The following is a 113,435-nucleotide window of genomic DNA, read 5'->3' as shown; positions in this document are numbered from 1 at the left end:
CTACGATACCGCCCGGGCCGTGCAGGGGACGCTGCAGCGGTACAAGGAGCTCAAGGACATCATCGCCATCCTCGGCATGGACGAGCTCTCCGAGGACGACAAGCTCACCGTGGCACGGGCGCGCAAGATCCAGCGCTTCCTGTCGCAGCCGTTCTTCGTCGCCGAGGTGTTCACCGGCTCGCCGGGGACGTACTGCTCGCTCAAGGAGACGATCCGCGGCTTCCGCGGCATCGTCGACGGCGAGTACGACGAGATCCCGGAGCAGGCCTTCTACATGGTCGGCACCATCGACGAGGCCGTCGAGAAGGCGAAGAACCTGTAAATCAGCCGCATAGGTGCCCGAATGGCCAATACCATGCATCTGGACATCGTCAGTGCCGAGGAGGCCCTGTTCGGGGAGGAGGTCGAGTTCGTCGTGGCCCGTGCCACCGAGGGCGAGCTCGGCATCATGCCCCGTCATGCGCCCCTCATGGCGAAGCTCCAGCCCGGCGAGGTCCGCGTGCGCATGCCCGGCGGCGAGGAGCAGTTCTTCTACGTCTCGGGCGGCATGCTGGAGATCCAGCCCCACGTCGTAACGATTCTGGCGGATACGGCCGTGCGGGCCCATGACATCGACGAGGCGCAGGCCCAGGAGGCCAAGCGTCGTGCCGAGGAAGCCATCCGTGATCGCAGCTCCGAGGTGGATTATGCTCGGGCGCAGACGGAGCTTGCGGCGGCCGCGGCGCAGCTGCGGGCACTGCAGAGCCTGCGGCGCAAGCGGGGCAGCTGACCCGAGGGTCCATGCCCGCTCCTCGTCCAAGCCCGCCGCCTCCGCCCTGCGGACGCGGCGGTTTTTCGTTGGGTGACCCGAATCGAGGCATGCATCCATGGCCGACGCTTCCTCCCGCCCCCTGCACGTGGTGATCCTGGCCGCCGGCCAGGGCACCCGCATGCGCTCCGACCTGCCGAAGGTACTGCATCCCCTGGCCGGCCGCCCGCTCCTGCGCCACGTGGTCGATACCGCGCTGGGTCTCGGCCCGGCCGCGGTCCATGTCGTGCACGGCCACGGCGGCGATCGCGTCCGCTCCGCCCTCGCCGACGTTCCGGTGACATGGGTGGAGCAGGGCGAGCAGCTCGGCACCGGCCACGCCGTGCAGCAGGCGCTTCCCGCCATCCCCGATGACGCTTCGGTGCTGGTGCTCTACGGCGATGTCCCGCTGGTGCGGGCGGAGACGATGACGAATCTCGTCGCCGCCGCCGCGGACGGCGCCGCCGTCCTGACCACGGAGCTCGCCGATCCCGGCGGGTACGGCCGTGTCATCCGCGACGCCGACGGCTCCGTTGCGCGCATCGTCGAGGACAAGGATGCGACGCCGGACGAGCGCGCCGTGCGGGAGACGAATACCGGCCTGATGGCCGCCCCGGCCGGGCGCCTGCGCGGGTGGCTGGCGCGCTGCGGCAATGACAATGTCCAGGGCGAGTACTACCTCACCGATGTGGTTGCCCTGGCGCGCAGCGACGGCGAAGCGGTGCACGCCGCTGTCGCCGCGGATCCGGAGGAAGTCGCCGGCGTCAACGACCGCGTCCAGCTGCAAACCGCCGAGCGCGCCTACCAGTACCGCCAGGCACAGGAGCTGATGCGTGCGGGGCTGGGCCTGGTCGATGCCGGGCGTTTCGACCTGCGCGGCAGCCTCGCCTTCGGCCGGGACTGCAGCATCGACGTCGGCGTGGTCCTGGAGGGCCGGGTCGTGCTCGGCGATGGTGTCTCCATCGGCCCCTACAGCGTGCTGCGCGATACCGTGGTCGAGGACGGCGCGACCGTCGACAGTCATACGATCGCCGAGCAGGCCCATATCGGCGCCGGCGCCCAGGTAGGGCCCTACGCCCGTCTGCGCCCCGGCACGGAGCTCCGGGCCGGGGCCCGGGTAGGCAATTTCGTGGAGACCAAGAAGGCCGTCATCGGCCCGGGCAGCAAGGTCAACCACCTTAGCTACATCGGCGACGCCGAGCTTGGACGCGACGTCAACGTGGGTGCAGGCACCATCACGTGCAACTACGACGGCAGCGAGAAGCACCGCACGGTGATCGAGGACGGCGCCTTCATCGGCTCGGACAGCCAGCTGGTGGCGCCGGTACGCGTCGGCGCCGGCGCATTCCTGGGGGCCGGCACCACGCTGACCCGGGATACCGAGCCGGAGAGCCTGACCGTCACCCGCGCACCGCAGAGAAGCGTCCCGGGATGGGCGCGCCGCCGGCGGGAGTAGAGCCCACGCATGGTTGACGTCCTCGTTGCGACTCCCAATATGTAAATAGAGGGAGTCCCGGAGGACCCCCAAGGAGCGCCCGTCGAATCCCAGGAGGAGGTGCCATGTATACCCATGCCGTCGTCGCCGCTCACTTCGCCGCCGCAAGTGACCGCCTGCTCGAGGAGCTCCGTGATCTGAGCACCCTGGGAACCCGCGAGATCACCCTGGTCGACGTCCTGCTGTCCCATCATGCCGAGGCCCAGGACGAGACGCACCGCCGGGAAGCGCGGTGGCGCCTGGAGGAAGAGAAGGATACCCTCGAACGGGCGGGCTTCCGTGTGAACGTCGAGCTGCGCACCGGCCAGCCGGCGCACGAGCTGTCCACCATCGCCCGGGCGCGCGGCGCCGACCTGATCCTGGTGGGCTCGCGGGGTGAGAGCCGTTTCCGCGAATTCCTGCGCGGCTCCACGGTGCTGCAGCTGATCCGCAAGACCACCACCCCGACACTGATCGAGCCCATCGGCCAGAACCGCGTGGTCACGGGGCGCGGGTTCCGCTCCCTGCTGCTGGGAACCGATTTCTCCGAATCCTGCTTCGAGGCCGAGCGCCACGCCGCGGAGCTGGCGCCCCACGCGGAGAAGGTCGTCCTGACGCACGTCCTCGAGGATGAAGTGATCGAGGCCCTCGGGCACGATCAGGCGCGGGAGCAGGCGGATACCCGCATGGCCGCGCTCGCCGAGCAGTTCGAGGCGGTGCGCGAGCGCGTGGTCACGCGCATCGACACGGGCAACCCGTCGCGCACGCTCCATGAGCGTGCGGAAGAAGAAGGCAGTACCATGGTCATCGTCGGCAAGCGGGGCCGCAGCCCCATCCGCGAGCTGATGATCGGCAGTACCGCCGAGAACGTCGTCCGGCGGGCCCGGCAGTCCGTTCTCATGGTGCCGCGGGCCGGGCTGATTTAACGTCACGAGGAGCCAGCGCATGTGTGGAATCGTCGGCGCGGTCGCCGAGCGCGACGTCGCGCGTATTCTCCTGGAAGGTCTGAAGCGGCTGGAATACCGCGGCTACGACTCCGCCGGCATGGCCATCGCCGACGACGCGGGCCGGATTCACCGCCGGCGCGCCGTGGGCAAGGTCGCCTCCCTGGAGGCGGCACTGGCCGAGGAACCGCTCGCCGGTCATACCGGGATCGCGCACACGCGCTGGGCGACCCACGGCCGCCCCACCGACGCCAATGCCCACCCGCACATGGCGCGGGGGCAGGTGGCCGTGGTGCACAACGGCATCATCGAGAACTACGAGGCCCTGCGCCGTGACCTGGAAGGGGCCGGCTATACCTTCGAGTCCCAGACCGATACCGAGGTCGTGGCCAACCAGGTGCACCGCCACATGGCCTCCGGCGCCGACCTCCTGGCGGCCGTGCAGGCGACCGTGGCCGAGCTCGACGGCGCCTACGCCCTGGGGGTGATGGCCGCCGACGAGCCCGGGCGGCTGGTTGCCGCCCGCCGGGGCAGTCCGCTGGTCATCGGCCTCGGGATCGGCGAGCACTTCATCGCCTCGGATGTCTTCGCCCTGCTGCCGGTCACGCAGCGCTTCGTCTTTCTGGAGGAAGGCGATGTCGCCGACGTCCGCCGGGAGACCGTCGCGATCCATGACCGGGGCGGGAAGCAGGTCGAGCGACCGGAGCGCCTGTCCGAGGTCTCTCCCGACGCCGTGGAACGCGGCGGCTACCGCCACTTCATGCTCAAGGAGATCCACGAGCAGTCCCACGCCCTGGCGGAGACGCTGGAGGGTCGGCTGTCCCGCGACGCCGTGCTCCCCGAGATCTTCGGCCCCGACGCCCGCCCGATCTTCGACCGCTTGCAGCGCGTCCAGATCGTCGCCTGCGGCACCAGCTACCATGCCGGGCTGATCGCCCGGTACTGGTTCGAGAGCCTCGCCGGCCTGCCCTGCGACGTGGAAGTCGCCAGCGAGTTCCGCTACCGGCGCCACGTGGTGCCGGACGGGACGCTGTTCGTGACCATCTCCCAGTCCGGCGAGACGGCGGACACCCTGGCGGCGCTGCGGGAGGCCAAGAACCTCGGCTTCGCCGCCAGCCTGGCCATCTGCAACGTCCCGGAGAGCTCCCTGGTCCGCGAGTCCGATCTCGTGCTCATGACCCGCGCCGGGCCGGAGATCGGCGTGGCCTCGACCAAGGCCTTCACCACCCAGCTCGCCGGGCTGCTGCTCCTGGTGGCCGCGCTGGGGCGGCGCCACGCACTGACCGCCGAGAGCGAGGCCGGGCTCGTCGCCGCGCTCCACGACCTCCCCGCCGCGGTGGAGCGGGTCCTGGCACTGGAGCCCGATATCGCCGACCTCGCCGAGCGCTTCGTGGACAAGCGCCACAGCCTCTTCCTGGGCCGGGGCGCCCAGTACCCGGTGGCTCTGGAGGGGGCGCTGAAGCTCAAGGAAATCTCCTACATCCACGCCGAAGCCTACCCCGCCGGCGAGCTCAAGCACGGGCCTCTGGCGCTGGTCGACGCCGACATGCCCGTGGTCGCGGTGGCGCCCAACGACGAGCTGCTGGAGAAGCTGAAGTCCAACCTCCAGGAGGTGGAGGCGCGAGGCGGCGAGCTGCTGGTCTTCGCCGACGACCGCGTGCAGTTCACCCCCCGCGACGGCCTGACGGTGCTGGCCGTGCCCTCGGTCCACGAGCTGGTGGCGCCGCTGGTGTTCACGGTGCCGCTGCAGCTGCTCGCCTACCACGTCGCCGTGCTCAAGGGCACGGATGTGGACAAGCCGCGCAATCTGGCGAAGTCGGTTACGGTGGAGTAGCTAAGGCCGGGTCAAAGAACGGGCTTGGATCGGTGGAATTAAGTTTGAGACAGGTGGGAAAAGTTTAGGACAAACGACTCGGGCCTAAGTCGATATGGACGTATCACTGAGGAGCGACTACGGCCGATGCTCACTGTATTAGCGTCGGAATGTCCGCCGCCGTGCCCGGTACAGCTCAGCCGCGAGCCGCCAAATCGTGCTGCCGAACGTGGTTGATCATGCCGCCGGCCAGGAGAATCTCGACCTGGCGCGGGCTCAGGTCGTGCGCCAGCTCTAGGCTGCCGCCATCGAGCGTGGCCGTCAGCGTGCCGCCGGCCTGCAGCGCGTCGTGCAGCCCTTCGAGAACGATCGTGTCGCCCTGTGCCGGCGGCCGCGCGTCCTCGGCGTAGCGCAGCGGCAGGATCCCGAAGCTGACCAGGTTCTGCCAGGCGATGCGGGCGAAGCTGCGTGCGAGCACGGCGCGCAGGCCGAGGTAGCGCGGCGCGAGCGCCGCATGCTCGCGGCTCGAGCCCTGGCCATAATCGCGCCCGCCGACGACCGCGTGCGGCCCGGCCTCCGCGGCCCGCCCGGGATAGCTCGGGTCGACGATCTCGAAGCAGAAGCGCGAGATCTCCGGGATGTTGCTGCGGTACGGCAGCACACGCGCGCCGGCCGGCATGATCTCGTCGGTCGTGATGAAGTCGTGCACGGTCAGCAACACCGGCAGCTCGAGCCGGTCGGGCAGCGGATCGAACTGCGGCAGCGTGGCGATGTTCGGTCCCTTGATCAGCTCGACGTCGCGCGCGTCCTCGCGCGCCGGCGGCGGCAGCACGTTGATCTCCCCGGGCGAGCGCACGCCCGGTTCCGGGATATCGGGGTACGCCATGCCGAGCTCGCGCGGATCGGTGATCTCGCCGGCCAGCGCCGAGGCCGTCGCCGTCTCCGGGCTGCACAGGAAGACGCTGTCCTCGCGCGTGCCGGAGCGCCCGGGGAAGTTGCGTGGCACGGTGCGCAGGCTGTTGCGGCCCGTCGCCGGCGCCTGGCCCATGCCGATGCAGCCGTTGCAGCCCGCCTGGTGCAGGCGCGCGCCCGCATGGATCAGGTCGAGCAGAAGGCCGGTGCGCGTCAGGTCCTCAAGCAGGGTGTGCGAGGTCGGGTTGACGTCGAAGGACACCGCCGGATGGGCGCGCCGGCCGCGCATCATCAGCGCGCTGATGGCGAAGTCGCGGAAGCCGGGGTTCGCCGAAGAGCCGATGTAGGCCTGGTAGAGCGATTGGCCGGCGACCTCACGCACCGGCACGACGTTGCCTGGGCTCGACGGCTTCGCGATCAGCGGCTCGAGCGCCGACAGGTCAATGCGCTCGGTGACGTCGTAGCGGCAGCCGGGCTCGGCGGCGAGCGCGCTCCACTCGTCCTCGCGGCCGTAGGCGGCGAGGAAGGCGCGCGTCGCCTCGTCCGACGGGAACACGGTCGCGGTGGCACCGAGCTCGGCGCCCATGTTGGCGATCACGTGGCGGTCCATCGCCGACAGCCCGGCCAGACCCTCGCCATGGTACTCGATGATGCGCCCGCGGCCGCCGTCGGTACCGTGGCGCCGCAGCATCTCCAGGATTACGTCCTTGGCGCTGACCCACTCCGGCAGCGCGCCCGTCAGCTCCACGCCCATGACCTCGGGCATTTTCGTGTAGAACGGCCGCCCCGCCATGGCCAGGGCGACATCCAGACCGCCGGCGCCGATCGCGAGCATGCCCATCGACCCGGCCGCGCAGGTGTGACTGTCCGAGCCCAGCAAGGTGCGGCCCGGGCGGCCGAAGCGCTGCATGTGCACCGGGTGGCTGACGCCGGTGCCCGGGCCGCTGTACCACAACCCGAAGCTCTGGCAGGCGCTGTAGAGGAACAGGTGGTCATCCGGGTTACGGAAGTCTTCCTGGATCAGGTTGTGGTCGATGTATTGCGCCGAGAGCTCGGTCCGGACGCGGTCGACGCCCATCGCCTCGAGCTCGAGCATCGCCAGCGTGCCGGTCGCGTCCTGGGTGAGCGTCTGGTCGATTGCCAGCGCGATCTCCGCGCCCGCCTCCAGCCGGCCCTCGACCAGATGCGACTCTATGAGCTGGCGGGCGAGTGTCCGTGCCATCGCGTACCACCTCCCGCGCGCTGCGCGCGCGTCAGCCGACTGCAGATCACCATGAACCCGGGCGCCGGGTCCGGGCAAGTCCCGCGCCGGCCTACAGCCAGGCGGTGACGAACAGGGCCAGGCCGTTGAGCAGCAGCACGGCGAAACTCTCGAAACCGATGCGCGTGATCCCGTGGCGCTCGCGCCGGAGCAGCCCCGGCAGCAGCACAGCGGCCATGACGATGCTCAGGGCGATCAGGAAGGTCTCGCGCTCGGTGGCGCCGTGGGTACAGCGAGCCGGGGCGGTACGCCAGTCCGCGATCGCGGCGAACAGTGTGTCGAACGCGTTGCCGCCGACCACCCCGCCGACGGCCAGGGTCAATCGTGGCGAACTGCACGGCCTCCAGATTCGGCCAAGGGCCGCGGTGACGGATCACCTCGGTCTTGTAGAGGCCGTTGATGCTCTCGGCAAGGGTATTGTCATAGGAGTCCCAACGTTGCCCATGAAGCAGCCCCCAGACGGCTCGATGCCGGCCTCGGCCAGCCGGTCGGTGTAGCGAATGGAGACGTATTGCTTAGGTTCAAGGAGTCGTCGCAACCCTGGCTTATTGTGCCAAGGATAGTCGTCCATCGAGCGAGTCGGCCTAGGCGGCCTGACTCAAAACAAACGGTTTCCGGAAAAGGCGGCACGGTTTCCCAGTTCTTGCTGGACTCCGCGTTGGAACGCGCGGCCGAGGTCACCGAACGCGCCACGCGGATCACCACAAGCCGCGAGGCGTTCAAGAACATGATGACGGTCCTGGACCAGCCGTCACGGCCCCTGCCTCGCTTGAGGAAGGCGGCCCAGCGGTACAAGGGAACAGTGGATGGCTCGGATCAGGAAAGAACAACTTAGCAAGCACCACGACCGCGCAGCGTTCGACTGCGGGGTCGAAGCACTCAACACATTCATTCAGAAGACAGCGCGACGGCAGGACGAGCGACATCTGGTTCGCACCACGGTGCTGGTCGATTCTAACCGGCCGGAACGCATTCTGGCCTACTACTCCACCGCGCCCTGCGAGATCGCGCCGCCACCCGGCGTCAGGGCCTGGAAGAAATACCCTCACCCTGTACCCTTCCTGCGGATGGCCCGACTGGCGTCGGACCTGAGCGCACGGGGCCAGGGACTGGGAGAGTTGGCTCTGCTCGCCGCCATTGAGGACGCGGCGACCATCTCCCGGGAATTCACCGCCATCGGCGGACTGGTAGTGGACGCCAAGGACCAGTACGAGAAATACGGCTTTATCAGGATCGAGGAAGACGGACTCCAGCTCTTCCTGCCGATTCAGGACTGCATTACAGCGATCGCCTGAGAGGAGGTGGAGTCGGCTTACCCAGCTGTGGACGGTTTCATCCGGTAGCGGGCTAAACAAGAAGGCGGATGAGGGCATCGGGGTGCTCCATCGATTCGTGTTTGTGGGTCGGTGTTAGGGCTCTTTGATATCGACTATCGTGAGTTCAGTTAGGTACAGCCGAAACCGTAAGTAAAACCTAACTTATTGATATTCTTTTTTATTATTGTTGATGCGTGTCAGCCGACCCGGAAGAATGACTACATCGGCACTGGTGAGCGTCCCTGTCTTTCTCGAAAGCACGAGGCCTCCCTCCGCCGGTAGCCGGCGAGAAGGACCGCCGCTCCGGCAGGTAGAAGGGTGTTCTGGAGGGGTTCGTTAAGTGGCGGTTTCGAAAGGAGTTTGGAATAGGTTTGAGACAGTCTCGATCCCCATTTCCAAATATGGGCGTTTCAGGGGGTCCAGTGACAAGGCCTACAGCCCGGAAATGTCTCAATCTTTATTCCAACAATCCATGGGTGTCGATCGGTGGTGAGGCCTGCTCGAAGGCCTCGGGGCAATCGTGGGAGGGTCGGCATGCGGCTCGGGTGGCCGAGGCCGACTACTCGTTCACGGAGATGCTGCCCATCACCCCTCGTGATCTTCCTTTTCGTCGGCGAATGAAGGCGACTATTCTGAGAAGCAGCTTGCCAGGGAGAGCAAAAGTGAACGTTCCCGATGGGTTCAACACTGTAACGCCATACTTCTTCGTGCGCGGAGCCGAGGACTTCGTCGACTTTCTCATCGCCGCGCTAGGCGGCGATGAGGTTGGTCGGCACCTACGACCTGACGGAAAGATCGCCAACGCGCAGGTTCGCATCGGCTCGTCCACGTTGATGGTAAGCGAAGCAACCGAGGCGAATCCCGCCACCTACGGCACCTACTATCTGTATGTCGAGGACGCCGATGAATCGATGCGCCGGGCACTCGGGCACGGCGCTTCGTTGGAAATGGAAGTGGCCGACATGCCGTATGGTGATCGCCAGGGCGGCGTACGCGATCCGTTCGGCAACGTATGGTGGATATCTCAACGGCTAGAGGACGGCCCGTACTTCTAGCGGCAGCGCCGGACTGCTATGAGCATCAAATCACTGGCTCACGTACGTGTTCCGTGCCACGCACCCGTGACCTCCGGATTTCGTATGCCCCGGCTCGCGTCTCCGCACTGCCCCCTGCGCCTGCGGATACTGCGAATGCACACGTGACCCGCTCCTGAACCCCCGCTCTGCGCTGGAACTCGATCTGGCACCGGTGCACGTCGACGCAGACGGCGCCCTCCGGGAGCTCCACGCTACCCGAATTCGACATGCTCAACGAGGAAGTCCAGGAACGCTCGCACCCGCGAAGGGAGGTAGCCACCTTGCCCGAGAAAGACCGCGTTGAACTCCTCCGTATCGCCGGGATTGTAGTCCTCGAGTACGGTTTGCACGCGTCCGGCCGCCACGTCATCCCGAACCTGGAACTCGGCGAGCCTTGCCAGACCGGCCCCCGCCAAGGCCAGCCGCCGCAACCCCTCACCATCGCTGACCTGCACGCTGCCGTTGGTCGCGAACGTCACCGTTTCCCCGTTCCATCGCAACGGCCATCCCTCCGCTGTCCGTACATAGTTGAAACCGAGTCGATTGTGATGCTCCAGGTCCTCGGGTTGCACCGGCGTGCCGTGCTGCTGCAGATAGGCGGGCGAGCCGACGATGACCATCCGGCTCGCACCGAGCTTGCGCGCCACAAGCCGCGAGCTCTTGAGCGGGCCCGCACGAACTGCGACATCCGTGCGCTGCTCCAGGATGTCAATGACCTCGTCGGTAAGAACGATATCCAGCGAGACCTCCGGATGCCGGGAAGCAAACTCCGGCACCAATGGCAGCAGGAAGTGAACGCCGAACGGCACATTGGCGTTGACTCGCAGGCGTCCGCGCGGAGGGGCATTGGTTGCAGCACCGCGCTCGGCCTCTTCCAGATCCGCTAGAACGCGGACGCTGCGTTCGTAGAAGACGCAGCCCTCCGGCGTGAGCTGTACGCGGCGCGTGGAGCGATTGACGAGCCGCACGCCCAACCGCCCCTCCAGGCGCCTCACCAGCTTGCTCACCGCCGACGGGGTCATGCGCAGCTCGCGTGCCGCCGCCGAGAAGCCGCCGGCCTCCACGACCCTGACGAAGACTTCCATCTCGCCGGAGCGATTGATCTCGGGACGACTCATATGGAAATGGATTCATAAATCCTTGTCATTCGGCCAGTCTAGTCCAAGGAGCGCAGTCCGGCCATGATTCGGGGCGTTCAAACTTGCACTTGGAGGTCGACCAATCATGCCGATTGGGCTATTCGCGTTGACCGCCGGTGCCTTCGGCATCGGTGTCACGGAATTCGTCATCATGGGCTTGCTCCTGGAAGTGAGCGCCGATCTGGGCGTTTCTCTTCAGGCAGCGGGACTTCTTGTATCGGGGTATGCGCTCGGTGTCGTCGTCGGTGCCCCAATCTTGACCATCATCGCGGCGAAACTGCCGAGAAAGACCGTGCTAGTCGGGCTCATGGGCGTCTTTACGGTCGGCAACATTGCCTGCGCCATCGCTCCCACCTACTCGCTGGTCCTGGGCGCCCGTGTTCTCACTGCATTTGCCCACGGGACGTTCTTCGGAGTCGGCTCCGTTGTCGCCGCTGACCTCGTATCACCGAACCGTCGAGCCAGCGCCATCGCGGTCATGTTCACCGGGCTGACGGTCGCGACCGTGCTCGGCGTACCGTTCGGAACCTGGATCGGCCAGTCGTTCGGCTGGCGTGCCACATTCTGGGTTGTAGGCGCCATCGGGGCAGTAGCGATGGCGGCGCTAGCGCTGTGGGTTCGAGCGGATGAGCCGGGGTTCACGCGCTCCGATTGGCGGAAGGATATCTCCGTTCTGAGCCGACGATCCGTCTTGCTTGGCCTGCTAACGACCGTACTGGGCTACTCGGCCGTATTCGCCGTCTTTACGTACATCGCGCCACTGCTGACTCGAATTACCGGTTTCCCCGAGTCCGCGGTGTCGCCCATTCTCCTGGTGTTCGGGGGCGGCCTGGTCGCAGGCAATCTCCTGGGTGGCAGGCTGGCGGATCGCCATCTTGTACCGACCGTGCTCGGCACCTTGGTGACGCTGTCTGTCGTGCTCGGAATCATGACCTTCGCGCTGCGCAGCCCGTTTTGGTCCGTGGTCTCGGTCGGCCTTCTCGGAGCTTCGGCGTTCGCCACTGTCCCACCACTTCAGGCCTGGGTTCTCAGCCGAGCCGAGGGCGCCGGTCAAAGCCTCGCGTCGACCTTCAACATCGCCGCGTTCAACCTGGGCAACGCGGCGGGCGCTTGGGCGGGCGGCGTCATCATCTCCCACGGGCCTGGTCTCGGCGCGGTCACGTGGATCGCCGCACTGATTCCCCTTTGCGCAGTCGCAGTGGCCGCATCCGCCATTCGCCTGGACCGTCCGCGTATGCCCAGCGCCGAGCTGTTCTCGACCGCGGCAACTAATGCACCGAAAGGGGAGGAGTGTCCGTGACCACCACACACATCGGCTACTGTTGCGCCCGATCGACACGGTTCGGTCGCGTACTCATGCTGCTGCTGTTGCTCATGGCTTTGCCAACGGCCTTCGGCAGCGAAACCGACCGGCAATGGGTCGCCACCTGGACCGCCAGTCCGCAACCTACATGGCCGGAGACGTTCGTGCTGCCGGCGGGTGTACCGGAGCAGCTCCACCAGCAGACCCTCAGGCAAGTGCTCCGCGTAAGCCTGGGCGGAGAACGCCTGCGCATCGTCGTCTCCAATGCCTACGGAACCCGTCCGCTGACCATAGGTGCCGCGCACATTGCGGTGGCAGCTTCGGGCTCGGCAATCGTGCCGGAGACGGGCCGCACGATCACGTTCGGCGGCAGGCGCGACGCTGTCGTGCCGCCCGGGGCGCCGCTGATCAGCGATCCGGTGGATCTTGAAGTGGATGCGTTGACCACGCTATCGGTCAGCATCTACCTGCCGAACGAGACACCCGTGAGCACCTTTCACTGGGACGCGCGGCGGACGGCTTACATCGAGGCAGGCAATCGGGTGGACGCGCCTCGGTTGCGGCCGGATCAAACCATCACGACGCGTCTATTCCTTACCGGTGTGCACGTGGCGCGCGAGGACGCGGCCGGTGCCGTCGTGCTGCTGGGGGACTCGATTACCGACGGCAACGGCGCGCCCATGGATGCCAATGAGCGTTGGTCGGACTACCTGGCGCAGCGGCTGGTGCCTTGCGATCTCGCCGTGGTCAATGCAGGCATCTCCGGCGCGAGGCTGCTTTCCGACGGCATGGGGGAGAACGCGCTCGCGCGCTTCGAGCGTGACGTCCTATCGCAGCCGGGGGCAGACGCGGTCATTGTTCTGCTCGGCATCAACGATATCAGCTGGCCGGGCACCGCCTTCGATCCCGAGGGCCAGCCGCCCGAACCGGCGGCCATCATCGCGGGCTACCAGCAGCTCATCGCTCGCGCACGCCTGCACGGTGTCAGGGTCATCGGCGCGACCCTGACACCCTTCGAGAACGCGCTCGAGGGGACTCCGATGGATGACTATTATGATTCGGCCAAGGACAGGCTCCGGGGCCGCATCAACGAATGGATCCGCACCAGCGGCGCGTTCGACGCCGTGATCGATTTTGACAGGCAGCTCCGGGACCCGGATGAGCCTGCCCGGCTCCGGCCCGTCTTTGACTCCGGCGATCATCTGCATCCGGGCCGTGTTGGCAACAAGGCCATGGCGGACTACGTCGAGCCGGACCTATTGTGCGGAGTCAGCGACCGACACCACTGAAGCAGAGGGGACACATCATGCGAATCGAGCTTTCCGGCAAGACCGCCCTGATTACGGGTTCAACCAAGGGGATCGGATACGCAATCGCGAAACATCTCGCCCGGGCGGGAGCCGACGTTATTGTCAACGGCCGGACGTCGTCAGGCGTCGATCACGCTGTCGGCAGCCTGCAGGGCGAAGTGCCTGATGCGAACGTAACGGGAGCAACCGCCGACGTAGGCACGCCGGACGGCTGCGACGCCCTCGTGGCGTCGGTCCCGTCCGTGGATATTCTGGTCAACAATGTCGGCATTTTCGGTCCTCAGGACTTTTTCGAAACACCCGACGCGACCTGGACGGAGTTCTTCGATGTCAACGTAATGTCCGGTGTCAGGCTGTCGCGCGCCTACCTGCCCGGAATGGTCGAGCGCGAATGGGGGCGTGTGCTGTTCATCTCCTCGGAGTCTGCGCTCAATATCCCGCCGGACATGATCCACTACGGGTTCACCAAGACCGCCAATCTCTCGATCTCCCGCGGCCTGGCGAAGCGGGTTGCGGGTACGGGGGTCACGGTCAACGCGATTCTGCCGGGTCCAACGCGATCCGACGGGTTCGAGTCCATGGTGGGCACCGGCGAGGACGCCGACGAGACGGCAGAGGAAAAGGCCCGATCGTTCGTCATGGAGCACCGCCCGAGCTCCATCATCCGGCGGGCGGCGACGGTGGACGAAGTCGCGAGCATGGTCGTCTACGCTGCCTCGCCGCAGGCCTCCGCGACCACGGGCGCGGCGCTCCGGGTGGACGGCGGGGTCGTCGAAACCATCGCCTAGTGTCCTGAAACCCAAGGCATGGGCTGCCCGCGAGGCTGCACCGTCGGTGCCTGCATCAGGCCCTCGACACCGTGAGCGAGCCCAGGCGGCTGCCCAAGGGCTCGGTGCCGGGAACCGGCGCGGCCTCAGTCGCCGTCGTTGTCGGTGGCCGTGTCTCCGAAACTCAGCAGGAGCTTGCGCAGCAACGCGGCGAGCTCTTGCTGCTCGTCGTCACTGAGGCCGGCGAGCAGCTCGGTTTCGTTGTCCACGTGGTCCCCCACGGCGGCGTCGACGAGCTCACGCCCCGGGTCCGTCAGGCCGATGTAGAGGCTGCGGCGATTGCCCGGGTCGGTCTCGCGGGTCACCAATCCTCGCGCCTCGAGGCGATCGATCCGGTTCGCGATGGCGCCGTAGGTCACCATCGATGACTCGACCAGGGCGCCCGCCGTGAGGCGATAGGGAGTCCCCGAGCGGCGCAAGGTCGCCAGAATGTCGAACTCGTGGGCCTGCAGGTTGTGGGCCGCGAACCGTTCACGGAGCCGGCGCTCCAGTATCCGGGCGGCACGGGAGATCCGGCCGACCACCCCCATGGGCTCAGGATCGATATCCGGCCGCTCAGCACGCCACTGATCCAGCACGCGGTCGACGCTGTCTTTCATGAACACCTCAACGTTGGACTGTTTGACTGAGCTTAACAGATGTCCTAGATTGCTCAATATTCAATAGTTCAACATTGAGGTATCGCCATGCCATCAACACAATCCACAGAGTCGGCCTGGTCGAGGTCGCTCAGCAGCTCGACGGTCACCCTGATCCTGACCGGGCTCACCGCCCTTGCTCCCATCGCCTGGGGCACCACGTACCTGGTCACCACCGAGTACTTGCCCCCGGATCGACCCCTGTTGTCGGGGACGCTCCGCGCCCTTCCCGCCGGGCTCGCGGTGCTGGCGGCCACACGCACCTGGCCGGCGGGTCACTGGTGGTGGCGTTCAGCCGTCCTGGGGACCTTGAACATCGGCGCATTCTTCGCGCTCTTGTTCGTGGCCGCCTACCGCCTGCCCGGCGGTATCGCGGCAACGTTGAATGCAGTACAGCCGCTTCTCGTTGCCGGACTTGCCCTGGTGCTGCTCGGCGAGCATCCGACCCGCTGGCGGCTGGCATGGGGCGTGGCCGGCGTTCTCGGCGTGGCGTTGATGGTCCTGCGCGGCACCATCCCGCTCGATCCGCTCGGTGTGGCCGCCGGCTTGGGCGGCGCCGGCGCAATGGCGCTGGGTATCGTGCTGACGCGCCGGTGGGGGCGGCCGGTGGGCCTGCTCCCGTTCACGGGCTGGCAGCTTACCGCGGGCGGCCTCTTCCTCGCCCCCGTCGCGCTGCTTGTCGAAGGCGGTCCGCCGCCGCTGCATGCCTCCGAGCTGCTGGCGTATGCGTGGCTGGCCGTCCCCGGGACGCTGTTCGCTTATGCGCTGTGGTTCCAGGGCGTGGCGCGTCTGCCGGTATCGGCGATGTCCTTCCTGGGCCTGCTCTCGCCGGCGGTGGCCACCGGCCTGGGCTGGCTGGTACTGGGCCAGGCGCTGACGCCCGTGCAGATCGGGGGGTTCGCCCTGGCCCTGGCGGCCGTGGCAGCAGCGCAGATCAATCCCCAGGACGTTCGCGCGCGAGTGCGTGGAACGAATCATCACCGTTAGCCCACTCAGCACAACCCAGAGGAGTCTCGATCATGCGAATTGCAGTCTTTGGTGCCACGGGCAGTGTCGGTAGCCGGATCGTGCAGGAGGCCCTGTCCCGCGGACACGAGATCACCGGTGTCGCACGCAATGCGGCGCACCTCCGTGAGCTCTTTCCGTCCATCCATGCAGAAGCCGGCGACGTGTCCCAGCCGGCGGATGCCGAACGCATCAGCGCAGGGCACGACGTGGTCATCAGCGCAACGCGGCCAGGGACGGGGCAGGAAACGGCGCTGGTCGACGCAGCCCGCTCCCTGCTGGCCGGGGCCCAACGCACGGGCACGCGTCTGGTGCTCGTGGGCGGTGCGGCCAGCCTCAGGGTCCCGGACACCGACGGCCTGCAGGTCATCGATGACCCTCGCTACCTTGCCCCTGCGTACCGCGCCATCGCGGCGGCCTGCATCGGGCAGCTCGAGGCCTGCCGCGAGCACCGCGCCGTAGACTGGACGTACCTCAGCCCGCCCGCGCGTCTGGCACCGGGCGAACGTACCGGGACGTACCGCTTGGGCTCGGACGAGTTGCTTGTCGATGCGGCAGGTCATTCGGCCATCTCCATCGAGGACCTTGCGGCCGCCTTGATGGACGAGGTCGAGCATCCCAGGCATCGACAACGCAGGTTCACCGTCGCCTACTGAGGCGGCACGTGACCACGGCCGCGCCCGTACGGGGGACGGCACGACCCGTGCCGTCCCCCGTTCCCCGAGATGATATGGCAACCGGTGTCACCGCCCTTGCTGCCGCTCCCGGAACGCGGCGACCTTGGCCCGGTTGCCACAGGAAGCCATGCTGCACCAGCGGCGTGACCCGCGTCGCGAGCTGTCCACGTACAAGCGGCTGCACCAGGACGCATCGCATTCCCGGATCAGGCGGGCGCGGTCACTGCCAAGCAGTACCACGGCCTTCCGCGCCAGCGTGGCCATGACCGCTTCCGTGTCTCCCGAGCGGAGAATCCCCCCGGAGGCGCCCAGAGCCATCGTCACCGGTGGCGCCAGGGCCATGCCGTTGACGATGGCGCGATCCGACTCCGCAAGCCTCGTCCCATCCCGCGTAGCAATCGCCAGCCGGTAAATGGCCTCTCGCAGCTCAATGGCTCGCATCAACTGCTGTTCGTCCACGGAGGGGGGTACGTCGAGCAATCCTGCACGGACGATCCACTCGCGGAAGTCATCCGGGGTGCGTAGCAGCTCGGCCGGGTCCGCGTAGCGATATTGCATCGTTCCGGCGAAGTCCAGGGCCGGATCGCCACTGACGAAGAGGAATTCCATTCCGCCAAGCTAAACCACATGGACAGGTTACGGAACCCTCGATTATGCTTGTAACTGGTTAATATGGTTACGAAGGAGGGCATGCCCGTGAACGGACCGGAGGACGCACCCGCCGAAATTGCCAGGGCGTCACAATCGCCCCTTGGTCGGGGCGGTACCGTCGTGCCGGCACTGTTCGTGCTGATGTGGAGCAGCGCGTTTATCGCTGGTGTATTCGGTGTCAGCGCCGCCCCGCCGTTGCTCCTCGTCTTCGCGAGATTCGCCATTGCGGGCGTGCTTCTGACGCTGCTGGCACTGGTTGTCGGGGCACCGTGGCCGCGGGGACGGGAACTCGGGCACGTGATGGTTTGCGGTGTTCTAATGCAGGCGCTGCAGTTCGGCGCCTTCTACACGGCTCTCGACAAAGGCCTCCCCGCGGCGATGGTGGCGATGCTCCAGGGCCTCAATCCAATCGCTGTCGCGCTGCTGAGCGGATCGATGCTCGGCGAACGGTTGGATGGCCGCCATTGGCTCGGCTTCGGTCTGGGGGCGGCGGGCGTGCTGCTCGCCGTATTCGAAAGAATCGGCTTCGCGCCCTCCGGGGTCATCCTGTGCCTGCTCGGCCTGGCCGGACTGAGCCTGGGCACCGTCTATCAAAAGCGGTTCGCGCCGCACATGAACGTCATGAGCGGGACCGCCGTTCACTTCCTGATCAGCGCCCCGGTGGTGGCTGCGGCGATGCTGCTGCTGGAGACGCCCAGGGTGACAGCGTGGGGGCCGTTTGCGACATCGCTGGCTTGGATGGTCCTGGTGAACTCGGTTGGCGCGTTTCTGCTGCTGAACACGATGTTGCGTCGGTCGGCCGCGAGCCGGGTCAGTACGCTGTTCTTCCTCACGCCTTCGGTTACGGCGGTGCTCGCCTGGTTGCTGGTGGGTCAGGCGTTGCAGCCAGCCGCCGTATTCGGACTTGCGCTGAGCGGCGTGGGCGTACATCTCGCCACCAGGCGGTAGCCCCCGGAAAAACCTGGAAGTAACCAAAGGACATTCCCGCCGGGCGGACGCGACCGATTCTGGAAGCGTTCAACCCCGGCGACACCGAGGCGTTCAGCGCGGTGCTTCTCGGCCAGGACGGTCGTCTGCCGTCACGGCAGCGCGCCTTCCTGGACCTTCAGGTTGAGCGCGTCTCTTCACCTTGACCGGCGCCGGTTTCGGAGGTGCGGCCCGCCAGCCGATCCCAGCCAGCCATGGCGCAGTCCGCGATCGCTAGAAGCTCCTCGCGGGAGGCACCGTCTCTGGCCTGTATCGACATGCCGTGCTGGACGGTGGCGAAGTAGCTGGCCACGGACCGGCAGTCGGTCTCCGGGGGGATCTCGCCTTCCGCCACGGCCCTGTCGAGGCGCCGTTCGAGAACCGCCACGTTCTCAGCGCGACGCCTGCGCAACTCCTCGGATACCTCCGGGCTGGTGCCCTGCATCTGCGGGGCGGACAGCACGATCATGCAGCCGCGAGGCTCGGCACCGCGGGTATAGGCACAGGCCGTGGCACGCAACATTCGTGCTATGCCCTCCCGCGCGCTCGCGGCTTCCGGCACCTCGTTCCAGATGCCGTCACCCTGCGTGCGGACGTAGAGCTCCACCGCCTCCTTGAACAGGGCCTCCTTGCTACCGAAGGCGGCATACAGACTGGGGGGCCTGAGGCCCATGGCATTGGTCAGCTCAGACAGCGAGGCGTTGTCGAAGCCTCTTAGCCAGAAGACCTCCATGGCCTGGCGTAGTGCTGCCTCCCTGTCGAATCCGCGCGGTCGTCCCCGGGGCACCGTATGAACCTCTTCTGTATCGCCTTATACATAAACACATTGACATCGGGTTTCGCCTTCTTCAACCTTATTTCTGTAGTGTTCGTTACATATAAGGAGGCAATTCGATGTCATCACTGACTGGAAAAGTTGCATTGGTCACCGGGGGTAGCCGCGGCATGGGTGCGGCCATTGCCAGGTCGCTGGCCGCGGAAGGTGCGCGGGTCGCGTTGACGTACGTGCAGTCCGAGGACAAGGCGCGGTCGGTGGTCGCGCAGATCGAGCAGGCCGGCGGCGAGGCGCTGGCCATTCGTGCCGACAATCAGGACCCAGCGGCCGTGGCATCCGCCGTGGATGCGGCCAGGGAGGCCTTCGGGCCTCTCGACGTCCTGGTCAACAACGCGGGGATCTTCGATGCCGGGCCCTTCGACGAGTTCAGCGTGGCTGACTTTGACCGGACCATGAATATCAACGTTCGCGCGGCATTCGTCGCCACCCAGCGAGCCGCGGTGGACATGCCCGAGGAAGGCCGGGTGATCACCATCGGCAGCAACCTGGCCACGCATGTGCCTTATCCCGGGATCAGCCTCTACTCCCTGAGCAAAGCCGCCTTGATCGGGTTCTCGCGGGCCCTGGCACGGGAGCTCGGCTCGCGTGGCATTCGCGTCAACGTCATCCATCCCGGGTCCACCGACACGGACATGAATCCCGCCAACGGAGAGCTGGCCGATGCACAGCGCGGCACCATGGCCATTCCGAGCTACGGAGACCCGAACGACGTGGCCAGCCTGGTGACCTGGCTCGCCGGGCCCAATGCCCGGTCCGTGACCGGGGCCGAGGTCACCATCGACGGCGGCACCAATGCCTGAACCGATGGCTCCGACCCACGCGTCGGATGCGTCACCGCGCGGGGGCCTGACGGTCCCCGCGCTGGCGTTTGCCACGGGCGCGGTGACCACCACGGAGTTCATCGTCATCGGCCTGATGCCGCAGCTGGCGACGGACCTGGGCATTGCGCTGGATTCGGCCGGATGGCTGATCACCGCCTTCGCCATTGCCGCGGCCCTCGCGGGCCCCGTTGTCACCCTGATCGCGGCCCGGTGGCCGCCGCGGGTCGCGCTGGCGTCAATGCTGGCGATATTCGGTCTGGGCAGCCTGATTGCCGTCGCCATTCCGTCCTTCGGTGTCATGATCGCCGTGCGCGTCATACAGGGCGCGATCCTGACGGCCTATGTCAGCCTCGCAAGCAGCGCGGCGGTCGCCGCGGCCCCCGTGGACCAGGGGGGCCGGGCCGTGGGACACGTGAACCTGGGCACGGTAATCGGCATCGTCGTCGCGGTACCCGCCGGCGTGGCCATGGCGGAGGCGTTCGGATGGCGCGCCGTATACATCGGGCTCGGCGTTGTCACGCTGGCGGCGGCGCCCTGCCTGCTCCGGATCATGGGGCCGTCGCGCCAGCAGGCCGCCGCCTTGCCCCGGGGTCAGGTGAGCATTGTCGGGAGACCCCGATTCCTGGGGCATTTGCTGCTGTCGGCACTTCTGTTCACGGCGATGTTCAGCGCCTACAGCTATATCGCCGGGTTCCTGCAGGCCGTCCTGGGCCTCTCGGGAAGCGGGGTAGCCGCAGCGCTGTTGGGCTTCGGGGTTGCCGGGATCATCGGCAACTGGCTGGCCTCACGAGCTGTGGACCGGGAACCGACGCGCCTGACTGCCGTCGTAACGTTGCTACTGGTGCTGGCCACTGCCGGTGCCTACCTGACACGCGGCAGCCCGGTGCCGGCGGCGCTGCTCCTGGCCGTCTGGGGCGGGGCGCACATGGCTGCGTTCGTGGCTTGCCAGGTCCGGGTCATGTTCGCCGCGCCGGATGCCCAGGCGTTCGCCGCCTCGCTCAACATCTCGGTCTGCAATCTGGGCATCGGCGCGGGAACCCTCCTCGGCGGCTGGGTCGCCACGACCTTCGGGATCACGACGGTTGTTCTGGGGGCGGCGCTGATCGGCCTCGGGGCGTTCGCCCTGGGCGTTCTGCTGTGTCTGGCGCCGTCTGGTGGCGGGACATGGACGGCGCGTAGGCATCCGAATCCGTGTTGACCTGCTCAAGCATTCTTCCGGACTCCCGCCAATCCCTTGTCATGTCCCGCAAGTCGATCCGCGAGAACCACAACGTCCTCGTGCGCCCCATCGATCGAGGCTCGGTGTCGGTGGTCACCGAACTCCTGGTACTCGATGGCCACGTGGTGTGTCGCCTCCACGCCCAGGTAGCCGGAGGGGCACCCGCCCGTCGATTGTTCGTCCACCGACACGACCACATGGGTAAGCGCGACGCGACGCGGATTGACGTACCGGAACGAAGGGAGCGAAGCGCATGCCCCGATTAATCATGTGGAACATGATCACCCTGGACGGCCATTTCCAGGGGGCGGAGCCCTGGTCCATCGACTGGCTTGAGTACACCTGGGGGCCGGAACTGGAGGCCTTCTCCATGGAGCAGCTCAACGCCGCCGGGCGGTTGCTGTTCGGCCGGGTGACGTACGAGGGCATGGCCGCCCACTGGACCCGGGAGACGGGGCAGATCGCGGACATCATGAATCGCCTGCCCAAGACCGTCTTCTCCCGCACGCTCGCACGGGCCGATTGGTCCAACACCGACCTGGTCGGCTCCGACGCGGCGGCTGAGGTCCGTCGGCTCAAGGAATACCCCGGAGACGACATGTTCATCTTTGGCAGCGCGACACTCTGTGACGGGCTCATGGCGCAGGGCTTGATCGACGAGCTCCGGGTCGGCGTCAACCCGGTGCTGCTGGGGAGCGGCACGCCGCTGTTCAGGCCGCGCCCCTCCAGGCTGCGTCTGGAGCTGATCGAGACCCGGCCGCTGAGCTCCGGCTGCGTAATCCTGCGCTACAGGCCCGATCCGGGGAGCTGATGGATGGGCGCCGCTCGGTCCGGGGCGCTGCCTTCGTCGAGTCGGCCTGCAATCCGCCGCTGGGTGGATGCATCGCCGCAGAAGACGATGAGCACGAGGTCGGACCGCTCCGTGGCGTGGAAGAACTGCGTGACGAAATGCAGCTCGCCGAGTTCCGGGTCATGCAGCTGCTTTTCGGCCGGCGTGCGAACCTCCACCTGGTGCTCGGGCCACCATCTGGCGAACTCGGGACTGGCGATGGTCAGCTCGGCGGCCACCCGCCGAAAGCGCTCGTCCCCCGGGTGGCGGCCATAGTCACCGCGGAAGACCGCCATGCAGTGCCTGGCGTGCTGCTCCCAGTCCGCGAGCCGCTCCCGGAATGATTCGTTGCAGAAAACCATGCGCAGCGCGTTGCGCCGGGCGTCCGTCCTGAACAGCTCGGGCATGACCTGCTCGGCCGACTCGTTCCAGGCGACCAGGTCCCAGGGGCCGGCCACGTAGTAGGCGGGGTGTGGGTTCAGGGACTCCAGCACCCGCTGTTGCGCCACCTGCTCCGTACCGCCTGGCGCGGGCCTCTGCTCGGTCTGCGTTGCGGGGGAAATGCCGGAGAGCGAAATCAGGTAGTCGGCTTCCGAGGCCGTGAGCTGGAACGCGTCGATCAGCCGCTCGAGCACATCCCGGGAGACGCCGACATCACGGCCCTGCTCCAGGCGTGTATACCAGTCGGGGCTGATGCCGGCGAGCTCGGCGACCTCTTCCCGGCGCAGCCCGGCCACGCGCCGGCGTTTGCCCACCGCAAACCCCGACGACACCGGGTCCGTGCGGCCGCGGCACGCCCTCAGAAAGGCGCCCATCTCCTGTCGGTCCATCGTCGCTACCACTGGTTCAGGCTGGGACTAGAAGTCCTAGGATAATGACTTTCTTGTTGCCATAACCCGCCGAATTCACAGTGCATATGCGAACTCATTCCTGCAAGCATCCTGGGAGAACCAGTCAATGGCAAGTGGAACGACGACCGCATCTCAAGCGGGTTCGCCGGTTCGGGGGTTGGCCGTAACGGCGTTGATGATGATGACCGCGATCCTGGTAGTGGGGCAACTGTACGCCTATCTGCCCCTTCTGCCGGCCATCGGTGAGGGCCTGTCGACGACGGCGCGGGTGTTGGGCTGGACCACGCCGGCCTTCGCCCTGTCCCAGGCCGTGGGCCTGCTCGTGGTCGGCTGGCTCAACCAGCGGGTGAGCGGCGGCAGGCTGTTCGCCGCGGGTATGAGCGCCCTCGCGGTGACCAGTGCGGTCACCGGGGCAGCGCTCGCCGCCGGCAGCGAGTACGGATTCCTGTTGGGGCGGGCGGCCCAGGGGTTGACCGCGGCGGCCTTCCCGCCATTCGCCATCGCCGCCATCGTCGAGAACAACGGCCCGCGTTTCCGTCCCACCGCCGTGGCGCTGTTCAGTGCCTCGCTGCTGATGGCGGCACCGCTGGGACAGCTCCTGGCGGCGGCCGTGAGCGACGCATGGGCGCCCCGCGGCGTGTTCTGGGCATCGTCCGCTGCGCTGGCCGGCGTTGCCGCATGCTTGTGGGCCTTCCGGCTTACCGATGCGTGGACGCCTCGGGATCTGTTCCGGATCCGCTCGGTGCTCGCCCTGCTCCACTGGCGCGCGCTGGGCCGGATCTACGGCGTCACCCTCGTGCTGCTGATGGGAGTGGTCTTCTATTACGCGGCCATCCAGGCCAGCGAGTCAGGGGTGGACCTGCAGCTGTTCCGGCTGCTGGGCGCGCCGGCGGTGCTGATGACGTTGGTCGCGGGCGTGATGCTCTACCGCTGGTCTTCACCCGCCGTTCAGACTCTGGGCTTTGTCGTTGCGGCCTGTGGAACGCTGGCAACCGGGCTGACGGGAACCGCATGGGGGCTTCAGGTGGGGCACTGGCTGGTGCTGGGTGGTGTCGCCATAGCCGTGCCGGCCGTCCTCAGCTTTCTGGGGGAGCAATCCCCGGCGCATCGCCAGCGCGGCATTGTCTTCTACACCTTCGTCCTGTTCGCCGGCGCGAGCCTGGGTACTCCCCTGGTGGGCGCAACCTCGGGTCAGCCGCTCGGCGGCAAGATGCTTCTGCTCGGCGGCGTCTATCTGCTGGCGGCCGGCGCCGCCGGCTCCTACAGGTATTGGCCCTCGCGTCTGACGGCGGATGGATGAACGCCCATGAACCACGTGCCCATGGTGGCGGAACAATTCGACGGCACCGAATGCTCCTTCGACCTGTTCGCCAGGCTGCTGCGCGAGCGCATCATCTTCGTCGACGGCATGATCGATGACGCCACGTCAGCGTAGTGTGTACGCAACTCCCGTTGCGGAAGATCGTGCGCACACTGGTCCAGAATCACTTCATGATACCCGGGGAGGCCAGGGCCTGGGGGCTCGTGGACGAGGTCCGCGGCGCCCGGAAGGCGGCGTAGCACCGTCGGATGTCACAATCGGGCACGTCCGTTCGTCTTCCTTGGTGAGCGACACCCCAAGGGAGGCAGGAAATGAAAGCACGACTGGATTTTTTCACCGCAGCGCCCGAGACCATGGAAGCCATGGTGGCGCTGGAGAACCACGTCCGGACCTGCGGCCTGGAGTACAGGCTGATTGAGCTGGTCAAGACGCGGGCCTCGCAGATCAACGGCTGCGCCTACTGCGTACACATGCATACGCGGGATGCGCGGGCCGCCGGCGAAGCGGAGGAGCGGCTGTATCTGCTCACGGCCTGGCGGGAATCCCCGCTGTACACCGACCGGGAGCGTGCGGCCCTGGCCTGGACGGAGTCGCTGACCCGGCTCGCCGATACGCACGCGCCGGACGAAGACTACGAGGCCGTGCGCAAGCACTTTGCCGACGCCGAGCTCGTTCAGCTGACGCTGCTCATCGGCGCGATCAATGTCTGGAATCGTCTCGCGGTCGGCTTCCGCAGCGTCCACCCCGTGGACGAGGATGGCCTGTGAATGTGTCGGACAGGATTGCCATGACGAACGACCCCGCGAAGGCGTTCGAGCCCCACCGGCGTCGCCTCTTCGGCCTGGCCTACCGAATGACGGGCTCGGTGGCCGAGGCCGAAGACGCCGTGCAGGACGCCTATCTGAAATGGCACGACACCGACCGGGAGGCGATCCGCGACACCCGCGCCTACCTGTCGACCGTGGTGACGCGGCTATGCCTCGACCGGCTGCGGGAGCGTCGGCGAAGCCGGGAATCCTATGTCGGTCCGTGGCTGCCGGAGCCGCTGCCGGGGGCAGCAGGCAACCAGGGTGAGACCGACGAGGAGCTGGCGGACGACGTCTCCTTCGCCCTCATGCTCGCCCTGGAGCGGCTGTCGCCGCTGGAGCGGGCGGCCTTCCTGCTGCACGACGTCTTCGAGCTCGATTTCCGGGAAGTGGCCTCGACCCTGGATCGCAGCGCTACAGCGTGTCGCCGGCTGGCGAGCCGGGCGCGGGTGCATGTGCAGGCCGGCCGGCCGCGATTCAGCGTGTCATCACAACACCGCGATCAGGTCGTCGACGCCTTCCTCGGTGCGGCACGCAGCGGCGACACCGAGACATTGCGCACGCTGCTCGCCGAAGACGTGGTCTTCCACAGCGACGGCGGCGGCCGGAAGGTGGCCGCACTCAAGCCCATCCCGGGTGCTGAACGCGTCGCGCGGCTCCTGTGGGCGATCGCCCGCCGCGCATCGTGGGCGGGGCCGCTGTGGTCCGAGCAGCTGGAGCTCAACGGGATGCCGGGGAGCCTCTCCGTCGAGCCCGACGGTACGCTGCAGAGCACGGCGCTGGCGATCGTCGACGGCCGCATCGAGGCGATCTACGTTGTCCGGAATCCGCACAAGCTTGCCCACCTGCTTCCGCGACTGCCCGAAGGAATACGCGCTTCCCTCGCGACCGGGGATACGCCCGATTGATACGGCCCGCGGACGTTCGTACCCCAATGCCCCTTTGATGGTGCCCGGTCTCGAGCCGCTTGGCGGCCCGGGCATGCAAGCACGTCCGCAACAGCCGGGCGAGACGGCCGCACGACTTCCGCCCGCTCGGCGCGCGAGCGGGCCGCGGATCGAGGCCTCGAGACGCCCCGGCCGGGAACGCATCGGTGGTCCAGGTCCAGCGCCTCGTCGAGAAGGGCGGGCCCCCGCTCCGGGCGGGATGACAATGGGCGTATCATCAACCCTGTTTCTGCTTTTCTGTAAACGTTTTCATCAATAATTACAGAAATTCTCTGCCTTGACAGCCTGTTTCCTTTCGACTAACCATTAATAAATGGAAACCTTTACATTCTTTTGCCCGGCAGCTGAGCGCCCATGAGCACAGCCTCCAAGCCAACGATCTCCGATGTCGCCGCGCACGCGGGCGTGTCCATCGCGACGGTGAGCCGCGTCGTGAACGGCGGGGAAGAGGCGAGCGTCGGCGTCGCGCTGGAAACGCGCCGCCGGGTACGCGAGGCGATCAATGATCTGGGCTACGTGCCCTCCCAGGCAGGGCGAACGCTGCGCCGTCAGACCTCGAATCTGGTCGCCCTGCTCATCCCGGACATCACGAATGCCTTCTATGCGGCCATCGCCCATTCCGTCGAGCTCGCCCTGCGCGACCTGGGCTACGCCATGACGTTGTGCAATACGGATGAGGACCCCGAGCTCCAGGACAAGTATCTCCAGGAGATGCAGGAGCATCAGGTCCACGCCGTGATCCTTCTGGGGGCGGTCGAGAGTGCCGGCCTGGAGAAGGCGGTGAAGGCGGGGGTGCGGATGGCGTTCCTCAATCGCCGCGCGCCCACGGAGACCAGGATGCCGTTCGTCGGCATCGACAACAGGGCAGCGGGTGCCGCTGTCGCACGGCACTTCCTGGCGCACCGCTACGACCCGATCGCCGTGATCCACGGCCCCCTTGGCTCCAGCGCCAGCCGGGAGCGCTATGAAGGCTTCGAACAGGCGCTGCGAGCCAACGGCGTTGAGCTCGCCGCGGACTGCATCGAGCACGGGGACCTCACCATTGACTCCGGCTATACGGCGGCCGAGCGCATGCTGCGCACGGGCCGGCGCCCGGCCGCGATCTTCTGCGGCAACGACCTGATGGCGTACGGCGCCTACCGGCGCTGCCGGGATCTCCAGATCCGGGTGCCCGACGACATCGCCCTGTTCGGGTTCGATGACAATCCCATGAACGACTGGCTGGCCGACTGGCTCAGCACAGTGCGGGTTCCCTATGACCGGTTCGGCTCGGCGACGGCCGGCGTCATCGGCCGGATGCTGAGCGCGGCCGATGAGGGGCCGCGGGAGACGCCGGAGGAGATCCTGCTTCCTTACCAGCTGGTGATTCGCGGCTCCAGCTGACTGGCCCATCAACAAGACCGAACGCGGGGGAGAAGCATGAAAATCGAGCAACTGGTCGACTGCCGAACCACCCTGGGCGAAGGCCCGCTGTGGGATACGCAGCAGGAGCGCATCTACTGGATCGACAGCTTCGGCAACAAGGTCTACCGGGCAACCGCCAGGGGCACCGAGATCGAGACCTGGGACGTACCCGACAAGATCGGTTCCATCGCGCTGAGAAAGGACGGCAACGGCGCCATCGTCGCCCTGCGGACGGGCCTGCATCTGCTCGACTTTGCCAGCGGACGGGTGGAGCCGCTGATGGATCCCGAGGCGGACATCGAGACCACGCGGCTCAATGACGGCAAAGTCGACCGGCGCGGCCGGTTCGTCGTCGGCTCGATGGACATGCAGGAAGAGGCGCCTAACGGCGCCCTGTACCGGCTCGATCCGGACTTCACCTGCCACCGCCTGACCGACGGCATCATGGTCTCCAACGGCCCGTGCTGGAGCCCGGACGGCACAACCTTCTACTTCACCGACACGTGGAGTGAAGACATCTGGGCGTACGACTACGACCTGGAGTCCGGCACCATCTCGAACCGCAGGACGCTGTGCTCGACCAAGGGCCAGGACGGGGTTCCGGACGGGTCGACGGTGGACGCCGAAGGGTTCATCTGGAACGCCCAGGTCTACGGCGGCTACATCGTCCGCTACGCCCCCGACGGAACCGTGGACCGCCGCATCGAGATGCCCGTGAAAAAGGTCACCAGCGTGATGTTCGGCGGTCCCGAGCTGGACATCCTCTACGTCACTTCCATGGCCAAGCCACCGCTCCCCCATCTCCCCGAGGACGGGCCGCTGGGGGGCAGCCTGTTCGCCATTCGCGATCTCGGCATTCGCGGCATTCCCGAGCCACGCTTCGCGGCGTGATTCGGCCCCGGGAGAAGAAGGGCGAAACGCCCGCCAATAAGTAAGACGTCACAGTCTTGGAGGAGAACCGACATGCGATCGACACCCCGTATCAACGAGGCATCCCGCCCGTGCGGCGCCGGTACACCCGGAAAGCTATTGCGTCGGGGCTGTGCCGCCGTCGCGACACTCGCCCTCGGCTTCGGCTTGGTTGCCGGGCCGGCCGCGGCTCAGGACGACGAGCCGTACAACATCTACCTGAGCATGAGCTACATCGGCAACGATTGGCAGGCCGAGGCCAAGAGCATGATCGAGGCCATGGCCAAGCACCCCGACTACGAAGACCGTGTCGATCTGAATATCCAGGTCTCCGGGCCCAATGCCCAGAAGCAGATTCAGCAGATCAACGGCATGGTGCAGGCGGGTGCGGACGCCATCGTCGTCTATCCGATCTCCCCGAACGCCCTGAACCGGGCCGTGCGCAATGCATGCAACCAGGACGTGGTCGTCATCGCCTATGACGCGGAGATCACCGAGCCGTGCGCCTACAACGTCACCATCGACCAGGAGGAAGCCGGGCGCGTGATCGCGGAGTGGCTGGCCGAGGAGCTGGGCGGCCAGGGCGACATCGCCATGATTACGGGTGTCCCCGGCACCTCGGTCGACACCAAGCGGACCGAGGCCGCCAAGGAAGTCTTCTCGCAGCACGAGGGGATCGACATCGTCGCCGAGGCGCCCGGCATGTGGTCGCAGGCGGAAGCGCGCCAGAAGCTCTCGCAGATCATGGCCAACCGGGACTGGGATGATCTCGACGGGCTGTGGATGCAGGTCGGCTGCTACACCGCGGCCAAGATGCAGATCGAGGACGGCGTTGCCGACGAAGACGTTATCCCGTGCGCCGGCGAGGCCTCCAACGGCCACCGCGTGCAGATGCTGCCCCCCGGAACCATCGAGGGCGTCGACGAGGCCTACCGCCCGATCGGCTATCGCAGCATCTCGTACGGCTCGCCCCCCTACTCGGGCGCGCTGGCGCTGAAGATGGCGGTCGCCGTTCTCGACGGCACGGAGGTTCCCCAGCGCGTCAATCTCCCGTTGCCCCTCGCCCGCACCGGAGAGATGGAGTTCTGCGAGGAAGGCACCTGGGAGGAGATGGCGAACGGCTGCAACGTCTTCGATCCGAACCTGGTCTCGCCCGGCTGGTTCGCCGACATCTACGGGCCCTGGACCCCGGAGGTCGGCTTCCAGGCGGCCCTCCTCGGTGAGCCGGAGGACGGCGGCCACGGCTCCTTCGAGGAGGAGTTCGACGCCGAGGCGGCAACCCAGTAGCCGCCGACCGTCCGATCAAGACACTTCGTCTTGACGACGGGGCAGGGGCGCTGCGCCCCTGCCCCCTGGGGGGACCTATGCACCAACATACCGACCCGGCGATCACCGTTCGCGACGTTACCAAGCGCTTCGGCGCGACCATTGCGCTCGACGGTGCGAGCTTCGCGATCCGGCGCGCCGAGGCACATGCACTGCTCGGCGAGAACGGGGCCGGCAAATCCACTGCCGTGAAGATTCTCAGCGGGTTGCTGCAGCCGGATTCCGGCGAGCTGAGCGTCTTCGGCGAGGAGGTTGCGCTCCAGAGCCCCCGTCACGCCCATCGCCTCGGAATCCAGACCGCGTATCAGGAGATGACCCTGATTCCCGACCTGACGGTCGCCCAGAACCTCCTGCTGCCGTACCAGCCCACGGTCGCCGGACAGATCCGGGGACGCCGGGGCCTGGCCCGAACGCGCCACCTTCTGGACGAGCTGGGCATCGGCGAGATCGACCCGCGCGCCGAGATCCGCGATCTCGATCTGCCGTCGCGGCAGAAGCTGGAGATCGCCAAGGCCCTCGGCCGCAACCCGTCCATCCTGTTGCTGGACGAGCCTACCTCGGCTCTGTCCGGGAGAGACGTGGACTGGCTGGGCTGGCTGATCCAGGACCTGTGCAGCAAGGGCGTGACCATCGTGTTCATATCCCACCGGCTGCCGGAGGTCCGTGCCTACTGCGACAGCCTGAGCATTCTGCGCAACGGCCAGCACGTCGGAACGCACGCCGTCGGCGATTTGAGCGACGACGAGATCGTCGAGCTGGTCGCGGGCCGCTCGATTACCCGGTCACAGGCCCGGAACAGGGGGCAGAGCGTCGCCGCGGATGCCCGTCCGCTGCTATCCGGCCGTCACCTCACCGCGGAGGGTCGTCTGCGCGACATCTCGCTCGATCTCTACCCCGGCGAGATCCTCGGGGTGAGCGGCCTGCAGGGCATGGGGCAGCTGGCGCTGTTCCAGGCGTTCTTCGGCATGACCCACCTGAGTGGCGGCGAGATCCGAGTCGACGGTGAGCGCATGACGCTGTCCTCACCGGCGGATGCCATCCGGTCGCGGATCGGGGTCAGCATGCTGCCGGAAGACCGCAAGACCGAAGGCGTCTTTCTCCACCTGCCGGGCCAGCAGAATGTCTCCCTTCCGGTGATCGAGCGATTCTCGCGATGGGGATGGATCGACAAGACCGCCGAGCGACGAGCGGTCGATCAAATGCTCGCGCAAGTGAACGTCCATCCCCGGGCGCTGTACAAGGCGGTTTCCTCGTTCAGCGGCGGCAATCAGCAAAAGATCGCGCTGGCCAAGTGGCTTCTCGCCCGAAGTCGCGTTCTCCTGATGTTCGATCCGACCCGCGGTGTTGACGTCGGCACGAAAGAAGAGATCTACGAGCTGATGCGCCAGTTCGCCGACAACGGCGGGGCGATTCTCTTCTATTCCACCGAGATACCGGAGCTGGTGACGTTGTGCGACCGAATTCTCGGGATCTACCGGGGCGAGATCATCGAGGAGCTCATGGGCGATGAAATCACCGAGGACCGGATTCTCCGTGCGGTGATCGGCCAGGAATCCCTTGTCGAAGAAAACAGGGTGGTCTCATGACTGTGAACACGGAAAGTGCGCTCACCGACCTCATCGCGGGTGCGAAAGCGTCGGCGTCGCGCGGCCGCCCGACCCTGGTCGCGATCGCCGCCTTCGTGGCCATCTTTACCTTCCTTGCGGTGATATCGGCCGGGCCCATCTCGTTCTATCAGGTCAGCTCCATCGCCAGTAGCGGCGTTCCCCTCGCCATGGCCGCCGTCGGCCAGACGCTGGTCATCCTCACGGGCGGGTTCGACCTGTCCGCCGGCGCGGTGATCTCGCTGGTCAACGTGATTCTTGCGAGCCAGATGCAGGACGGCGGCGCGTCGCAGCTCCTGTGGTGCGTTGTCGGGCTGGCTGTCGGGGCGGCTGCCGGCGCGGTCAACGGCTTTTTCGTCGGCTTCATGCGCCTGCCGGCGATCGTGGTGACCCTGGCGACGATGTTCATCATCCAGGGGATTACCCTGCTCATCATGCCGCAGCCCGGCGGGGGCGTCCCCTACAGCTTCTCCGGGCTTCTCACCGGCGACGCAATCCCCGGGCTGCTCCCCATGCCGGTGGTCATCGTGGTTGCAGCGCTGGCTCTGTGGGCCCTGGTTCGAAACTCCCGCTTCGGGACGTCCATCTATGCCGTCGGCAGTGATCCCGACGCCGCGCGCGCCAACGGGATCAGCAACGCCTGGACGAAATTCCGCGTCTACACCCTGGCCGGGGTCTTCTACGCGCTCGGCGGCATCTTCGTCACCGCGCAAACGGGCTCGGGAGACCCACTGATCGGCGAGCCGCTGTTGCTGCAGATCTTTGCCGCCGTCGTGCTGGGCGGCGCGCGCCTCGGCGGAGGGCGCGGCGGCTGCGTCGGTTCGGTATTCGGCGCCTATACCCTGATGATCGTCGTCAACATACTGCTCATCCTGAATATCTCGGCGTACTACAGCACGATCGTCGAGGGCGTCATTCTGATTCTTGCGGTTCTCGGCGCGTCGCTGAGCCGCCAGTCGGCGTTCGCCGGCTACCTGCGTCTCGGCGTGCGCAAGCTGGGCGCGCTCCGGGACGGCTCGCTGCCCCGGCGTGCCCGTGACGTCGTCGATGCGGGGCGGAATGACTTACCCCCGCCCCGCCCCGACGATGAGCTCAGCAGCAATCCGGTTCGAGCCTGGTTCCTGCGCCACCAGGACACGCTCCGCATCGTTGTTCCGGCGTACTGCGTCCTCCTGCTGGTCCTGATCGCCACCGAGATCGCGATCCCCGACCGCTCTCTCGGCATCGGGTACCTCGAATCCCTGCTCGTGCTGACGAGCTTTCTGGCCGTCCTGGGGCTGGGGCAAGGCGCCGTGATTCTCACCGGTGGCCTGGACCTGTCCGTGCCCTGGATTCTTACCCTGTCGGGCGTCCTGCTGACCGGCATCCTTGCCGGAGCGGACATCGCGCCCGTGTGGGCGATCCTGGCGGGCCTGCTCGCGGGTACCGTGCTGGGGCTCGTCAATGGCATCGGGGTCGTCCTTCTCGGCCTGTCGCCCATCGTGATGACGCTCGCCGTCAATGGCATCGCCCAGGGTCTCGCCCTGCTCTACACCAACGGCACGCCCAAGGGGTGGGCGCCGCCGGGCCTCCAGAGCTTCATGAACGGGGAGGTCCTCGGCCTCGCTCCCGTCGCCTGGGCGGTGCTCGGCTTCGTCGTGGTCGCCACGTTGCTCCTGGGGCGAACGACGTTCGGCCGCCGCATCTACGCCGTCGGCAACGGCGCAACCGTCGCGCGGCTGTCCGGCGTCAACGTCGGCGGGACGCTGCTGGCCGTCTATGCGCTCAGCGGCTTCTGCTCGGCGCTGGCAGGGGTCATGCTGACCGGCTTTAACGGCCAGGCCTTCAACGGCATGGGCGACGCCTATCTGCTCCCGTCCATCGCTGTCGTGGTTGTCGGCGGTTCCTTGATCACGGGCGGCCGCGGGCACTATATCGGCATCTTCGGCGGCGCCCTGGCGTTGACCGCTCTGGGGATCGCGCTGGCCGGGACCATGCTCCCGAATGCCGTGCGGGACATCATCTACGGGCTGGTGGTTCTCGGCGCCATCCTCGCACTACGGGAGAGGACATGAAGGTACTGCCCGCACCAGCACGATTCAGGGCCCGGGACCGGAGCCGCGGAACGCGTCCGACCCCGCCTGCAATGCCGAACGCTTCAACGCGACAGCGGAGGGAATAAGGATGAGCGAAGCATTTCTCAGCGGCGTACCGGAAGGCTTACGGGTGCTCGTGACCGCAGGCGCCGGCGGAATCGGGCGCGCCATCGCCGAGACCTTCGTGGCGCACGGTGCCCGGGTCCATGTCTGCGACGTGTCGCAGGAGGCACTGGATGACTGCCTCGCGGCCGGGACCATGACCGGGAGCCTCGCGGATGTCGGCAGCGAGTCCGACGTGGATCACTTGTTCGAGGAAGTGCAGAGGCATCTCGGCGGTCTCGATGTGCTGGTCAACAATGCCGGCCTGGCGGGGCCTACGGCCGAGGTGGAGGATATCGACGCCGAGGCGTGGTGCCGGACGGTCGATGTCAATCTCAGCGGCCACTTCTTCTGCACGCGCCGCGCCGCCCCCCTGCTCAAGCAAAACGGTGACGGGGCCATTATCAACATCGCCTCGGTTGCCGGACGGCTCGGGTACGCCTCGCGCTTGCCCTATGCGGCGACAAAATGGGGCATCGTGGGCGTGACCGCCAGCCTGGCCAAGGAGCTGGGGCCCTACGGCATCCGGGTGAACGCCATTCTTCCGGGGATCGTCGAGGGCCCGCGAATGCAGCGGGTCATCGCCGCACGCGCCGAGGCCAGCGGCGTGTCCTACGAGGCAATGGAGCAGCAGTATCTCAGCCGCATCTCCCTGCGGCGCATGGTCAGCCCCCAGGACGTCGCCGACATGGCGTTGTTCCTCTGCTCCCGACACGGTCGTAACGTCTCCGGCCAACCCATCAGCGTTTGCGGCAACGTCGAGACGCTGTAGCCGAGGTGATCATGCAACCGAACATCGCAGTCGTTGGCAGTGGCTTGATCGGTCGCGCGTGGGCGATCGTCTTCGCCCGGGCCGGATTTCCGGTGCGCTTGTACGACATCGATTCCGGGGCCCTTGATTACGCCCGGGATCGTATTGCCGAGGCCCTGGGGGATCTTGCCCGGTACGGCCTCATCGAGGACAGCGACGTCATTCTCGGGCGCATCCGTACGGTATCCGACCTTGCCGAAGCCCTGGACGACGTGGCGTACGTGCAGGAGTGCGCGCCGGAGACGGTCGACGCCAAGCGCAGTGTCTTCGCCGAGCTGGACCGCGCAGCGGCCGACGACGTCATTCTCGCGAGCTCATCCTCCGGGATCGTCGCGAGTGACTTCATCGGCCACCTGCAGCACCCGGAGCGCTGCCTCATTGCGCACCCGGTCAACCCGCCCTATCTGATTCCGCTGGTCGAGCTCTGCCCGGCACCGGTCACGGATCCGTCGGTCACGGAGCGCGCGCGCTCGCTACTGCTCGAGGCAGGCCAGGTACCGGTCATGGTCCGCGGCGAGCTGCGGGGCTTTATCCTGAACCGGATTCAGGGTGCCGTGCTCAACGAGTCGCTCCGGTTGTACGAAGACGGCTACGTAACAGTCGCCGACATCGATGACACGCTCCGCCACGGACTCGGGCTGCGGTGGTCGTTCATGGGGCCGTTCGAGACCATCGACCTGAACGCACCCGGAGGCCTGAAGGAATACGCCGATCGCTACGGCCCCCTCTACGAGGCGCTGTCTCACGAGCAGGCGGATCCCCGGCCGTGGTCGCGAGAGACGATCGAGCGGTTGCACGCGGAGCGTCGTTCGGCCCTGCCGGAGAAGGAACTGGAACAACGCCAGTCATGGCGCGACAAGCGCTTGATGGCCTTGATCGCGCACAAGACCGCGGCCGCCAAAGACAGCGGCAGCTAAGGAGTATTATCGCCATGGCATCACAGAGGAAAGTCATCATCACGTGCGCCGTCACGGGCGCCATTCACACGCCGTCTATGTCTCCCCATCTTCCGGCGGACCCCGGGGCGATCGGGGACGCGGCGATTGCCGCGGCGGAGGCAGGCGCGGCGATTCTCCATCTGCATGCGCGAGACCCGGAAACCGGGCGTCCGACGCAGGACCCGGACGTGTTCGGGCGGTTCCTGCCCCGGGTCAAGCGCTCCACGGACGCGGTCATCAACCTGACCACCGGCGGCAGTCCGCACATGAGCGTCGAGGAGCGCATGCGCCCGGCGGTGGAGCTGAAACCGGAAGTCGCGTCCCTGAACATGGGATCCATCAACTTCGGCCTGTTCCCGATGCTCGGGCGCTACGACGAGTTCAAGCACGAGTGGGAGCGCGAGCACCTGGAGAAAAGCCGCAACCTCGTTTTCAAGAATACCTTCGAAGACATCGAGAAGATCCTCACGACGTGCGCCGAGAACGATACCCGCTTCGAATGTGAGTGCTACGACATCGGCCATCTCTACAATCTGCACCACTTTGTCTCGCGCGGCCTGATCCGGCCCCCGCTGTTCGTCCAGAGCGTGTTCGGCATTCTCGGCGGTATCGGTCCGCATCCGGAGGATGTCCTGCACATGCGCCGCACCGCCGATCGCCTGCTGGGCCGGGACTACCAGTGGTCCGTCCTCGGGGCGGGAGGCAGCCAGATGCGCATTGCCGCCCAGGCCGCCGCCATGGGCGGCAACGTCCGGGTCGGTCTCGAGGACTCCCTCTGGATCGCACCGGGCCAGCTCGCCGAAAGCAGCGCCCAGCAGGTACGAAAGGTCCGGGAGATCCTGGAAGGTCTTTCACTGGAGATCGCGACCCCCGCGGAGGCGCGGGAGATGCTTCAGCTCAAGGGTGGTGATCAGGTAGCGTTCTGATTGTTCCCCGCGAGGCACGCCGTCCGGGTGTTGACTCCGTGGCCGACGACAGAGTTTAGAATGTGCCTGCCATTGCCCGATCGCGGGAGGACGCATCATGAGCTCGCATCCACACGCGCACCACCATGGCGGCTCGGGGCGAGCGGCAACCGCCGTGCACACCACGCTGCACTGCCTGCTGGGCTGCGCCATCGGCGAGTTCCTGGGACTGGCGATCGGCATCAGCATCGGCCTCGGCCTCTGGGCCACCATGGGGCTGGCAACCGCCCTGGCTCTTGTCATCGGCGTCAATCTGGCGGTGCTGCCGCTGATGCGCCGCCACGGACGCAGCTACCGCGAGGCTCTCGGCGTCGTCTGGCTCGGCGAGGTGGTCTCGATCCTGGTCATGGAGGTCGCCATGAACGCCACCGACTATGCGGTCGGCGGCGTGCAGGTCGGGTCCATGGCCCATCCGCTGTTCTGGATCGGCTTCGCCGTGGCACTGCCGGCAGGCTTCGTCGCCGCCTACCCGGTCAACTGGTGGCTCATCGGCCGTAACCTCAAGCACTGCCACTGAGGGCCCGGTCAGGCAACGACTGACCACCGGGCGCCCGGCGAAGCCCGTCGCCATCGGCGTGGCGACGATCCGCTTCGACGAGCGCGAGGGCGGCTGGCGCGCTGCGGGATGCACCCGTGGTCCGGCCCGGTGGCACGTTTTACCGGGCGGCTCCCGGAGTCATCCGGTCATCAGGCGGACGATGCAATACACTGAGGGGAGGAGACCCGGGAGCCGGCGCCTGATGAACACGTACACCAACGCGATCGAGCTGATCGGCGACACGCCCCTTGTCGAGGTCACCGCGCTCGACACCGGGCCATGCCGCCTGTTCCTGAAACTGGAGAACACGAACCCGACGGGCTCGATCAAGGACCGCATCGGGCTCTCCATGGTGGAGGCAGCGGAAGCCTCCGGAGCACTCGGTCCGGGCGGCACGCTCGTGGAGGGGACGGCCGGCAACACCGGGCTCGCCCTGGCGCTGGTTGCGCAGCAGAAAGGCTACCGGGTCGTCATCGTCATTCCCGACAAGATGAGCCGGGCGAAGATCTTCAATCTCAAGGCCATGGGTGCCGAGGTCATCATGACCCGCTCGGACGTCGGCAAGGGACACCCCGAGTACTACCAGGACATGGCCGAGCGCATCGCCGGCGAGCGTGACAATGCGGTCTACGTCAACCAGTTCGGCAACCCGGCCAACCCCCTCGCCCACGAGCGCGGTACCGGCCCGGAGATTCTGGAGCAGATGGCCGGCGACGTGCACGCCGTCATCTGCGGCGTCGGCTCAGGCGGTACCATGACCGGCCTGTCCCGTTTTTTCTCCAGGGCTTCCCCCGGCACGGAGATGGTTCTCGCGGATCCGGCAGGCTCCATCCTGGCGGACTACGTGAACACCGGCAAGGTTGGAGAAGTCACGGGCTCGTGGCTGATCGAGGGCATTGGCGAGGACTTCGTTCCGCCTGTCTCGGATCTCTCGGGGGTGACCCGGGCCATCAGCATCACCGATGCGGAGAGTTTCCGCACGGCCCGGGAGCTCCTGCACCGGGAAGGCATCCTGGGTGGCACCTCCACGGGCACCTGCCTCGCGGCGGCGCTGCGATACTGCCGGGCCCAGGCCACGCCCCGGAACGTGGTCACGTTCGTGTGCGATACCGGCAACAAGTACCTCTCGACGCTGTACAACGATCACTGGATGATCGACCAGGGATTCCTGGAGGGCGAGCACTACGGCGATCTCCGGGATCTCATCAAGCACCCGTACGCGGCGCACGACACCGTGGTCATCGGGCCGGACGAGCTTCTCATGAGCGCGTATGCGCGCATGAAGCTCTACGACGTATCGCAGTTGCCGGTGATCGAGAACGACAGCATCGTCGGCATCATCGACGAGTCCGACGTGCTCATGGCCGTCTACGGCAATGAGGACCATTTCCGTACGCCCGTGCGGGAGGTCATGAGCACCGAGCTGCAGAAGGTGGACGTGAACGCGGGCCTGGATGAGCTCGTGCAGGTCTTCAACGAGGATCACGTCGCCATTGTCACGGACGGCGACGCATTCCACGGGCTGGTCACCCGCATTGACCTGCTTCACTACCTGCGGCGGCGAGTGGACTGACAGTACTTCTGAGAAGGTTGGTAACGACGAGGCTGCTCATGAACGATCACGACAAGCAGCACCGGCTGGCCACACGCGTCATTCATGCCGGCCAGGCCCCGGACCCGTCCACCGGTGCCATCATGACGCCGATCTATGCGACGTCCACCTACGTACAGGACAGCCCCGGCCACCACCTGGGGTTCGACTACTCCCGCACCAGCAACCCCACCCGGCTCGCCTACGAGCGCTGCGTGGCGGACCTGGAGGGCGGCCACGCCGGCTTCGCCTTTGCCTCGGGCATGGCGGCCACGGCCGGCGTGCTGGAGCTGCTCGACCACGGCAGCCACGTCATCGCCATGGACGATCTGTACGGCGGCACCTATCGGCTGTTCGAGAACGTCCGGCGCCGCTCCGCAGGGCTGGAGTTCAGCTTCGTCGACCTCAGCCGGCCGGGGGCAGCCGCAGAGGCTCTCCAGGACAACACGCGCATGATCTGGGTGGAGTCACCCAGCAATCCGCTGCTCAAGCTTGTCGATCTGCAGGACATCGCCGCATTCGCCCGGGAGCACGGGTTGCTGAGCGTCATGGACAACACCTTTGCAACGCCCATGCTCCAGCAGCCGCTCGCCTGCGGCTTCGACATCGTTGTCCACTCGGCCACCAAGTACCTCGGGGGCCATTCCGATGTCGTCGGCGGCGTGGCAGTGGTCCGTGACGCCGCCGTCGCCGAGCAGCTCGGGTTCATCCAGAACGCCGCCGGCGGCATCGCGGGGCCGTTCGACAGCTTTCTCGCCATGCGCGGCGTGAAGACCCTGGCCCTGCGCATGCAACAGCACTGCAGCAACGCACGGGCCATCGCGCACTGGCTCGAGCAACGGTCCGACATCCGGCGCGTGCTCTACCCGGGCCTGCCCAGCCATCCGCAACATGCGCTCGCCGGCGAGCAGATGGCCGACTACGGCGGCATGATCACCATGGTCGTCGACGGCGGCGAGGAGCGGGCTCGCCGGGTTCTCGAGCGCTTTCAGGTGTTCGCCCTGGCCGAGAGTCTGGGCGGCGTCGAAAGCCTGATTGAACACCCCGGGATCATGACCCATGCCTCGATCCCCGCGGAAACCCGGCGTGATCTGGGCATCGAGGACGGCCTCATCCGGCTCTCGGTCGGTATCGAGGACCGTGACGACTTGCTCGCTGACCTCGAGCAGGCGCTGCGGCCCTGACCCCGGAAGAGCGGGACACCCAAACAAGGCGGCGGCTTCCTTTGCCAGGGAGACCCCCGGGGTCAAGCGCGCATGCGCTTGAAACGCTCGCCAATCCCCGCCCCGAATGATTCCGCGCTGGTTGCGATCCATTGCACATAACACCGATACGGACCCGCGTACGATTGCAGGCACGAGGCGTTGGACGGCTTCCACATCCGGATTGCCGCAGTTGATTTGGGACGACGTACGTGACGAGATCCGGGGATACATCGGGGCACCGGGGCTGGATGCCGCCCATCCGGATCGTGGGGCTGGTCGCCGGCCTGATCCTTGTCGCGGCGCTTGCGGCCGCATTCAGCGTTGTCGTGGTGCAGATGCAGTCGGCCGCGACCGCATACGCCGCCGGCAACAGCATCTGGTCGCGGGCACAGGTGCTGGTCATCGACGCCCTCGACCAGTACGCGCGGACGGGGGCTCGCTCCCAGTTGCAGCGTGCGCGCGTATGGCTCGACGTTCCCGTTGGTGACCTTGAGGCGCGCGAGGCCATGGAAGCCGCCGAGCTTGACTACGAGCAGGCGCAGCAGGGGCTGCTCCGCGGGCATAACCACCCCGACGATATTCCGCGGATGATCTGGTTCTTCCGGTACCTCTCCGACGCTCCCTATTTCCGGAGGGCCGTCGAGGCCTGGCGGCGTACTGATCCGTACATCCGCGAGCTCCAAGGGCTGGCTGGCCGCATCGAGGAGGAATGGCGCAACGGCGTCCCGCCGGCCGAGCGCCGCTACGAACTGCGGGAACGCCTGGCGGCGGTCAACAACCGGCTCGAGGTGCACAGCGAGGATTTCCGTCGTGCTACCGCGATGGCGGCACGCTGGATGACCGGCATCCTGTCCGTCGGCAGCGTGGTCTTTCTGCTGGCGCTGAGCCTGATCGCGTCGCTGCTGGGCTGGCGGCTGGTGCGTGCGATGAATGCGGCCGAGCGCAGTTTTCAGGCGATGTTCGAGCAGGCGCCGGTGGGCATGGCCCAGGTGGGCGAGCAAGGGCAGATTCTCGACGTCAACCCGGTCCTGCGCCGGATCCTGGGCTACGGAAGAGCGGCCTTGCTCGCCATGCGCTATCCCGACCTCGTTCACCCCGAGGACGAGCACCTCGGGTTGCCTCACCGGCGAGCGATGGTCGGCGGCTCCCTGCAGGGGTATACGGTGGAGAAGCGGCTCCTGCGCGGCGACGGCAGCTCGGTCTGGGGCAGGATCAGCGTCTCCCGCATGCGTGACGACAAGGCCTCGGATGCGCGCTACGTGCTGATCCTCGAGGATGTCTCGGAGTCGCGGCGCCTGTCCGCCGAGCTCAACTACCAGGCAACCCACGATGCGCTGACCGACCTGCTGAACCGTCGCGCATTCGAGCAGGAACTGACCGGGTTCCTGGCGCACGCGCGCTCGGCGCACGCATGCCACGCCCTGTGCTTCCTGGACCTGGATCAGTTCAAGATCGTCAACGACACGTCCGGCCACGTGGCCGGCGACGACCTGCTGTGTCAGGTCGCCAGCGTCCTGCAGCGCACGGTCCGGCAGGGCGACGTGCTCGCGCGCCTGGGCGGCGACGAGTTCGCCGTGATTCTCGCGAACTGCGACGCGGCTGATGCCCGCCACGTCGCCGAGAGCCTGCGCGCGGCCCTGGCGAACGCCGGTTTCCTGTGGGAGGAGTCCAGCTACAGCATCGCCTGCAGCATTGGTGTCGTCCCCATAACGCAGGACAGCGTGGACATCAGGAACCTCCTCCGGGCCGCCGATATTGCCTGCCACCTTTCCAAGGAGCACGGCCGCAACCGCGTCTACCTGCTGCGTGAGGACGACCAGGAGCTCGCCGATCAACACGGGGAGATGCAGTGGCTCGCCCGCATACGGGCCGCGCTGAACGAGCAGCGGATGACGCTGGGAGCGCAGCGTATCGTCCGCCCGGATCATCCGGAGCAACTGCGCTACGAGGTCCTGGTGCGCCTCCAGGACGAGAGCGGTGCCATGATTCCGCCGGGTGCCTTCCTGCCCGCGGCGGAGCGTTTCGGTGCGGCACACCAGATCGACCGCTGGGTCATCGAGACCGTCTGCGCCCAGCTGTCGGCGCATCCGGCCCACATGGCAGCCCTGGACGCCTGCCACATCAACCTCTCGGGCCGCTCGTTCGACCAGGACGATTTCGCCGATTTCGTGGTGGCGACACTGGACCGGTACGCCGTGCCGCCGCGAAAGATCTGCTTCGAGATCACGGAGACCGCGGCGATCCGGAACCTGGCGGACGTGACCCGGTTCATGGAACGTCTGGCGGAGCGGGGTTGCAGCTTTGCGCTGGACGATTTCGGCGCCGGCCTGTCTTCCTTCGGCTATCTCAGGCACCTTCCGGTGGATTGCCTCAAGATCGACGGCGTGTTTGTCCGCGACATGGCCACCGACGACACCGACCTGGCGATGGTCCGGGCCATCACTGACATCGGCCGGACACTGGACAAGACCATCGTCGCCGAGTATGTCGAGACGCAAAGGAGCCTGGAGCTGCTCCGGGAGATCGGGGTGGACTACGTGCAGGGATTCGCCATCCATCGCCCCTGCGCGTTCCAGGAGCTCCTCGCCAGCCACGGCGACATCGCCCGTCACTCGGCACGCAACGGCTCGTAGCGGCCTGCAGCCCGAGCTCGTCGGGTTTCGAGCACCCGTGCGCCCGGGACGCGACCGGTGTCGGTGACGACGCCCCCGGGTGCAGGCGGAACCAGCAGCAGAGGAGAGGTTCATGGCAACCTGGCAGTTTGACGCCGAGACCGCGGTTACGGCGCTGGCACCGGATCGCTGGCAAGCGCGCCTGAGCGCGGCGTGGAACATCGGCGACAACCCCAACGGCGGCTACATGGCCGTCCCGGCCCTGCGTGCCGCGCGCGAGGCGGCCGGCCTGCCGGACCCGGCATCGGTCACCATCCACTACCTCCGGCCGGGCGTCGCCGAGGACGACGCAGGCATCACGGCCGAGCTGGTCCGCCGTGGCCGGCGGGCGGCGAACGTCACCGCCGGCATGGAGCAGCAGGGCAAGGAACGCCTGCGGCTGACCGCCGTCATGGCGGATCTCGGCCGCCCCGGCCCGAGCGAGGTCGAGGCGCCGGCACTCGCTCTTCCGATGCCCGAACTCCCGGCCCCGGACGACTGCCCCGGGCGGACCGAGCTGAACCAGGGAATCGGGCTGGCCATCGCCTCGCGACTCGACATCCGGGTGGCCCGCACCGCGGCAGGCGACGGCGCCGGCAACGGGGCGGAGATCGCGGGCTGGGTGCGCCTGGCCGATGGCCGCCCGGTGGACACCGCCGCGCTGGTGCTGTTCGCCGACGCGTTCCCGCCCTCGATCTTCAGCCTCCTGGGGCCGGTCGGGTGGGTGCCCACGCTGGAGCTCACCGTGCACGTACGCCGGCACCCGGCGCCCGGGTGGATCGCCGGGCGTTTCCGCACCAGCGATATCGCCGACGGGCTGCTGGTGGAGGACGGCGAGCTGTGGGACGAGACCGGCGCCCTGGTGGCACGCTCCCGGCAGCTGGCGCTATTGCTCTAGTGTCCCGTCCCGGAACGCCGCCTCCCGCGCAACCAGGTACGGCGCCCCCCGATCGCCGTGGCGCGTGACCCGCACCCGGTCGCCGACGGCCACCGGCCCGGGAGCCAGGGCCATGAAGCGCAGCCCGGGCGCGGCCTCCGCCGCCACCAGCGCGATGGTGTACGGGGCCGGGCCGACGGCCGAGGGCTGGGCGGCCCGGTGCACGACGGTAACCGCCTCCACGCGGCCGACGCCGGTGATGTCCTCCGTGCTCGCGTCGTCGGCGCCGCACCGCGGGCAGAAGCCCCGCGGGGTGAGCCAGGCGTGAGCGCACGCGCGGCAGCGCTCGATGCGCGGCGGTGCACCCGCCGCGGCGGGATCGATGGACGGAATGGTCACGGCGCGCCCTCCAGAACCAGGCTGACATGGGACGACAGCACGCCGCCGTCGGCATGGACCAGGGCCAGGCCGGGGCCCCGGGGCGCGGGGACCGGCGAGCGCCCCGTGAGCTGACGGACCGTCTCCACCAGGTGCGACATGCCCCCGGCCACCCCCGCGTGGCCGTACGACAGCAGCCCCCCGTGGGGATTCAGCGGCAGCGAGCCGTCCAGGTCGAATCGTCCGGCGGCCGCGTCCGCCGGTGCGCGGCCGCGGTCACTGACGCCCAGCCCTTCGAGCAGCTCGGCCAGGGTGATGGTGAAGCTGTCGTACACGCCCAGCAGCTCCATGTCGTCGAGCCGTCGCCCGGCCTCGCTCAGGGCCCTGCCGGCCGCCTGGGTGGCGCCGGCGTGCACCGGCTCCGGGGCCATGGTCACGTGCTGGTGCGTATGCGCCTGACCGCCGCCGGTGATGCGCGCCGGCCGCGTGCCGGCGGGCATCCGGTCGGCACGCGCGACCACCACGGCCGCCGCACCGTCGGAAATGGGGCAGCAGTCGAGCTGCTTCAGCGGCGTGGCGATGGGCTTGGAGGCGAGGACGTCCGCGACCGTGACGGCCCCGGTGAGGTGCGCGCCCGGGTAGCGCGCCGCGTGCCGGCGCATCAGCACCGAGAACGCGGCCAGATCCGCCTCCGAGCAGCCGGTCTCCGCCAGGTAGCGGCTTGCCAGCAGCGCGTAGTAGGCCGGCACGGCCGCGCCGTTGGGCACCTCGTGGACGGGCTCGCCCACCTGGGCCAGGGTCTGGATGGTCTGGTCGCGGCTCTGCCCGCTCAGGCGGTTCTCGCCGGCGACCACCAGGATCCGCTGCGCGGCTCCGGCCTGGATCAGCCGCCGGGCCAGGTCCACCATGGCCAGCCCCGTGGCGCCGCCCACCTGCACGCCGTGGGCGTAGGCGGGCTGCAGGCCGAAGTACTCCGCGAACAGGGTCGCCGGCATCAGGTGCGGGTGGGTGGTCGAGTAGCCCGTGAGCAGGCCGTCCACATCCCCGCGCTCGAGGCCGGCTTCCGCCAGCGCGGCGCCCGCGGCCCGGCTCATCAGGTCGAGGGTGTCCGCGGGCTCCAGGCGGCCGAACGGGGTCAGCCCGGTTGCGGCGATGCAGGGCGTGTTCATGGTTGCCGGACAGCCGCGGTGAGCGCCGTCGCGCCGTCCGCCCGGCGCACCACGATGTGCATGGGCCCGTCCGCCGCTGCCGCCTCCTCCAGCGTCGCCGTGACGGTCTCGCCGACGGCGACGGGGGCCGTGAAGCGCACGGTCACGCGGCTGCCGTGCGCGCCCTGCGGCGGCCGCAGCGCCGCCAGCAGCTCCCATACCAGCGTCAGGGTCAGGGTACCGTGCACGATGGTATGGCCGAACGGCGACTCCGCCGCGAACGCCTCGTCGACATGGATGGGGTTGAAGTCGTCGGTGAGCTGCGCGTAGGCGAGGACGTCGTCGCGTCCCAGCGCGCGCCGCACCTCGGTGCCGGCGGTGTTGTCACTCGGCGGGGTCATGGTCTACCTCCTAACGGGCCCACAGCAGGGTCAGGCGTGCCTGCGTCAGGCAGCGCTGCCCCGACCACTGCTCGGTGTCCAGCTCCACCCAGCGCCGCCCCTTGCGCAGGGACGCATCGGCGCAGTGAACCGAGAGCCGCAGCTCGTCGTCGTGCAGCCGGTCGTCCAGGAACGTGATATCCAGCTCGGCGTGGACGTTGCCCGGCGGGCGCCGATCGACCACTTCGCCGTAGCCGCGCATGAGCAGGGCGACCAGCAGCCCCGGGGGCAGCCGTTCGCCTTCCGCGGGTGTGCCGATGCGTTCCCAGGTGGCCTTCAGCTGTGCCGTCACCGGCAGCCGCGTGGCGCCGATGAAGGCCCCCGGCTCGAAATCGGCGAACGTCCGGTAGGCGGAGGGTTCGTTCATGTGGCACCGTCCCGCCCGACGATCAGGGCGTCGAGGCCCACCACGCCCTGCCCACGCGGGAGCACGCGGAGCGGATTGATTTCGGCCGAGCTGAGATGTGCGGCGTTGTTGGCGACGAAGCGCGAGAAGGCCCCGATGGCCCGTGCCGAGGCGGCGATGTCCGCGGGCTCGCCGCCGCGGGCGCCGGCCAGCACCGGCCACGCCTGCAGCCGCCGCAGCAGTGCCTCCGCGCGCTCCTCGGTAACGGGGGCGATCTCGATGGCGACATCGTTGAAGATCTCCACGAAGATGCCCCCCAGCCCGCACACGACCACCGGGCCGAACACCGGATCCACGCGGCCGCCGAGGATCAGGTCCGTCCCCGGCGCCGCCATGGGCGCGACCAGGACGCCGTTGATCACGGCATCCCCGGCCTGGTCCCGGCACGCGTCCAGCACGTCCCGGGTCGCCGCACGCACCGCCTCGGCGTCCGGCAGGGCCAGGGCGATGCCGCCCGCGTCGGACTTGTGCAGGATGTCCGGGGACAGGATCTTGACGGCCACCGGATAGCCCAGCGCCTCGGCGGCCGCGACTGCCTCGTCGGGGGTCGTCGCCGTGCGGTGGTCGCTCATGGGCACGCCGGCGTCGCGCATCAGGGCGGCGGTCTGCGCTTCGTCCAGGCGGGCCAGGTCCTGCTGACCTCCCGGTTCCCGCGGGCTCTCCAGCACCGGTACCGGCTCGCGCAGGCGCTCGCCGATGCGCGCCGACGCCGCCAGGGCATCGACGGCGAAGGTCGGATCGTCGAACACTAGCATGCCGGCGGCATCGAAGTCCGCCTTGACCTCCGCGCCGGCGTTGACGGCGATGGCCACGGTGCGGTCGTCGAAGCCCTCGATCCCCTCGGCGATGGCCGTCTTGAGCCTGGGACCGATGCTGGGGTTGGCGGGCCAGCTCATGAAGAAGCTCACCACCGCGTCGTGGCCGCCGCGCTCCAGCATGACGCGCAGGGCATCGCCCACCAGGGACATGTCGTTCACCGCCTGGGCGGTGGTATCCACCGGATTGGTGGCGGCCCCGAACGGGATGCGCTCCGCCAGCCATGCGCGGGCATCCTCGGGCAGCGGGGTCAGCTCGAGGCCGTGGCCGGCCGCGGCATCGGCCATGAGCACGCCGGCGCCGCCGGACATGGTCAGGACCCCGAGCCGCCGGCCGGCAAGCGGCGGCCGGCGGCTCAGGGTATAGATCAGGTCGATGAACGCCTGGGTGTTGTGTACGCGCTCGGCGCCGCCGAAGCGCACGGCGGCATCGAACACGGCGTCGTCCCCGGCCACCGAGGCGGTGTGCGACTGCGCCGCCTGCTGGCCGATGCTGCTGCTGCCCACCTTGATGATCACCACCGGCTTGCCGGCGGCGCGGGCGGCCAGCAGGGCTTCGAGAAAGCGCCGGCCGTCCCTGACGCCTTCGGAGTAGCAGGCGATGACGCCGACCGCAGGGTCACCGGCGAGCTGATGGATGCAGTCGGCCACCGTGACGTCCGACTCGTTGCCGGTGGTGACGAAGTGGGAAAGGCCGATGCCGCGCTTGCTGGCAAGCATGGCCAGGTGGGCGCCGTAGGCGCCGGACTGCGAGACGATGGCCAGGTTGCCGCTGGCGGGCTCCACGTCCTCGAGAAAGGTGGTGAACGTCGGCGCCATGCGCGAGGTATTGCAGAACAGCCCCAGGGAGTTGGGGCCAAGCACGCGGACACCGGTGCGCGCGGCGATCTCCAGCAGCTCCTGCTGCAGGGCCTCGCCCGCCTCGCCGGTCTCGCCGAAGCCGGACGAGAACACCACGGCCACGCGCGCGCCCTTCGCCGCGGCGCGCTCCAGGGCCGCCGGCACCTGCGCCGCCGGGATCGCGAGCACGAACAGGTCGGCCTCCGCGGGCAGGCTGTCGATGTCGGGATAGGCCGTCAGCCCCTGCACGGTGTCGCGCGCCGGGTTGACGGGGTAGATCGCCCCCGGGAAGCCGAGGCGCTGGCAGTAGGCGACGGGCCGCCCGCCGATGCGCGACGGGTCGCCGGAGGCGCCCACCACCGCGATCGCCCTTGGGGAGAACAGTGAGGAGAGATCGGTTCTTGCGTCCATGGTCCGCTCGTCCTTTCAGGGTTGAGGTTACACCGGGTCCCAGCTGAAGACGTCGCCGGAGCGCTCCAGGTCGTGGAAGCTCGCCTTCAGCGCGGGCGCGGCGTGCTCGGCGATGGTCGCCGGCGTCCAGCCCTCCGCGCGGTGGACCGAGCGCACCGGCCGCGGCTGGCTGATCAGGAAGATCTCGTTGTTGCGCACGCAGAAGATCTGGGCGTTGACCTCGGCCGCAGCCTCACTGGCCAGGTACACGGCCAGGGGAGCGACCTTGTTGGGCGTCATCTCCTGGAGCTTGCGCACGCGCGCCTCCTCTTCCGGCGTGTTGGTGGGAATGGAGCTGATCATCCGGCTCCACGCGAACGGCGCGATGCAGTTGGAGCGCACGCCGAAGCGCTCCATGTCCAGCGCGATGGACTTGGACAGCGCCGTGAGGCCGAGCTTGGCCGCCGAGTAGTTCGCCTGTCCGTAGTTGCCGATCAGCCCGGACGTGGAGGTCATGTGCACGAACGACCCGGACTGCTGCTCCTTCATGTGGGGCGCGGCGGCGCGGCTGACGTAGTAGCTGCCGTAGAGGTGCACCTTGATGACGGCGTCCCACTCCGGCTCACTCATCTTGTGGAAGAAGCGGTCCCGCAGGATGCCGGCGTTGTTGACCACCGCGTCGATGCGGCCGAACCGGTCCATGGCGGTCTCCACCAGCCCGCGGGCACCGGCCGGCTCGGCGACGCTGTCGGTGTTGACGACGGCCTCGCCGCCGCCGGCGCGGATTTCTTCGACCACCTGCTGAGCCGGTCCCGCGTCCTCGCCCTCGCCGCTGAGGCTGGCGCCGATGTCGTTGACCACCACGCGGGCCCCGTGCTCGGCCATCATCAGTGCGATATCCCGCCCGATGCCGCCGCCGGCGCCGGTGACGACCACCGCCTTGCCCTCCATCATGCGTTGCTCACTCATGGGATTGTCCCCCTGGATAGCGATTCACGGTTGTTCGTGGGCGCCGGCGAGCAGCTGCCCCAGCGCGGGCAGGTCGCGCAGGCCCCAGGCGAGGGCGATCACCTGCCGGAGCTCCTCCGGGGTCGCGGCTCCGGTGAACGCGGCCAGGCGTTGCGCCTTGTCTTCCAGCTCGGGGCGAGTGAGCGTGTTGCCCGGGTCGCCCCTGGGCTCGTCGACTCGCTCGCTCAGCATCGCGCCGTCGGCCGTCGTGACGGTGACCTTGCCGATCCAGCGCTGCGGGTAGGCTTCGTCCACCTCCGGGTCCAGCACCATGGTGACCTTGCGCCGGAAGGCGTGGGTGGCCGGGGCGTCGTAGTGCTGCTCGAACTCCTGCACGCCGGCACGCCGGTGGATGGCGATCAGGGCGAGGGTCGCCCCCATGGAGAACTTCGCCTGGTGGACACTGCGCGGCTCCACCACCGGGCCCAGCACGTCCAGCGCGCCCTGGTGCACCCGGGCCGTGACCGCGGTGATCTCGTCGGGGCCCAGGCCATGGCGCTCGACGAGCTTCAGCAGCGCGTCCGCCGCCGGGTGCGTGTGCCGGCAGGAAGCGTGGAACTTGAACGAGGTCTCCGCCAGCGCCCAGCGCTCGCCGAGCCGGTCCACCAGCCGCGCCGGGTCGGCGTCGCGGGACATGCCCGCGGCCATGCCCTGCTCGCCGTCCAGGATGCGGCGAGCCCCGGTGAACCCGTCGGCGGCCAGGTACGCGGCGGTCAGCCCGTCCGCCGCGGCCTTCGCCGTGTGCAGCTGCTTGGAGTCGGCGCCGTCGCGCAGGAACTCCCACAGGCCGGCGGCCTGGGTGCCGGCCGACCCCATGGCATGGACCATCCGTTCCGGTGACAGATCCAGCAGCCGGCCCGCGGCCACCGCGGCGGCGAGGGTGCCGGCGGTGCCGGTGGTGTGAAAGACGGTGTAGTGCGAGCGCCCGAGGAACTCGCCGATGCGGATGCCGGTCTCGTAGCCCGCGACCGCCGCGGTGAGGAACGCGCGGCCGCTGGCACCGCGCGCCTGCGCCACGGCCAGGGCGACGGGGAAGACGACGGCGCCGGGGTGGAACACCGAGCCGTTGTGAACGTCGTCCTGCTCCGCCACGTGCGAGGCGGCAGCGTTGACCAGGGCGGCGAACAGCGGCGACGTGCCGCGGCGGTTGATCAGGATCTCGCTTGCGCCGCTGTCCGGGCCCATGCGCCGGGCGAAGGCGTCGATGGCCTCCACCGCGCGGGCGCCCTTGCCGGCCAGGGCCGACGCGGTCCAGTCCAGGAACAGCTCCTCGGTGCGGTCCAGCACCTCCGCCGGAATCGCATCGAAGCGCAGCTGCGCGGCGAACGCGGCAAGCCTGCCGCCCGGGTCCTCGGTGCTGGTGGAGATGTCGGTTGCGCTCATACGGCTCCGGCCTCCCTGAGGGCGGCGATGGTCGCCGTGTCGTAACCGATTTCCCCGAGGACGGCATCCGTGTGCTCGCCCAGGGCGGGCACGGCGCCCATGGCGGGGCTGAAGGCCCCGGGTGCGCCCGGGGGAAGCATCGCCGGGACGGAGCCGGCCGGGCTGTCGATCTGCGCCCAGCGGTCGCGGGCGGCGAGCTGTGGATGGGCCCAGACATCGGCGACGGTGTTCACCCGCGCGTTGGCGATCTGCGCCGTGTCCAGGCGCTCCACCACCTGCTCGGCGGTCAGCGTCGAGAAGACCTGCTCGATGACGCCCTTGAGCTCGTGGCGGGACCGCACGCGCGCGGAGTTGCCGGCAAAGCGCTCGTCATCGGCCAGCTCGGGGCGGGCGAGCACCCGCTCGCAGAAGGCCTGCCATTCGCGCTCGTTCTGCACGCCCAGCATGACGCTGCGGCCGTCGCCGGTGGCGAACGGCCCGTAGGGGTAGATGGTGGCGTGGGCCGCGCCGGTCCGGGGCGGCGGAGGCGCTCCGTCGAACGCGTAGTACAGCGCGAAGCCCATCCACTCGGTCATGGCATCGAGCAGCGACACCTCGATGTGGCAACCCTCGCCGCTGCGCTGGCGCTGGATGAGCGCAGCGAGCACGTTGCTGTAGGCATACATGCCGGCGGCGATGTCGGCGATGGAGCAGCCGGCCTTGGCCGGCTCGTCCTCGCTGCCGGTAATGGAGAGAAAGCCGGATTCGCTCTGCACCAGCAGGTCGTAGGCCTTCTTGTCGCGGTAGGGCCCGTCGGCGCCGTAGCCGGAGATGTCGCAGACGATCTTGGCGGCATCACGCCCGCGCAGGGTTTCGTACGACAGGCCGAGCCGGGCGGCCGCGCCCGGTGCCAGGTTCTGGACGACGATGTCGGCGCGCTCGACGAGCTGCTCCAGCACGCGCGCCCCGTCGGCGTGCTTGACGTCCAGGGTGACGCTCTCCTTGGAGCGGTTGGTCCACACGAAGTGAGAGGCAAGTCCCCGCACCCGCTCATCGTAGTGGCGCGCGAAATCCCCGGTGCCGGGGCGCTCGATCTTGATCACCCGGGCGCCGAGATCCGCGAGCTGACGCGTGCAGAACGGCGCCGCGATGGCGTGCTCCAGGGTGACGACGGTAATACCGTCCAGTGGGCGAACCGGCATGAACACGACCTCTCAGAATGAACGTGGCAGTCCCAGCACGTGCTCGGCCACGTAGGACAGGACCAGGTTGGTGGACACGGGCGCCACCTGGTAAAGGCGCGTCTCGCGGAACTTGCGCTCGACGTCGTACTCGTGCGCGAAGCCGAAGCCGCCGTGGTACTGCAGGCAGACATTGGCGGCCTCCCACGACGTATCCGCCGCCAGGAGCTTGGCCATGTTGGCCTCGGCGCCGCAGTGCTCGTTGCGGTCGTAGAGCTCGCAGGCGCGGAAGCGCATGAGGTTCGCCGCCTCGGTGTTGACGTAGCTGCGCGCGATGGGGAACTGGACCCCCTGGTTCTGCGCGATGGGCCGGTCGAATACTGTGCGCTCGCTGGTGTAGTCGACCACCTTGTTCAGGAACCACCAGGCATCGCCGATGCACTCGGCGGCGATCAGCGTGCGCTCGGCGTTCAGGCCGTCGAGGATGTACTTGAATCCCCGGCCCTCCTCGCCGATCAGGTTGTCCTCGGGGATCTCCAGGTCGTCGAAGAACAGCTCGTTGGTCTCGTGGTTGACCATGTTACGGATCGGCTGCGCGCTGAGGCCGTTGCCCATCGCCTCGTGCAGGTCGACCAGGAATACCGACATGCCGTCCGAGCGGCGCTGGACGTCGGCCAGGGGCGTGGTGCGTGCGAGCAGGATCATCATGTCCGAGTGCTGGACCCGCGAGATCCATACCTTCTGGCCGTTGATCACGTAGCGGTCGCCCTTCCTGACGGCGGTGGTCCTCAGCTTCGTGGTGTCGGTGCCGGTGGTGGGCTCGGTGACCGCCATGGACTGCAGCCGCAGCTCGCCGCTGGCGATGCGCGGCAGGTACGCCTGCTTCTGCGCCTCGGAGCCGTGGCGCAGCAGCGTGCCCATGTTGTACATCTGCCCGTGGCAGGCGCCCGCGTTGCCGCCGTTGCGGTTGACTTCCTCCATGATCACCGAGGCCTCCGTCAGCCCCAGACCGGAGCCGCCGTACTCCTGCGGAATCATGGCCGCCAGCCAGCCGGCCTCCGTGAGGCTGTCGATGAACGCCTCGGGGTAGGTGCCCTCGGCATCGATCCCGCGGAAGTAGGCGTCCGGGTAGTGCTTGCAGAGATCCCGGAGCGCATCGCGCAGTTCCTGGTACTGATCCGGTTTCGGGTGCATGGCTGCAATCCGTTGGGCGGCGGCGCGGCGGCCGTCGCCGGTGAATGATCGGGCCCTCAGCCGGCCAGCTCGGCGCTGGCCTGCATGGTCATGACGCCATGGGGGCCGACGCTCCAGAGCTCGGCCCGGCGGCCGTCGTCCGCCAGGCGCCCCTGCGCGCGGAACGGCGCGCCGTGGAACAGCGGCTGCAGCGCCCGCATGGACAGGCCCGTGATGGTCCGCTGCGGGTGCGCCGCCGCCAGCGCTTCCACGAGCAGCGTCAGCGTCAGCGGGCCGTGGACCACGAGCCCGGGGTAGCCCTCCACGTCGGTGGCGTAGGGCTGGTCGTAGTGGATCCGGTGGCTGTTGAATGTGAGCGCGGAGTAGCGGAACAGGAGCACCGGGTCGGGGGTGACGGTGCGCGACCACCCGGGTTCCCCCGGCGGTGCCGGCTTGCCGCCGTTCGCGGACGGCGGCGTCGCCTCGCGATAGACGATGTCCTGCTCCTCCGTGATGGCCGGGCCGTCCTCGCCCGCGACCGTGTGGGTTACCGAGACGATCACCAGCGACCCGCTGCGGCCCTGCTTGGCGGCGATATCGGCGATGCGCGACGTGCGCCGTGCCCGCTCGCCCAGCCGCAGGGGGCGGTGGAACCACAGGCGGCTGCCGGCCCACATGCGGCGCGGCAGATCCACCGGCGGCAGAAAGCCCCCGCGCTCCGCGTGCCCGTCCGGGCCGAGGGCATGGGTCGCCGGTGTCGCCAGGAAATAGGCCCAGTGCCACAGCGGCGGCAGGGCATCACCGGGGGTGTCCGGCGCGGTGTCCCGGTCCAGCGTCGCCGCGAGCGCCCGGGCCGGAGCGGCCGTGATGTGATCGTCCACGGTTTCCGTGGTGCCGATCCAGTGCTGGAGTTCCTCGTCGACCATGCTGCTGCCCGTGCCGTAGTGCGGTGAACCCAGAATGGGTCCGGGGGCCGTAGGGTGGCAATTCGGAATTGGCGAAGTGAGGGTTCGGTCGTGCTGAAGTATGATGAGGTCTGCCTCATCGCAAACCGCGGTCCGCCATGCAACGTCTGTTCTTCGATTTCGTCGATCTCCGGCTGTTCGTGAACATCGCCGAGACCCGCAGCCTCACGCGCGGCGCCGAGCGTTCGTTCACCTCGCTGGCCGCGGCCAGCATGCGCATCAAGAACCTGGAGGACGCCCTCGAGACCAAGCTGCTGCACCGGGCCAGCCACGGCGTCACGCTGACCCCGGCGGGCGAGGCCATGCTGCACCACGCGCTGATCATCCTGCAGCAGGCCGAGCGCCTGCGCGGGGATCTGCTGGAGTACGCCACGGGGGTCAAGGGCTGCATCCGCATGCTGGCGAACACCACGGCGATGACCGAGTTCCTGCCGGCGGCCCTGGGCGAGTTCCTGTCATCGCACCCGCAGGTGGACGTGGCCCTGGAGGAGCGCATGAGCCACGACATCGTGCGGGCCGTGGCCGAGGGCAGTGCCGATATCGGCATTGTTGCCGGCAATGTGCCCACCGGCGGGCTGGAGGTCCGGTCGTACCAGACGGACCGGCTGGTGCTGGCGACGCCCCTGGGGCACCCGCTGGCCGACCGCGAGGTACTGCCGATCCAGGATGCGCTGGACTACGACTTCGTGTCGCTGCATTCGGGCAGCGCCATCTACGCCTTCATGCTCCAGGTGGCCAGCGACCTGGGCGTGCGCCTGCCCGTCCGCGTGCAGGTGTCGAGCTTCGACGCCCTTTGCCGCATGGTTGCCGCCGGAGCGGGTATCGGCGTGCTGCAGGCCAGCTCCGCTCACCGCCTGGCACGCACCACCGACATCCATGTCATCGAGCTCAGCGATGCCTGGGCCGAGCGGCGGCTGAAGATCTGCGCCCAGGACATGGACGCCCTGCCCTCGTTCGCGAGAGAGCTGGTGGATTACCTGGTCGCCACGGTGCCGCAATCGTAGGACCGGCGGGCGCTCCGGGCGCGTGGCGTTCACCCGTTGTCGAAGCGGGCCCGCACGCGCTCGATGAAGAGGTCGCGGGCGGTGCCGGCCCGCCCGGATGCCCAGATGCACCGGGACTCGTGGCGCAGGCCGTCGTCGGCCAGCGGCAGGAAGGCGACGGCGCCGAAATCGGAGTGGGTCAGGGCGCGGGGTACCAGCGCCACGCCCATGCCGTGGGCGATCAGCGCCACGATGGTCAGCCAGTGCGAGACCTCGTGGCGGATGGTGGGCTCGACTTCGGCGACGCGGAACTGTGCGACGATACGGTCGTAGTAGTGCGGTGCCAGCGCCCGATTGAACAGCACCAGCGGCTCGCCGACGAGGTCCCGCAGGTGGACCCTGGCGCGGCGGGCCAGCGGGTGATGCACCGGCACGCAGCAGACGAACGCCTCGTCGGCGATGGTCAGTGACGCCACCGTCTCGGGCAGAGGGATGGCGTGGATGAAGCCCACATCGATGCGATCCGCGGCCAGCCCCTCCACCTGGGACGCCGAGTTCTGCTCCAGCAGCCGGAGCGTGATGCCCGGGTGCTGCCGCTGCACGTCCGACAGCACGTCGGGCAGGCCGCGGAAGATCATCGTCGGCGTAAAGCCGATGCGCAGCAGGCCGGAGGGGCTTTCACTGACGCGGCGGACGATATCGCGGGTGTCCTCCAGCTGCTGCAACAGCTGGCGCGCCTGCTGCTGAAAGGCGCTGCCCGCCGGGGTCAGGCGGACGTACGTGCTGGTGCGCTCCAGCAACCGGGCGCCGAGCGCATCCTCGATCTGCTGGAGGCTGGCGCTGAGCGGCGGCTGCGAGAGGTGCAGGCGCCGCGCCGCCCTGCCGAAATGCAGCTCCTCGGACAGGACCAGGAAATACCGCAGCTGCCGGAATGTCAGTGCCATGGATGGCTCCGTCTGGCCCGGGCTCCGCCCGGCGATACCCATTTCCCTATCGTTGCATAGCGAAGCCGTATTGGGCAGTCACGGCCACCCTTGCCTAGGCTTGAAGGAGTCGCCGCACAACCGGGAGGCCGTTTCATGGAGCCGCACATCCACCGCAACATCCCCGACAGCCACGGCATGAACGCCTATGCGGCGGATCCGGAGTTCGCGCGCCTGCTGCGGGTCTACGCCGCGCCGGAGGTGCTCGCGGAGGTCGAGCCGCAGTTCACGCGCCTGGGCGGGCTGGTCGGGGCCGAGCTGGAGGATCTCGCCCTGGCGGCGGACAAGAACCCGCCGGCCCTGCAGCTGCGCAGCCGCAACGCGGCGGATCTGCAGCGCATCGACAAGCACCCCGCCTACCAGCGGCTGGAGGGATATGCCTTCTGCGAGTTCGGCCTGGCGGCGATGTCGCATCGCGCCGGTGTCTTCGGCAGCGCCGCGCCGCTGCCGCCCATCGTCAAGTACGGGCTGACCTACCTGTTCGTGCAGGCGGAGTTCGGGCTGTGCTGCCCCCTCAGCATGACCGATGCCCTCACCCGCACGCTGCGCAAGTTCGGCTCCGAGGACCTCGTCGCGCGCTATGTGGACGCCCTGACCAGCCAGGACGCGGAGACCCTGTTCCAGGGAGCGATGTTCATGACGGAGCAGGACGCCGGCTCCGACGTCGGCGCCATCGGCACCACCGCGCACCGGGAGGACGGGGTGTGGCGGCTGTACGGCGACAAGTGGTTCTGTTCCAATGCCGATGCCGATCTCGCCATGGTCCTGGCGCGGCCGGCGGGCGGTGACGGCGGCACCGGGGGGCTGACGCTGTTCCTGCTGCCGCGGCGCCTGGCCGACGGCAGCCTGAATCACTACCGCATCGTGCGCCTCAAGGACAAGCTCGGGACGCGCTCCATGGCGAGCGGGGAGATCGTCCTCGAGGGCGCCGAGGCCTACGTCGTGGGCGAGGAGGGCCGCGGCTTCAAGCACATGACCGACATGATCAACATGTCGCGCCTGTCCAACGGCGTGCGCTCCTCGGGACTGATGCGGCGCGCCGTCAACGAGGGGCTGTTCATCGCGCGCCATCGCCGGGCGTTCGGGCGCAGGCTGATCGAGCTGCCGCTGATGCAGCGGCAGCTGGCGAAAATGATGGTGAGCGCCGAGCAGGGCCGCACCATGGCCTTCCATACCGCCATGTGCCTGGAGCGGGCGGACGTCGGGGACGACGAGGCCGCCCGTCTGCTCCGCATCCTGACGCCGCTGATCAAGTTCCGCTCGACCCGGGATGCCCGCAAGGTCGCCGGCGACGGCATGGAAATCCGCGGCGGATGCGGCTATATCGAGGAGTGGTCCGATGCGCGCGTGCTGCGCGACGCACACCTCGGGTCCATCTGGGAGGGCACCAGCAACATCGTGGCGCTGGACGTATTCCGCGCCATACGCCGGGAGGGCACGCTGCCCGTGCTCCACGGCTACCTGGCCGCGCGCCTGGACGAGGCGGACCTGCCGGAGGCCGTGCACGAGGCCATGCGCACCACCCTCGACAAGGGCGTGGCCCGTGCCGAGCAAGTGGCCGCCGACGAGGGCGCGGAGCCGGACGTCCGCGCCGTGGCCACGGGCCTCTACAACGTGACGGCGGCCGTGCTGATGGCCTGGGAGGCGTCACGGGTGGAGGGCGACTGGCGGCGGCTGGCCCTGGCGCAGCTGGTGATGACCCACAAGCTGCTTCCCCGGGACCCCTGGGCGTCGGCCCCGGAGGATCCGGACGCCCTGCGGGCGCTACTGGATGAGACGCCGATGGCCCGGGACCAGGCGCTGCAGCTGGGCGCGGCCGGTGCCGACAGGCAGGGTGAGCCGAAACCGGCCTGAGCCGGTTGCGGAGTGGGGCAAGGGGCCGCCTTTAGTTCCGCTGAAGGGGTGCTTCGGCAAACGCGAATTGTCCCGTATGGCCATGCTGCGCATGGTGGCAATTGCAGAGTGACGAACGATAAAACAATGGAGGAGAAGCATGATGATGCATTCAATCAATCGTCTCGGCCGCCGGCTGGCGGTGGCGACCGCCGGCGCGGGCGTTGCGCTGGCGGGTGCCGCGGGCGCCCAGGATCTGCCCGATACCATGACCTGGACGTCCTACGACGTGGGCTCCGCCGGCTATGCCGAGGCATCCGCCATGGCGGACGCCCTGGGCCGGGAATACGGTACCCGCATCCGCATCCAGCCGTCGGGCTCGTCCATCGGGCGGCTGCAGCCGGTGGTGCAGCAGCGCGCCCAGTACGGTTTCCTGGCCACCGAGACCTGGTTCGCCACGGAAGGGGTTGAGGATTTCGCCGCGCGCCAGTGGGGGCCGCAGGACCTGCGCGTGCTCGCGGGCCGGCCGGCGGCGTTCGGCATGCCCACGGCGGCGGATGCCGGCATCGACGAGATCGCCGACGTCGAGGGCAAGCGCGTCGCCTTCGTGGCCGGCAATCCGTCGGTGAACGTCAAGTGCGAGGCCATCCTGAGCTTCGCCGGCCTGACCAAGGACGACGTCGAGGTGCGGGAGTTCCCGACCTACGGCGGCGCCATGAGCTCGCTGGCCGCCGGTGATGCGGATGCCACCTGCACCACCACCACCCCCAGCCAGCTCTACGAGCTGGCGGAGTCCCCGCGCGGCATCCACTGGGTGGAGCTGCCCAGCGACAACGAGCAGGGCTGGGAGCGTCTGCGCGAGGTGGCGCCGTTCTTCGCACCCTACGAGGAGACCAAGGGGGCGGGCATCTCGGAGGACAATCCGGTGCAGATCATGGCGTACCGGTATCCGATGATCGTCGCCCGCGCCGACACCAGCGCCGACGAGGTCTACAGTCTGGTCAAGGCGCTGGACGAGACCTACGACATGTACAAGGACGCCACCGCTGTCATGTCCCAGTGGGATCTCGACGAGTCGGGGGTGCCGCCGGCCGATGCCCCCTTCCACGAAGGGGCCATCCGCTACCTGCGGGAGCAGGGCATCTGGACGGAGGAGCACGACGAGTGGAATGAGACCCGTCTGGAGCGCCTGCGGGCCCTGCAGGATGCATGGCAGACCACCATGGACGAGGCGGCCGGGAAATCGGAAGACGAGTTCAACGCGCTCTGGGAGGAGCACCGGCAGAGGGCGCTGGACTCCCTCTGATCGTCCGCCCTGACGTATGGTAGGGGAGGCGCGCCGCGGGCGCGCCTCCCTTTCCCGCTACCGCTTTCGGCGAACCGGAGCGAGGCTCCCGTCATGTCTGTCTCTTCCTCCACGGATGCGGCGCCGTCGGGCGATCAGCCGCCGAGCGGCTCGTCCGGGCGCATGCACGGCGTAACGTACTGGGTCGTGCTGGCGGCCGGGGCCATCGGGCTGCTGATGGCCGTGAACCAGACTTTCTACCTGAAGCTGCTCGGCTTCAGCCCGCTGGGCAACTCGTTTCTCTATTATCTCATCGGCCTGTTCCTGGGGGCCGCGTATCTGTGCTTCCCGGCGCACCCCGGCGCCGCATGGCGCACGCCCTGGTACGACTGGCTCCTGGCCGGCACGGCGCTGGCGTGCGCCGTCTATCTCGGCCTGCACGGCCTGCAGATCATCGAGGAAGGCTGGGATTTCACGGCGCCGCTGGAGGCCACCGTGGCCGCCGGCGTGCTGCTTGCACTGATCATCGAGGGGGTGCGCCGCTGCGGCGGCCTGCCGCTGCTGGGCGTGGTGCTCGTGTTCGGCAGCTACCCGCTGTATGCCGATTACATGCCCGGATTCCTCTGGGGCACGCAGTACAGCTTCGGCGAGACCATCCGCGCCCATGTCATGGGCGTGGAGAGCGTCATCGGCATCCCCATGCGCGTGGTGGCCAATCTGGTCATCGGCTTCGTGGTCTTCGGAGCGGCGCTGACCGTCACCGGGGGCGGCGCCTTCTTCATGCGCCTGGCGGCCGCGCTGATGGGCGGCACCCGCGGCGGGCCGGCCAAGGTGGCGGTGGTCTCCAGCGGGCTGATGGGCAGCCTCTCGGGCAGCGTCATCTCCAACATTCTCACCACCGGCCCCATTACCATCCCTGCCATGAAGCGCTCGGGGTATGCGCCCCATTACGCGGCCTCCATCGAGGCCTGCGCGTCCACCGGCGGGACGCTGATGCCGCCCGTCATGGGCGCCGTGGCCTTCATCATGGCGTCGTTCCTCGGGGTGCCGTACGCGGAGGTGATGATCGCGGCGTTCCTGCCGGCGCTGCTGTTCTATGTCGCCCTGCTGTTCCAGGTCGACAGCTATGCCGCCCGCAAGGGGCTGCGCGGTATGAGCCAGGAGGATATCCCGCGCCTGTGGCAGGTGCTCAAGGAGGGCTGGCCCTACCTGCTGAGCCTGGTAATGCTCATCTACATGCTGCTGTTCATGCGGCTCGAGGCCCGGGCGCCCTACTATGCGACCCTGGTGCTGCTGGTGGTATCGCTGTTCCGCTCGCAGTACCGGCTGAACGTCTCCCGCGCCCTGGGCCTGCTGCAGGAGCTGAGCACCAGCGTCGCGAATCTCGTCGCCATCCTGGCGGGCATCGGGCTGGTGGTCGGGGGGCTGTCCTACACCGGGGTGGCCGGGGCGTTCTCCCGGGAGCTGCTGCTCTATGCCGGCGGCAGCATCCCGCTGATGCTGGCGGCCGGCGCCGTGACGAGCTTCATTCTCGGCATGGGCATGACGGTCAGCGCCTGCTACATCTTCCTGTCCATTCTCCTGGCGCCGGCGCTGACGTCCGCCGGGCTGAATCCCCTGGCCAGCCACCTGTTCATCCTGTACTGGGGCATGATGTCGTATATCACCCCGCCGGTGGCGCTGGCGGCGATCACCGCGGCCGGGGTGGCGGGAGCCGACTCGTGGCGTACCGGCATGTACGCCATGAGACTGGGCAGCGTGCTGTTCGTGCTGCCGTTCCTGTTCGTGCTGAACCCGTCGCTGATCCTGCAGGGGCCGTTGCTGGGCATCGCCGTCTCGGCCGTGACCGCCATCGCTGCCATGTGGCTGCTGGCGTCGGCCCTGGAGTCGCACCTGTACCGGGTGGGCATCATCGGCTGGCCGATCCGCGTGGTGCTGCTCGTGGCCACGGCGACCCTGATCTACCCCGAGGGCCGGACCGATCTGCTCGGGGCCGGGCTGGTTGCTGCCGTCTACGCCGCGGCGTGGTTCTTCCCGTCCCTGCGGCGGCCGGTGGCCGCAGTAGGGACGGCGCCCTCGGCGCCGCCCGAGGGCGGCAGCAGGGATTGATGAGGTCGCGTCATTACGGTGAGGTGCTGCCGCCGCTGTCCGCCGGTGTGCCTGTCCGGGTCAGGGCCGTGAGGCCCCGGCCCGGCGAACGGCCCTAGTCGAACTCCACGGCCGCACCGGCGCGGTCTTCCCACTGCGCCAGCTCGCCCTCGATCTCGCCGAGCTTCTCCCGCATCCTGCGGTAGGGGAAGCTGCCCAGCGGCAGGCGCAGGGGCGGCTGCTCGGCCTGCGCCGCCGCCATGATTACCCGCGCGGCCCGCGCCGGGTCCCCGGCCTGGCGCCCGTTGCGCTCCCGCACGGCCTGGCGGCTGGCACCACTGGTGTCGGCATAGTCGTCGATGGCGGTGTCCGCGAGCTGCAGGGAGCGCCCGGCCCAGTCCGTGCGGAACGGGCCGGGCTCCACCAGGGTGACGGCGATGCCCAGCGGCCGCAGCTCCTGGGCCAGGGATTCGGAGACGGCTTCCAGCGCCGCCTTGGTGGCGGCGTAGAAGCCGTAGCCCGGACGCGGCGCCATGGCGGCGATGGACGAGATATTGATGATGCGGCCCCGGCGCTGCCGCCGGAACAGCGGCAGCAGCGCCCGGGTCAGCTCCACCGTGGCGAAGAAGTTGGTCTCGAACAGCGGGCGGTACTCGGCCGGATCCGTCTCCTCGACGGCGCCTACCAGCCCGTAGCCGGCGTTGTTCACCAGGACATCCAGGCCGTCGTAGGCCGATGCGGCCCGCCGGGCTGCCTCCGCGACCTGGTCCGGTCGATTCAGATCCAGGGCCAGCGCGACCGCGCGGTCGCCGTAGCGCTCCACCAGCGGGTCCAGGCTGCGCGGGTCGCGGGCGGTGATGACCGCCCGGCCGCCGTTGTCGAGAACCGCCTCGGCGAGGGCGCGACCCAGCCCCGTGGAGCAGCCCGTTATGAACCATCGTTGTCCCGTGCTCATTGCATTGTCTCCCGTTGCCGTCGGTGTCAGCCGAACAGATAGGTTATGCCCGCCCCCAGGCCGCCGCCTGCGAGCAGCCCCGTGACGGAGAGCCCCCGGTTCCAGTGCAGCGCCAGCCGCACGTTGTCGTACCCGGTCAGGCGGCTCAGGATCAGCGCCGCCGCCGAGTAGGGCGTGCCGGCGACCGTGATGCCCCAGCCCGAGAGCATGCTCACGGCCAGCCCCAGTACCGCCGCCGGCGGCCAGACGGGGCCCAGGACGCCGCCGACCAGGGTTCCCGTGACGATGGGGTTGAGGCCGAGGATTCCGCCCACGAACAGGACCCAGGGTACGAGCAGGGCCGCCAGGGGCGGCGCCCAGCCGGGCAGCCCGAACTCCGGTCCCAGTACACCGAGCGCGAATCCGCTGGCGAGCACGCCCAGGAACGCCGATCCGCCCATGATGGCGAGCTCGTTGCTGATGCCCGCGAGCGAGGGCACCGCCGGTCGCAGTCCCCCGCGCAGGGCGGGCAGCGTGCTGCCGATCACCACCGCCGCGGTGCAGGTCAGCGCCACGGCATGGGCGTAGCCCAGGCCGACGCCGTTGTGCAGCGTCAGCACGGCGATGCAGATGGCGCCGACGGTGCTGCCGAGCCGCAGCAGCGGACCGGCGGGCCCGTGCCGCTCGGGCGGATGCGGCGCGCCGGCCGGACGTTCCCGCTCCCGGAAGAGCATGCCCAGCCCCAGGTAGCCTGCCGCCAGGGGGACCATGACCGCGAACAGCTTCGTCGCCGCCAGGCCCGGGAGAAAGGTCAGCGTGATGGCCACGGCCACCGACAGCGGCGAGCAGAACGATGACGAGCCGAACCCCCGCAGGACGGCGCGGGCCGCGTTGCGCGGCGCGGGGCCGTCGCCCCCGTGCTCCAGCTCGCTCTGCACCATGCCGCCAACCACGCCGACGGAGCCGAAGTTCAGCGGCACGCCGAGGAAGCCGGTGCCGAAGCTGATGCTGGCGTACCGCGGCAGCGGACGACCCGCGAACAGCCGGCGGGAGATGCGCCCGAGGTCGGGAGAGCCGGTGAGCAGCTCCGCGAGCAGCAGGACCGACATCACCAGCGCCGCGAGAGCGGTCATGCTGGTCGCGGCCCGGAACAGCAGATCCGGGGACAACGCCAGGGTGCTCGCCGCCCCGGCGCCGCCGGCCGCAAGCAGGATGCGCGCAATGCGCCGCAGGTGCGCCCAGCTGAGCACAATGGCCGCCGCCAGGGCCGGTGCGCCCAGCCATGCCATGACCGGGGCTGCGCCGAGCAGGCCGGCGCCCAGGGCGACATAGGCCAGCGGCGAGCGGGCGCGCGACGGCAGCGCCGTGCCCGAGACATGCGCCGTGCTCACGGCAGCCCGCGAGCCGTGCGCCGACGGCCCCCTGTCATTGCGGCGCACATGCGTGATGCCCGGCTGTTGCTCCCGTGCACGCTGCCTCCCGCGGGGTTGCCCAGAGGCAACGGTAGGTGCGGGTACCGGGGCGGTCAACTGGCCGCGCGCCCGTGCGCTCGTCGCCGCGGGGCGTGATGCGCGATCCGGGCAGCCGCCCCGGCCCCGCCACTCCTCGTTCGGCGCCGCGCGGGGGAAACCGCGCCGGGACCGCTCGGCGGGCACTTCAAATCTGCTGAAGCCGCCCTTCCGGAACCGCAAATTGTGCGGAGGCCGCGCCGCGCCGCAGGCTGGTTGCTGGCTGCAGCCGGAGAGGACGATGGAGGACAGACAGGACGAGCACCGCATGCTTGCTGATTCCGTCAGGGATTTCGTGCGCGCCGACGCTACCCTGAGCCGGGTTCGGGCGCTGCGCGAGACCCACCAGAGTTTCTCCCGGGAGGCGTGGTCCCGGCTCGCCGACGTCGGCTGGCTGGGCATCCGTGTCCCGGAGGCAGCGGGAGGCCTGGATCTGGGCGTCGCGGAGCTCGCCATCGTGGCCGAGGGCCTCGGCCGCGGCCGGCTGCCGGAGCCGTTCGTCGAGGTGGCCGGTTTCGCGGCGGCGGTGATCCGCTCGGGCGACAACGACGTCCTGGCGCGCGATCTGCTCGCCGACATCGCTTCGGGGCGCCGGCTGTACGCCGTCGCCTGGCAGGAGGACAGCCAGGATGCCTCCCCGGCCCGTCCCCTGTGCACGGTACAGCCGGGAGGCGCGGGGCCGGTGCTGACCGGGCGCAAGATCCTGGTCACCCCGGCGGAGGCCGACGCCTACATCGTCAGTGCCGCGTCGGCCGACGGCATCGCACTGTACCGGGTCGCCGCCGACGCCCCCGGGCTGGACGTCAGCGCGCAGGCGCTGGTGGACGGCAGCCGGGTCGCCGAGCTGCGTCTGCACGGCGTGCCGGTGCCCGATGGTGACCGGCTGGCCTCCCCCGGGCGCGGGCTGGAAGCGCTGGAGCACGGGGTCGCCGAGGCGCAGGTGCTCGCCAGCGCGGAAATGCTGGGGCTGAGCGAGCAGCTGCTGGCGCTGACCAACGACTACCTCGCCACCCGCCGCCAGTTCGACCGTCCCCTGAGCGCCTTCCAGGTGCTGCGCCACCGGGCGGTGAACCTGTACATCCAGGTCGAGCTCATGCGGGCGGCGCTGCGGCAGGCCGTCCGCGTTCTCGACGGCGACGACGACCTGGCGGTGCGGCAGCAGGCTGCCAGCCGGGCGAAGGCACGCGCCGGATCGGCCGCCATGGCTGTCGCCCGAGAGGCGGTCCAGCTCCACGGGGCCATCGGCTACACCGAAGAGGCCGATGTGGGAGTCCATCTTCACCGTATCGTGGCCCTGAGCGCGTGGCTCGGCAACGCCGCCTGGCACCGGCGGCGCTATGCCGCGCTGCTGCCCCGGGAGTCGCTGGAGGCCGTGTCATGACGGACTGGAACGCGATGAGCGACGAGGCGTTCCGCCAGGCGGTGCGCGCCGATCTGGAGGCGAACTACCCCGAGCACCTGCGCTATCCGTCCCGGCGCCTGCGCTGGCAGGAGGTCCGCGAATGGTACCTGGACCGCGCCGCCCGCGGCTGGACGGCCCCGGGCTGGCCGCAGGCGTTCGGCGGTGTCGGGCTGACCCCTGCGAAGCAGCTCATCTACATCGAGGAGCAGGAGCGCCGGGGCGTGGCGCGCGGCCCGGACCAGGGAGTGGTGATGGTCGGCCCCCTGCTGATCCGCTACGGCACCGAGGCGCAGCAGCAGGCTTTCCTGCCGCGCATCCTGAGCTGGGAGCACATCTGGTGCCAGGGATACTCGGAGCCCAATGCCGGCTCGGATCTCGCCAGCCTGCGCACCCGCGCGGTGGCGGACGGTGACGTCTACATCGTCAACGGCCAGAAGACGTGGACCACCCTGGCCCAGGACGCCACGCACATGTTCCTGCTGGCGCGCACGGACCCTGCGGCGGAGCGCAAGCAGGAGGGCATCAGCTTCCTGCTGGTGGACCTGCGGACCGAAGGGGTGCACATCCGTCCCATCCGCAACATCGCCGGGCACGAGGAGTTCTGCGAGGTGTTCCTGGAGGACGTGCGTGTGCCCCGGGAGAACCTGGTGGGCAGCCCTAACGAGGGCTGGTCCATGGCGAAGGCGCTGCTGGGGTTCGAACGCCTGTTCCTCGGCAGCCCGAAGCTGGCGCGCCAGGCGCTGGGACGCCTGCACCGGCTGGCCGCGGCCCGGGAGCTGTACCGCGATCCGGGCTTCATGGATCAGCTGGCGCGCCTGGAGCTGGACGTGGCGGACCTCGGTGAGGCGTACGAGGGTTTCGCCGAGCAGGTGCGCGCCGGGCAGCCGCTGGGTGCCGACGTGTCGTGGCTGAAGATCTGGGCCACGGAGACCTTCGACCGCATCGCCGCCCTGATCGTGGCCTCCGCCGGCAGCGCCGCGGCGATCCCGGGGCCGCAGTCGTTCGGTGACCGCTCCGTGGACGTGCTCAATCTGTACTTCGATGCCATGCCGGCGACGATCTACGGGGGCAGCAACGAGATCCAGCGCAACATCCTGGCCAAGCAGGTCCTGCGCCTGCCCGAGTAGCGGCGGGCCGGTGCGGGCGCGGGATGCGTGCATCCGCGAACCATCAGACCGTCATGGAGTGAGCCGAATGAGCATCAGGGGCAAGGCGTGCATCGCCGGCATCTACGAGCACCCCGTCCGCAAGGCGCCGGACCTGTCGGTGGCGCAGATCCACGCGGAGGCGGCCCGGGGCGCGCTGGAGGACGCGGGGCTGTCGCCCTCGGACGTCGACGGCTACTTCTGCGCCGGCGACGCCCCCGGCCTCGGGGCGCTCAGCATGGTCGAGTACATGGGGCTCGACGTCCGCCACATGGACAGCACCGACACCGGGGGCTCGTCCTACATTATCCACGTGGCCCACGCCGCGCAGGCCATCGCCGCGGGCAAGTGCAACGTGGCGCTGGTTACCCTGGGCGGCCGGCCGCGCTCGGAGGGGGTCAGCGGGGCCAAGGTGCGCAACTGGGGGCCGAACATGCCCGACGTCCCCTACGAGACGCCCTACGGCCCGCTGACCCTGAACCAGTACGCCATGGTCGCCATGCGGCACATGCACGAGTTCGGCACCACCAGCGAGCAGCTGGCCTGGATCAAGGTCGCGGCCTCCCACCACGCCCAGCACAATCCCCACGCCGTGCTGCGGGACGTCCTCTCGGTGGAGGACGTGGTGGCGTCGCCCATGGTCGCCGATCCCCTCCACCGGATGGATTGCTGCGTGGTCAGCGACGGCGGCGGCGCGGTCATCGTCACCCGCCCGGAGATCGCGGCGAGCCTGGGGCAGCCGAAGGTCGCGGTGCGCGGCGCGGGCGAGGCGCACAAGGGCCTGAACGGCGGCCGGGTGGACATGACCACCTCCGGCGCGGCCCGCTCGGGCGCCGCCGCTTTCGAGGAGGCGGGCGTGAAGCCGGCGGACATCAAGTACGCCTCCATCTATGACAGCTTCACGATCACCGTGCTGGTGCAGCTGGAGGATCTGGGCTTCTGCCGCAAGGGCGAAGGCGGGCGCTTCGTCGCCGACGGCGGCCTGATCTCGGGCGTCGGCCGGCTGCCGTTCAACACCGACGGCGGCGGCCTGTGCAACAACCACCCGGCCAACCGCGGCGGCATGACCAAGGTCATCGAGGCGGTGCGCCAGCTGCGCGGCGAGGCCCACCCCGCGGTCCAGGTGCCCGGCTGCGACCTGGCCCTGGCGCAGGGCACCGGGGGTTCCCTGGCGACGCGCCACGGCAGCGCCACGCTGATTCTGGAGAGGGGGTAGACATCATGGCCACACCCGATGAGCCGCGTTCCATGCCGGCCCCGGAGATCAACCCGGGGGACGAGGCCTACTTCGCCGCGGCCAACGAAGGCCGGCTGCTCATCAAGCGTTGTACGGCCTGCGGCGAGACGCACTTCTATCCGCGCGCCGTGTGCCCGTTCTGCCTGGGCGGGGAGACGGTGTGGGAGGAGAGTGCGGGCCGCGGCAGCGTGTACACGTTCAGCGTCACGCGCCGCGCCGGGCCGACGCCGTACGCCATCGCCTTCGTCACCCTGGACGAGGGCGTGTCGATGATGACCAATATCGTCGACTGCGACCTGGACGACATTCACGTCGGCCAGCGCGTGCGGGTCGTGTTCAGGGACACCGACGGGGAGTACCGGGTGCCCTGCTTCGCCCCGGAGTGACCCGCCGCCCCTATTTCATGATGAAGCCGCGCGCGTGCAGGAAGTCCCGCATGTGGGGCCGGGTCTTCTCGGAGAACAGGACCCCGACCTGGCCGCTCCACGTGCTCGCCTTCTGGTTGCTGCCGCGCCGCTGGTAGTAGGTGCGCATGGTGGCGTCGAAGGCGTCGATGGCCGCGGCCTCGCCGTCGTCGTGGTAACGGTCCTCCTTGAGGATGACGTCCAGCGGCAGCCGCGGCTTGACCTCCGGGTCCTGCTCCGGGTGGCCGATGCAGAAGCCGAACACGGGATAGACATCCCGCGGCAGCTCCAGAAGCTCGCTGATGCGCGCCGGGTTGTTGCGGATGCCGCCGATGTAGCAGATGCCGAGCCCGGCCGACTCCGCGGCGACGGCGACGTTCTGCGCGAACAGCGCGGTGTCCACCGTGGCGATGATGAACTGCTCGGTCATGCCCCGCTCGGGGGCAGCGCCGGCGCGCTCGCTGGCATCGAGGACGCGCTTCATGTCCGCGCAGAAGACCAGGAACTCCGAGCAGCTCGCGATGTACGGCTGCCCGCCGGCCAGCTCGGCGATCGCCTCGCGATGGGCCGGCTCGCGGACCCGGATCACCGTCGTCGCCTGGACGTGGCTGGAGGTGGCGGCGCTCTGCCCCGCCTCCAGGAGCGAACGGAACAGCTCCTCGCCGATGGGCTTGTCGGCGAAGCGGCGGATGGAGCGGTGCGACTGCAGGAGGTTGATGACGTCATTCATGGGCGGCAATCGTACCGCATCGTCCACGGATCGAGGTAGCTCGGTACGGCCGCAGGCGCGCTGAGCGGCAGCGCCCACCGCTGCCGTCGGCGATTCAGGTCTCGCGCCCGGCCGCCCTGCCGCGCGGCGTGATCAGCGGCTCCGGGCGCGGCGCCACGTGCAGGAGATCGCGCCCGGCAAGCACCCCTTCCTGGATCTGCGCCGCCAGCCGCTCCTGATCCCGCCGCCGGATCTCGTCGATCACCTCGCCGGCGTCGAAGGCCGTCATGCCGAGCGCCTGAAGACCGGCACCGCCGAAAGCCAAGGCCGACTCCAGGGTCTCGCGCATCTCGTAGTCGACACCGGAGTTGCGCAGCCCGATGGCGTGGCCGCGATCATAGGAGCGGACCAGCAGCTTCCCCGACGGGAAATGCTGCCTGACCAGCTCCACGATGCGGTTGACCCCCGCGCGGTCGTCGATGCAGACCATGATCGCGTCCGCCGTCTCCGCTCCCGAGTGGCGCAGGATGTCGAGCCGCCTGCCGTCGCCGTAGTAGACCTTGAAGCCGAACTTCTCCGCCTCGCGGATACGGTCGGGATCGTTGTCGATGAGCGAGACGTCGATGCCCTGGGCGAGCAGCGCCTGGGAAGCGATCTGCCCGAAGCGCCCGAAACCGATGATCAGGACGCGGCCTCTCAGCCCGCGGGCCGCCTCGACCCCGTCCAGCGACGCGCGCGCGTCGCCGTCCAGCCAGCGATCCGCGGCGAGGAGCGTCAGCGGGGTGAGCGCCATGGAGAGGATGACGACGCTCGCGAACACGGCGTTGTCCGAGGCGTCGATCACCCCGCCGCTGACCGCGGCGGTGTAGAGCACGAAGGCGAACTCGCCGCCCTGGGCGAACAGCGAAACGCGCCGCAGCCCCTGGCGGTTGGTTGCGCCGAACGCCCGCGCGACGGCGTAGATGCCGATGGATTTCACCGCCACGAACAGCGCCAGCAGCGCGACGATGACGTGCCACTGCGCGGCGACCACCGCGAGATCGAGGGACATGCCGACCGCCAGGAAGAACAGCCCCATCAGCAGGCCCTTGAAGGGCTCGATGTCGGTCTCGATCTGATGCCGGTAGCCCGACCCGGACAGCATCACGCCCGCCAGGAATGCCCCCATAGCCATGGACAGGCCGCTGTACTCCATCAGCAGGGCGGAACCGAGCACGACCAGCAGCGCCCCGGCGGTCAGGACCTCCGTGGCCCGGGCCCGGGCCAGCAGCGCGAAGAACGGGTCCAGCAGCCAGCGGCCGGCCGCGATCACCAGGCCGATGGCCCCGAGCGCCGTCGCCACGGCGGCGACATCGACGCCATTGGCCGCCCCCGAGGCAGGGCTCATGAAGGTGACGACCACCAGCAGGGGGACGATCATGAGGTCTTCCAGCAGCAGGATCGACACGGCGCGCTGGCCCTGCCCGCCGGCGAGCTCGCCCCGCTCCTGCAGGACCGACATGATCACCGCCGTGGACGACAGGACGAACCCCGAGCCGGCGATGAACGCCGTGGCCGGCGCCAGCCCGTACAGCACTCCCGCGCCGGTCAGCAGGGCGATGCACACGGCGACCTGGGCCAGCCCCAGGCCGAAGATCTGCCCGCGCAGCGCCCAGAGCTTCTGGGGGCGCATCTCCAGCCCGATGAGGAACAGGAACATGACCACCCCCAGCTCGGAGATATGCAGGATCGTTGACGGCTCGGTGAAGATGCCCAGCACCGATGGGCCGACAAGAAGCCCGCCGGAGAAGTAGCCGAGAACCGAACCCAGGCCGAGCTTGCGGAACAGGGGCACGGCGACCACCGCCGAGGTGAGGAGCACCACCGCCGGCCCGACCATCTGCACGATACCTGTCTCCGCCATGACGGACTTCCTCGCTCGCTGTTCTGTCGTCCCGGGCGCACAGTACACGCCCGGGGGTTCGATGTGACGGTGCGCCCATCGGTGCCCCGTGGACAAGACCGGCATTCTGCACCACCGGCGCGCGCGTGTTCAGCAGCGGTGTAACGATGCCGTTGCGGTGTTCAACACGCATGGCACCCGCCCCGGGCGCGCCGGACTCTCGGGCAAATTGCCGGATCGCCGCGCCAGTATTCGTCCCCGTTGGCAATGCTTGTTGCGCTGCAGGCTGCATAGGCTGAGTTCAGCCGTTCCCCAGGTGACGGCGGCAATCGCAGCGGCGAACGCGGATACCATGGCGACAGCGACCCAGGAATCGACAACCAGCGCGCTCGGCGAGCGGCAGACCCGGCTGGAGGACGACGCGCTCCTGCGCGGGCTCGGCCAGTACGCGGACGATCTGGCGACAACGCCTGGCACCCTGCAGGCGGCCGTGCTGCGCTCGCCGCACGCCCACGCCCGCCTGGTGGCGCTGGACGCCGGCGAGGCCCTGGCCATGCCCGGCGTGCATGCGGTGCTGACCGGCGCCGACGTGCAGCGCTGGGCGGCGCCCCTGCCCGTGGGCGTGCGCCAGCCCATGGAGCACTGGTGCCTCGCCGTCGACCGCGTGCGCTATGTCGGCGAGCCGGTGGCCGTCGTGGTGGCCGACTCGCGGTACCTCGCCGAGGACGCGCTGGACGCCATTCGGGCCGACTACGAGGTCCTCGACGCGGTCGTGGCTACGGAAGCCGCCGTCGCCGGCGATGCGCCGGTGCTGCACGAGGCCGTGGGCAGCAACGTGGTCAACGACCGCAGCTTCAGCTACGGCGAGCCCGACCGGGCGTTCCGCGAGGCCGCCCGCCATGTCTCCCTGAAGATCGACTATCCGCGCAACTCGTGTACGCCCATCGAGTGCTACGTCGTCGTCGCCCGGTACGACCCGGCGGATGGCGGCTATGACGTGGCCGCGAACTTCCAGGGACCGTTCGCCCTGCACTCGGTGATGGCGCGGGCGCTGAAGGTGTCGGGAGCGGGGCTGCGCCTGCGCACGCCGCCGGATTCCGGCGGCAGTTTCGGTATCAAGCAGGGTGTTCTCAGCTACGTCGTGCTGATGGCGCTGGCAGCCCGCAAGGCGGGTGCGCCGGTGAAATGGGTAGAGGACCGCCTCGAGCACCTCCAGGCGGCCTCGTCCGCCACCAACCGGGTGACCACCATCGAGGCGGCGGTGGCCGAGGACGGCCGCATCCAGGGGCTGCGCTACGACCAGCTGGACGACTGCGGCGCCTACCTGCGGGCGCCGGAGCCGGCCACGTTCTACCGCATGCACGGCACGCTCACCGGCGCCTATGCCGTGCGCAACCTGGCCGTGCGCAACCGCGTGGTGCTGACCAACAAGACGCCCAGTGGACTGAATCGCGGCTTCGGCGGACCGCAGGTCTATTTCGCCCTTGAGCGCCTGGTGCAGCACGTCGCCGTGGAGCTGGGGCTGGACCCCCTGACGGTGATCCTGCGCAACCTGATCCCGGCGGATGCCTTCCCGTACCGCGCCCCCGCCGGCTCGCTCCTGGATTCGGGCAACTATCACGCCGCCGTGGAGCTCGCCCGCACGGGCGGTGGCCTGCAGGAGCTGGAGGAGCGCCGCGCCGCCGCACGGGCCGCCGGGCGCTACTACGGCATCGGCTTCGCCGCCGTGGTGGAGCCGTCGATCTCCAACATGGGCTATATCACCACGGCCATGACCCCCGAGGAGCGCCGCCGTGCCGGGCCCAAGAACGGGGCCGTGAGCACGGCGACGCTGACCGTGGACCCGCTGGGCTCCGTGTCGGTGCAGATCGCCTCGGTGCCCCAGGGACAGGGGCACCGCACGGCCGCTGCGCAGGTGGTCGCCGACGTCCTGGGGGTCCCCCGGGAGGCGGTGTCGGTGCATGTGGCCCTGGACACGGGCAAGGATGCCTGGTCCATCGCCTCCGGCAACTATTCCAGCCGCTTCGCCGGCGCTGTGGCCGGTGCGGTCCACAAGGCCGCCACCCGGGCGCGCGACCGGCTGGCGCGCATCGCGGCGGCCCAGATGGGCGCTGACCCCGGCGACCTGGTGTTTGCCGACGGCCGCATCCATGACCGCAACGACCCGGCGCGCTCGCTGTCGTTCCACCGCGCCGCCGGAGCGGTTCACTGGTCCCCCGGGCTGTTGCCCGAGGACGAGCCGGGCGGTCTCCGCGAGACCGCCTTCTGGAGTCCGCCGGAGCTCGCGGCGCCGGACGACGACGACCGCATCAACAGCTCGCTGTGCTACGGGTTCGTCTTCGACTACTGCGGCGTGGACATCGACCCGGTCACCGGCCGGGTCACCCTGGACCGCTACGTGACCACCCATGACGCCGGGCGTCTGCTGAACCCGGACCTGGTGGACGGCCAGATCCGCGGCGGCTTCGCCCAGGCCGTGGGCGCGGCGCTGTACGAGGAGCTCGCCTACGGCGACGACGGCAGCTTCCGCTCCGGCACCCTGGCGGATTACCTCATTCCTACCGCCGCCGAAGTCCCGGAGCCGGTGATCCTCCACCAGGAGACACCGTCGCCGTTCACGCCGCTGGGCGCCAAGGGGGTGGGTGAGGGCAACAACATGAGCACGCCGGTGTGCATCGCCAACGCCGTGGCGGATGCCCTCGGGCAGCGCGATATCCGGCTGCCGCTGACCCCGTCCCGCGTGCGCGAGATGATCGGCATCACGGAGTCGGAGCCGCCGGCCGCCCATGCGGCACCGTCCATCGAGGCCCCGGCCGGCGGCTCGACCCTGCGGGCCACCGGCGTGGTGGAGCTGGAAGCCGACGCGGACACCGTGTACCACGCCATGCTCGACCCGGGGGTGCTCAGCCGCATCATCCCCGGCTGCCACGCGCTGGAGCAGGACGGCGACAACGCCTACCGGGCCGATGTCACCGTGGGCGTGGGCCTGATCAAGGCCCGCTTCGAGGCGCGGGTCTCCCTCACGGACCTCGATCCGCCCCACGCCCTGCGCCTCAACGGCGCCGGCTCCAGCGCCGTCGGCACCGCCGAAGGCGGTGCGGCCGTGCGCCTGTCGCCGCGTGAGGGCGGGGGAACGCAGCTGGCGTACGACTACCAGGCGGCGGTCACCGGCAAGGTGGCCAGTGTCGGCGCGCGCATGCTCCAGGGCGCCTCGCGGGTGGTTGTCGACCAGATCTTCGCGCGCCTGCGCCAGGAAGTGGACGGGCCGGGCGCAAGCGCGGGCGACCGGGCATGGGGGCGACGCTTCAGGGCCTGGCTCCTGCGTCTCCTGGGGCGCGGAGGTGCGCCATGAAGCCGGCCCCCTTCGACTACGTGCGTGCCACCACCCGCGACGAGGTCCTCACGCTGCTCGCCGAAGGCTCCGAGCAGGTCCGTGTGCTCGCCGGCGGGCAGTCGCTCATGGCGGTGCTGAACATGCGTTTCGCGCAGCCCGGGCTGCTGGTGGACATTACCGCCGTGGAAGAGCTCCGGCGGATCGAGCGGCGCGGCGACACGCTGGTGGTGGGCGCCGCGGTTCGCCAGGCGGAGCTGCTCGCCTGGCCCGGCCTGGCCGAGACGGTGCCGCTGGTGGCCCGGGCCCTGCCCTGGGTGGGCCATTACCAGACCCGCAACCGCGGCACCATCGGTGGCTCCCTGGTGCACGCCGATCCCAGCGCCGAGCTGCCGCTTTGCCTCGCCACGCTGGGCGGCTCCGTGGTGCTGGAGTCGCGCCGCCGCCGCCGGACCGTTCCGGCGGACGACTTCTTTCAGGGTGTGCTCACCACCGCCCGGGAGCCGGACGAGGTGCTCACGGAGGTACACCTGCCGGTGGCCCGGCCCGGGTCCCGCTTTGGCTTCCGCGAGGTGGCCATGCGTCACGGCGATTTCGCCCTGGTCGCCCTGGCCGCGGAGGTCCGCGGTGACGAGGCATGGCTGGGTGTCGGCGGCGTCGCCGACCGGCCCGTCGTCCGGCGCATGAAGCCGGGAGCGGCCCTGGCCGACGACCTGGACGCCCTGGCCTGGGAGCTGGGCGGCGAGGATGACGGCCACGCCAGTGCCCGCTACCGCCGTCAGCTCGTGCGCGAGCTGGGCTATACGCTGCTCACGGAGACCGCGCCATGAAACGTCTCGATGCCGGCCGAAGCCACCCCGTCACGTTTCGCCTCAACGGCCGGGAGCGCACCGGTCACGCCGAGCCGCGACTGCTGCTGAGCGACTTCCTGCGCCACGACATGGGGCTCACGGGGACGCACGTGGGCTGCGAGCACGGGGTCTGCGGGGCGTGCACCGTGCTCATCGACGGGCATGCCTGCCGGGCCTGCCTGACGCTGGCGGTGCAGGTCGACGGCCGTGACGTCGAGACCGTGGAGAACCTGGCCGAGGACGGCGTGCTCAACGACCTCCAGCAGGCGTTCCGGCGTCACCACGCGCTGCAGTGCGGCTTCTGCACCGCCGGCATCCTCATGTCCTGCACCGACTTTCTCGCCCGCAACCCGCGGCCGCGCGAGGCCGACGTGCGCGACATGCTGACCGGCCATCTGTGCCGCTGCACCGGCTATACGGGCATCGTCCGGGCGATTGTCGAGGTCGCGGAGCAACGGTCCGGGAGTACAACGGAGGAGAACGAGCATGTTTGATCTCGGCCGCAGCCTGGTGGCCTCGGTGGAGCGGCGCCCGCATGCCGACGCCGTGGTGCAGGGCGACATGACGTTGAGCTACCAGGCCTGGTTCCGCGAGGTCCAGAGCGCCGCCCGGGGGCTGGGCGAGCTGGGGCTGCGCCACGGCGACCGGCTGCTGGCGGTGATGCAGAACCGCTGGCAGCTGGCCACGCTGCACTGGGCCTGCCAGTGCGCCGGCGTTGTCATCACGCCCCTGAACTGGCGCGCCACCGGCGACGACGTGGATTACTGCCTGCAGGACGCCGAAGCGCGGGCGGTGTTCTTCGACGACGCCGCGGCCGCCGCCGTGGGGGCGGCGGACAGTGCGGCAGGCGTCCCGCGCGTCGCGGTGGGCGGCCCCGTCACCGGCGCGTGGGACTACGCCGATCTCTGCGCGACGGCGCCCGCCGGGACGATCCTGCGCGGCCGGCCCGATGATCTGTCCGTCATGCTCTACACCTCCGGCACCACGAGCCGGCCCAAGGGCGTGCCGCGCAGGCACCGGGTCGAGCGGGCGGCGGCGCTGGCCCATGTCGCCCAGAACCGCTACGCCCACGGTGAGCGCACGCTGGGGGTCATGCCGCTGTACCACACCATGGGCGTGCGCTCGCTGCTGGCCATGGCGCTGGTGGACGGCTGCTTCGTCTGCCAGCCCCGGTTCGACGCGGAAGAGACCCTGGATCTCATCGAGCGCCAGCGCATCACCAACCTGTACCTGGTGCCGACGCTGTACCACGCCCTGCTGGAGCACGAGGCGTTCGCCCCGGAGCGCGTGCGCGGGGTGGAGAAGCTCGGCTACGCCGGTGCGCCCATGAGCGCCGGGCTCATGCAGCGCGTCAACGAGGCCTTCCGGCCCGAGCTGTTCGTCAATCACTACGGCAGCTCCGAGATCTACACCTTCACCATCGACCAGGATGCCGCCCGCAAGCCCGGCTCCTCGGGGCGCAGCGGACTGAACCAGCGCATCCGCGTCGTCGCCATCGACGCGGATGATCCCGCCGAAACCCTGCCCCCGGGCCGGGAAGGCGAGATCATCGCCGACCTGGCCGGCGACGAGGCCTTCGACGGCTACTGGAAGCGCCCCGACGGCGACGCCAAGGCGATTCGCCACGGCTGGTACTTCACCGGCGATACCGGCTATTTCGATGAAGAAGGCGATCTCTTCGTTACGGGGCGCGTGGACGACCTGATCATCACCGGCGGCGAGAACGTCAGCCCGGCGGAGATCGAGGACGCGCTGTCGCTGCATCCCGCGGTCGAGGAGGTGATCGTGGTGGGCATGCCGGACGAGCGCTGGGGCGAGGTCGTCACCGCGTTCGTCCGCCGCCGCGGGGAGGTGACCGAGGAAGCGCTGGATCAGCACTGCCGGAGCTCGGGCATCGCCAACTTCAAGCGCCCGCGGCGATACGTGTTTGTGCGCGAGATTCCCAAGTCCCCCGTGGGCAAGATCCTGCGCCGCGAGCTGCGCGCCAGCAACTATGCACCCGAATAGCGGCGCCCACCGCGCCCGATGACCACCGAAGGAGTCCGCAATGACCATCCGACCCCCCGAGAGCCCGCTGGAAACGCCTCTTGACGGCTTCCGCGTGGAAGTCGACGCCGAGCGCGAGCGGGGCGATATCGTCCTGGACCGCCCGCCGCTGAACGTGGTGGAGATGCCCCAGCGCGACCAGCTGCGCGCCGCCTTCGAGGCCCTGGACGCGGACACGCGCGTGCGCATCATCGTCGTGCGGGCCGAGGGCGAGCACTTCTCCAGCGGCGGCAATATCAAGGGCTTTCTGGATGCCTCGCCGGAGCACGTCTCCCACCTGGCATGGAACATCGCCGCGCCGGCGCGCTGCAGCAAGCCCGTGATCGCGGCCAACCGCGGCTATTGCTTCGGTGTCGGCTTCGAGCTCTCGCTTGCCTGCGACTTCCGTATCGCCACCGACACCACCCGGTACGCGCTGCCCGAGCAGCGCCTGGGGCAGATTCCGGGCTCCGGCGGCTCCGCCCGGCTGCAGAAGATGATCGGCATCACGCGGACCAAGGACATGGTCATGCGCGGCAAGCGCATCCCCGGCCCGCAGGCCCTGGACTGGGGCTTCGTCACGGAGTGCGTCGCCGATGCCGAGCTGGAGCGTGCCACCGACGCGCTGGCCGACGAGCTGCGCGCCTTCGCCCCCATGGCGCAGCGGACCGCCAAGCGCCTGATCAACGACAACGAGGATGCAGGGCTCAGCGTGGCCATCGAGATGGAGGGCCACTGCTACAGCCGCCTGCGCACGTCCGACGACTTCCGCGAGGGCGTCGAGGCGTTTCACGGCAAGCGCAAGCCGGATTTCCAGGGCCGCTGAGCGGCCCTTCAACACATCAAAAGCCCGTTCAAGGGCAGTTCGGAGGAGACAGAGATCATGGCCAATCATGAGCAAACCCAGCAGAGCGTGGCGGATACCGCCCCGCGCATCATCGAAGCCGGACCGGGCCTTGCCCAGGGCCTGCGGGACCTTCCGGCGGCGTTGACGCCCAAGGCGATCAGCGCCGGTGTCGTGGCTGCCATCTTCGGCTGCTCCGGCCCGGCGCTGATCGTCATCAACACGGCCGAGGGGGGCGGCCTGAGCAACGGGCAGACGGTGGCCTGGCTGCTTTCCATCTACTTCATCGGCGGGCTGATCAGCCTGTTCATGGCGTTGCGCTACAAGATGCCCATCACCGGCGCCTGGTCGATTCCCGGTGCCGCGATCATGGCCACGGCGCTGGCGACGTTCAGCTTCCCGGAGGCGGTCGGGGCGTTCATCATGGCCGGCGTTCTCGTTCTCCTGCTCGGGATATCGAAGCAGATCGGCCGGGTCATGCGGTGGATCCCCATGCCCATCGTCATGGCGATGATCGCCGGCGCGCTGATCCGCTTCGGTGTCGGCGCCGTGGAATCGGTGGACGCGGCGCCGATCATCGGCGGGCTGGCGGCGCTGGCCTTCTTCCTGACCATGCGCTTCATGAGCAAGGTCCCGCCGGTGCTCGCGGCGCTGGTGGTGGGGCTGGTTGCCGCCCTGGCCACCGGATCCATCCAGCTCGGTGAGGCGGATATCGCCTTTACCGCGCCCGTGTTCACCGCGCCCGTGTTCTCCACGGGAGCCTTCTTCGCCATTTCCATCCCGCTCGCCGCCCTGGTGATCGGCGCCGAGAACGCCCAGGCTGCCGGCGTCCTGATGGCGGAGCGCTACGATGCCCCGGTGAACGCCATGACCACCGTGAGCGGCGTCGGGGGCATCATCGCCGGTGCCCTGGGCGGGCACAATGCCAACATCGCCGGCCCGATGACCGCCATCTGCTCGTCCGACCAGGCCGGCGACGACACCCGCACCCGCTACGGCGCGACCGTCGTCAATGGGGTTCTGTTCGCCGCCTTCGGTCTGCTCGCCGGCGTGGCCGTGCCGGTCGTGCTGGCGCTGCCCAGCGAGCTCATCGGCGTGGTGGCCGGCCTGGCCATGATCAGCGTCCTGCTGACGGCGTTCCAGCAGGGCTTCTCCAAGCGGCTCGACTACCAGATCGGCGCGTTCGTGGCGCTGGTGGTGGCCATGAGCAGCTTCTCCCTGTTCAACATCAGCTCGCCGTTCTGGGCCCTGGTCTTCGGTGTCGTGGTGTCGCTGCTGGTCGAGCAGAGTGCCTTCCGGAAGCGTGGCAGCTCCAGAGAGAGCGTCACGGTGGCGGAGGGAGCCTCGGGCGATTGAGAGGTGCCGCGGCGCCTGCGCCGGACACCACCGTCACGACGCGCGCACGACCCACGGATGGGGTCTGCGCAACGGCGCCGGCCCCATGCGGCAGTGCCCGTAATACCGAGATGGAGGCGCGAGCATGAAGCCCGAGATTCGACCAGTGGCATCCTTGCGCGAGTGGCTTCAACGGCTGGCCGATACGGACCGGCTGGGTGTGGCGCGACGCGGGATGCCGTTGCGCTATTCCGTTGCCGCGCTGGCGAAACGGCTGGACGGCAGGAAAGCGGTTCTGTTCCCGGAGCCCGATGGACATGCCATACCGGTGGTGTCCGGGCTCGTGGCGTCGCGAGCCTGGATCGCGGAAGCGATGGGGACCACGGAAGCCGGCGTGCTGCAGCGTTTCCAGGATGCCGCCGCGAACCCCCTGCCGTGGCGGGAGATCGAGACGGCCCCGGTACAGGAGACGGTGCACCGGGACGTCGATCTCACCCGCCTCCTGCCGGTTCCCACCCACAATGAGCATGACAGCGGTCCGTATATCACCGCTGGGCTGCTGATCACGCGCAACCCCAGGACGGGTGTACAGAATGTCTCGATCAACCGCTGCCAGATCAACGGCGCCAGCCGACTGGGCGTGCTGATCCTGCCGCGCCACGCCCATGCCTTCTACCAGGAAGCCGAGGCTGCCGGGGATGCCCTCGAAGTGGCCGTAGTGATCGGGGTCGACCCGCTGACATTGCTTTCGTCGCAGGCCATCGTGCCCATCGATTACGACGAGCTCGGCATTTCCGGTGCGCTTCGCGGGGAGCCGCTGCAGGCCGTGCGGTGCGTGACCAACGAGATCCGCGTTCCCGCGGAGGCGGAGATCGTCATCGAAGGCAGACTGCTCCCGGACGTGCGCGAGCCCGAGGGGCCGTTCGGGGAATTTCCGCAGTATTACGGGCCCCGCGGCGACCGGCACGTCATCGAGGTGGACGCGGTGACACACCGGGACAAGCCCATTTTCCACACCATTGTCGGCGGCGCGCTGGAGCATCTGTGGCTGGGCGGTATTCCGCGTGAGGCGACGCTGCTCGGGCATCTGACGCGAACCTTCCCGAATGTGGTCGACGTCCACCTGCCCGTTGGTGGGGTTTGCCGGTATCACCTGGTCGTCCAGGTCGACCAATGGAGCCAGGAGGGGCAGGCGAAGAACATCATCATGGGCGCGTTCGCCGGCCATTACGACATCAAGCAGGTCGTGGTGGTGGATCGGGACGTCAACATCCACGACCCGGACGAGGTGCAGTGGGCCATCGCCACGCGTTTCCAGGCGAGCCGGGATCTCGTCGTCGTACCGGAGGCGCAGGGATCGAAGCTGGACCCGTCCGCGCGCAGCGGGGTGAGTTCCAAGGTGGGAATCGACGCCACCGTACCGGCCGGGGCGGATGCTTTCCAGTTCACGCGGATCCGCGTCCCGGGGGAGGACTCGATGGATGTGGAAGCGCATCTCGACGGCGACGCCCTGAATCGGCTGCGGGAAATCCTGGGCCGCGGAACAGGGCGGGGTCATCCCGATGATCAGGGGGGGTGAGCCCGCTCCGCCAACGACCGCGCCCTCCACCGGAACGAGCGCCGTCGAGGCTCCGCCGGTACCGGCCTTCTACAGCCTGCCGCAGAGCACCGACCCAATCATCAACCACATGCCCGGATGCGCTCCGGATCGGTCCGAACCCGATACAGGAAGCGTCCGGTGCAGAGGGGAGTGAGCGACCGCGTGAGCGGTGGCTCTTATTACAAGAGAGGAGGAGAAGACCATGAACCACAAGACACAAGCCGTGCTGACCATCGTTCTTGGCGGTGCGCTGCTGGTCGGCGGCGTCGCACAGGCCGAGCTCAATGATCCTGTGGACCTGCGGGTAGCCTCTTTCAGGGAGGGATCGAGCTGGCACGTCTACAGCGTCACCCTGGGGCAGATGCTGCGCGAGCAGCTGCCGGCAGGGTCCACCATCGATACGCCCCCACTGGGCGGCGGGACCGCCAACCCGTCCCTGATCGATCAAGGCAAGGCCGATATCGGTCTGAGCTTCGCTGTCGTGAACCGGTGGGCCGACGATGGCGTGGAGCTGTTCGAGGAGAGGAAGGAGAACCTCCGCGGGCTCATCGGCGGCCTGGATCAGTACTACCTGGGCATTATCGCCAACGACGAGGATGCGGAACCCACGCTCGGAGGCTACCTGGAGGAAAACCCGGCGACCCGCGTGATGCTGCTGCGCCGAGGCAGCTTCGGGTCCTACTCGGGCGAGCAGCTGCTGGCGGAGCTCGGCGTCGACGGAGACGAACTGGGCGCCCGTGGAGGCAGCTTGACGTTCACCGGCTTCAACACCATCAAGGAGGCGTTCCCGGCCGGGCGCACGGATCTTTTCGTGCAGGTCATGACGCGGGGCCATCCGGCGATCACGGAGATCGCCGAGACGGCCGACGTGACGTTCCTCGAGCCGGGCGAGGGGACGCTGAACGCGATGATGGACCAATACGGCTGGGGAGCGGCGACGCTGCCGGCCGGAACCTTCCGTGGCCAGGAGCGTGAATTGAGTCTTCTCGGGACGACGACCGCGCTGATTGCCTCGACGGGGCTTTCCGAGGAGGCGGCGTACGCCATCGTCAAGACCGTGTGCGAGGATCTTGACGCGTTCCGGCGCGGCCACGGGGCGCTGAGCGAGTTCGACTGCGAGACCCAGGCGTGGCGTGACGAGAACATCGGCCTTCCTCTCCACGCGGGTGCCGAGCGCTACTACCGCGAGCAGGGATGGATTGATTGACACGCCGTCACGGGCTGTCGCAGTCGGAGCAGCGTCGATGACCGACCAGGCACATGACACGGAGGCCCGCCAGGAGGACGAGCGGTTGCTCGTCCGCTGGCGGGATTTTATTCGCCCTGTACCGCTGATCGCCCTCGCCTGGGTTGCGTTCCAGGTCGCCCTGTTCGTCTGGCCCGAAATCGATCTGATGGTCCGGCGCTCCGGGCACATCGCCTTCGCCACCGCGCTGGCCTTGTGCATTGTTGCCCGGGATGCGAGCGACGGGGCGCGTATCAAGGGTTGGTGCTACTGGGGGCTCGCAGGGCTCGCGCTCCTGCCGCCCCTGTACTTGCTATCGCAGCTTGAGCGGATCTATTACCGGATCGTTGAGCTGGATCCGGTGCTGATCGGTGATTTCGCGGTCGCGATTCTGGCGATCGGGCTTCTGCTCGAGGCCGTGAGGCGGCGCGCGGGCATCGGCATGTTCATCCTGGCCGCATTCTTCATCGTGTACCAGTTGCTGGGGCCGTATCTACCCGGTGTGCTGGGTCACAGGATCGCCGGGTTCGATACCTTCGTCGAGATCATGCTGCTGACCGAGCGCGGCATCCTGGGCATTCCCACGGCGGTCTCGGCGAACATCGTTTTCTACTTCATCCTGTTTGCCGCCGTTTTCGACGTCTTCGGCGGAGGCCGGCTGATCATTGAGCTCGCCATGCGGTTGACCGGACGCCAGATCGGCGGTCCCGCCAAGGCATCCGTGGTGGCGTCCGCCATGACCGGGAGCGTCTCCGGCAGCGCCGTGGCCAATGTCATGAGCACGGGCATTTTTACCATCCCTCTCATGCGCCGTGTCGGATACACACCGACATTTGCGGCGGCGACCGAGGCGGTCGCCTCCACCGGAGGACAGATCCTGCCGCCGGTGATGGGGGCCGGGGCCTTCGTGATGGCGCACTTTCTGCAGGTCCCCTATCGCGATGTCGTCTTCGCCGCCCTCCTGCCGGCGCTTGCGTTCTTTGTCAGTCTTCTTCTGGTCGTGCATTACAGGGCACGGCTGGACAACGTGGCGACGCTCAAGCTGGAGGAAGTCGGTGACTGGCGGGCGATGCTGCGGGAGCGCTGGCACCTGCTGATTCCGCTTGTCTGGCTGGCCGTCATTATCGTATCCGGCCTGGGTGTCGCGGAGGCGGCAGTGCAGGCGACTGCGCTGACCATCATCCTGGGGACGGCGCGACGCACTACCCGCCAGCGTCCACTACAGGTAGTGACGGCTCTGGTGCGCACGGGGGAGCGCGCCCTGTCGGTTGCTCTGCCCTGCGCGGCCGCCAGCCTCATTGTCTCGGTCATTTCCATGACCGGGCTGGGCACCAAATTCACGGGCATGGTCGTTACGCTCTCGGAAGGCAACCTGTCCATTGCCATGATTCTTGCCGGCCTGGCCAGCCTGGTCCTGGGAGCCGGTATGCCCACGACCTCCGCCTATATCATGGCCGCTACCCTCGTGGCTCCGGCGCTGGTCACGTTGAGCGTGGAGCCGATGGTCGCGCACCTGTTCGTGTTCTACATGTCGATCATCTCGATGGTGACACCCCCGGTGGCACTGGCTGCCTATGCCGCATCCACCGTCGCCGATACGTCGCCGAGCGCGACGGGGTGGCGCGCTCTGTACCTTGCGATACCCGGGCTGATCATCCCGTTTGCGTTCGTGCTGCATCCGGCCCTCGTGGTCTGGGGAAGCCTGCCGGACGTCGCATGGGCGGTCATCCAGGTAGTCGTCGCCTGCTGGGCGTTCACGGTGATGGTTTCCGGGTGGCTGAACCGGCCGCTCGGGGGGCTGGAGCGCGGCTTATTCGCCGCCGGCGGCGTAGCATCCATTATACCGGTGTTCGTCGTCTCGCTCGCCGGATTCTCGCTGCTCGTCGCGCTCGCCGTTGCGACATTGATTACTGCGGCGAAGTATCAAGGGCATGGTGCCTGACGCTTCTATACGGTGGATATCGTCAGCTTGACCTCGAGTCCCGGCATCGGCCAGCGGGTCGTGCCCCGGAGGGCATATGGGTGCAACAGGGCACGTTCGGCCCGCTGAGGAATGTTGTATTGAGGGCGGTTCGTTCACTGGTATGCGGCGCGCAGCGGCTGTGCGTCGGGGCCCTGCAGCGCGGGCTGCACGGGTGCCCGGCGTTGTTTGCCGATTCAGGGAGTGATAGCGTCACTGAATACCGTGTAGCCGCTATTTCATGCGGTACGGGGGAGGCTCCCATGTCCACGGCCCAGCGTATCTTCCACGGTGCCTTCGGGCGCATCGCCCTGCTACAGATGGATACGGCGCTCGTGCCTCATGCCCATTCCGAGTGCCATGTCCTTCTGAAGGCCGGGGGCGCGGATTCCTCGTTTGCCGTGAAAGGGCACCGGCAGCCGCTGACGGACCGCACGGCGGTGCTGGTCAACGCCTGGGAGCCCCACGGCTACAACCACGAGGTCCCGGAGCAGCCCACGCTCATCCTGGCGCTGTACATCGAGCCGGCCTGGCTCGCGCAAATGAAACGCTCGCTTTCCCTGAGCGCGCGCCCCGACTTCTTCTCGCAGCCCTGCGTGGAGCTGGCCCCGCAGATGCGGTCGATCTCGGATGCCCTGATCACGGAGATGATGAGCCTGGGTACGGTGCCGCGCGAGCGCGTCGAGGAGCTTCTGTTCAGCCTTCTCATCCATGTTTTCGAGCGGTTCTCCGAGTGGCGCCATCTCACGCGGGTTACCACGCCGGCTGTCGCCTGGGCCCAGGATGCCCGCATCCGCCGCGCCCGGGAGTTCATCGTCAACAACATCGACCAGGAGATCCGGCTGGACGCCCTGGCCAGGGAGTGCGGGCTGTCGCGGGCGCAGTTCTTCCACCTGTTCCGCCGCTCCACCGGCGTGACGCCGCACATGCTGATCAGCACGGAGCGCATGCGGCGCGCCTGCGAATGGCTGGCCAGCGGTCGCACGGGGACCCTGGGCCAGCTGTCCGAGAGCCTCGGCTTCTCGGAGCACGGCCATTTCACGCGCTTCTTCCGCAATCACCTGGGCGCTGCGCCCAGCCAGTACCAGCGGGTGGTCGACCGTTATACCAACGCGTGAGAACCGATGCTGTCGCGGACGCGGCCTGCCAGGAACCGGGTGAACGCCACCGCGGACGCTTTACTGCGACAGGCGTAGCCTTCCCCCACGCATATGCATGGCCACCTTGTTCCTGGAGCTTTCTACACCTTTGAGGTTCGCCAGGACAGCCGGCCGGAGACGGACGCAAGCGTGCGCCGGATGCATGCCGGGCCTGGCCAGCACTCCGGGGCAGAGCCAGGCAGCCATGCCGTACCAGGGATGGCACGAGACAAAAGATTTGATGTATCCTGAATGCATCTTTATGCGACCGTTTGGCCGCAGCTGACGCAGCCCCGTTCGCCAGCTGACTCGTCGTGCTGGAAGCGTACGAACAATCCTTTTGCAATCCACCCATGGCAACTGACAAGGAGACAGCCATGCGATTCTTTTCCCTGAGCCTCCTGGCACCCGCACTGCTTCTCATGATGCCCGTGTCGGCGTCAGCGGAGACCTGCGAGTTGTCGATTTCCGGCAACGACCAGATGCAGTACAACAAATCCGAAATGGTGGTCGGTGCCGACTGTGACCAGGTCACCGTCGAGCTTGAACACACGGGCCAGCTTCCCGCCGACCAGATGGGCCACAACTGGGTCCTCACCGAGACCGGTGATTTCCAGGATGTCGCCCAGGCGGGCTTGAACGCCGGCATGGAGAACGACTACGTTCCTCAGGACGACGATCGCGTGATTGCCTACACCGAGGTGATCGGCGGTGGTGAGACCACGAGCGTGACCTTCGACGTCTCCCAACTCGACAGCGGCGGCGACTATACCTTCTTCTGCTCCTTCCCTGGCCATTCTGCGGTCATGCAGGGCAAGCTGGTCGTCGAATAAGCCAGCTGAATGGCTACCGGGCCGTCCGCGGCCCGGTCTTTGTCCCGGCGCCCCACGAATCGTCGATACGCTCCCGTTCGGTCGCCGGAGCCGTTTTTCCCGGCGATTCCCATTGCTCCAATCCACGGCCCGGACTGTCCCGGTTGACCCGGATTCCTCACCTCGTATAATGAATGACCAGTCAGTCATTATACGAGGTGGCCCATGGCTCCGCGTGTTGCGGACGTCGACGCTCGCCGGGAACAGATTGGCCGGGCCGCGATCGAGATATTCGCCCGTGACGGGTTCCAGGGGGCCGCCGTGGGCGACATCGCCAGCCTGGCAGGCCTGAGCAAGGGCTCCATCTATCGCTATTTCGACGACAAGGAAGCCCTTTTCCATGCCGCCTTCGAGGCGGTGCGGATGCGGTTGCTGCGCGACTGCCGGGCGGCCATGGCGGAGCAGGACCGGGCCTGGGATCAACTCGCGGCGGCCGTGACCGCGACCGTGGAGGCGTTCCGCAGCTATATTGCGATCGTCCCGCTGACCCTGGAGTTCTGGGCCGCCGCCAGTGCCGGGGACACCCGCCAGCGTTTCGGGACGGTCATGGCGGACATGTACCGGGAATTCCGGGAGCTGGTCATCGCCCTGCTCAGGCAGGGGCAGGCCGAAGGAGACGTCGATGCGGATGCGGACGTCGAGGCGATCGCCGCCTGGCTGGTGGCCGGTCTTGATGGCCTGATGCTGCAGCATTGGTTCGATCCCGCCGTCGATCCGCTCGCGGGTGCATCCAGCATGCTGTCCACCCTGCGCAAAGGTGCGACGAACGCATCCCAGATCTGAGGAGCCCGCCATGAAGGCATCCGCGAAGCCCGCGAGCGACTGGTCCTACCCCGCCCCTCACGCCGGGTGGCGCGGTTACTGGGATCGTCTCGTGGGTCCCGGGGCCACGACGGCGGAGTCGGGGCTGTCCGTGGCTGTCGGTCTGTGCGCCGTCGTCGGCGTCGCCGCGTACGCAACGATCCACCAGCTGGGCTGGTCCTGGCTGAGCCACGCCGTCGCGGCATTGATCGTTCTCGACGTCGTCGGCGGTGCCGTCGTCAATGCCACCACCAGCGCCAAGCGGTGGTACCACCGCGCCGGCCAGGGCTTCCGCCAGCACTTCGGCTTCCTGGCGCTGCACGGGCTCCACATCGCCGCCGTCGCCGGCCTGTTCAGCAGCGCGCCCCTGCTGTACGCCGTGACGGCTTACGGCTACGTGCTGCTGACGGGGCTCGCCACGCTGCGGGCGCCGCTGCGCATGCAGCGGCCCGTCGCGCAATCGGCCGTGTGCGGCGCAATCCTGCTCGCGGCCTGGGGGCTCCCCGAAGCGCCGGCCTGGGAGTGGTTCCTGCCCGTGCTCGTCATCAAGCTGATCGTCGGTCACGCGACACTGGAGTCACCCTTCGTGACCGAGGTCGCCGTGAACCGCTAGGTCAGGACCGGCATCGACTGCGTCGCCCGCTCACGCGGCTTCCAAGGAAACGGGATGGCACGACGACAATACCTGCAGCCAATCGATACCGACATCTGGCTCGTCGACGGGCCGATTGTCAGCTTCTTCGGCTTTCCGTATCCCACCCGCACGGTGATCATCCGCTTGCCGGATGGCGGACTCTGGGTGTGGTCCCCCATCCCCCTCGATCATGCGCTGGCCGAGCAGGTGACCGGCCTCGGTCCGGTCCGCCACCTGGTCAGCCCGAACAAGCTCCACCACCTGGGCCTGGCGGACTGGCAGCGGGCTTTCCCCGGGGCCAAGCTCTGGGGACCACCGTCCGCGATCCGCAAGCGCCGCGACCTCCGCTTCCACGCTCCGCTGGACGACGAGCCGCCCGCGGAGTGGCAGGACACCATCGACCCGATCTGCTTCCGCGGCTCCCTGCTGCTGGACGAGGTGGTCTTCTTCCACCGGCCTTCGCGTACCGCGCTCCTGGCGGATCTGAGCGAAGCGCTGGAGCACGACTTCCTGCGCCGGCACTGGGCGCCGTGGCAGCGCTTGGTCGCGCGTGTCTGGGGGATCACGGAGTCGTCCGCCAAGGCGCCGCTGGAGGTCCGGCTATCCACCTTTCATCGCCGCCAGGCGCGGGCCGCGATCCAGCGGTTGCTCGACCATCGGCCGGAGAAGGTCATCATGGCCCACGGCGCCTGGCAGCGGCACGACGGGTCAGCCTTTCTCGAGAAGTCATTCGCGTGGCTGGGTGTACGACAATCGCGTTCACGGGACGGGAACATCCGACGCTGAGGGCACAGTCGCGCATGCGGGGTGGTCGCGATCTTTGGGGTCTTCGTGAGGATCGGCGGCCCGGATTGTCCTGTCGTCGCCTTCACAGGAAGCGCGACGCCTCTATTCTACGGAGACCGGAATGCCGCCGATGCGCGCGCGCCACTCCCTGGGGCCGGTTTCGTGGATGGATTCGCCATCGGCGCTGACGGCGACCGTCACCGGCATGTCCTCGACCTCGAACTCGTGAATGGCTTCCATGCCCAGGTCTTCGAATGCGACCACTCGGGCGCTGCGGATCGCCCGCGAGACCAGGTAGGCGGCACCGCCGACGGCGATGAGATACACGGCCCCGTGCCGGCGGATGACGTCCACCGTCTCCGGGGACCGCTCCGCCTTGCCGATCATGCCGGCGAGACCGGTCTGCGTGAGCATCATCTGCGTGAACTTGTCCATGCGCGTGGCCGTGGTTGGCCCGGCCGGGCCCATGACCTCGTCGCCCACCGGGTCCACCGGGCCAACGTAGTAGATGAACTTCCCGCGAAAGTCCACCGGCAGCGACTCGCCGCGTGCCAGCAGTTCCTGGATGCGCTTGTGCGCGGCGTCGCGGCCGGTCAGCAGTGTCCCCGACAGGAGCAGCGTCTCGCCCGGGCGCCACCCGGCCATGTCCTCGGGTGTCACCTGCGCCAGGTCGACACGCCGGGCCTGCCCGGCGCTGCCCCAGGTCACCTCCGGCCAGTCCTCGAGCTTCGGTGCCGGCAGCGTGGCGACCCCGCTGCCGTCCAGCTCGAAACGCACGTGCCGGGTGGCCGCGCAGTTCGGGATGATGGCGACGGGCTTGTTGGCTGCGTGGGTCGGGTAGTCGCGGATCTTGACGTCCAGCACGGTGGTCAGGCCGCCCAGTCCCTGGGCGCCGATCCCCAGCTGGTTGACCCGGTCGAACAGCTCCAGGCGGAGTTCGTCCACCGTGCTCGCCGGGCCGCGCTCCCTGAGCTCGTGGATGTCGACGGACTCCATGCACGCCTCCTTGGCGAGCTGCATGGCCTTGTCCGCGGTGCCGCCGATGCCGATGCCGAGGATGCCGGGCGGGCACCAGCCGGCGCCCATCTTCGGGACCTGCTCCAGGACCCAGTCGACGACGCTGTCGGACGGGTTGAGCATGGCGAAACGAGCCTTCGCCTCGGAGCCGCCGCCCTTGGCGGCCACCTCGATCGCCACGGTGTCGCCGGGGACCAGCCGGGTGTAGACCACCGCCGGGGTGTTGTCGCCGGTGTTTTCCCGCTCCCCGGCCGGGTCCCGCAGGATGGAGGCGCGCAGCTTGTTGTCCGGGTGGTTGTAGGCCCGCGCGACGCCCGCGTTGATCATCTCCTCCAGGCCCATGTCCGCCTCCCAGCGCACGTCCATGCCGGCGCGCACGAACACCGTGACGATGCCCGTGTCCTGGCAGATGGGGCGGTGGCCCTCGGCGCACATGCGCGAGTTCACCAGGATCTGCGCCATGGCATCCCGGGCCGCGGGGTTCTCCTCCCGGAGATACGCCGCATGCACCGCGTCGATGAAATCCCGGGGGTGGTAGTAGGAGATGAACTGCAGGGCGTCGGCGACGCTCTGGATCAAGTCTTCCTGGCGGATGGTCGTGGTCATGGCATTCTTCCCGGGTCCCGGCGACAACCGCGCCGGCGGTCTCAAGACCCGGTGCGCTCGCGCCCGGCCCGGGCCAGCAGGGCGCGGGCGCGGGACAGCACCGGGCGGTCGATCATCTGCCCGTCCACCGAGCATACACCCTCGAATCCGCCGGCGGCGTCCACCACCCGGCGGGCCCAGTGGTAGTCCTCGTCACTGACGGCGAACGCGGCATGGATGGGCTCGATCTGCGCCGGGTGGATGCACGGTGCGCCGACGAAACCCAGTCCGCGGGCTGCGGTCAGCTGCCGGCGCAGAAGCGGCAGATCGCTGTAGTTGCCGATGGAGCCGGGAAAGCCCAGCGCCTCGACGCCCGCCGCGCGGGCAGCCCAGACCACCCGGCGTGCGGGTTCCGTGAGCAGCTCGGCATCCGGGCGGCCGCCCAGGTCCAGCGCCAGGTCTTCCGGACCCAGCGCCAGGGCGGCGAGCCGCGGGCCGGCCGCCGCGATCTCCGGGGCCGCGAGCAGCCCGCGGGCGCTCTCGATCATGGCCACCAGCCGGATTCGCCCCGGCGGCAGGCCGCGCTCGCCTTCCAGCTCCGTGACCAGCTTGTCCGCTTCCACCAGCGCATGCGGCGTCTCCGCCTTGGGGATGAGCACCCCGGCGAGGCCGGCCCCGACACAGGCCTCGAGGTCGCGCACCTGGTCCCGCATGCCGCCGTTGACCCGCACCAGCACCGCCGGGCCCTCGGCAGCCAGCCGCGCCACTGCATCCGCGAGCCCGTCCCGGGCGGCGGGGCGGTCGCCGGGGGCCACGGCGTCCTCGAGATCCAGGATGCAGGCGTCCGCCCCGCGCCCGCCGGCCCTGGCCAGCAGCCGTTGATTGTCCGCCGGGACGAAAAGCAGTGACCGCCAGCCGGGCCATTCCTGCATGATTGTTCCCCTTCTGTCCTGTCGCCTTGCCGGACTCCGCCATGCGTGTCGCCACCAGCGGACCCGGCACCATCGGGGCGGGATGCTCCCGTGCCGGCAACCGCGGTCATCGGAGTGGGCCGGGGCCCGCGGCCGCTCCGCAGCGGCGCGTGTCGTGTCCGTTCCGGATGGTGCGGAGCCGGGCTTCACGGAGCCTGCCGGCACTGGTTATCCGAGCGTGCCTCATTTGCTGCCGGCGTTCCAGGGTTCGCGCACACCCGGGGAACCCGGTACAACGGAGCGGCGGGGTAGAGGGAAGCGGGCCCCGCCAGCGGCGTCGCGCGCGACGGCGGGGCCCGGGAGGGTGCGATGCAGCTACGCGCTCGCCTTCAGGGCCTCGCGGACCGTGCCGGCCACGCCGGGCCCGTCCAGCCCGTAATGACGGTACAGGTGGGTCGGCGGCCCGAGCAGGGAGTACTCGTCGGGCATGCCCACCCGCTTGAGCCGGCAGCCCAGGCCCTCCTCGGCGATGACCTCGGCCACCGCCGAGCCGAAGCCCCCGGTGATGTTGTGCTCCTCGCCGGTGATCACGAGGCCGTTCTGCTCGGCGGCCCGCCGGATGGGCTCGCGGTCGATGGGGCGTATGGAGTACATGTCCACCACGGTGAGCTCGATGCCCTCGCCGGCCAGCTCGTCGGCGGCCTCTAGGGCGGCGCTGACCAGGTTGCCGACGGCGAGCACCGTGGCATGCCGGCCCTCGCGCAGCGTGTTGGAGCCGCCGATGCGCCACTCCGGCGGCTCGCTGTAGACCTGCTTCTCGCGGCCCCGTCCGGCGCGGAAGTAGATCGGCCCCTGGTGGTCGATGGTCTCGCGGAACGCCGAGCGGATGGCATTGCCGTCGCAGGGCGCCATCAGCGTGAGGTTGGGCAGCGTGCGCAGGGCGCCGATGTCCTCGTTGCTGTGGTGCGAGGTGCCGTAGAAGCCCATGGCCACCCCGGAGTGCGTGCCGATCATGCGCACGTTGAGGTCGGTGTAGCAGATGTCGTCGCGGATGTTCTCCAGGCCCATGAGCGCCAGGAAGAACGAGTAGTTGGAGACCACCGGCAGGTAGCCGCAGGCGGCCAGCCCGGCGGCGCCGCTGATCATGTTGCGCTCGGCGATGCCGAAGTTGAAGCTGCGTTGCGGGTACTTCTTGGCGAAGTCGATGACCTGGGTGGGGCGCATCAGGTCGGCGCTGCACACCACTAGGTCGTCGCGGCCTTCCTCGGCGAGCTCGATCAGGGCCTGGCCGGTGGTCAGCTGCCCGGACAGGGCCAGGGAACCCGGCATGTCCCAGGTGGCCTCGTCGAAATCCGCGGTCACCGTGGACTCCGAAAGGTCCACGTTCCTGCGGCTGCTGTGCTGATAGGTCGTGTTGCTCATTGCGTGCTCCCGTCGTGCCGTTGTTGCCGCGCTCAGCCGATGTGGCCGGCCTCGATCTCCGCGTAGGCGCGCTCGACGTCCTTCTTGCCCAGGAAGCCCAGGTGCCACTGCCAGCCGCCTTCCATGAAGGACACGCCCTTGCCCGCCACGGTGTCGGCCAGGACGCAGCACGGCTTGTCGCGCTTGTCGTTGAGCGCCCGGTTCAGGGCATCGAAGGTCTTGTCCAGGTCGTGGCCGTCGTCCAGCTCGATGACATCCCAGCCGAAGGCGCGCCACTTGTCCGCCAGCGGCTCCGTGGGCATGGTGTCCTGGGTATAGCCGTCGGAGCCGGCGTGGTTGATGTCGACGATGCCCACCAGGTTGTCGAGCCCCCAGGCGCTGCCGGCGATGGCGGCCTCCCAGACCTGGCCCTCCGTCTGCTCGCCGTCGCCCATCATGCAGACCACGCGGCCCGGCGAGCCGCTGAGCTTGAGCGCCGAGGCCATGCCCACGGACACGGACAGGTTGTGGCCGATGGAGCCGGACGAGAAGTCGGCGCCCTTGACCTTGCGCATGTCCGGGTGGTCGCCCAGCGGCGAGCCGAGACGGGTATAGCTGTCCAGATCGGTCTTCGGGAAGAAGCCGAGGTCGGCAAGAACCGGATACAGCGCGATGGCCGCGTGCCCCTTGCCCATGGTGAACCGGTCCCGGTCCGCCCAGGTCGGTTCGTTAGGGCGCACGTGCATCAGCCCGTAGTAAAGGACCGACAGCAGCTCGGCGATGGAGAACGCCGAGCCGTAGTGCCCCGAGCCGCAGATGTCCGTGAGGCGGACGACCTCGCGGCGGATCATGCGGGCCTTGTCCCGGAGCTCCTCCTTGGACGCTCCGTGTACATCCCGTTTCGTCATGGTGTTACCTCCCGTTCGTTCCGATTCAGTCGATGTGCATGCCGCCGTTGACGTCCACCACCTCGCCGGTGACGTACTCGGACAGCTCCGATGCCAGGAAGACGCAGATGCGGGCGACGTCCTCGGGGCTTCCGGTGCGGCCGGCGGGGATCGACTCGCGGATCCCCTGGTGCTGCTCGGCGCTGAGCTTGCCGGCGGTGATGTCCGTCTCGATGAAGCCGGGGGCGACGGCGTTGCAGCGAATGCCCTCGCGGGCATGGTTGCGGGCCACCGCCCGCATGAGCCCCAGCACGCCGGCCTTGGCGGCGCTGTAATGCGGGCCGCCGAAGATGCCGCCGCCGCGCTCGGCCGAGACCGAGGACATGTTGATCACGCTGCCGCGGCCGCGTTCCTGCATGTACGGCAGGACGGCCTTGGTGCAGAAGAAGGTGCCCTTGAGATTGACCCCGACCACGGCGTCGAAATCGTCTTCCTCGATCTCGAGCAGTCCCTTGGGCTGGGTGATGCCGGCGTTGTTGACGAGCGTGTCCGGCGGGCCGAGATCCTGGGCGATGCGCTGGAAGCACGCCCGGGTCGCCGTCCAGTCCGTGACGTCGCAGCGGTAGCCGTGGGCGCCGTCGCCCAGGGATTCGCACGTACTGTCGAGGGCGTCCTGGTCGGTGTCCAGGATCGCGACCCGGGCCCCGTGCTGCATCATGAGGCGCGCCGTCGCGGAACCGATCCCGCGTGCCGAGGCGGCTCCGGTGATAACGGCGAGGTGGTTGTCGAGTAACATGATCTGACTCCTGTTCCGTGTGTTGCGTTCGGGCTCATGCGCCGATGATCAGGAACGGCATGTAGCTGACCATGCCCAGGACGATGAGCGCGAAGATGTAGAAGGGCACGAGGGCGCGAACGGTCTCCTCGATCCGCACGCCGGCGATGGACGAGGAGATGTAGAGCGTCGTGCCCACGGGAGGCGTGAACAGGCCGATGGCCAGGTTCAGCACCATCATGATGCCGAGCTGCGTGGAGCTCATGCCGATGACATCCGCGAGGGGGACCAGTACCGGCGCCAGCAGCAGGATTGCCGGGGTCATGTCCAGGAACGTGCCGATCAGCAGCATGAGCACGTTCATGAACAGGATGATCCCGAACTCGGGGAGGCCGAGTCCGTTGACGAACCCGATCACCTGGCTCGGCACCTGATCAATGGTGATCATCCAGCCCAGCACCGACGACGCCATGATGAGAAGCATGACCACGCCGGTGGCACGCCCCGCGTCGATGATCGAGCGCAGCAGCTGCATGAGTCCCAGGTCGCGGTAGCAACCCCGCACGATCAGCGCGTAGAACACCGCCACGACGCTGACCTCGGTGGGCGTGGCGGCGCCGCTGATGATGGCGGACAGGATCAGCACCGGCATGAAGATCGCCGGCAGCGAATGCACGAACTCGCTGGCCAGCGCCCGCCAGGTGATCTCGATCTCCTGGCGGGGGAAGTCCTGCCGCCGCGCGATCACGTACACGGCGATGACGCTGGCCAGCGCGAATACCAGCCCGGGAATGATGCCCGCCAGGAACAGCGCCCCCACCGAGGCGTCCGAGACGCTGGAGTAGATGATCAGCGGTATGGACGGCGGAATGATGACGCCGATGACCGAGCTCGCGGCGTTCACCGCGGAAGCGAACGGGGCCGGATAGCCTTCGCGCTTCTGCCAGGGAATGAGCACGGAACCCAGGGCGGAGGCGTCCGCCACCGCGGACCCGGAGACGCCGGCGAACATCATGGACGTCACCACGCTGACCTGGCCCAGGGCACCGCGGATGTGGCCGACCAGCAGGCTGGCGAAACGGATCAGCCGTTGCCCCAGCTTGCCGGAGATCAGCAGCTCGCCGGCCAGGATGAAGAACGGAATGGCCAGCAGGAGCGGGCTCTGGGACGCGGAGAAAAACCGCTGCACGACGATGATGAGGTCGAACCGCTCACTGAAGAGAACGCCCACGCTGCTTGCCGCCAGGAGCGCGAAGCCGATGGGCAGCGCCAGCAGCATGAGCACCAGGAAAACGGGCAGGGCAACCGCGGTCATGACTCCGCCTCCCCGAAGAGTACCTCGGGCACGCGCAGCAGCGTGACCGCCGCGACCGACAGCAGGCCGAACGGCAGGCTGTAGAACGCGTACGACACCGGCCACCCCAGCACGGCGGTGCGCTGATACTGGAAGGCATTGAGCAGCTGCGGGGACTGCGCGGCGATCACCAGCATCAGCCCCGTGACAACGGCAATGGAAACCAGCTGCAGGGCGCGCCGGTAGCCGGCGGGCAGCTTGCGCACCAGGTAGTCGATGCCGAGGTGCTCGTTGTTGGCCGCGGCGACGACGACGCCGGCGAGGATCAGCCAGGGAAACAGGATCACGGACAGCTCAGTGCCCCAGGTCAGGCCGCCGCCGAAGACATAGCGAAGGGCGACGCCCGCCATGAGAACGGTGCCCATGACCAGGGTGCAGGCCACCATGACGGCGCCGGCGGCATAGACGAAGCCCCGCCGGACCGCCCTGGCCACATGAACGATGCGCGTGGGAGACATGATCGACCTCCGCAGGTTCGTTGATTGCCCGGGGGCTCACCTCCCGGGCAACCGTGGCGCGCCGTTATTGCGCGTTCGCTGCTTCGGCCGCTTCACGAGCTTCGGGCACGATGTCGCCGAGCTCGTCCTCCCACGCGTCGTAGACCGAGCTTGTCGCCTCCCGCAGGGCCGCGACGTCGGCCTCATTGATGGCGACGCCCGCCTCCTCGAGACGCGGGAGAAGCTCCTTGGTCTGCCGGACCAGCTCCATGCGCTGGTAGGTGCCGGCTTCCTCGGCCGCCCGCGTGATCGCCTCCTGGTGCTCGCCGGAGAGCTGGTTCCAGGTCTGCAGGCTGACCACGAAGGGCGTGACCTCGTACTTGTGCCCGGTCAGCGACAGGTACTCCTGGACCTCGTAGAGATCCGACGACCAGATGTTGACGATGGGGTTCTCCTGGCCGTCCATCGCCCCCTGCTGCAGGGCCGTGTAGAGCTCGCCGAAGGCCAGGGGTTCGGGGTTGGCTCCCAGGGTCTCGAAGATGGAGATGGTCATGGAGTCGTCGGGCGTGCGGATCTTCAGCCCTTCGAAATCCGACGGTCCCTCGATGGGGCGGACGTTGTTGGTGGTGTGCCGGATGCCGTTGCCCCAGTAGGTCAGGACCTTGATCCCGCGCTCCTCGGCCTGCTGAGCAACCTCGTCACCGATCTCGCCGTCCACGACCTCCCAGGCGGCCTGGGGCGAGTCGAACAGGAACGGCAGGCCGAAGACGTTGGCCTTGGGTGCAATGGACGCCAGCGGCCCCTGGCTGTTGGCGCTGAGATCCAGGGCGCCGGTCTGCACCTGCTGGAGCATCTCCGTATCGGAGCCGAGCTGCTCGGAGCCCTGGGTCTGGACCTCCAGCTCGCCGCCGGTGTAGTCGGAGACCAGTGCGGCGAACAGGTCGGCGGCGCGGGTCCGGGGATTGTCCGGCGCCGCGCCGTGTCCCAGTACCAGCGTTTCCGCGGAAACCGCGGGGGTCAGGAGGGTCATGCTCGCTGCGAGCATGAGGCCCTTGCTCAGAGTTACTGCTTTCATCGTCTCTCCTCCTCGGTCGAGATTGCTGCAACGTGTGCTCGCTAGGGCGAGTCTTGGTTTCGTGGCGGGGTTTCCAGGAGGCTGGCGCTATCGCGGGACGAAGCGATGCTGGATGCCTGTTCCTCCCAGACGCGGAAGTGCTCGTCCATGGCGGCCATGGCGGCTTCCGGATCCCGGGCCCGGATCGCCTCGACGATGGCCGGGTGGGTGGCGTTGGTGCGCTCGGCGCCGGCGGGCACGCGGCGCACGAGGACGCGGCGGCGGTACAGGACCTCGCGCAGCACGGACGACAGCCCCTCGATGAGAAGAATGACGACGGGGTTGCGCGTCATGTACGCCAGGCGCTGGTGGAATTCGTAGTCCGCCTCCAGCCCTTCCTCGATGGTCCGGGCGTGCACCATCACCTCGTAGAGCCGCGCGAGCTCGGCGACGTCGTCGTCGGTGGCGTGACTGGCGGCGATGCGGGCGATCTCGCGCTCGAGCATCTCCCGGGCCCGCTCCATCTCGTCCACCGAGACATAGCCCAGCTTGACCGCCAGATCGAAGTACAGCTGGACGAATCCGGGATTGGGCATCTGCACGTAGGTGCCGCTGCCCCGGGTGCGCCGGATGACGCCGATGTTCTCCAGGCTGGCGAGACGCTCCCGGACGGTGGAGCGCTGGACACCGAGCTGCTCGGCCAGCGTGCGCTCCGGGGGCAGCCGGACGCGGCCCCTGGCGTCGGTCTCGGCGGCCAGGATCACGCTCTTGAGTTGCTCAAAGACTCCGTCTTCGTCCGGGGAATACACGGCTTCTCTCCTCCTGGTGGCATTATTATTTTGGTCGGACCAATTGTGATTTCATCGGAGCACAGTTTCGGTGGGGTCGTCAAGCGTTTAATAAAATATCTGATTTATAGGATTTTATATTCTTTTTTCGCGTTTCGTGCGGGGGTGTGCCCGGTTGGCGCCAGTATAATATTGGTGCGACCAATTGATTTCCCGGGCGACAGACAGAGGAATGCGGGTGGTGCCGGGCCCGTGGCTCGGGCCCGGCACCTGCTCTGGCGTACAGGGGTCAGGGGAAGTGGTTTCGGTGCAGGGGCTACTTCCGCCAGAACGGCTTCGCCGCCTCCCGCTCGAGCTCGTACCGCGGTATGCCGATATCGCGGGCGATGCGGTCGTCGATGCGTTCGAGGTCGCGGCGCAGCCGCGCACGGCGGCGCATCCGGTGGAACGCGTCGGCAGCCCGGGTGATGATCCGCAGCGGCCGGGGCGGGTGCCGGGAGGTGCCGTCCGGCGATGCCGAAAGTATTCTGTTTTCACGAACGGACTGTTGCGTATTCGTGATCATCGCTTTTGCCTCGTGCGCTTGATTCATGAGCTATTATTGGCAAGGCAAGCGGCCGCCGCCATTGCAGATTGGTGACCCTTATATTCATGGACGGTGAACGATGAATCTGAACTTCAACCAGGTCCGCTCGTTCCTTCTGGTGGCGGAGGAAGGCAATCTCACCCGGGCCGCGGCGCGCCGCCACACGACCCCCTCGGCGGTTACCGCCCACGTGCGGCAGCTGGAGGAGCGGCTCGACGTGGTGCTGTTTCGCCGCACGCGGCAGGGGATGGCCCTGACGGACGCCGGCGAGCGTCTCCTCCCCGCGGCACGCCGGGTCATGACGGCGGTGCGCGAGCTCGGGGACACGGCGGCTGTACTCAACGGCAACCGCACGCGCACGGTGTCGCTGGGCCTGAACGCACCGCCGGAGCACCTGGGCGTGAGTACGCTCATGACCGTGGCCGCGCGCGGCGAGCCGCCCCTGGTGGTGCAGCTGGAGTCGAGCATGAGCGAGCGTATCGTCGCCGACGTAGCGGCCGGCCGGCTCGACGCCGGTTTCGTCTACGGGCCGGTGGACAATACGGCGCTGGCGCGGGAGCTGCTGGGACGGCGGCGGTTACGGGTGGCGGCCCCCGGGGACTTCCCGCTGGACCGGCTGCCGGACGATCCGGCCGAGCGTGCGGCACTGCCCTGGATCTGGCCCGGCGTCGCCGGCTGCCCGTTCCGCCTGCTCATGCCGGAGATCCTGGGGGCGAGCACGGCGGAAGCGAACATCATCAATCGGGTCGACGGCGAGGAGTCCATCCGCGCCATGGTGCGCGCCGGCATGGGCCTGGGTCTGCTGGAAGAGCGCTACGGCCGCGAGGCGGCCGGCAACGGCAGTCTCAAGCTGCTGGAGCCGTCCTGGCCCATCGACCTGGGACTGGTCTATCGCGCCGACCGGGCGGATGACGCCGCCATCGGCGCCCTGCTCGTCGCGGTACGCACCGCCTGGTCGCAAATCGACGATCATGAACCGGGCGACACGGAATCGGGCGCGCCGGTGCGCCGATCGGCCTGAGCGCATCCGGTATGCGACCGGCGGTGCTCACATACCGCTTCCCGGGCAGCCCGGGCGGGCTGCCCGGTTCGCCCGGGTGTCAGGAGCCGTAGCGTTCGCGTACGGCCTCGATGCCCGGCTCGCCGTCGGCGCCGCGGACGCCCTCCAGCCAGTCCTCGACGGTGTCCAGGTTGCCGCGGATCCACTCCTCGGCCACCACCTCGGTCTCGCGCTCGTCCCGGCTGAGCCCCTTGATCCAGACGCTCTGCGCGTCCAGGGGCACCTCCATCTGCTCGAGGAAGCGGCTGGCCTGCAGGTTCTCGTCCGGCCAGCCGCTGCGTACCACGGTGTAGACCGTGGTCTCGATGTCGGCGATGTCGCTGCCGTCCTCGTCCGCGAGAAAGCGGATGTCGTAGACCACGTCCATCCAGTGCGGCTTCCAGCCGTGGAAGACCACCGCCTGGTCGCGCTGCACCGCGCGATCCACCTGGGCCATCATGCCGGCGACGCTGCTGGGGACGACATTCCAGTCGCCGAGCCCCTTGTAGTCCTCCTCCACGGCGGCACGAAAGGCGCGCGTCATTCCGGCGCCCGGCTCGATGGCGTAGATGGTGCGATTGAACCGCTCGCCCTCGGCGACCAGCTCCTCGACGCTGGTGACGCCGGACTCATAGACCTCCGCCGGAACCGCCAGCCCCTGCACGGCGCCGCGGAGATTCACCGCGTGCTGGACGGCGACCTCGTCGTCGAGAAGAGGCTGGACCATGGATTCGTGCGCCGGCATCCAGGCGCCCAGGGAGACGTCGATGTCGCCGTTGCGGATGCCCTGGTAGATCGCCGATGACGACAGTTCCGTGGTAGCCGTGTCATAGCCCATGGTCTCGAGGAGCCGGGATGCGACCTCCGTCTTGACCGTCACCCCCGGCCATGCCTGGATGCCGAAATCCACGGTGTCGGCGGCGGCGGGAGCGGCCACGCTGAACGCGAGTGCCAGGGCCGGGAGCCCCTTCCGGATGACATGATTGTTTTGCATCGATACGGATTTCCCTGTTGCTTCGGAGAAAGGGAGGCCGATGCGCCGGCCTCCCGGGGAGCAGGGGCGCACTGGCTCAGCCGCCCCGCTCCAATACCCGCAGGCGGGACCGGACCAGGTCGCGGTCGATGTAGGTCCCCTGCAGGTGCCGCTGCCCGGTGTTGGGATCGAAGGCCTCGCGCCCGTGCAGCACACGGAGGTTGTCGAAGGCCATCATCTGGCCCGGCCGCAGGGTGAAGCGGAACACGAACCGGGGGTCGCGCAGCCGCTGCCAGAACTGCCGGTACGCCCGGTAGAACGCCCCGACCTGGTCGGCGGGCAGTCGCAGGGTGTCCCGGATCCAGTTGTTGAAACGGATCTGCGCCGGACGGCCGGAGGCGTCCAGCCCGATCACCGGCGCGCGGTAGGCGATGTCCGCCTCCTCGTCCTGGAAGCGGAAATCCACGGGCTGCTCGCTGAGGATCCGGAACGCCTCCGGGTCTTCGCTGCGCAGGGACTCGGCCACGGCGAAGCCGTCCACCAGGGTCGATGCGCCGCCTTCCGCCTCGTTCTCCAGGCAGTAGAGGAACTGGAAGTCCGGCGGCCGCTGCCAGTTGGGCAGATCGATGTGCGGCTCCAGCGCGATGGCCGTGAACGCGGCGTTGTTCGGGTTCGGCTTGGAGACCACGTCGAAGTAGCGGCCGAAGTTGGTCTCCCGGGGCCAGCCGATCCGGGCGACGACGGCTTCGATGCTGCCGGGCTCGGTGGGGCCGTTGTCGATGAGCGCCAAGCCGTAGCGGCTGAGCTGGTCGAGCCAGCGCCGCAGGCCGGCGTCGGAGCCGGTGACCTCGCCGAAGTCCACGGAGGGCGGGTTGGAGGCGATCGCGGCGTCCCACAGCTGCGTGCGCCCGCTGTCGTCGAGGTCTTCGTCCGCGGCGGCGCGCTGGCGCAGCCAGCCGGGGTCGAACTCGCTCTCGTGGGCGGCGTGCTCCGCCATCGCCGGCCAGCGTACGATCAGGGTGCCCCGGGCACTGGCCTCTACCTCCGGTCGCGGAAGGGTCTCCGGAAGGTCGAGGAGACGGAACGTGCGCTCCCGGGTCTGGGGATGACGGCACGCCGGGCAGGGGCAGTGATCGCGCAGCCACAACGGGTGGTAGCCTGCGGTGCGCCCGTCGTCCCAGGTGACCCGGACCGTCTCGCCGTCGAGCTGGGCGCTGCGCAGTCGGTGGTCGCCGGCATAGGCGGAAAGCTCGCCCATGTCCACCAGGGGCTCGGGGCGTTGCGTCTCGGTTGCGGTCGCGGTCATTGGCTCCCTCTCGTTGCGTTGGCGTATGACACCGTCATGCTCGGTGCCGCGGGTGCGGGTCGCAAACGAAGAATCCGGCCCCAAAGACCCAAGAAAACTGATCGCATGGACATGGCGGCGCCGCGGAAACCGCTTGACCCGATCGCCGGGCGCCGGTGAACCTGCCTTCACTGGTTTGCTTATACCGCGCTTATCCCTGGAGTGCCGCACCATGCCCCGACGTCTGCCCTCCGCCCAGGCGCTGCACGCCTTCGATGCGGCCGCCCGGCACATGAGCTTCACCGAGGCCGCGCGCGAGCTGGGTATTACCCAGGCTGCCGTGAGCCAGCGGATCCGGCTGCTGGAGCACCAGACCGGCCAGGCCCTGTTCATCCGGCATGCCCGGGCGCTGGAGCTCACGGAAGCCGGTCGCGCCTTCGTCCCGGCCGTGCGGGATGCCTTCGAGCGCCTGGCCAGCGGCGTGGAGGAGGCCTTCGGCCCGGAGCGGGAAGGCCCGGTGACCCTGCGCTCCACACCCGGCTTCATGCGCTTCTGGCTGGCGCCCCGCCTGGCCCGGTTCCAGCAGGCGCACCCGGAGGTACCGCTGCGCCTGGCCACGGCGGTGTGGCCCGGGGATTTCGGCGGCGACGGGGCGGACATGGAAATCCGGTACGGGCAGGGGGACTGGAGCGGCGTGGACGTCGTCCGTCTCACCCGCGAGCAGATGACCCCCGTGTGTACACCGGCGATCGCCGGCACGCTGGCCGGGCCGGCGGACCTGAGCGAGCACACCCTGGTGCACGCCACCGGCTTCGAGGCCGGCTGGCCGCAGTGGCTGGCGGAGGCCGGCGTTGCGGATCTCGCGGGCCGCACGCACAGCCTGCTGTGCGACACCATGGCCACGAGCCACGCCCTGGCGCGGCATGGCGCGGGGGTGGCCATGGGTCGCAGCAGCTTCATGCCGGAGGCGATCGCCGACGGCACGCTGGTCGCCCCCTTTCCCCTGTGGCTGGAGGTGGACGAGGCGTTCTACCTGACCCGCCCGGGGCGGGCGCCCGTGCGCGACGAAGCGATCCTGCTGTGGGACTGGCTGGTCGCCGAGGCCGAGCCTTCGGCATGAGCGCCGGCCCGGGGCGGCCGCCGGGCGCCGGTCACAGGCAGCGCGGCCGGAGTCCATAGCGGAGGTACAGCGGGTGCCGCGGCTCACCGGCCCGGGTGATGTCCAGCACCAGGGGCACGATCCCGTGGGCACGCAGCATGGCGAGCACGGCGGCGCCGCGTGCCCGCAGGCGACCGTGGTTGCCCCAGCCGCAGATCACCAGGCCCGCGGTGCCGGCGGCGTCCAGGACGTGGCCGTCGTTCCCCGGTCCCACGGGGTCGTCGACACGGTACAGCCCGGCCGGCGACGGCGTGCGCAGCGCGAACACGTTCGTTACCTCCAGCCCGCCGCAGCCCAGCCGGCGCGCACGCCGTACGCACCGTTCCACCGTGGCGTCGTTGGTGTCGGCGTCGGCGGTGCTCGGGTTCAGCAGGAGGAAGTTCGCTTGCGCTCCCGCGGCCCAGCGACGCCACAGCCGATAGCGATAGATGCCGTCGGCGGAGAAGACCGCGCCGGCGCCTTGTGGCTGGCTCGTCATGTCGCGCTCCGTACCGGTGCTGCCCTCCACCGGTTACTCCCTGCAAGTCTAGCCCGGACGGGCCCGGTGCGGCGGATTGGCGGCGCTTGCGGGAGTGGCACAGACTTGTGCCAGGAGGAGACGAGCATGGTCGACGGCGACGATATCCTGGCCGCGCATCGACGCATCCGTGATCGCGTCGAGGCGACGCCGACGATCCGGGATCACGGGCTGAGCGAGCGCCTGGGACGGCCCGTGCACCTGAAGTGCGAGCTGTTCCAGCGTACCGGCGCCTTCAAGCCGCGCGGGGCTCTCAACTGGGTGCGAACCGCCACCCGCGACGAGCTCGCCGCCGGCCTGGCCGCGGTCTCGGCGGGCAATCACGCGGCGGCGCTGGCCTGGGCGGCGGCCACCGCGGGCGCCTCGGTCACGGTGGTCATGCCGCAGGGCGCCAGCACCGCGAAGGTCGAGGCCACCCGGGCGCTCGGTGCCGAGGTGATCCTGTGCGGCGACATCAACGCCGCCTGGAAGCGCATGGAGGCGCTCGTGGCCGAGCGCGGCCTGACCCTGGTCCACCCCTTCGACGACCCGCGGGTGATCGCCGGGCAGGGGACGGTGGGCCTGGAGATCGGCGATCAGATGCCCGGGGCGGGCGCGATTCTCTGCCCGGTGGGCGGCGGCGGCCTGGTGAGCGGCCTGGCCATTGCGGTGAAGCAGCGCAATCCGGCGGTGCGGGTGATCGGCGTCGAGCCCGAAGGCGCGGCCGCCCTGGCTCACGCCTGGCGCCGGGGCGGCCCGGCCCGGCTGGGGTCGGTGACCACCTGCGCCGGCAGCCTGGCGCCGGCGATCACCGGCGACAACGCCTACCGGCTCTCCCGCGCGTGGGTGGACGAGCTGGTGACCGTGCCGGAGGCGACCATCGCCCGCGGCGTGCGTCATCTCCTCGGTTCCGCGAAGCTGCATGCCGAGCCCGGGGCGGCCGTCGGCGCCGGCGCGCTGCTCGACGGCACGGTGGACGGCTTGCTGCCGCCGGAAGGAGAGATCGTGGCCGTGGTCACCGGCGGCAACATGGCGGCCGCGGAGCTGCGCGGCTTCCTGCCCGACGACCCCGGCTAATCCGCTGGCAATGGGGCTACCAGAATCCGCCCGGCGGCCCGCGCCTCGTCCAGCCATTCCCCGGCCGTCGCCAGGACCGCGGCGGGATCGGGACGCGCGCTTGCCGCCTGCTGATCGAGACTGCACAGAACCATGGCCGCAGTGGCGTTCACGAAACCGGCCGGGGTGTCGTAGGCGCGCAGGTTCACGGCGCGCTCGACGCGGCGGAAGGTGTTGGGGTGGCAGCCGCCCGGCGCGTCGTGGTGCATGAGCACGGCGAAGGTCCGCCCGTCGGTGGTCCCGATGCGGTCCAGGGGGCGGACGGACTGCACCAGCCGCCGCCCCATGGCGGCGAGGATCTCCGCGACCACGCGGTCGCCGTGGCTGGCGGCCAGGGTCTCCGGATCGTTCAGGCGCACCAGCGCCACGCAGGCGCTGCCCCCCCGGCCTTCCACGTGGCGCAGCAGGCGTTCCAGCTGTTCCTCCACGTAGCCGCGATTGCCGAGGCCGGCCGCCAGGGAGTCGTCGTCCGCCCCCTGCTGCCGGAGCTCCGCCAGCTCGCGCCCGGCGGCCAGCAGGTCGTTCTGGAGGCGGGCGATACGGCCGGCCGCCTGGATGCGTGCAAGCAGCTCCTGGCTGTCCGGGGACTTGTTGACGAAATCATCCACGCCGCTGGCGAACGCCTGGTCCAGCGACGCCGCTCCTTCCCGGGCGGTCAGCAGGAGGATATAGGTGTAGTGGCTGGTGTCCGCGTCCATGCGGCGCACCTGCCTGGTCAGCGCCAGGCCGTCGACGTCCGGCATCAGCCAGTCGGCCACCAGGACGTCCGCCGGCCGCTGGCGAAGCAGCTCCAGCGCCTCCGCCGCGGAGGCGGCGACGCGGATGTCCGTAAAGCCGGTGCCATGGAGCACGCGGCGGAGCATTTCCAGCGTGAAGCGGGCGTCGTCGACGACCACCACCGGTACCGTGTTTTCACCCCAGGAGGGATACGCTGCCGACATGCAGGGTCACCTTGTGGGTCCTTCCTCAAACCGCCGCCGGCCGCCATCACGGGTAGCCAGCGCGGCCCCTCGAACACGTATCATACTATCGATCCGCCGGTGATGACCGCCATCCTCGTGCACGGGAATACCCCATGAATCTTCGTGATCTCCGCTACCTGGTCGCCGTCGCCGAGCACCGCCACTTCGGCCGCGCCGCAGAGGCCTGCTATGTCAGCCAGCCGACCCTGAGCGCGCAGCTGAAAAAGCTGGAAGGGTTCCTCGGCGTGCAGCTGGTGGAGCGCTCCAGCAAGCAGGTGCTGCTCACCGTGATCGGGCAGGAGGTGGCCGAGCGGGCGCGCAGCATGCTGAGCCTCGCGGACGATATCGTCGAGCTCTCCCGTGCCGCAAGCGATCCCCTGGCGGGCGATCTGCGCCTGGGGGTCATCCCCACGGTGGCGCCCTACCTGCTGCCCCACCTGTTCGCCGCGCTCACCGAGCAGATGCCGCGGCTGCGGCCGGTGCTCAACGAGGAGCGCACCGGCAGCTGCCTCGAGCGGCTGCGCCAGGGCCAGCTGGACGTCGCCATCATCGCGGTCCCGGTGGAAGGCGCGGACGCCTTCCCCCAGCGCGTGCTCTACGACGAGCCGTTCCTGCTCGCCGCGCCGGAGGACCACCCCCTGGCGGCACGGGAGGTGGTCGACCTGGACGATCTTACCGATACCCGGGTGCTGCTGCTCGAGGAGGGGCACTGCCTCCGGGATCAGGCCCTGAGCCTTTGCCAGACCGTGGGCGCCCGCGAGGCCCGGGAGTTCCGCGCCACGAGCCTGGAGACGCTGCGGCAGATGGCGGTCAGCGGCGCGGGGCTGACGCTGCTGCCGGAGATGGCGGCCCACGCCGGCCCCCGGCAGGGAGCGGATGGCGGCCTGGTGCTGCGGCGCTTCCGGGACCCGCAGCCCCGCCGCCGGATCGCCGCCCTGTGGCGCAAGGGCTCGGCGCGGGAGCCGACGGTCCGGGCGCTGGTGGAGCTGATCCGGGGGCTCGACGCCGTGCGGGAGCTGTCGGCGTCGCTGTAGCGCCCCATCAGCCGTATCGACTTGCTACACTGCGCCCCCATGGACGTATCGGACCTGCTCGACCCCCTTAACGACGCCCAGCGGGAAGCGGTGAGCGCGCCGCTGGGGCGCAACCTGGTGCTGGCCGGCGCCGGCAGCGGCAAGACGCGCGTTCTGGTGCACCGGGCCGCCTGGCTCGGGCGCGTGGAGAACGCACCGCCGTACAGCATCCTGGCGGTCACCTTCACCAACAAGGCGGCGGCGGAGATGCGCGGGCGCATCGAGAGCCTGCTGGGCTACTCCGCCGCCGGCATGTGGACCGGGACTTTCCACGGGCTGTCCCATCGGCTCCTGCGTCGTCACTGGCGGGAGACCGGCCTGCCGGAGACCTTCCAGATCCTCGACGCCGACGACCAGCGCCGCCTGGTCAAGCGTGTCATGCGGACGCTGGAGATGGACGAGAGCCGCACGCCGGTGCGCCAGGTCCAGGGGTACATCAATGCCCGCAAGGACGACGGCCAGCGCCCGGGCGATCTCGGCGAGGGAGCGGATCCGTACACCGAGCGCCTGGTGCGCGCCTACAGCGCCTACCAGGACGCCTGCGACCGCACCGGCCAGGTGGATTTCGCCGAGCTGCTGCTGCGCAGCTTCGAGCTGCTGCGCGATCATCCGGGGCTGCTGCAGCACTACCGCGAGCAGCTGCGCCACCTGCTGGTGGACGAGTTCCAGGACACCAACGGCATCCAGTACGCGTGGCTGCGGCTGCTCGCCGGCGACGACGCCGACCTGTTCGTGGTGGGCGACGACGACCAGTCCATCTACGGCTGGCGCGGCGCACGGGTGGAGAACCTGCGCCGTCTCAGCGACGACTATCCGGACATGCGCGTCATGCGCCTGGAGCAGAACTACCGCTCCACGGGCATGATCCTGGACGCGGCCAACACCCTGATCGCCCACAACAGCGGCCGCATGGGCAAGAGCCTGTGGACGGAAGGGGCCGAGGGCGAGCCGGTGGCGATCTACGGCGCGTTCAACGAGCTCGACGAGGCCCGCTACGTGGTCGAGCGCATCGCGGACCTGCTGGACCAGGGCATGGCCCGCAGCGAGATGGCCATTCTCTACCGCTCCAACGCCCAGTCGCGGGTCTTCGAGGAGGCGCTGCTGGCGCGCGGGCTGCCGTACCGGGTCTACGGCGGGCTGCGCTTCTTCGAGCGCGCCGAGATCAAGGACGCCCTGGCCTACCTGCGCCTGGTGGACAACCGCGACGACGACCCTTCCTTCGAACGGGTGGTGAATACTCCGGCGCGGGGCATCGGCGGCAAGACCGTGGACGCCCTGCGCGAGCAGGCCCGGCAGCGGGGCACGAGTCTCTGGCAGGCAGCCCGGGCGGCGGCGGCCGACGGCAGCCTGCCGGGCCGGGCGGCGACCTCGGTGAATCGCTTCCTGGAGCTGGTGGACGATCTGGCGCGTCAGGCGGCCGATCAGCCGCTGGCCGAGCGTATCGATGTCGTGGTGCGGGGCTCCGGGCTGCGCGAGCTCTTCCAGAAGGATGCCAGCGAGCGCGGCGAATCGCGCCTGGAGAACCTGGACGAGCTGGTCAGCGCCGCCCGCCATTTCGAGCAGGAGTGGCAGGGCGACGACGACATGGACGTGCTCACGGCCTTTCTCTCCCACGCCGCGCTGGAGGCGGGCGAGGGGCAGGCGGATGCCTGGGAGGACTGCGTCCAGCTCATGACCCTGCACTCGGCCAAGGGCCTGGAGTATCCCGTGGTCTTCCTGACCGGGCTGGAGGAGGGGCTGTTCCCCCACCGCATGTCCGCCGACGACCCGGACCGGCTGGAGGAGGAACGGCGGCTGTGCTACGTCGGCCTGACCCGGGCCCGCCAGCACGCGGTGATCACCTGGGCGGAGAAGCGCCGTCTGCACGGCTCCGAGACCTACGGCGCGCCCTCGCGGTTTCTCGGCGAGCTGCCCGAGCACTGCGTGCGGCACGTACGCACGCGCAGCCAGGTCAGCCGGCCGCAGATGGCGGTGCGCTCCGCGCTGGCCGAGGAGCAGAGCGCGGGCGCGCCGGCGTTCACCCTGGGCCAGCGGGTCCATCACCCCAAGTTCGGCGACGGTATCGTGCTCCAGTACGAGGGCCAGGGCCCCTCCGCCCGGGTGCAGGTGAACTTCAGCGAGGCCGGCCCCAAGTGGCTGGTGGCCGCCTACGCCAAGCTGTCGTGACCGCGCTGGGCCTGTTCGCCCGAGCGGTCGACAGAGCCGTAGGAGCGACGTCAGTCGCGACCGTTGCAGAGCATCAGGTTCTCTGGACCGTCGCGGCTGAAGCCGCTCCCACATCATATTGACAAAGTTTTCTGCGGCGGCGCTGTGGGAGGGGCTTCAGCCCCGACCGCTGTCGGCCGCTTGAGATGCTCTGCGACGGTCGCGACTGACGTCGCTCCTACAGCATCCTGCGGCAAGCCTTGCCGGAGCCGTGTAGGAGCGGCTTCAGCCGCGATTTTCCAGGGTGTTTGGCTCTCTTGACGTCGCTCCTGCGGCTCCGTCGGCCGCCGGCGCGACGCAGTTGCCGACGGCTAAAGATCGAGCAGGATCTCCCGCTCCCGCGCCGACGGCTCGAAGCCGCGGTGCTCGTAGTGGTCGAAGATGGCGGTGACCACCTCGCCGGGGTGCTCCACCACCCGGAAGAGGTCCATGTCCTCGGCGTTGATGGTGCCCTCGCCCACCAGCTTGTCCCGGAACCAGTCGATGAGCCCCTGCCAGAACGTGCCGTGCACCAGGATGATGGGGATGCGCCGGGTTTTGCCCGTCTGCACCAGCGTCAGGATCTCCGCCAGCTCGTCCAGGGTGCCGAAGCCGCCGGGCAGTACCACGTAGGCGGACGCGTACTTGACGAACATGACCTTGCGCGAGAAGAAATGCCGGAAATTCAGGCTGATGTCCTGGTAGTCGTTGCCGCCCTGCTCGGCGGGCAGCTGGATGTTCAGCCCGATGCTCGGCGCCTTGCCCCGGTAGGCGCCCTTGTTGGCGGCCTCCATGATGCCGGGGCCGCCGCCGCTGACCACGGAGAAGCCGGCCTCGGAGAGCTGGCGGGCGGTTTCCTCGGCCAGCTCGTACCAGGGGTGATCGGCGGGCGTGCGGGCGGAGCCGAACATGCTGACGGAGGGCTTGATCTGCGCCAGGCGCTCGAAGCCCTCCACGAACTCCGCCATGACCTGGAAGATCTTCCAGGACTCGCGGGTCATGAGTGAATCGTTGATGGGCGCGCGGCCCGTGAACTTGTCGTGTGATGACATCGTGAACAGTGGCTCCCGGCCGCCCCGGGCGTGTACAGTCCCGGGATCGCCGTACGGTGTGCAATGGTCAGCCGCTTCCGCGACTGGTATAGAGTGTTCCGCAGCGGGGTGCGGCCTCCATTATGGCGCAGGCGGCGCATCCATGACATCCATGAACCGCTAGTGTCCTGTAACCCAAATTCGTTGGATTTTGAGCGTCTGTGCGGCGCCAGGGCGAGGCGCGACTCGCAGGCAATGGCCGTCGCCCTTGGCAAGAGGCGCAACGAAGCCCTGGCGCCGCACAGACGCTCCCGCAGGGCCTGCCTCTGGGCCGCTGAGGCGGCGTTGCTGGCCCTCGCCGTAGGACGCGCTACGCCTTCGGGCCGGCGGCCTTGCCTCAGCGGCCCAGAGGTCAGGCAAAATCCAACGAATTTGGGTTACAGGACACTAGGGGCCGCGTTGCGGCCCGGAATGATGCCCGGGAGGACCCATGCGTTCGCGTTCCATGCTGCTTTTCGCCGTCGTCGCTGCCGTGCCGGTGGGCGCCGCCCATGCGGATATCACCGGCATCAGCGTCGGCGCCGGGGTCTGGAAACAGAATCCGGACGGCTACATCCAGAGCGACGGCGACCGGGCCGATGTCGACGACGGCCTGCAGCTCGACTCCGAGACCGACGTCTTCGTCTGGGCGGATCTGCGCCACCCGGTACCGCTGCTGCCCCGGCTCAAGCTCCAGTACACGCCCGTGAGCATGAGCGGGGACGGTCGCGTGACGCGGAGCTTCGAGTTCCAGGGCACCAGCTTCAATGTCAACGAAGACGTCTCCTCCGAGCTGCAGCTGGACCAGATGGACGCCATCTTCTACTGGACGCCGTGGAGCACCCTGGTGGACCTGGACCTGGGCGTGAACGTCAAGTACGTGGACGGCTACGCCGAGGTGGAAGGGCAGCAGAGCGGCGACCGCGAGCGGGTGGAGTTCGCGGCGCCGCTGCCGCTGCTCTATGCCCGTGTGGAGGCGCGCCTGCCCGGCACCGGCCTGTTCGCCGGCGGCGAAGGCAGCTATCTGTCCGTCGACGGCCATCGCATCGCCGATGTCACGCTGCGGGGCGGCTACCGCACCGATCTGGGCGCCGGGTCCCTGGCCGTGGAAGGCGGCTGGAAGCACCAGAACCTGCGCCTGGATGACCTGGACGACGTGGACGCGGACCTGACCATCGAGGGCCCGTACGTGGGCGTCTCGGCCCGTTTCTGACCATGCCCGGGGGAGGTTGAGAGCACGACCATGGCCGATCTGATCCTGGTGGACGGTTCCTCGTACCTGTACCGGGCCTTCCACGCCCTGCCCCCGCTGAGCAACTCGGCCGGCGAGCCCACCGGGGCCGTCTACGGCGTGGTGAACATGCTGCGCAAGCTCCTGGCCGAGTACGACCCCCGGCACATCGGCGTGGTCTTCGACGCCCCGGGGCGGACCTTCCGCGACGACCTGTTCGCCGAGTACAAGGCCAACCGCCCGAGCATGCCCGAGGACCTGCGGCCCCAGGTGGAGCCGCTCAAGCACATTGTCGGCGCCCTGGGCCTGCCGCTGGTGGAGATCCCCGGTGTCGAGGCCGACGACGCCATCGGCACGCTCGCCCGGCAGGCCGAGAGGGACGGCTGGGACGTGGTCATCTCCACCGGCGACAAGGACATGGCGCAGCTGGTCAGCGACCGCATCACCCTGCTCAATACCATGAGCGGCACGGTCCTGGACCCGGCCGGAGTGGGCGAGAAGTTCGGCGTGCCCCCCGAGCGGATCATCGACTACCTGGCGCTGGTGGGGGATACCTCGGACAACATCCCGGGCATTCCCAAGGTCGGCCCCAAGACCGCGGCCAAGTGGCTGGACGCCTACGGCGACCTGGACGGCGTCATCGCCCACGCCGACGACATCAAGGGCAAGGTGGGCGAGAGCCTGCGCGAGCACCTGGACGATCTCGCCCTGTCCCGGGAGCTCGCCACCATCCGGTGCGACCTGGAGCTCGACCAGAAGCCGGGGGATCTGGTCCGTGGCGAGCCGGACACGGCCGCACTGCGCGAGCTCTATCGCCGCCACGAGTTCTCCGGCTGGCTGTCCCAGCTCGGTGCGCCGGATGCCGACGACGCCGACGCCGGCGGCAGCGGCGGCGACTACCGCATGATCACCGCGCAGGCGGAGCTGGACGGCTGGCTGGCGCGGCTGCGGGAGGCATCGCTGTTCGCCTTCGACCTGGAAACCGACAGCCTGGACTACATGCAGGCGCGCATCGTCGGGCTGTCCTTTGCCGTGGACCCGGGCGAGGCCGTGTACATCCCCGTCGCCCACGACGGTCCCGGGGCCCCGGATCAGCTCGACAGTGATGCCGTCCTCGAGGCCCTCCGGCCCCTGCTGGAGGACCCGCAGCGGCCCAAGCTCGGGCAGAACCTCAAGTACGACATGAGCGTCCTCGCCCGCTACGGCATCCACCTGCAGGGCGTGCGCCACGACACCATGCTGCAGTCCTACGTGCTGGACAGCACGGCCACCCGCCACGATATGGACTCCCTGGCGCTGAAGTACCTCGGGCGCGGTACCATCAAGTTCGAGGAGGTTGCCGGCAAGGGCGCGAAGCAGATCACGTTCAACCAGGTGGGCGTCGAGGAGGCGACGGAGTATGCCTGCGAGGACGCGGACGTCACCCGCCAGCTGCACGACGTCCTGTGGCCGCGGCTGGAGGCGGTCCCCAGCCTGCGCCGGGTCTACGAGGACATCGAGGTCCCCCTGCTGCCCGTGCTCTCGCGCATGGAGCGCCACGGCGTGCTGGTGGACCGGGATCTGCTGCGGACCCAGAGCCGCGAGCTGGCCGAGAGCATGCAGGAGGTCGAGGCGGCGGCGCACAGGGCGGCCGGCGGGCCGTTCAACCTGGGATCGCCCAAGCAGATCCAGGAGATCCTGTTCGAGCGCCAGGGCCTGCCGGTGGTGCAGAAGACGCCCAAGGGGCAGCCGTCCACCGCGGAGTCCGTGCTCCAGGAGCTGGCCGAGGACTACGAGCTGCCGCGGCTGATCATCGAGCACCGCGGGCTGTCCAAGCTCAAGTCCACCTACACCGACAAGTTGCCGCAGATGTGCGACCCGCGGACCGGGCGCGTGCACACGTCCTATCATCAGGCGGTGACGGCCACCGGGCGGCTGTCCTCCAGCGACCCCAACCTGCAGAACATTCCCGTGCGCACCCCGGAGGGGCGGCGGATCCGCAAGGCGTTCATCGCCACCCCGGGCTACCGGCTCATGGCGGCGGACTACTCGCAGGTGGAGCTGCGCATCATGGCCCACCTGTCGGGCGACAGCGGGCTGCGGCAGGCCTTCGAGCAGGGGCTGGACATCCACCGGGCCACGGCGGCCGAGGTCTTCGGGGCGTCTCCGGACCGGGTCACCGACGAGCAGCGCCGGGCGGCCAAGGCCATCAACTTCGGGCTTATCTACGGCATGTCCGCCTGGGGGCTGGCGCGCCAGATCGGCGTCGAGCGGGGTCAGGCCCAGGAGTACGTCGATCTGTATTTCGACCGCTTCCGGGGGGTGAAGGAATACATGGATCGAACCCGGGCCCAGGCGCACGAGCAGGGCTACGTGGAGACCGTCTACGGTCGGCGCCTGTACCTGCCCGAGATCAACTCCAGCAACGCCCAGCGCCGCCAGTACGCCGAGCGCACCGCCATCAACGCGCCCATGCAGGGCACGGCCGCGGACATCATCAAGCGCGCCATGATCCGCGTCGACCAGTGGCTGCAGACGGCCGAGCCGGACGTGCTCATGGTGATGCAGGTCCACGACGAGCTGGTCTTCGAGGTGCCGGCTTCGGAGACGGACACCGTGGGCGAGCACGTGCGCTCGCTCATGGTGGATGCCGCCGCCCTGGATGTTCCGCTGGAAGTGGACATCGGCGTGGGCAGCAACTGGGACGAGGCGCATTGATACAGCGTTGGCAGTTTCAGTGCATGGCACGACCTCCACTGAAAACTGAAAACGGCAAAAGAAAAGGCCCCGGCTCTCGGGGGGAAAGACCGGGGCCAACGACGACCCTGGGGAGGGTCGTGTCGCCCGCTCAGCATACAGGGGGGTGAGCGGGCAGCGCCGGGCACTGGCGCATTTAGTCAGACCGCGCCGGCACCGGTGAAGTTCCGCGGCGGCGACGGATCCGGAGGGGCCCTAGGACCCGTAGGAGCGACGTTCCGGAGATCCCGACGCACTGGAAAGTCGCGGCTGAAGCCGCTCCTACGTGGCTCCGGCAAGGCCTGCCGCAGGATGCTGTAGGAGCGGCTTCAGCCGCGACCTTCCAGAGGAACCGGATGCCCTGGAACGTCGCGACTGACGTCGCTCCTACGGCCGCTCATACGGCGTCTCATTCTTCCTCGTCGAACGCGAACCACCGGTCGAGGACCTGGTGCGCCTCCTCGACGCCGGCGGGGCGCGTCGACGAGAACAGCTGGGCCGTGGCGTCCGGGAACTCGGCCTCCAGGGTGCGGCGGACGTCGGCGAGCGTACGGGTCGCGGCACCGTGCTTGAGCTTGTCGGCCTTGTTCAGCAGCACGTGCACCGGCAGCCCGGCATGGTCGCACCAGGCCAGCATCTGCCGGTCGAACTCCTTGAGCGGGTGGCGGATGTCCATGATCAGCATCAGGCCCCGGAGCGCCCGCCGGCGGTCCAGGTAGGCCGGCAGGACCTCGTCCCAGTGGGCCTTCACCGATGCCGGCACCCGGGCGTAGCCGTAGCCGGGGAGGTCCACCAGGGCGCGGCGCTCGTCCAGCGGGAAGATGTTCATCAGCTGCGTGCGCCCCGGGGTCTTGCTGATCCGGGCCAGCTGCCTGCGGCCGGTGATGGCGTTGAGCGCGCTGGACTTGCCGGCGTTCGAGCGCCCGGCGAACGCTACTTCCGTGCCGGAGTCCGGAGGCAGCTGCTCCAGGGTGCTGGCGCTTTTCAGGAACCATGCCCGTGCATAGCGATCTGCCATGACGATTCTCGCCGTCGGAGGATTCAGGCGAACATGGTACAGATGTCCGGGCCGCGGTGGTTACAGGACACTAGCGGTCGGCAAATTGACCGCAACCGGGCCGGCTGGTATAAATTCGAGTCGTTTTATCCACGGGCCGGGTGCCGTTCCTCCGGGTTGCTGTCCGCCCGCACGCGACGGGGTGTGCCGCGCGCTCGCGTCCGGGGATCCCCTCTATCCAGGAGCAAGTGTGTTCATGAACAACTGGGTCAAGGTGCTCATTGCCGGTTCGATGCTTGTTGCCGCGCCCCTGCTGCATGCCGACGGCGATGTCTCGCGCGGTGAGGAGCTGTCGGGCTCCTGCGCCGCGTGTCACGGCGCGCAAGGCGAGAGCAGCAACCCCGAATGGCCCAATCTGGCCGGCCAGAGCGAGCGCTACCTGTTCGAGCAGCTCCGGGCGTTCAAGAGCGGCGAGCGCCAGAATGCCGTGATGGCCGGGCAGGTGGCGAACCTCGACGAGCAGGACATGCGGGATCTGGCGGCCTACTACGCCAGCCAGGATCCGGTCATCTCCGGCAGTGTCAGCGAGGATCTCCGCGACCTGGGGGAGACCATCTATCGCGGCGGGCTGCCGGACAAGGGCGTCGCCGCCTGCATGGCCTGCCACGGCCCGTCCGGCGCCGGCATGCCCGGGGCCGGGTTCCCGCGCATCGG

The 113,435-nt window shown here is 68.8% G+C and carries 102 protein-coding genes and 1 pseudogene (2 of these 103 cut by a window edge); 64 read left to right on the top strand and 39 right to left on the bottom strand.

All coding sequences use genetic code 11. The features are described from left to right. From atpD to glmS, 5 genes are all read left to right on the top strand, one after another. On the top strand, positions 1-322 hold the final stretch of the coding sequence (gene atpD / locus QWY84_RS03160) for a F0F1 ATP synthase subunit beta (protein WP_290200997.1). Its footprint begins 1,055 nt before the window's first position; 322 of the gene's 1,377 nt are visible here — the last part of the coding sequence; the start codon falls outside the window, past its left edge; it ends in the stop codon at positions 320-322. A gap of 21 nt (positions 323-343) precedes the next feature. After that, positions 344-769, top strand: a complete 426-nt coding sequence (locus QWY84_RS03155; RefSeq protein ID WP_290200996.1) for a F0F1 ATP synthase subunit epsilon — start codon at positions 344-346, stop codon at positions 767-769. Positions 770-866: 97 nt separating this feature from the next. After that, positions 867-2,243, top strand: a complete 1,377-nt coding sequence (gene glmU / locus QWY84_RS03150; protein ID WP_290200995.1) for a bifunctional UDP-N-acetylglucosamine diphosphorylase/glucosamine-1-phosphate N-acetyltransferase GlmU — start codon at positions 867-869, stop codon at positions 2,241-2,243. Positions 2,244-2,347: 104 nt separating this feature from the next. Next, positions 2,348-3,187 (top strand): universal stress protein, encoded by an 840-nt coding sequence (locus tag QWY84_RS03145; RefSeq protein ID WP_290200994.1) that lies wholly within the window; start codon positions 2,348-2,350, stop codon positions 3,185-3,187. A gap of 19 nt (positions 3,188-3,206) precedes the next feature. Then, positions 3,207-5,039 (top strand): glutamine--fructose-6-phosphate transaminase (isomerizing), encoded by a 1,833-nt coding sequence (glmS, locus tag QWY84_RS03140; RefSeq protein ID WP_290200993.1) that lies wholly within the window; start codon positions 3,207-3,209, stop codon positions 5,037-5,039. 175 nt (positions 5,040-5,214) lie between these two features. Here glmS and QWY84_RS03135 read toward each other — a convergent pair whose 3' ends face one another. The 3 genes and pseudogenes from QWY84_RS03135 to QWY84_RS03125 form a co-directional block, all read right to left on the bottom strand. Continuing rightward, complete coding sequence (locus QWY84_RS03135) at positions 5,215-7,152, bottom strand: aconitate hydratase (RefSeq protein WP_290200992.1); 1,938 nt, start codon at positions 7,150-7,152, stop codon at positions 5,215-5,217. A gap of 91 nt (positions 7,153-7,243) precedes the next feature. Then, on the bottom strand, positions 7,244-7,513 hold the full coding sequence (locus QWY84_RS03130) for a hypothetical protein (RefSeq protein ID WP_290202714.1): 270 nt from the start codon (positions 7,511-7,513) through the stop codon (positions 7,244-7,246). Next, positions 7,509-7,705 (bottom strand): annotated as a pseudogene (locus tag QWY84_RS03125) (IS3 family transposase); the annotation flags it as partial. The gene QWY84_RS03130 and the pseudogene QWY84_RS03125, both read right to left, overlap by 5 nt. Before the next feature lie 36 nt (positions 7,706-7,741). Here QWY84_RS03125 and QWY84_RS03120 point away from each other — a divergent pair. From QWY84_RS03120 to QWY84_RS03110, 3 genes are all read left to right on the top strand, one after another. Continuing rightward, positions 7,742-8,026 carry a type II toxin-antitoxin system TacA family antitoxin gene (locus QWY84_RS03120; RefSeq protein ID WP_290202666.1) on the top strand — a complete coding sequence of 95 codons (285 nt, stop codon included), beginning with the start codon at positions 7,742-7,744 and terminating at the stop codon, positions 8,024-8,026. Continuing rightward, the gene (locus QWY84_RS03115; protein WP_290200991.1) at positions 7,998-8,486 is read left to right on the top strand and encodes a GNAT family N-acetyltransferase; all 489 of its coding nucleotides are present in this window, start codon (positions 7,998-8,000) and stop codon (positions 8,484-8,486) included. The genes QWY84_RS03120 and QWY84_RS03115 overlap by 29 nt, the downstream gene beginning before the upstream one ends. Positions 8,487-9,052: 566 nt before the next feature. Beyond that, entirely contained in the window at positions 9,053-9,562 is a 510-nt protein-coding gene (locus QWY84_RS03110; protein ID WP_290200990.1) for a VOC family protein, read from the top strand. 233 nt (positions 9,563-9,795) lie between these two features. Here QWY84_RS03110 and QWY84_RS03105 read toward each other — a convergent pair whose 3' ends face one another. Beyond that, positions 9,796-10,701, bottom strand: coding sequence for a LysR family transcriptional regulator (locus QWY84_RS03105; RefSeq protein ID WP_290200989.1), 906 nt, complete (start codon positions 10,699-10,701; stop codon positions 9,796-9,798). 106 nt (positions 10,702-10,807) lie between these two features. Between QWY84_RS03105 and QWY84_RS03100 the strand changes: the two genes are divergently transcribed. Genes QWY84_RS03100 through QWY84_RS03090 form a run of 3 tightly spaced genes read left to right on the top strand, consistent with a single transcriptional unit; the run spans position 10,808 to position 14,123 of the window. Beyond that, positions 10,808-12,022: an MFS transporter gene (locus QWY84_RS03100; protein WP_290200988.1), complete on the top strand. Its 1,215-nt coding sequence runs from the start codon at positions 10,808-10,810 to the stop codon at positions 12,020-12,022. Next, positions 12,019-13,314, top strand: a complete 1,296-nt coding sequence (locus QWY84_RS03095; protein ID WP_290200987.1) for an SGNH/GDSL hydrolase family protein — start codon at positions 12,019-12,021, stop codon at positions 13,312-13,314. Before QWY84_RS03100 ends, QWY84_RS03095 begins: the two co-directional genes overlap by 4 nt. A 17-nt stretch (positions 13,315-13,331) precedes the next feature. Continuing rightward, positions 13,332-14,123: an SDR family NAD(P)-dependent oxidoreductase gene (locus QWY84_RS03090; protein ID WP_290200986.1), complete on the top strand. Its 792-nt coding sequence runs from the start codon at positions 13,332-13,334 to the stop codon at positions 14,121-14,123. Between the two features lie 125 nt (positions 14,124-14,248). On the opposite strand, the gene QWY84_RS03085 is transcribed toward QWY84_RS03090, so the two are convergent. Beyond that, positions 14,249-14,761, bottom strand: a complete 513-nt coding sequence (locus QWY84_RS03085; RefSeq protein ID WP_290200985.1) for a MarR family winged helix-turn-helix transcriptional regulator — start codon at positions 14,759-14,761, stop codon at positions 14,249-14,251. An 87-nt stretch (positions 14,762-14,848) separates the two neighbouring features. Here QWY84_RS03085 and QWY84_RS03080 point away from each other — a divergent pair, with 87 nt between their 5' ends. Together QWY84_RS03080 and QWY84_RS03075 are read left to right on the top strand one after the other, a co-directional pair. Continuing rightward, complete coding sequence (locus QWY84_RS03080) at positions 14,849-15,787, top strand: EamA family transporter (RefSeq protein WP_290200984.1); 939 nt, start codon at positions 14,849-14,851, stop codon at positions 15,785-15,787. A gap of 32 nt (positions 15,788-15,819) precedes the next feature. After that, on the top strand, positions 15,820-16,461 hold the full coding sequence (locus QWY84_RS03075; RefSeq protein WP_290200983.1) for an NAD(P)-dependent oxidoreductase: 642 nt from the start codon (positions 15,820-15,822) through the stop codon (positions 16,459-16,461). An 87-nt stretch (positions 16,462-16,548) separates the two neighbouring features. Here QWY84_RS03075 and QWY84_RS03070 read toward each other — a convergent pair whose 3' ends face one another. Further along, positions 16,549-17,091, bottom strand: a complete 543-nt coding sequence (locus tag QWY84_RS03070) for a CGNR zinc finger domain-containing protein (protein WP_290200982.1) — start codon at positions 17,089-17,091, stop codon at positions 16,549-16,551. A gap of 87 nt (positions 17,092-17,178) precedes the next feature. Between QWY84_RS03070 and QWY84_RS03065 the strand changes: the two genes are divergently transcribed. Then, the gene (locus tag QWY84_RS03065; RefSeq protein ID WP_290200981.1) at positions 17,179-18,081 is read left to right on the top strand and encodes a DMT family transporter; all 903 of its coding nucleotides are present in this window, start codon (positions 17,179-17,181) and stop codon (positions 18,079-18,081) included. Between the two features lie 157 nt (positions 18,082-18,238). Here the strand turns inward: QWY84_RS03065 and QWY84_RS03060 are convergent, their stop codons facing one another. Next, entirely contained in the window at positions 18,239-18,886 is a 648-nt protein-coding gene (locus QWY84_RS03060; protein WP_290200980.1) for a TetR/AcrR family transcriptional regulator, read from the bottom strand. Positions 18,887-18,993: 107 nt separating this feature from the next. Between QWY84_RS03060 and QWY84_RS03055 the strand changes: the two genes are divergently transcribed. The 3 genes from QWY84_RS03055 to QWY84_RS03045 all read left to right on the top strand — a co-directional run bounded on the left by QWY84_RS03055 (position 18,994) and on the right by QWY84_RS03045 (position 21,785). Beyond that, positions 18,994-19,734: an SDR family NAD(P)-dependent oxidoreductase gene (locus QWY84_RS03055; protein WP_290200979.1), complete on the top strand. Its 741-nt coding sequence runs from the start codon at positions 18,994-18,996 to the stop codon at positions 19,732-19,734. Further along, entirely contained in the window at positions 19,727-20,953 is a 1,227-nt protein-coding gene (locus QWY84_RS03050; protein ID WP_290200978.1) for an MFS transporter, read from the top strand. Before QWY84_RS03055 ends, QWY84_RS03050 begins: the two co-directional genes overlap by 8 nt. A gap of 274 nt (positions 20,954-21,227) precedes the next feature. Beyond that, positions 21,228-21,785 carry a dihydrofolate reductase family protein gene (locus QWY84_RS03045; protein WP_290200977.1) on the top strand — a complete coding sequence of 186 codons (558 nt, stop codon included), beginning with the start codon at positions 21,228-21,230 and terminating at the stop codon, positions 21,783-21,785. On the opposite strand, the gene QWY84_RS03040 is transcribed toward QWY84_RS03045, so the two are convergent. Continuing rightward, positions 21,761-22,633, bottom strand: coding sequence for a helix-turn-helix transcriptional regulator (locus tag QWY84_RS03040; RefSeq protein ID WP_290200976.1), 873 nt, complete (start codon positions 22,631-22,633; stop codon positions 21,761-21,763). The genes QWY84_RS03045 and QWY84_RS03040 overlap by 25 nt on opposite strands. 127 nt (positions 22,634-22,760) lie before the next feature. Here QWY84_RS03040 and QWY84_RS03035 point away from each other — a divergent pair, with 127 nt between their 5' ends. From QWY84_RS03035 to QWY84_RS02955, 17 genes are all read left to right on the top strand, one after another. Beyond that, positions 22,761-23,954 (top strand): MFS transporter, encoded by a 1,194-nt coding sequence (locus QWY84_RS03035; RefSeq protein ID WP_290200975.1) that lies wholly within the window; start codon positions 22,761-22,763, stop codon positions 23,952-23,954. 6 nt (positions 23,955-23,960) lie between these two features. Further along, positions 23,961-24,089, top strand: a complete 129-nt coding sequence (locus QWY84_RS03030) for a Clp protease/crotonase-like domain-containing protein (protein ID WP_290200974.1) — start codon at positions 23,961-23,963, stop codon at positions 24,087-24,089. 197 nt (positions 24,090-24,286) lie between these two features. Further along, on the top strand, positions 24,287-24,742 hold the full coding sequence (locus QWY84_RS03025; RefSeq protein WP_290200973.1) for a carboxymuconolactone decarboxylase family protein: 456 nt from the start codon (positions 24,287-24,289) through the stop codon (positions 24,740-24,742). A gap of 20 nt (positions 24,743-24,762) precedes the next feature. Then, entirely contained in the window at positions 24,763-25,689 is a 927-nt protein-coding gene (gene sigJ / locus QWY84_RS03020) for an RNA polymerase sigma factor SigJ (protein WP_290200972.1), read from the top strand. Positions 25,690-26,082: 393 nt separating this feature from the next. Further along, a complete protein-coding gene (locus QWY84_RS03015) occupies positions 26,083-27,111 on the top strand; it encodes a LacI family DNA-binding transcriptional regulator (protein ID WP_290200971.1) in 1,029 nt (342 codons plus the stop codon). A 36-nt stretch (positions 27,112-27,147) separates the two neighbouring features. Then, positions 27,148-28,023, top strand: coding sequence for an SMP-30/gluconolactonase/LRE family protein (locus QWY84_RS03010; RefSeq protein ID WP_290200970.1), 876 nt, complete (start codon positions 27,148-27,150; stop codon positions 28,021-28,023). 72 nt (positions 28,024-28,095) lie between these two features. Then, entirely contained in the window at positions 28,096-29,328 is a 1,233-nt protein-coding gene (locus tag QWY84_RS03005) for a sugar ABC transporter substrate-binding protein (RefSeq protein WP_290200969.1), read from the top strand. A gap of 77 nt (positions 29,329-29,405) precedes the next feature. Then, the gene (locus QWY84_RS03000) at positions 29,406-30,953 is read left to right on the top strand and encodes a sugar ABC transporter ATP-binding protein (protein ID WP_290200968.1); all 1,548 of its coding nucleotides are present in this window, start codon (positions 29,406-29,408) and stop codon (positions 30,951-30,953) included. Next, a complete protein-coding gene (locus tag QWY84_RS02995) occupies positions 30,950-33,025 on the top strand; it encodes an ABC transporter permease (protein WP_290200967.1) in 2,076 nt (691 codons plus the stop codon). The genes QWY84_RS03000 and QWY84_RS02995 overlap by 4 nt, the downstream gene beginning before the upstream one ends. A 109-nt stretch (positions 33,026-33,134) precedes the next feature. After that, the gene (locus QWY84_RS02990) at positions 33,135-33,920 is read left to right on the top strand and encodes an SDR family oxidoreductase (protein ID WP_290200966.1); all 786 of its coding nucleotides are present in this window, start codon (positions 33,135-33,137) and stop codon (positions 33,918-33,920) included. Between the two features lie 11 nt (positions 33,921-33,931). Further along, positions 33,932-34,876, top strand: coding sequence for a 3-hydroxyacyl-CoA dehydrogenase (locus QWY84_RS02985; RefSeq protein ID WP_290200965.1), 945 nt, complete (start codon positions 33,932-33,934; stop codon positions 34,874-34,876). A gap of 14 nt (positions 34,877-34,890) precedes the next feature. Continuing rightward, positions 34,891-35,823 carry a 3,5-dioxohexanoate:acetyl-CoA acetone transferase gene (gene kce, locus QWY84_RS02980; protein ID WP_290200964.1) on the top strand — a complete coding sequence of 311 codons (933 nt, stop codon included), beginning with the start codon at positions 34,891-34,893 and terminating at the stop codon, positions 35,821-35,823. 97 nt (positions 35,824-35,920) lie between these two features. Then, positions 35,921-36,379 carry a DUF4396 domain-containing protein gene (locus tag QWY84_RS02975; RefSeq protein WP_290200963.1) on the top strand — a complete coding sequence of 153 codons (459 nt, stop codon included), beginning with the start codon at positions 35,921-35,923 and terminating at the stop codon, positions 36,377-36,379. Positions 36,380-36,602: 223 nt separating this feature from the next. Beyond that, positions 36,603-37,973, top strand: a complete 1,371-nt coding sequence (locus tag QWY84_RS02970; RefSeq protein WP_290200962.1) for a pyridoxal-phosphate dependent enzyme — start codon at positions 36,603-36,605, stop codon at positions 37,971-37,973. A gap of 38 nt (positions 37,974-38,011) precedes the next feature. Beyond that, positions 38,012-39,175, top strand: a complete 1,164-nt coding sequence (locus QWY84_RS02965; RefSeq protein WP_290200961.1) for a trans-sulfuration enzyme family protein — start codon at positions 38,012-38,014, stop codon at positions 39,173-39,175. A gap of 230 nt (positions 39,176-39,405) precedes the next feature. Continuing rightward, positions 39,406-41,829: a putative bifunctional diguanylate cyclase/phosphodiesterase gene (locus QWY84_RS02960; protein ID WP_290200960.1), complete on the top strand. Its 2,424-nt coding sequence runs from the start codon at positions 39,406-39,408 to the stop codon at positions 41,827-41,829. Between the two features lie 112 nt (positions 41,830-41,941). Next, a complete protein-coding gene (locus tag QWY84_RS02955) occupies positions 41,942-42,745 on the top strand; it encodes a thioesterase family protein (RefSeq protein ID WP_290200959.1) in 804 nt (267 codons plus the stop codon). On the opposite strand, the gene QWY84_RS02950 is transcribed toward QWY84_RS02955, so the two are convergent. The 10 genes from QWY84_RS02950 to QWY84_RS02905 are packed head-to-tail and all read right to left on the bottom strand — an operon-like array spanning position 42,734 to position 52,791. Then, complete coding sequence (locus QWY84_RS02950) at positions 42,734-43,123, bottom strand: Zn-ribbon domain-containing OB-fold protein (protein ID WP_290200958.1); 390 nt, start codon at positions 43,121-43,123, stop codon at positions 42,734-42,736. The two genes, QWY84_RS02955 and QWY84_RS02950, sit on opposite strands and share 12 nt — an antisense overlap. Then, the gene (locus QWY84_RS02945) at positions 43,120-44,271 is read right to left on the bottom strand and encodes a thiolase family protein (RefSeq protein ID WP_290200957.1); all 1,152 of its coding nucleotides are present in this window, start codon (positions 44,269-44,271) and stop codon (positions 43,120-43,122) included. Before QWY84_RS02945 ends, QWY84_RS02950 begins: the two co-directional genes overlap by 4 nt. Next, positions 44,268-44,651: a MaoC family dehydratase gene (locus QWY84_RS02940; protein ID WP_290200956.1), complete on the bottom strand. Its 384-nt coding sequence runs from the start codon at positions 44,649-44,651 to the stop codon at positions 44,268-44,270. Before QWY84_RS02940 ends, QWY84_RS02945 begins: the two co-directional genes overlap by 4 nt. A gap of 10 nt (positions 44,652-44,661) precedes the next feature. Continuing rightward, a complete protein-coding gene (locus QWY84_RS02935) occupies positions 44,662-45,057 on the bottom strand; it encodes a hypothetical protein (RefSeq protein ID WP_290200955.1) in 396 nt (131 codons plus the stop codon). Further along, positions 45,054-47,162, bottom strand: a complete 2,109-nt coding sequence (locus tag QWY84_RS02930) for an acetate--CoA ligase family protein (RefSeq protein ID WP_290200954.1) — start codon at positions 47,160-47,162, stop codon at positions 45,054-45,056. Before QWY84_RS02930 ends, QWY84_RS02935 begins: the two co-directional genes overlap by 4 nt. A 27-nt stretch (positions 47,163-47,189) precedes the next feature. After that, positions 47,190-48,110, bottom strand: a complete 921-nt coding sequence (locus tag QWY84_RS02925) for an SDR family NAD(P)-dependent oxidoreductase (protein WP_290200953.1) — start codon at positions 48,108-48,110, stop codon at positions 47,190-47,192. Positions 48,111-48,134: 24 nt separating this feature from the next. Continuing rightward, on the bottom strand, positions 48,135-49,532 hold the full coding sequence (locus QWY84_RS02920; RefSeq protein ID WP_290200952.1) for an MmgE/PrpD family protein: 1,398 nt from the start codon (positions 49,530-49,532) through the stop codon (positions 48,135-48,137). After that, positions 49,529-50,713 carry a CaiB/BaiF CoA transferase family protein gene (locus QWY84_RS02915; protein ID WP_290200951.1) on the bottom strand — a complete coding sequence of 395 codons (1,185 nt, stop codon included), beginning with the start codon at positions 50,711-50,713 and terminating at the stop codon, positions 49,529-49,531. The genes QWY84_RS02920 and QWY84_RS02915 overlap by 4 nt, the downstream gene beginning before the upstream one ends. A gap of 12 nt (positions 50,714-50,725) precedes the next feature. Then, positions 50,726-51,886, bottom strand: coding sequence for an acyl-CoA dehydrogenase family protein (locus QWY84_RS02910; RefSeq protein WP_290200950.1), 1,161 nt, complete (start codon positions 51,884-51,886; stop codon positions 50,726-50,728). Between the two features lie 56 nt (positions 51,887-51,942). Then, positions 51,943-52,791, bottom strand: a complete 849-nt coding sequence (locus QWY84_RS02905; RefSeq protein ID WP_290200949.1) for an HTD2 family dehydratase — start codon at positions 52,789-52,791, stop codon at positions 51,943-51,945. A 137-nt stretch (positions 52,792-52,928) separates the two neighbouring features. Between QWY84_RS02905 and QWY84_RS02900 the strand changes: the two genes are divergently transcribed. Beyond that, complete coding sequence (locus tag QWY84_RS02900) at positions 52,929-53,834, top strand: LysR family transcriptional regulator (RefSeq protein WP_290200948.1); 906 nt, start codon at positions 52,929-52,931, stop codon at positions 53,832-53,834. Positions 53,835-53,863: 29 nt separating this feature from the next. Here QWY84_RS02900 and QWY84_RS02895 read toward each other — a convergent pair whose 3' ends face one another. After that, entirely contained in the window at positions 53,864-54,757 is an 894-nt protein-coding gene (locus QWY84_RS02895) for a LysR family transcriptional regulator (RefSeq protein WP_290200947.1), read from the bottom strand. 135 nt (positions 54,758-54,892) lie between these two features. On the opposite strand from QWY84_RS02895, the gene QWY84_RS02890 reads away from it, so the two are divergent. From QWY84_RS02890 to QWY84_RS02880, 3 genes are all read left to right on the top strand, one after another. After that, positions 54,893-56,650 carry an acyl-CoA dehydrogenase family protein gene (locus tag QWY84_RS02890; RefSeq protein WP_290200946.1) on the top strand — a complete coding sequence of 586 codons (1,758 nt, stop codon included), beginning with the start codon at positions 54,893-54,895 and terminating at the stop codon, positions 56,648-56,650. A 139-nt stretch (positions 56,651-56,789) separates the two neighbouring features. Beyond that, complete coding sequence (locus QWY84_RS02885; RefSeq protein WP_290200945.1) at positions 56,790-57,935, top strand: TAXI family TRAP transporter solute-binding subunit; 1,146 nt, start codon at positions 56,790-56,792, stop codon at positions 57,933-57,935. A 93-nt stretch (positions 57,936-58,028) separates the two neighbouring features. After that, positions 58,029-60,023: a TRAP transporter permease gene (locus QWY84_RS02880; protein WP_290200944.1), complete on the top strand. Its 1,995-nt coding sequence runs from the start codon at positions 58,029-58,031 to the stop codon at positions 60,021-60,023. A 94-nt stretch (positions 60,024-60,117) separates the two neighbouring features. Here the strand turns inward: QWY84_RS02880 and QWY84_RS02875 are convergent, their stop codons facing one another. Together QWY84_RS02875 and QWY84_RS02870 are read right to left on the bottom strand one after the other, a co-directional pair. After that, entirely contained in the window at positions 60,118-60,957 is an 840-nt protein-coding gene (locus tag QWY84_RS02875) for an oxidoreductase (RefSeq protein ID WP_290200943.1), read from the bottom strand. Positions 60,958-60,983: 26 nt separating this feature from the next. Beyond that, positions 60,984-62,327, bottom strand: a complete 1,344-nt coding sequence (locus tag QWY84_RS02870; RefSeq protein ID WP_290200942.1) for a hypothetical protein — start codon at positions 62,325-62,327, stop codon at positions 60,984-60,986. Positions 62,328-62,685: 358 nt separating this feature from the next. Here QWY84_RS02870 and QWY84_RS02865 point away from each other — a divergent pair, with 358 nt between their 5' ends. The 4 genes from QWY84_RS02865 to QWY84_RS02850 all read left to right on the top strand — a co-directional run bounded on the left by QWY84_RS02865 (position 62,686) and on the right by QWY84_RS02850 (position 66,614). After that, entirely contained in the window at positions 62,686-63,825 is a 1,140-nt protein-coding gene (locus QWY84_RS02865) for an acyl-CoA dehydrogenase family protein (RefSeq protein WP_290200941.1), read from the top strand. Next, on the top strand, positions 63,822-64,973 hold the full coding sequence (locus QWY84_RS02860) for an acyl-CoA dehydrogenase family protein (RefSeq protein WP_290200940.1): 1,152 nt from the start codon (positions 63,822-63,824) through the stop codon (positions 64,971-64,973). Before QWY84_RS02865 ends, QWY84_RS02860 begins: the two co-directional genes overlap by 4 nt. A 67-nt stretch (positions 64,974-65,040) precedes the next feature. Further along, positions 65,041-66,207 carry a thiolase family protein gene (locus QWY84_RS02855; protein ID WP_290200939.1) on the top strand — a complete coding sequence of 389 codons (1,167 nt, stop codon included), beginning with the start codon at positions 65,041-65,043 and terminating at the stop codon, positions 66,205-66,207. A gap of 5 nt (positions 66,208-66,212) precedes the next feature. Then, positions 66,213-66,614: a Zn-ribbon domain-containing OB-fold protein gene (locus tag QWY84_RS02850; protein ID WP_290200938.1), complete on the top strand. Its 402-nt coding sequence runs from the start codon at positions 66,213-66,215 to the stop codon at positions 66,612-66,614. A 10-nt stretch (positions 66,615-66,624) separates the two neighbouring features. On the opposite strand, the gene nfsA is transcribed toward QWY84_RS02850, so the two are convergent. Both nfsA and QWY84_RS02840 read right to left on the bottom strand, forming a co-directional pair. Beyond that, a complete protein-coding gene (nfsA, locus tag QWY84_RS02845; protein ID WP_290200937.1) occupies positions 66,625-67,362 on the bottom strand; it encodes an oxygen-insensitive NADPH nitroreductase in 738 nt (245 codons plus the stop codon). 94 nt (positions 67,363-67,456) lie between these two features. After that, positions 67,457-69,244 carry a monovalent cation:proton antiporter-2 (CPA2) family protein gene (locus tag QWY84_RS02840; protein ID WP_290200936.1) on the bottom strand — a complete coding sequence of 596 codons (1,788 nt, stop codon included), beginning with the start codon at positions 69,242-69,244 and terminating at the stop codon, positions 67,457-67,459. Positions 69,245-69,575: 331 nt separating this feature from the next. Between QWY84_RS02840 and QWY84_RS02835 the strand changes: the two genes are divergently transcribed. The 14 genes from QWY84_RS02835 to QWY84_RS02770 all read left to right on the top strand — a co-directional run bounded on the left by QWY84_RS02835 (position 69,576) and on the right by QWY84_RS02770 (position 86,626). Then, positions 69,576-72,575, top strand: a complete 3,000-nt coding sequence (locus QWY84_RS02835; protein ID WP_290200935.1) for a molybdopterin cofactor-binding domain-containing protein — start codon at positions 69,576-69,578, stop codon at positions 72,573-72,575. Then, a complete protein-coding gene (locus QWY84_RS02830) occupies positions 72,572-73,384 on the top strand; it encodes an FAD binding domain-containing protein (protein ID WP_290200934.1) in 813 nt (270 codons plus the stop codon). Before QWY84_RS02835 ends, QWY84_RS02830 begins: the two co-directional genes overlap by 4 nt. Beyond that, entirely contained in the window at positions 73,381-73,899 is a 519-nt protein-coding gene (locus QWY84_RS02825; protein ID WP_290200933.1) for a (2Fe-2S)-binding protein, read from the top strand. Before QWY84_RS02830 ends, QWY84_RS02825 begins: the two co-directional genes overlap by 4 nt. After that, complete coding sequence (locus QWY84_RS02820; protein ID WP_290200932.1) at positions 73,892-75,412, top strand: AMP-binding protein; 1,521 nt, start codon at positions 73,892-73,894, stop codon at positions 75,410-75,412. The genes QWY84_RS02825 and QWY84_RS02820 overlap by 8 nt, the downstream gene beginning before the upstream one ends. Positions 75,413-75,452: 40 nt before the next feature. Next, positions 75,453-76,256, top strand: a complete 804-nt coding sequence (locus QWY84_RS02815; protein WP_290200931.1) for an enoyl-CoA hydratase/isomerase family protein — start codon at positions 75,453-75,455, stop codon at positions 76,254-76,256. 57 nt (positions 76,257-76,313) lie between these two features. Then, on the top strand, positions 76,314-77,630 hold the full coding sequence (locus QWY84_RS02810; RefSeq protein WP_290200930.1) for a benzoate/H(+) symporter BenE family transporter: 1,317 nt from the start codon (positions 76,314-76,316) through the stop codon (positions 77,628-77,630). Between the two features lie 124 nt (positions 77,631-77,754). Beyond that, positions 77,755-79,188 (top strand): UbiD family decarboxylase, encoded by a 1,434-nt coding sequence (locus QWY84_RS02805; protein ID WP_290200929.1) that lies wholly within the window; start codon positions 77,755-77,757, stop codon positions 79,186-79,188. A gap of 223 nt (positions 79,189-79,411) precedes the next feature. After that, a complete protein-coding gene (locus tag QWY84_RS02800) occupies positions 79,412-80,416 on the top strand; it encodes a TAXI family TRAP transporter solute-binding subunit (RefSeq protein WP_290200928.1) in 1,005 nt (334 codons plus the stop codon). 37 nt (positions 80,417-80,453) lie between these two features. Then, complete coding sequence (locus QWY84_RS02795; protein WP_290200927.1) at positions 80,454-82,376, top strand: TRAP transporter permease; 1,923 nt, start codon at positions 80,454-80,456, stop codon at positions 82,374-82,376. Between the two features lie 281 nt (positions 82,377-82,657). Further along, a complete protein-coding gene (locus QWY84_RS02790) occupies positions 82,658-83,512 on the top strand; it encodes an AraC family transcriptional regulator (protein WP_290200926.1) in 855 nt (284 codons plus the stop codon). A gap of 398 nt (positions 83,513-83,910) precedes the next feature. After that, positions 83,911-84,366: an azurin gene (gene azu / locus QWY84_RS02785; protein WP_290200925.1), complete on the top strand. Its 456-nt coding sequence runs from the start codon at positions 83,911-83,913 to the stop codon at positions 84,364-84,366. A gap of 204 nt (positions 84,367-84,570) precedes the next feature. After that, complete coding sequence (locus tag QWY84_RS02780) at positions 84,571-85,188, top strand: TetR/AcrR family transcriptional regulator (RefSeq protein ID WP_290200924.1); 618 nt, start codon at positions 84,571-84,573, stop codon at positions 85,186-85,188. Positions 85,189-85,198: 10 nt separating this feature from the next. Beyond that, positions 85,199-85,819, top strand: a complete 621-nt coding sequence (locus tag QWY84_RS02775; protein WP_290200923.1) for a hypothetical protein — start codon at positions 85,199-85,201, stop codon at positions 85,817-85,819. 54 nt (positions 85,820-85,873) lie between these two features. After that, the gene (locus tag QWY84_RS02770) at positions 85,874-86,626 is read left to right on the top strand and encodes a DUF4336 domain-containing protein (RefSeq protein ID WP_290200922.1); all 753 of its coding nucleotides are present in this window, start codon (positions 85,874-85,876) and stop codon (positions 86,624-86,626) included. A 102-nt stretch (positions 86,627-86,728) separates the two neighbouring features. On the opposite strand, the gene QWY84_RS02765 is transcribed toward QWY84_RS02770, so the two are convergent. The 10 genes from QWY84_RS02765 to QWY84_RS02720 all read right to left on the bottom strand — a co-directional run bounded on the left by QWY84_RS02765 (position 86,729) and on the right by QWY84_RS02720 (position 96,427). After that, on the bottom strand, positions 86,729-88,249 hold the full coding sequence (locus tag QWY84_RS02765) for a fumarate hydratase (RefSeq protein ID WP_290200921.1): 1,521 nt from the start codon (positions 88,247-88,249) through the stop codon (positions 86,729-86,731). 41 nt (positions 88,250-88,290) lie between these two features. Further along, positions 88,291-89,160, bottom strand: coding sequence for an HpcH/HpaI aldolase/citrate lyase family protein (locus QWY84_RS02760; protein WP_290200920.1), 870 nt, complete (start codon positions 89,158-89,160; stop codon positions 88,291-88,293). A 354-nt stretch (positions 89,161-89,514) separates the two neighbouring features. Continuing rightward, a complete protein-coding gene (locus tag QWY84_RS02755; RefSeq protein ID WP_290200919.1) occupies positions 89,515-90,561 on the bottom strand; it encodes a transketolase family protein in 1,047 nt (348 codons plus the stop codon). A 32-nt stretch (positions 90,562-90,593) separates the two neighbouring features. Next, entirely contained in the window at positions 90,594-91,448 is an 855-nt protein-coding gene (locus tag QWY84_RS02750) for a transketolase (RefSeq protein ID WP_290200918.1), read from the bottom strand. A gap of 25 nt (positions 91,449-91,473) precedes the next feature. Continuing rightward, positions 91,474-92,223, bottom strand: coding sequence for an SDR family NAD(P)-dependent oxidoreductase (locus QWY84_RS02745; RefSeq protein WP_290200917.1), 750 nt, complete (start codon positions 92,221-92,223; stop codon positions 91,474-91,476). 34 nt (positions 92,224-92,257) lie between these two features. Further along, on the bottom strand, positions 92,258-93,517 hold the full coding sequence (locus QWY84_RS02740; RefSeq protein WP_290200916.1) for a TRAP transporter large permease: 1,260 nt from the start codon (positions 93,515-93,517) through the stop codon (positions 92,258-92,260). After that, positions 93,514-94,014, bottom strand: a complete 501-nt coding sequence (locus QWY84_RS02735) for a TRAP transporter small permease (protein ID WP_290200915.1) — start codon at positions 94,012-94,014, stop codon at positions 93,514-93,516. Before QWY84_RS02735 ends, QWY84_RS02740 begins: the two co-directional genes overlap by 4 nt. Before the next feature lie 64 nt (positions 94,015-94,078). Next, a complete protein-coding gene (locus tag QWY84_RS02730; RefSeq protein WP_290200914.1) occupies positions 94,079-95,068 on the bottom strand; it encodes a TRAP transporter substrate-binding protein in 990 nt (329 codons plus the stop codon). 41 nt (positions 95,069-95,109) lie between these two features. After that, on the bottom strand, positions 95,110-95,856 hold the full coding sequence (locus tag QWY84_RS02725) for a FadR/GntR family transcriptional regulator (RefSeq protein ID WP_290200913.1): 747 nt from the start codon (positions 95,854-95,856) through the stop codon (positions 95,110-95,112). A 295-nt stretch (positions 95,857-96,151) separates the two neighbouring features. Next, positions 96,152-96,427 (bottom strand): DUF1127 domain-containing protein, encoded by a 276-nt coding sequence (locus tag QWY84_RS02720; RefSeq protein ID WP_290200912.1) that lies wholly within the window; start codon positions 96,425-96,427, stop codon positions 96,152-96,154. Positions 96,428-96,500: 73 nt separating this feature from the next. Between QWY84_RS02720 and QWY84_RS02715 the strand changes: the two genes are divergently transcribed. Further along, positions 96,501-97,442 carry a LysR family transcriptional regulator gene (locus QWY84_RS02715; RefSeq protein WP_290200911.1) on the top strand — a complete coding sequence of 314 codons (942 nt, stop codon included), beginning with the start codon at positions 96,501-96,503 and terminating at the stop codon, positions 97,440-97,442. A gap of 79 nt (positions 97,443-97,521) precedes the next feature. Here QWY84_RS02715 and QWY84_RS02710 read toward each other — a convergent pair whose 3' ends face one another. Next, positions 97,522-98,454, bottom strand: a complete 933-nt coding sequence (locus tag QWY84_RS02710; protein WP_290200910.1) for a glycine betaine ABC transporter substrate-binding protein — start codon at positions 98,452-98,454, stop codon at positions 97,522-97,524. A 76-nt stretch (positions 98,455-98,530) separates the two neighbouring features. Continuing rightward, entirely contained in the window at positions 98,531-99,739 is a 1,209-nt protein-coding gene (locus tag QWY84_RS02705) for a TauD/TfdA family dioxygenase (protein WP_290200909.1), read from the bottom strand. A 211-nt stretch (positions 99,740-99,950) separates the two neighbouring features. Between QWY84_RS02705 and QWY84_RS02700 the strand changes: the two genes are divergently transcribed. Continuing rightward, positions 99,951-100,838, top strand: coding sequence for a LysR substrate-binding domain-containing protein (locus tag QWY84_RS02700; protein ID WP_290200908.1), 888 nt, complete (start codon positions 99,951-99,953; stop codon positions 100,836-100,838). Positions 100,839-100,869: 31 nt separating this feature from the next. On the opposite strand, the gene QWY84_RS02695 is transcribed toward QWY84_RS02700, so the two are convergent. Then, the gene (locus QWY84_RS02695) at positions 100,870-101,355 is read right to left on the bottom strand and encodes a DUF1643 domain-containing protein (RefSeq protein ID WP_290200907.1); all 486 of its coding nucleotides are present in this window, start codon (positions 101,353-101,355) and stop codon (positions 100,870-100,872) included. Between the two features lie 126 nt (positions 101,356-101,481). Between QWY84_RS02695 and QWY84_RS02690 the strand changes: the two genes are divergently transcribed. Beyond that, positions 101,482-102,450, top strand: coding sequence for a threonine/serine dehydratase family protein (locus QWY84_RS02690; RefSeq protein ID WP_290200906.1), 969 nt, complete (start codon positions 101,482-101,484; stop codon positions 102,448-102,450). On the opposite strand, the gene QWY84_RS02685 is transcribed toward QWY84_RS02690, so the two are convergent. Then, positions 102,447-103,430 carry a GGDEF domain-containing response regulator gene (locus QWY84_RS02685; RefSeq protein ID WP_290200905.1) on the bottom strand — a complete coding sequence of 328 codons (984 nt, stop codon included), beginning with the start codon at positions 103,428-103,430 and terminating at the stop codon, positions 102,447-102,449. The genes QWY84_RS02690 and QWY84_RS02685 overlap by 4 nt on opposite strands. A 134-nt stretch (positions 103,431-103,564) precedes the next feature. Between QWY84_RS02685 and QWY84_RS02680 the strand changes: the two genes are divergently transcribed. Then, on the top strand, positions 103,565-104,485 hold the full coding sequence (locus QWY84_RS02680; protein WP_290200904.1) for a LysR substrate-binding domain-containing protein: 921 nt from the start codon (positions 103,565-103,567) through the stop codon (positions 104,483-104,485). A gap of 39 nt (positions 104,486-104,524) precedes the next feature. Then, positions 104,525-106,690: a DNA helicase II gene (gene uvrD, locus QWY84_RS02675; RefSeq protein WP_290200903.1), complete on the top strand. Its 2,166-nt coding sequence runs from the start codon at positions 104,525-104,527 to the stop codon at positions 106,688-106,690. Positions 106,691-107,040: 350 nt separating this feature from the next. On the opposite strand, the gene QWY84_RS02670 is transcribed toward uvrD, so the two are convergent. After that, positions 107,041-107,760 carry an LOG family protein gene (locus tag QWY84_RS02670; protein ID WP_290200902.1) on the bottom strand — a complete coding sequence of 240 codons (720 nt, stop codon included), beginning with the start codon at positions 107,758-107,760 and terminating at the stop codon, positions 107,041-107,043. Positions 107,761-108,229: 469 nt separating this feature from the next. Between QWY84_RS02670 and QWY84_RS02665 the strand changes: the two genes are divergently transcribed. Beyond that, positions 108,230-108,991 (top strand): TIGR04219 family outer membrane beta-barrel protein, encoded by a 762-nt coding sequence (locus QWY84_RS02665; RefSeq protein ID WP_290200901.1) that lies wholly within the window; start codon positions 108,230-108,232, stop codon positions 108,989-108,991. 30 nt (positions 108,992-109,021) lie between these two features. Further along, the gene (gene polA, locus QWY84_RS02660) at positions 109,022-111,706 is read left to right on the top strand and encodes a DNA polymerase I (protein ID WP_290200900.1); all 2,685 of its coding nucleotides are present in this window, start codon (positions 109,022-109,024) and stop codon (positions 111,704-111,706) included. 427 nt (positions 111,707-112,133) lie between these two features. Here polA and yihA read toward each other — a convergent pair whose 3' ends face one another. Further along, positions 112,134-112,742, bottom strand: coding sequence for a ribosome biogenesis GTP-binding protein YihA/YsxC (yihA, locus tag QWY84_RS02655; RefSeq protein WP_290200899.1), 609 nt, complete (start codon positions 112,740-112,742; stop codon positions 112,134-112,136). 235 nt (positions 112,743-112,977) lie between these two features. Here yihA and QWY84_RS02650 point away from each other — a divergent pair, with 235 nt between their 5' ends. Next, a protein-coding gene (locus QWY84_RS02650; protein ID WP_290200898.1) for a c-type cytochrome crosses the window boundary here: on the top strand, positions 112,978-113,435 show its 5' portion. Its footprint extends 166 nt past the window's final position; 458 of the gene's 624 nt are visible here — the first part of the coding sequence; the start codon lies at positions 112,978-112,980; its stop codon lies off the right edge, out of view.

Source organism: Aquisalimonas lutea (assembly GCF_030409225.1).
In the GTDB taxonomy this organism is placed as follows: domain Bacteria; phylum Pseudomonadota; class Gammaproteobacteria; order Nitrococcales; family Aquisalimonadaceae; genus Aquisalimonas; species Aquisalimonas lutea.
Note: the sequence above shows the minus strand (reverse complement) of the source record. Positions and strands in the feature narration are given on the sequence as shown.

What these genes read in the sequence shown, in the direction of transcription:
- QWY84_RS02940 (WP_290200956.1), bottom strand. Translation starts at nt 44,651, where the DNA reads ATGACCCCGCCGAGTGACAACACCGCCGGCACCGAGGTGCGGCGCGCG.
- QWY84_RS02705 (WP_290200909.1), bottom strand. Translation starts at nt 99,739, where the DNA reads ATGACCGCGACCGCAACCGAGACGCAACGCCCCGAGCCCCTGGTGGAC.
- QWY84_RS02800 (WP_290200928.1), top strand. Translation starts at nt 79,412, where the DNA reads ATGAACCACAAGACACAAGCCGTGCTGACCATCGTTCTTGGCGGTGCG.
- QWY84_RS02965 (WP_290200961.1), top strand. Translation starts at nt 38,012, where the DNA reads ATGAACGATCACGACAAGCAGCACCGGCTGGCCACACGCGTCATTCAT.
- glmS (WP_290200993.1), top strand. Translation starts at nt 3,207, where the DNA reads ATGTGTGGAATCGTCGGCGCGGTCGCCGAGCGCGACGTCGCGCGTATT.
- QWY84_RS02760 (WP_290200920.1), bottom strand. Translation starts at nt 89,160, where the DNA reads ATGCAGGAATGGCCCGGCTGGCGGTCACTGCTTTTCGTCCCGGCGGAC.
- QWY84_RS02875 (WP_290200943.1), bottom strand. Translation starts at nt 60,957, where the DNA reads ATGAGCACGGGACAACGATGGTTCATAACGGGCTGCTCCACGGGGCTG.
- QWY84_RS03000 (WP_290200968.1), top strand. Translation starts at nt 29,406, where the DNA reads ATGCACCAACATACCGACCCGGCGATCACCGTTCGCGACGTTACCAAG.
- QWY84_RS02735 (WP_290200915.1), bottom strand. Translation starts at nt 94,014, where the DNA reads ATGTCTCCCACGCGCATCGTTCATGTGGCCAGGGCGGTCCGGCGGGGC.
- QWY84_RS02820 (WP_290200932.1), top strand. Translation starts at nt 73,892, where the DNA reads ATGTTTGATCTCGGCCGCAGCCTGGTGGCCTCGGTGGAGCGGCGCCCG.
- QWY84_RS03105 (WP_290200989.1), bottom strand. Translation starts at nt 10,701, where the DNA reads ATGAGTCGTCCCGAGATCAATCGCTCCGGCGAGATGGAAGTCTTCGTC.
- QWY84_RS02840 (WP_290200936.1), bottom strand. Translation starts at nt 69,244, where the DNA reads ATGGCGGAGACAGGTATCGTGCAGATGGTCGGGCCGGCGGTGGTGCTC.
- QWY84_RS02700 (WP_290200908.1), top strand. Translation starts at nt 99,951, where the DNA reads ATGCCCCGACGTCTGCCCTCCGCCCAGGCGCTGCACGCCTTCGATGCG.
- yihA (WP_290200899.1), bottom strand. Translation starts at nt 112,742, where the DNA reads ATGGCAGATCGCTATGCACGGGCATGGTTCCTGAAAAGCGCCAGCACC.
- sigJ (WP_290200972.1), top strand. Translation starts at nt 24,763, where the DNA reads ATGACGAACGACCCCGCGAAGGCGTTCGAGCCCCACCGGCGTCGCCTC.
- QWY84_RS02710 (WP_290200910.1), bottom strand. Translation starts at nt 98,454, where the DNA reads ATGCAAAACAATCATGTCATCCGGAAGGGGCTCCCGGCCCTGGCACTC.
- QWY84_RS02745 (WP_290200917.1), bottom strand. Translation starts at nt 92,223, where the DNA reads ATGTTACTCGACAACCACCTCGCCGTTATCACCGGAGCCGCCTCGGCA.
- QWY84_RS02985 (WP_290200965.1), top strand. Translation starts at nt 33,932, where the DNA reads ATGCAACCGAACATCGCAGTCGTTGGCAGTGGCTTGATCGGTCGCGCG.
- QWY84_RS03055 (WP_290200979.1), top strand. Translation starts at nt 18,994, where the DNA reads ATGTCATCACTGACTGGAAAAGTTGCATTGGTCACCGGGGGTAGCCGC.
- QWY84_RS02890 (WP_290200946.1), top strand. Translation starts at nt 54,893, where the DNA reads ATGGAGCCGCACATCCACCGCAACATCCCCGACAGCCACGGCATGAAC.
- QWY84_RS02715 (WP_290200911.1), top strand. Translation starts at nt 96,501, where the DNA reads ATGAATCTGAACTTCAACCAGGTCCGCTCGTTCCTTCTGGTGGCGGAG.
- nfsA (WP_290200937.1), bottom strand. Translation starts at nt 67,362, where the DNA reads ATGAATGACGTCATCAACCTCCTGCAGTCGCACCGCTCCATCCGCCGC.
- QWY84_RS03080 (WP_290200984.1), top strand. Translation starts at nt 14,849, where the DNA reads ATGCCATCAACACAATCCACAGAGTCGGCCTGGTCGAGGTCGCTCAGC.
- QWY84_RS02690 (WP_290200906.1), top strand. Translation starts at nt 101,482, where the DNA reads ATGGTCGACGGCGACGATATCCTGGCCGCGCATCGACGCATCCGTGAT.
- QWY84_RS02755 (WP_290200919.1), bottom strand. Translation starts at nt 90,561, where the DNA reads ATGAGCAACACGACCTATCAGCACAGCAGCCGCAGGAACGTGGACCTT.
- QWY84_RS02790 (WP_290200926.1), top strand. Translation starts at nt 82,658, where the DNA reads ATGTCCACGGCCCAGCGTATCTTCCACGGTGCCTTCGGGCGCATCGCC.
- QWY84_RS02795 (WP_290200927.1), top strand. Translation starts at nt 80,454, where the DNA reads ATGACCGACCAGGCACATGACACGGAGGCCCGCCAGGAGGACGAGCGG.
- QWY84_RS02880 (WP_290200944.1), top strand. Translation starts at nt 58,029, where the DNA reads ATGTCTGTCTCTTCCTCCACGGATGCGGCGCCGTCGGGCGATCAGCCG.
- QWY84_RS02990 (WP_290200966.1), top strand. Translation starts at nt 33,135, where the DNA reads ATGAGCGAAGCATTTCTCAGCGGCGTACCGGAAGGCTTACGGGTGCTC.
- QWY84_RS02765 (WP_290200921.1), bottom strand. Translation starts at nt 88,249, where the DNA reads ATGACCACGACCATCCGCCAGGAAGACTTGATCCAGAGCGTCGCCGAC.
- QWY84_RS02750 (WP_290200918.1), bottom strand. Translation starts at nt 91,448, where the DNA reads ATGACGAAACGGGATGTACACGGAGCGTCCAAGGAGGAGCTCCGGGAC.
- QWY84_RS03075 (WP_290200983.1), top strand. Translation starts at nt 15,820, where the DNA reads ATGCGAATTGCAGTCTTTGGTGCCACGGGCAGTGTCGGTAGCCGGATC.
- QWY84_RS03085 (WP_290200985.1), bottom strand. Translation starts at nt 14,761, where the DNA reads ATGAAAGACAGCGTCGACCGCGTGCTGGATCAGTGGCGTGCTGAGCGG.
- QWY84_RS02930 (WP_290200954.1), bottom strand. Translation starts at nt 47,162, where the DNA reads ATGGACGCAAGAACCGATCTCTCCTCACTGTTCTCCCCAAGGGCGATC.
- QWY84_RS02915 (WP_290200951.1), bottom strand. Translation starts at nt 50,713, where the DNA reads ATGCCGGTTCGCCCACTGGACGGTATTACCGTCGTCACCCTGGAGCAC.
- QWY84_RS02900 (WP_290200948.1), top strand. Translation starts at nt 52,929, where the DNA reads ATGCAACGTCTGTTCTTCGATTTCGTCGATCTCCGGCTGTTCGTGAAC.
- QWY84_RS02665 (WP_290200901.1), top strand. Translation starts at nt 108,230, where the DNA reads ATGCGTTCGCGTTCCATGCTGCTTTTCGCCGTCGTCGCTGCCGTGCCG.
- QWY84_RS02885 (WP_290200945.1), top strand. Translation starts at nt 56,790, where the DNA reads ATGATGATGCATTCAATCAATCGTCTCGGCCGCCGGCTGGCGGTGGCG.
- QWY84_RS02865 (WP_290200941.1), top strand. Translation starts at nt 62,686, where the DNA reads ATGGAGGACAGACAGGACGAGCACCGCATGCTTGCTGATTCCGTCAGG.
- QWY84_RS02835 (WP_290200935.1), top strand. Translation starts at nt 69,576, where the DNA reads ATGGCGACAGCGACCCAGGAATCGACAACCAGCGCGCTCGGCGAGCGG.
- QWY84_RS03010 (WP_290200970.1), top strand. Translation starts at nt 27,148, where the DNA reads ATGAAAATCGAGCAACTGGTCGACTGCCGAACCACCCTGGGCGAAGGC.
- QWY84_RS02730 (WP_290200914.1), bottom strand. Translation starts at nt 95,068, where the DNA reads ATGAAAGCAGTAACTCTGAGCAAGGGCCTCATGCTCGCAGCGAGCATG.
- QWY84_RS02920 (WP_290200952.1), bottom strand. Translation starts at nt 49,532, where the DNA reads ATGAGCGCAACCGACATCTCCACCAGCACCGAGGACCCGGGCGGCAGG.
- QWY84_RS03090 (WP_290200986.1), top strand. Translation starts at nt 13,332, where the DNA reads ATGCGAATCGAGCTTTCCGGCAAGACCGCCCTGATTACGGGTTCAACC.
- QWY84_RS02685 (WP_290200905.1), bottom strand. Translation starts at nt 103,430, where the DNA reads ATGTCGGCAGCGTATCCCTCCTGGGGTGAAAACACGGTACCGGTGGTG.
- QWY84_RS02805 (WP_290200929.1), top strand. Translation starts at nt 77,755, where the DNA reads ATGAAGCCCGAGATTCGACCAGTGGCATCCTTGCGCGAGTGGCTTCAA.
- QWY84_RS02670 (WP_290200902.1), bottom strand. Translation starts at nt 107,760, where the DNA reads ATGTCATCACACGACAAGTTCACGGGCCGCGCGCCCATCAACGATTCA.
- QWY84_RS02695 (WP_290200907.1), bottom strand. Translation starts at nt 101,355, where the DNA reads ATGACGAGCCAGCCACAAGGCGCCGGCGCGGTCTTCTCCGCCGACGGC.
- QWY84_RS02770 (WP_290200922.1), top strand. Translation starts at nt 85,874, where the DNA reads ATGGCACGACGACAATACCTGCAGCCAATCGATACCGACATCTGGCTC.
- polA (WP_290200900.1), top strand. Translation starts at nt 109,022, where the DNA reads ATGGCCGATCTGATCCTGGTGGACGGTTCCTCGTACCTGTACCGGGCC.
- QWY84_RS03045 (WP_290200977.1), top strand. Translation starts at nt 21,228, where the DNA reads ATGCCCCGATTAATCATGTGGAACATGATCACCCTGGACGGCCATTTC.
- QWY84_RS02935 (WP_290200955.1), bottom strand. Translation starts at nt 45,057, where the DNA reads ATGAACGAACCCTCCGCCTACCGGACGTTCGCCGATTTCGAGCCGGGG.
- QWY84_RS02910 (WP_290200950.1), bottom strand. Translation starts at nt 51,886, where the DNA reads ATGCACCCGAAACCGGATCAGTACCAGGAACTGCGCGATGCGCTCCGG.
- QWY84_RS02720 (WP_290200912.1), bottom strand. Translation starts at nt 96,427, where the DNA reads ATGAATCAAGCGCACGAGGCAAAAGCGATGATCACGAATACGCAACAG.
- QWY84_RS02810 (WP_290200930.1), top strand. Translation starts at nt 76,314, where the DNA reads ATGGCCAATCATGAGCAAACCCAGCAGAGCGTGGCGGATACCGCCCCG.
- QWY84_RS02860 (WP_290200940.1), top strand. Translation starts at nt 63,822, where the DNA reads ATGACGGACTGGAACGCGATGAGCGACGAGGCGTTCCGCCAGGCGGTG.
- QWY84_RS03145 (WP_290200994.1), top strand. Translation starts at nt 2,348, where the DNA reads ATGTATACCCATGCCGTCGTCGCCGCTCACTTCGCCGCCGCAAGTGAC.
- kce (WP_290200964.1), top strand. Translation starts at nt 34,891, where the DNA reads ATGGCATCACAGAGGAAAGTCATCATCACGTGCGCCGTCACGGGCGCC.
- QWY84_RS02780 (WP_290200924.1), top strand. Translation starts at nt 84,571, where the DNA reads ATGGCTCCGCGTGTTGCGGACGTCGACGCTCGCCGGGAACAGATTGGC.
- QWY84_RS02855 (WP_290200939.1), top strand. Translation starts at nt 65,041, where the DNA reads ATGAGCATCAGGGGCAAGGCGTGCATCGCCGGCATCTACGAGCACCCC.
- QWY84_RS02895 (WP_290200947.1), bottom strand. Translation starts at nt 54,757, where the DNA reads ATGGCACTGACATTCCGGCAGCTGCGGTATTTCCTGGTCCTGTCCGAG.
- QWY84_RS03155 (WP_290200996.1), top strand. Translation starts at nt 344, where the DNA reads ATGGCCAATACCATGCATCTGGACATCGTCAGTGCCGAGGAGGCCCTG.
- QWY84_RS03025 (WP_290200973.1), top strand. Translation starts at nt 24,287, where the DNA reads ATGAAAGCACGACTGGATTTTTTCACCGCAGCGCCCGAGACCATGGAA.
- QWY84_RS02955 (WP_290200959.1), top strand. Translation starts at nt 41,942, where the DNA reads ATGGCAACCTGGCAGTTTGACGCCGAGACCGCGGTTACGGCGCTGGCA.
- uvrD (WP_290200903.1), top strand. Translation starts at nt 104,525, where the DNA reads ATGGACGTATCGGACCTGCTCGACCCCCTTAACGACGCCCAGCGGGAA.
- QWY84_RS02830 (WP_290200934.1), top strand. Translation starts at nt 72,572, where the DNA reads ATGAAGCCGGCCCCCTTCGACTACGTGCGTGCCACCACCCGCGACGAG.
- QWY84_RS02995 (WP_290200967.1), top strand. Translation starts at nt 30,950, where the DNA reads ATGACTGTGAACACGGAAAGTGCGCTCACCGACCTCATCGCGGGTGCG.
- QWY84_RS02905 (WP_290200949.1), bottom strand. Translation starts at nt 52,791, where the DNA reads ATGGTCGACGAGGAACTCCAGCACTGGATCGGCACCACGGAAACCGTG.
- QWY84_RS02850 (WP_290200938.1), top strand. Translation starts at nt 66,213, where the DNA reads ATGGCCACACCCGATGAGCCGCGTTCCATGCCGGCCCCGGAGATCAAC.
- QWY84_RS02680 (WP_290200904.1), top strand. Translation starts at nt 103,565, where the DNA reads ATGAATCTTCGTGATCTCCGCTACCTGGTCGCCGTCGCCGAGCACCGC.
- QWY84_RS03035 (WP_290200975.1), top strand. Translation starts at nt 22,761, where the DNA reads ATGGCAAGTGGAACGACGACCGCATCTCAAGCGGGTTCGCCGGTTCGG.
- QWY84_RS02740 (WP_290200916.1), bottom strand. Translation starts at nt 93,517, where the DNA reads ATGACCGCGGTTGCCCTGCCCGTTTTCCTGGTGCTCATGCTGCTGGCG.
- QWY84_RS03040 (WP_290200976.1), bottom strand. Translation starts at nt 22,633, where the DNA reads ATGGACCGACAGGAGATGGGCGCCTTTCTGAGGGCGTGCCGCGGCCGC.
- QWY84_RS02825 (WP_290200933.1), top strand. Translation starts at nt 73,381, where the DNA reads ATGAAACGTCTCGATGCCGGCCGAAGCCACCCCGTCACGTTTCGCCTC.
- QWY84_RS02970 (WP_290200962.1), top strand. Translation starts at nt 36,603, where the DNA reads ATGAACACGTACACCAACGCGATCGAGCTGATCGGCGACACGCCCCTT.
- QWY84_RS03115 (WP_290200991.1), top strand. Translation starts at nt 7,998, where the DNA reads ATGGCTCGGATCAGGAAAGAACAACTTAGCAAGCACCACGACCGCGCA.
- QWY84_RS03050 (WP_290200978.1), top strand. Translation starts at nt 19,727, where the DNA reads ATGCCTGAACCGATGGCTCCGACCCACGCGTCGGATGCGTCACCGCGC.
- QWY84_RS03005 (WP_290200969.1), top strand. Translation starts at nt 28,096, where the DNA reads ATGCGATCGACACCCCGTATCAACGAGGCATCCCGCCCGTGCGGCGCC.
- QWY84_RS02925 (WP_290200953.1), bottom strand. Translation starts at nt 48,110, where the DNA reads ATGAGTGAGCAACGCATGATGGAGGGCAAGGCGGTGGTCGTCACCGGC.
- QWY84_RS03070 (WP_290200982.1), bottom strand. Translation starts at nt 17,091, where the DNA reads ATGGAATTCCTCTTCGTCAGTGGCGATCCGGCCCTGGACTTCGCCGGA.
- QWY84_RS02945 (WP_290200957.1), bottom strand. Translation starts at nt 44,271, where the DNA reads ATGAACACGCCCTGCATCGCCGCAACCGGGCTGACCCCGTTCGGCCGC.
- azu (WP_290200925.1), top strand. Translation starts at nt 83,911, where the DNA reads ATGCGATTCTTTTCCCTGAGCCTCCTGGCACCCGCACTGCTTCTCATG.
- glmU (WP_290200995.1), top strand. Translation starts at nt 867, where the DNA reads ATGGCCGACGCTTCCTCCCGCCCCCTGCACGTGGTGATCCTGGCCGCC.
- QWY84_RS03100 (WP_290200988.1), top strand. Translation starts at nt 10,808, where the DNA reads ATGCCGATTGGGCTATTCGCGTTGACCGCCGGTGCCTTCGGCATCGGT.
- QWY84_RS02815 (WP_290200931.1), top strand. Translation starts at nt 75,453, where the DNA reads ATGACCATCCGACCCCCCGAGAGCCCGCTGGAAACGCCTCTTGACGGC.
- QWY84_RS03135 (WP_290200992.1), bottom strand. Translation starts at nt 7,152, where the DNA reads ATGGCACGGACACTCGCCCGCCAGCTCATAGAGTCGCATCTGGTCGAG.
- QWY84_RS03030 (WP_290200974.1), top strand. Translation starts at nt 23,961, where the DNA reads ATGAACCACGTGCCCATGGTGGCGGAACAATTCGACGGCACCGAATGC.
- QWY84_RS03015 (WP_290200971.1), top strand. Translation starts at nt 26,083, where the DNA reads ATGAGCACAGCCTCCAAGCCAACGATCTCCGATGTCGCCGCGCACGCG.
- QWY84_RS02975 (WP_290200963.1), top strand. Translation starts at nt 35,921, where the DNA reads ATGAGCTCGCATCCACACGCGCACCACCATGGCGGCTCGGGGCGAGCG.
- QWY84_RS02775 (WP_290200923.1), top strand. Translation starts at nt 85,199, where the DNA reads ATGAAGGCATCCGCGAAGCCCGCGAGCGACTGGTCCTACCCCGCCCCT.